This is a genomic window from Rhodopirellula bahusiensis (assembly GCF_002727185.1).
Lineage (GTDB): Bacteria > Planctomycetota > Planctomycetia > Pirellulales > Pirellulaceae > Rhodopirellula > Rhodopirellula bahusiensis.
The window spans coordinates 173015-288357 of the sequence record NZ_NIZW01000001.1 but is presented as its reverse complement, the minus strand read 5'-3'; the positions used below and the strand labels follow the sequence as shown (position 1 = coordinate 288357).

The 115343-nt window shown below is 55.0% G+C and carries 86 protein-coding genes, 1 tRNA gene and 1 pseudogene (2 of these 88 running past the window's edge); 43 read left to right on the top strand and 45 right to left on the bottom strand.

Features of this window, described 5'->3' with window-relative positions:
- On the top strand, positions 1-999 hold the final stretch of the coding sequence (locus CEE69_RS01220; protein WP_099258728.1) for an FAD-dependent oxidoreductase. Its footprint begins 1071 nt before the window's first position; the window shows 999 of its 2070 coding nt (coding positions 1072-2070); the start codon falls outside the window, past its left edge; it ends in the stop codon at positions 997-999.
- Positions 1000-1332: 333 nt separating this feature from the next.
- Positions 1333-1908 carry an ISAzo13-like element transposase-related protein gene (locus CEE69_RS01215; protein ID WP_099258727.1) on the top strand — a complete coding sequence of 192 codons (576 nt, stop codon included), beginning with the start codon at positions 1333-1335 and terminating at the stop codon, positions 1906-1908.
- 19 nt (positions 1909-1927) lie between these two features.
- On the opposite strand, the gene CEE69_RS01210 is transcribed toward CEE69_RS01215, so the two are convergent.
- Positions 1928-2542: a hypothetical protein gene (locus CEE69_RS01210; protein ID WP_099258726.1), complete on the bottom strand. Its 615-nt coding sequence runs from the start codon at positions 2540-2542 to the stop codon at positions 1928-1930.
- A gap of 101 nt (positions 2543-2643) precedes the next feature.
- Between CEE69_RS01210 and CEE69_RS33040 the strand changes: the two genes are divergently transcribed.
- A complete protein-coding gene (locus CEE69_RS33040) occupies positions 2644-3108 on the top strand; it encodes a sulfatase/phosphatase domain-containing protein (RefSeq protein ID WP_390179953.1) in 465 nt (154 codons plus the stop codon).
- Between the two features lie 22 nt (positions 3109-3130).
- On the opposite strand, the gene CEE69_RS01200 is transcribed toward CEE69_RS33040, so the two are convergent.
- Complete coding sequence (locus CEE69_RS01200; protein WP_143549126.1) at positions 3131-6229, bottom strand: sulfatase-like hydrolase/transferase; 3099 nt, start codon at positions 6227-6229, stop codon at positions 3131-3133.
- Positions 6230-6510: 281 nt separating this feature from the next.
- Between CEE69_RS01200 and CEE69_RS01195 the strand changes: the two genes are divergently transcribed.
- The 7 genes from CEE69_RS01195 to CEE69_RS01160 all read left to right on the top strand — a co-directional run bounded on the left by CEE69_RS01195 (position 6511) and on the right by CEE69_RS01160 (position 17566).
- Positions 6511-7722, top strand: a complete 1212-nt coding sequence (locus tag CEE69_RS01195; protein ID WP_099259195.1) for an ISL3 family transposase — start codon at positions 6511-6513, stop codon at positions 7720-7722.
- 189 nt (positions 7723-7911) lie between these two features.
- Positions 7912-10311, top strand: coding sequence for an arylsulfatase (locus tag CEE69_RS01190; protein ID WP_099258723.1), 2400 nt, complete (start codon positions 7912-7914; stop codon positions 10309-10311).
- A gap of 170 nt (positions 10312-10481) precedes the next feature.
- Positions 10482-11831, top strand: coding sequence for an FAD-dependent oxidoreductase (locus CEE69_RS01185; protein ID WP_158230941.1), 1350 nt, complete (start codon positions 10482-10484; stop codon positions 11829-11831).
- 253 nt (positions 11832-12084) lie between these two features.
- On the top strand, positions 12085-13203 hold the full coding sequence (locus CEE69_RS01180) for a DUF4185 domain-containing protein (protein ID WP_143549125.1): 1119 nt from the start codon (positions 12085-12087) through the stop codon (positions 13201-13203).
- 26 nt (positions 13204-13229) lie between these two features.
- Positions 13230-14714 carry a sulfatase family protein gene (locus tag CEE69_RS01175; RefSeq protein WP_158230940.1) on the top strand — a complete coding sequence of 495 codons (1485 nt, stop codon included), beginning with the start codon at positions 13230-13232 and terminating at the stop codon, positions 14712-14714.
- A 606-nt stretch (positions 14715-15320) separates the two neighbouring features.
- A complete protein-coding gene (locus CEE69_RS01165; RefSeq protein ID WP_233214478.1) occupies positions 15321-16427 on the top strand; it encodes an alpha/beta hydrolase in 1107 nt (368 codons plus the stop codon).
- 98 nt (positions 16428-16525) lie between these two features.
- Positions 16526-17566 carry an HD-GYP domain-containing protein gene (locus CEE69_RS01160; RefSeq protein WP_143549124.1) on the top strand — a complete coding sequence of 347 codons (1041 nt, stop codon included), beginning with the start codon at positions 16526-16528 and terminating at the stop codon, positions 17564-17566.
- Between the two features lie 134 nt (positions 17567-17700).
- Here CEE69_RS01160 and CEE69_RS01155 read toward each other — a convergent pair whose 3' ends face one another.
- The 5 genes from CEE69_RS01155 to CEE69_RS01135 all read right to left on the bottom strand — a co-directional run bounded on the left by CEE69_RS01155 (position 17701) and on the right by CEE69_RS01135 (position 22324).
- Positions 17701-18354 (bottom strand): hypothetical protein, encoded by a 654-nt coding sequence (locus CEE69_RS01155; RefSeq protein WP_199169777.1) that lies wholly within the window; start codon positions 18352-18354, stop codon positions 17701-17703.
- On the bottom strand, positions 18351-19403 hold the full coding sequence (locus CEE69_RS33595) for a DUF5060 domain-containing protein (RefSeq protein WP_099258710.1): 1053 nt from the start codon (positions 19401-19403) through the stop codon (positions 18351-18353). The genes CEE69_RS01155 and CEE69_RS33595 overlap by 4 nt, the downstream gene beginning before the upstream one ends.
- A gap of 154 nt (positions 19404-19557) precedes the next feature.
- Positions 19558-21015, bottom strand: coding sequence for an IS66 family transposase (tnpC, locus tag CEE69_RS01145; RefSeq protein ID WP_099258708.1), 1458 nt, complete (start codon positions 21013-21015; stop codon positions 19558-19560).
- A gap of 122 nt (positions 21016-21137) precedes the next feature.
- Positions 21138-22022 carry an IS3 family transposase gene (locus CEE69_RS01140; protein WP_099258706.1) on the bottom strand — a complete coding sequence of 295 codons (885 nt, stop codon included), beginning with the start codon at positions 22020-22022 and terminating at the stop codon, positions 21138-21140.
- The gene (locus CEE69_RS01135) at positions 22019-22324 is read right to left on the bottom strand and encodes a transposase (protein ID WP_099258705.1); all 306 of its coding nucleotides are present in this window, start codon (positions 22322-22324) and stop codon (positions 22019-22021) included. Before CEE69_RS01135 ends, CEE69_RS01140 begins: the two co-directional genes overlap by 4 nt.
- A 306-nt stretch (positions 22325-22630) precedes the next feature.
- On the opposite strand from CEE69_RS01135, the gene CEE69_RS01130 reads away from it, so the two are divergent.
- Together CEE69_RS01130 and CEE69_RS01125 are read left to right on the top strand one after the other, a co-directional pair.
- On the top strand, positions 22631-23626 hold the full coding sequence (locus CEE69_RS01130; protein ID WP_099258704.1) for a DUF1593 domain-containing protein: 996 nt from the start codon (positions 22631-22633) through the stop codon (positions 23624-23626).
- 9 nt (positions 23627-23635) lie between these two features.
- On the top strand, positions 23636-24538 hold the full coding sequence (locus tag CEE69_RS01125) for an alpha/beta hydrolase (protein ID WP_199169769.1): 903 nt from the start codon (positions 23636-23638) through the stop codon (positions 24536-24538).
- Positions 24539-24637: 99 nt separating this feature from the next.
- Here the strand turns inward: CEE69_RS01125 and CEE69_RS01120 are convergent, their stop codons facing one another.
- The 5 genes from CEE69_RS01120 to CEE69_RS01100 all read right to left on the bottom strand — a co-directional run bounded on the left by CEE69_RS01120 (position 24638) and on the right by CEE69_RS01100 (position 35405).
- Positions 24638-25849, bottom strand: a complete 1212-nt coding sequence (locus tag CEE69_RS01120; protein WP_233214477.1) for a sialidase family protein — start codon at positions 25847-25849, stop codon at positions 24638-24640.
- Positions 25850-25881: 32 nt separating this feature from the next.
- Positions 25882-27027: a sialidase family protein gene (locus CEE69_RS01115; RefSeq protein ID WP_099258703.1), complete on the bottom strand. Its 1146-nt coding sequence runs from the start codon at positions 27025-27027 to the stop codon at positions 25882-25884.
- A complete protein-coding gene (locus tag CEE69_RS01110) occupies positions 27024-32819 on the bottom strand; it encodes a PVC-type heme-binding CxxCH protein (protein ID WP_233214476.1) in 5796 nt (1931 codons plus the stop codon). Before CEE69_RS01110 ends, CEE69_RS01115 begins: the two co-directional genes overlap by 4 nt.
- Before the next feature lie 92 nt (positions 32820-32911).
- Positions 32912-34660, bottom strand: coding sequence for a sodium:solute symporter family protein (locus tag CEE69_RS01105; RefSeq protein WP_099258702.1), 1749 nt, complete (start codon positions 34658-34660; stop codon positions 32912-32914).
- A gap of 19 nt (positions 34661-34679) precedes the next feature.
- Complete coding sequence (locus CEE69_RS01100; RefSeq protein ID WP_099258701.1) at positions 34680-35405, bottom strand: SDR family oxidoreductase; 726 nt, start codon at positions 35403-35405, stop codon at positions 34680-34682.
- A gap of 173 nt (positions 35406-35578) precedes the next feature.
- On the opposite strand from CEE69_RS01100, the gene CEE69_RS01095 reads away from it, so the two are divergent.
- The 3 genes and pseudogenes from CEE69_RS01095 to CEE69_RS01085 all read left to right on the top strand — a co-directional run bounded on the left by CEE69_RS01095 (position 35579) and on the right by CEE69_RS01085 (position 39451).
- Positions 35579-36277: a FadR/GntR family transcriptional regulator gene (locus tag CEE69_RS01095; protein WP_099258700.1), complete on the top strand. Its 699-nt coding sequence runs from the start codon at positions 35579-35581 to the stop codon at positions 36275-36277.
- Between the two features lie 20 nt (positions 36278-36297).
- A pseudogene (locus CEE69_RS01090) lies at positions 36298-37679 on the top strand (DUF1501 domain-containing protein).
- Positions 37679-39451, top strand: coding sequence for a DUF1549 and DUF1553 domain-containing protein (locus CEE69_RS01085; RefSeq protein ID WP_233214475.1), 1773 nt, complete (start codon positions 37679-37681; stop codon positions 39449-39451). Before CEE69_RS01090 ends, CEE69_RS01085 begins: the two are co-directional and overlap by 1 nt.
- 180 nt (positions 39452-39631) lie before the next feature.
- Here the strand turns inward: CEE69_RS01085 and CEE69_RS01080 are convergent, their stop codons facing one another.
- The 8 genes from CEE69_RS01080 to CEE69_RS01045 form a co-directional block, all read right to left on the bottom strand.
- Positions 39632-41101 (bottom strand): sulfatase, encoded by a 1470-nt coding sequence (locus tag CEE69_RS01080; RefSeq protein WP_233214474.1) that lies wholly within the window; start codon positions 41099-41101, stop codon positions 39632-39634.
- Positions 41102-41161: 60 nt separating this feature from the next.
- On the bottom strand, positions 41162-44170 hold the full coding sequence (locus CEE69_RS01075; RefSeq protein ID WP_099259191.1) for an exo-alpha-sialidase: 3009 nt from the start codon (positions 44168-44170) through the stop codon (positions 41162-41164).
- Positions 44171-44238: 68 nt separating this feature from the next.
- The gene (locus tag CEE69_RS01070) at positions 44239-45753 is read right to left on the bottom strand and encodes a sulfatase family protein (RefSeq protein ID WP_233214473.1); all 1515 of its coding nucleotides are present in this window, start codon (positions 45751-45753) and stop codon (positions 44239-44241) included.
- Positions 45754-45826: 73 nt separating this feature from the next.
- Positions 45827-47236 carry a sodium:solute symporter family transporter gene (locus CEE69_RS01065; RefSeq protein ID WP_233214544.1) on the bottom strand — a complete coding sequence of 470 codons (1410 nt, stop codon included), beginning with the start codon at positions 47234-47236 and terminating at the stop codon, positions 45827-45829.
- Between the two features lie 103 nt (positions 47237-47339).
- Positions 47340-48263, bottom strand: a complete 924-nt coding sequence (locus tag CEE69_RS01060) for a dihydrodipicolinate synthase family protein (protein ID WP_099258697.1) — start codon at positions 48261-48263, stop codon at positions 47340-47342.
- A 51-nt stretch (positions 48264-48314) separates the two neighbouring features.
- Positions 48315-48983, bottom strand: coding sequence for a GntR family transcriptional regulator (locus CEE69_RS01055; RefSeq protein WP_099258696.1), 669 nt, complete (start codon positions 48981-48983; stop codon positions 48315-48317).
- A 263-nt stretch (positions 48984-49246) separates the two neighbouring features.
- Entirely contained in the window at positions 49247-49885 is a 639-nt protein-coding gene (locus tag CEE69_RS01050; RefSeq protein ID WP_158230939.1) for a c-type cytochrome, read from the bottom strand.
- 117 nt (positions 49886-50002) lie between these two features.
- Positions 50003-51031 carry a hypothetical protein gene (locus tag CEE69_RS01045; RefSeq protein ID WP_143549123.1) on the bottom strand — a complete coding sequence of 343 codons (1029 nt, stop codon included), beginning with the start codon at positions 51029-51031 and terminating at the stop codon, positions 50003-50005.
- A 228-nt stretch (positions 51032-51259) separates the two neighbouring features.
- On the opposite strand from CEE69_RS01045, the gene CEE69_RS01040 reads away from it, so the two are divergent.
- On the top strand, positions 51260-52381 hold the full coding sequence (locus CEE69_RS01040; RefSeq protein ID WP_099258693.1) for a DUF4185 domain-containing protein: 1122 nt from the start codon (positions 51260-51262) through the stop codon (positions 52379-52381).
- A gap of 653 nt (positions 52382-53034) precedes the next feature.
- Here the strand turns inward: CEE69_RS01040 and CEE69_RS33030 are convergent.
- From CEE69_RS33030 to CEE69_RS01020, 3 genes are all read right to left on the bottom strand, one after another.
- Positions 53035-53265 (bottom strand): hypothetical protein, encoded by a 231-nt coding sequence (locus tag CEE69_RS33030; protein ID WP_143549122.1) that lies wholly within the window; start codon positions 53263-53265, stop codon positions 53035-53037.
- Between the two features lie 429 nt (positions 53266-53694).
- The gene (locus tag CEE69_RS01025; RefSeq protein WP_143549121.1) at positions 53695-54075 is read right to left on the bottom strand and encodes a hypothetical protein; all 381 of its coding nucleotides are present in this window, start codon (positions 54073-54075) and stop codon (positions 53695-53697) included.
- A gap of 9 nt (positions 54076-54084) precedes the next feature.
- Positions 54085-54318: a zinc ribbon domain-containing protein gene (locus CEE69_RS01020; protein ID WP_158230938.1), complete on the bottom strand. Its 234-nt coding sequence runs from the start codon at positions 54316-54318 to the stop codon at positions 54085-54087.
- Positions 54319-54410: 92 nt separating this feature from the next.
- Here CEE69_RS01020 and CEE69_RS01015 point away from each other — a divergent pair, with 92 nt between their 5' ends.
- Positions 54411-55640 carry an ISL3 family transposase gene (locus CEE69_RS01015; protein ID WP_099258689.1) on the top strand — a complete coding sequence of 410 codons (1230 nt, stop codon included), beginning with the start codon at positions 54411-54413 and terminating at the stop codon, positions 55638-55640.
- A gap of 563 nt (positions 55641-56203) precedes the next feature.
- Here CEE69_RS01015 and CEE69_RS01010 read toward each other — a convergent pair.
- Positions 56204-56782 carry a hypothetical protein gene (locus CEE69_RS01010; protein ID WP_158230937.1) on the bottom strand — a complete coding sequence of 193 codons (579 nt, stop codon included), beginning with the start codon at positions 56780-56782 and terminating at the stop codon, positions 56204-56206.
- A 2149-nt stretch (positions 56783-58931) separates the two neighbouring features.
- Positions 58932-60194: a hypothetical protein gene (locus CEE69_RS00995; RefSeq protein WP_143549119.1), complete on the bottom strand. Its 1263-nt coding sequence runs from the start codon at positions 60192-60194 to the stop codon at positions 58932-58934.
- Between the two features lie 183 nt (positions 60195-60377).
- Between CEE69_RS00995 and CEE69_RS00990 the strand changes: the two genes are divergently transcribed.
- Together CEE69_RS00990 and CEE69_RS00985 are read left to right on the top strand one after the other, a co-directional pair.
- Entirely contained in the window at positions 60378-61187 is an 810-nt protein-coding gene (locus CEE69_RS00990; protein WP_158230936.1) for a ParA family protein, read from the top strand.
- A gap of 2 nt (positions 61188-61189) precedes the next feature.
- Positions 61190-62098, top strand: coding sequence for a ParB/RepB/Spo0J family partition protein (locus tag CEE69_RS00985; RefSeq protein WP_099258683.1), 909 nt, complete (start codon positions 61190-61192; stop codon positions 62096-62098).
- 21 nt (positions 62099-62119) lie between these two features.
- On the opposite strand, the gene CEE69_RS00980 is transcribed toward CEE69_RS00985, so the two are convergent.
- Positions 62120-64405, bottom strand: coding sequence for a PQQ-binding-like beta-propeller repeat protein (locus CEE69_RS00980; RefSeq protein WP_099258682.1), 2286 nt, complete (start codon positions 64403-64405; stop codon positions 62120-62122).
- Positions 64406-64691: 286 nt separating this feature from the next.
- Here CEE69_RS00980 and CEE69_RS00975 point away from each other — a divergent pair, with 286 nt between their 5' ends.
- The gene (locus CEE69_RS00975) at positions 64692-65552 is read left to right on the top strand and encodes an ArdC-like ssDNA-binding domain-containing protein (protein ID WP_143549118.1); all 861 of its coding nucleotides are present in this window, start codon (positions 64692-64694) and stop codon (positions 65550-65552) included.
- A gap of 925 nt (positions 65553-66477) precedes the next feature.
- A complete protein-coding gene (locus CEE69_RS33590; protein WP_099258680.1) occupies positions 66478-67449 on the top strand; it encodes a serine/threonine protein kinase in 972 nt (323 codons plus the stop codon).
- A 5-nt stretch (positions 67450-67454) separates the two neighbouring features.
- On the opposite strand, the gene CEE69_RS00965 is transcribed toward CEE69_RS33590, so the two are convergent.
- Together CEE69_RS00965 and CEE69_RS00960 are read right to left on the bottom strand one after the other, a co-directional pair.
- Entirely contained in the window at positions 67455-68954 is a 1500-nt protein-coding gene (locus tag CEE69_RS00965) for a sensor domain-containing protein (RefSeq protein WP_099258679.1), read from the bottom strand.
- Complete coding sequence (locus CEE69_RS00960; RefSeq protein ID WP_099258678.1) at positions 68951-69985, bottom strand: helix-turn-helix domain-containing protein; 1035 nt, start codon at positions 69983-69985, stop codon at positions 68951-68953. The genes CEE69_RS00965 and CEE69_RS00960 overlap by 4 nt, the downstream gene beginning before the upstream one ends.
- Positions 69986-70206: 221 nt before the next feature.
- Here CEE69_RS00960 and CEE69_RS00955 point away from each other — a divergent pair, with 221 nt between their 5' ends.
- The 13 genes from CEE69_RS00955 (at position 70207) to CEE69_RS00895 (ending at position 78839) form a co-directional block, all read left to right on the top strand.
- On the top strand, positions 70207-70524 hold the full coding sequence (locus CEE69_RS00955; protein WP_158230935.1) for a hypothetical protein: 318 nt from the start codon (positions 70207-70209) through the stop codon (positions 70522-70524).
- Positions 70521-71156: a replication-relaxation family protein gene (locus CEE69_RS00950; RefSeq protein ID WP_099258676.1), complete on the top strand. Its 636-nt coding sequence runs from the start codon at positions 70521-70523 to the stop codon at positions 71154-71156. The genes CEE69_RS00955 and CEE69_RS00950 overlap by 4 nt, the downstream gene beginning before the upstream one ends.
- 119 nt (positions 71157-71275) lie before the next feature.
- Positions 71276-71842 (top strand): hypothetical protein, encoded by a 567-nt coding sequence (locus tag CEE69_RS00945; RefSeq protein ID WP_143549116.1) that lies wholly within the window; start codon positions 71276-71278, stop codon positions 71840-71842.
- A gap of 15 nt (positions 71843-71857) precedes the next feature.
- Positions 71858-74542: a type IV secretory system conjugative DNA transfer family protein gene (locus CEE69_RS00940; protein WP_099258674.1), complete on the top strand. Its 2685-nt coding sequence runs from the start codon at positions 71858-71860 to the stop codon at positions 74540-74542.
- Positions 74542-75180 carry a hypothetical protein gene (locus CEE69_RS00935; RefSeq protein WP_099258673.1) on the top strand — a complete coding sequence of 213 codons (639 nt, stop codon included), beginning with the start codon at positions 74542-74544 and terminating at the stop codon, positions 75178-75180. The genes CEE69_RS00940 and CEE69_RS00935 overlap by 1 nt, the downstream gene beginning before the upstream one ends.
- A 42-nt stretch (positions 75181-75222) precedes the next feature.
- Positions 75223-75843 carry a hypothetical protein gene (locus CEE69_RS00930; RefSeq protein ID WP_143549115.1) on the top strand — a complete coding sequence of 207 codons (621 nt, stop codon included), beginning with the start codon at positions 75223-75225 and terminating at the stop codon, positions 75841-75843.
- 156 nt (positions 75844-75999) lie between these two features.
- Complete coding sequence (locus CEE69_RS00925; RefSeq protein WP_143549114.1) at positions 76000-76458, top strand: hypothetical protein; 459 nt, start codon at positions 76000-76002, stop codon at positions 76456-76458.
- A gap of 104 nt (positions 76459-76562) precedes the next feature.
- A complete protein-coding gene (locus tag CEE69_RS00920) occupies positions 76563-76817 on the top strand; it encodes a hypothetical protein (protein ID WP_143549113.1) in 255 nt (84 codons plus the stop codon).
- 103 nt (positions 76818-76920) lie between these two features.
- Positions 76921-77157: a type I restriction endonuclease subunit M gene (locus CEE69_RS00915; RefSeq protein ID WP_199169768.1), complete on the top strand. Its 237-nt coding sequence runs from the start codon at positions 76921-76923 to the stop codon at positions 77155-77157.
- Positions 77158-77426: 269 nt separating this feature from the next.
- On the top strand, positions 77427-77756 hold the full coding sequence (locus tag CEE69_RS00910; RefSeq protein ID WP_233214471.1) for a hypothetical protein: 330 nt from the start codon (positions 77427-77429) through the stop codon (positions 77754-77756).
- Between the two features lie 32 nt (positions 77757-77788).
- Complete coding sequence (locus CEE69_RS32315) at positions 77789-78004, top strand: hypothetical protein (RefSeq protein ID WP_158230934.1); 216 nt, start codon at positions 77789-77791, stop codon at positions 78002-78004.
- Positions 78001-78564: an MT-A70 family methyltransferase gene (locus CEE69_RS00900; protein ID WP_099258668.1), complete on the top strand. Its 564-nt coding sequence runs from the start codon at positions 78001-78003 to the stop codon at positions 78562-78564. The genes CEE69_RS32315 and CEE69_RS00900 overlap by 4 nt, the downstream gene beginning before the upstream one ends.
- A gap of 11 nt (positions 78565-78575) precedes the next feature.
- Positions 78576-78839, top strand: coding sequence for a helix-turn-helix domain-containing protein (locus CEE69_RS00895; RefSeq protein WP_143549112.1), 264 nt, complete (start codon positions 78576-78578; stop codon positions 78837-78839).
- Positions 78840-78935: 96 nt separating this feature from the next.
- On the opposite strand, the gene CEE69_RS00890 is transcribed toward CEE69_RS00895, so the two are convergent.
- On the bottom strand, positions 78936-80105 hold the full coding sequence (locus tag CEE69_RS00890) for a tyrosine-type recombinase/integrase (RefSeq protein WP_099258666.1): 1170 nt from the start codon (positions 80103-80105) through the stop codon (positions 78936-78938).
- Between the two features lie 199 nt (positions 80106-80304).
- Positions 80305-80378: transfer RNA gene (locus CEE69_RS00885), tRNA-Asp, on the bottom strand.
- Between the two features lie 332 nt (positions 80379-80710).
- Here CEE69_RS00885 and CEE69_RS32720 point away from each other — a divergent pair.
- A complete protein-coding gene (locus CEE69_RS32720; protein WP_199169767.1) occupies positions 80711-80878 on the top strand; it encodes a hypothetical protein in 168 nt (55 codons plus the stop codon).
- Positions 80879-80979: 101 nt separating this feature from the next.
- Here CEE69_RS32720 and CEE69_RS00875 read toward each other — a convergent pair whose 3' ends face one another.
- The 7 genes from CEE69_RS00875 to CEE69_RS00845 form a co-directional block, all read right to left on the bottom strand.
- Entirely contained in the window at positions 80980-82479 is a 1500-nt protein-coding gene (locus tag CEE69_RS00875; RefSeq protein WP_233214470.1) for a DUF1501 domain-containing protein, read from the bottom strand.
- Between the two features lie 53 nt (positions 82480-82532).
- Positions 82533-86126 (bottom strand): PSD1 and planctomycete cytochrome C domain-containing protein, encoded by a 3594-nt coding sequence (locus CEE69_RS00870; RefSeq protein ID WP_099258663.1) that lies wholly within the window; start codon positions 86124-86126, stop codon positions 82533-82535.
- A gap of 193 nt (positions 86127-86319) precedes the next feature.
- The gene (locus CEE69_RS00865; protein WP_099258662.1) at positions 86320-86913 is read right to left on the bottom strand and encodes a flavin reductase family protein; all 594 of its coding nucleotides are present in this window, start codon (positions 86911-86913) and stop codon (positions 86320-86322) included.
- Positions 86910-87710 (bottom strand): inositol monophosphatase family protein, encoded by an 801-nt coding sequence (locus CEE69_RS00860; protein ID WP_099259187.1) that lies wholly within the window; start codon positions 87708-87710, stop codon positions 86910-86912. The genes CEE69_RS00865 and CEE69_RS00860 overlap by 4 nt, the downstream gene beginning before the upstream one ends.
- A gap of 49 nt (positions 87711-87759) precedes the next feature.
- Entirely contained in the window at positions 87760-88878 is a 1119-nt protein-coding gene (locus tag CEE69_RS00855) for a serine/threonine-protein kinase (RefSeq protein WP_099258661.1), read from the bottom strand.
- 181 nt (positions 88879-89059) lie between these two features.
- Entirely contained in the window at positions 89060-90082 is a 1023-nt protein-coding gene (locus CEE69_RS00850; RefSeq protein ID WP_233214468.1) for an EamA family transporter, read from the bottom strand.
- Between the two features lie 30 nt (positions 90083-90112).
- Positions 90113-91057: a nucleoside hydrolase gene (locus tag CEE69_RS00845; RefSeq protein WP_099258659.1), complete on the bottom strand. Its 945-nt coding sequence runs from the start codon at positions 91055-91057 to the stop codon at positions 90113-90115.
- Between the two features lie 172 nt (positions 91058-91229).
- Here CEE69_RS00845 and CEE69_RS00840 point away from each other — a divergent pair, with 172 nt between their 5' ends.
- Both CEE69_RS00840 and trpD read left to right on the top strand, forming a co-directional pair.
- Positions 91230-92261, top strand: a complete 1032-nt coding sequence (locus tag CEE69_RS00840; RefSeq protein WP_233214467.1) for a DUF4380 domain-containing protein — start codon at positions 91230-91232, stop codon at positions 92259-92261.
- A 129-nt stretch (positions 92262-92390) separates the two neighbouring features.
- Positions 92391-93419 (top strand): anthranilate phosphoribosyltransferase, encoded by a 1029-nt coding sequence (gene trpD, locus CEE69_RS00835; protein WP_099258658.1) that lies wholly within the window; start codon positions 92391-92393, stop codon positions 93417-93419.
- A gap of 192 nt (positions 93420-93611) precedes the next feature.
- Here trpD and CEE69_RS00830 read toward each other — a convergent pair whose 3' ends face one another.
- Positions 93612-95150 (bottom strand): sulfatase family protein, encoded by a 1539-nt coding sequence (locus CEE69_RS00830; RefSeq protein WP_099258657.1) that lies wholly within the window; start codon positions 95148-95150, stop codon positions 93612-93614.
- 112 nt (positions 95151-95262) lie between these two features.
- Here CEE69_RS00830 and CEE69_RS00825 point away from each other — a divergent pair, with 112 nt between their 5' ends.
- Together CEE69_RS00825 and CEE69_RS00820 are read left to right on the top strand one after the other, a co-directional pair.
- The gene (locus tag CEE69_RS00825) at positions 95263-96714 is read left to right on the top strand and encodes a sulfatase family protein (RefSeq protein ID WP_099258656.1); all 1452 of its coding nucleotides are present in this window, start codon (positions 95263-95265) and stop codon (positions 96712-96714) included.
- Positions 96715-96977: 263 nt separating this feature from the next.
- Positions 96978-99329, top strand: coding sequence for a hypothetical protein (locus CEE69_RS00820; RefSeq protein ID WP_099259185.1), 2352 nt, complete (start codon positions 96978-96980; stop codon positions 99327-99329).
- A 57-nt stretch (positions 99330-99386) separates the two neighbouring features.
- On the opposite strand, the gene CEE69_RS33020 is transcribed toward CEE69_RS00820, so the two are convergent.
- Positions 99387-99860, bottom strand: coding sequence for a hypothetical protein (locus CEE69_RS33020; protein WP_233214465.1), 474 nt, complete (start codon positions 99858-99860; stop codon positions 99387-99389).
- A gap of 212 nt (positions 99861-100072) precedes the next feature.
- Between CEE69_RS33020 and CEE69_RS00810 the strand changes: the two genes are divergently transcribed.
- Positions 100073-101488, top strand: coding sequence for a glucose-6-phosphate isomerase (locus CEE69_RS00810; RefSeq protein WP_099258655.1), 1416 nt, complete (start codon positions 100073-100075; stop codon positions 101486-101488).
- 120 nt (positions 101489-101608) lie between these two features.
- On the opposite strand, the gene CEE69_RS00805 is transcribed toward CEE69_RS00810, so the two are convergent.
- The 4 genes from CEE69_RS00805 to CEE69_RS00790 form a co-directional block, all read right to left on the bottom strand.
- On the bottom strand, positions 101609-102922 hold the full coding sequence (locus CEE69_RS00805; protein ID WP_099258654.1) for a DUF1552 domain-containing protein: 1314 nt from the start codon (positions 102920-102922) through the stop codon (positions 101609-101611).
- An 80-nt stretch (positions 102923-103002) separates the two neighbouring features.
- Positions 103003-105492 (bottom strand): DUF1592 domain-containing protein, encoded by a 2490-nt coding sequence (locus CEE69_RS00800; RefSeq protein ID WP_233214464.1) that lies wholly within the window; start codon positions 105490-105492, stop codon positions 103003-103005.
- Positions 105493-105594: 102 nt separating this feature from the next.
- The gene (locus CEE69_RS00795) at positions 105595-106251 is read right to left on the bottom strand and encodes an HAD family hydrolase (protein ID WP_099258653.1); all 657 of its coding nucleotides are present in this window, start codon (positions 106249-106251) and stop codon (positions 105595-105597) included.
- Positions 106251-107561 carry an NAD(P)/FAD-dependent oxidoreductase gene (locus CEE69_RS00790; RefSeq protein WP_099258652.1) on the bottom strand — a complete coding sequence of 437 codons (1311 nt, stop codon included), beginning with the start codon at positions 107559-107561 and terminating at the stop codon, positions 106251-106253. Before CEE69_RS00790 ends, CEE69_RS00795 begins: the two co-directional genes overlap by 1 nt.
- Before the next feature lie 465 nt (positions 107562-108026).
- Here CEE69_RS00790 and CEE69_RS00785 point away from each other — a divergent pair, with 465 nt between their 5' ends.
- The 3 genes from CEE69_RS00785 (at position 108027) to CEE69_RS00775 (ending at position 112442) form a co-directional block, all read left to right on the top strand.
- On the top strand, positions 108027-111467 hold the full coding sequence (locus CEE69_RS00785) for an aminotransferase class I/II-fold pyridoxal phosphate-dependent enzyme (RefSeq protein ID WP_390179952.1): 3441 nt from the start codon (positions 108027-108029) through the stop codon (positions 111465-111467).
- Positions 111468-111559: 92 nt separating this feature from the next.
- Positions 111560-111796: an RNA 2'-phosphotransferase gene (locus tag CEE69_RS00780; protein ID WP_099258650.1), complete on the top strand. Its 237-nt coding sequence runs from the start codon at positions 111560-111562 to the stop codon at positions 111794-111796.
- A gap of 31 nt (positions 111797-111827) precedes the next feature.
- On the top strand, positions 111828-112442 hold the full coding sequence (locus CEE69_RS00775) for a class I SAM-dependent methyltransferase (protein WP_099258649.1): 615 nt from the start codon (positions 111828-111830) through the stop codon (positions 112440-112442).
- Positions 112443-113043: 601 nt separating this feature from the next.
- On the opposite strand, the gene CEE69_RS00765 is transcribed toward CEE69_RS00775, so the two are convergent.
- Both CEE69_RS00765 and CEE69_RS00760 read right to left on the bottom strand, forming a co-directional pair.
- The gene (locus tag CEE69_RS00765) at positions 113044-114633 is read right to left on the bottom strand and encodes a sulfite reductase subunit alpha (RefSeq protein WP_099258648.1); all 1590 of its coding nucleotides are present in this window, start codon (positions 114631-114633) and stop codon (positions 113044-113046) included.
- Positions 114634-114717: 84 nt separating this feature from the next.
- Positions 114718-115343 carry the 3' portion of a NirA family protein gene (locus tag CEE69_RS00760; protein WP_099258647.1) on the bottom strand. 1216 nt of this gene lie beyond the right edge of the window, so 626 of the gene's 1842 nt are visible here — the last part of the coding sequence; its start codon lies beyond the right edge, outside the window; it ends in the stop codon at positions 114718-114720.

Below are 115343 nucleotides of genomic sequence, written 5' to 3'. Positions count from 1 at the left end.
TATGCGAAGCTCGGCCTGTGTAAGGACGAGTTCGCTAGCTATGGCCACTTTTCACCTGCGCTTTATGTTCGCGAGTCGCGTCGCATGAAGGGCATGTACGTAATCAGTCAGAGGGACATCCTCGATGAGCCCATCAAAGATGACCCCATCGCCATCTCGTCCTTTCCGATCGACTCCCACGACGTCCAGCGAGTTGCACTCAAAGATGGAGGCGTCATTAACGAGGGGACTATTTTTCCAGTACGCAGAGAGAATCCAAAACGGGGCTACCCATACCATGTGCCGTACCGCTCGATCCTGCCCAAACCTGAGCAGTGCGACAACTTGCTTGTGCCGGTCGCTCTGTCGTGTACTCACGTGGGCATCTCCTCACTGAGGATCGAAGGCGCGTGGATGGTCATCGGCCAGGGCGCTGGCGTCGCGGCGGCGTTGGCTGCGAAAGAAAGCGTACCCGTGCAGAAGCTTAGGTACGCAAACCTGCGCGAGCGGTTGCTGGCTCAGAAACAGGTTCTCGACTTGCCCGAGGAGTCTGACGAGCCGTCCGCAAATGCGCCTCGTTCCTCCATCGACCCAAAGACGTTGCCCGGCATCGTACTCGACGACGGGGCCGCAACGGTGACCGGCAATTGGGTACCGTCCACTAACGGTAAACCCTTTGTGGGGCGCGGCTATATCCACGACGAACGCAATGGCGACGGGAACTCCACCGCGACCTTCCGATTTAAGGTGCCAAAGTCCGGTCGATATCAGGTGAATATGGCTTACTCGCCTCATGAAACCCGAGCAAAGAATATTCCGGTGACCGTTTCGTCGGGGATTCACAGCAAAACAATCGTGGTGAATCAGACCCTGCCACTTCCCGACGGCAGACATTTTCGCTCGATCGGCACGGTGGATCTCAACGCGGATGTCGAAACTGAAATTCAGATCGCGAATTCAGACACTGCCGGATTCGTGATCCTGGACGCTCTGCAACTGATGCTCATCGAACCGAATTGATTAACAAAAAGGAAACGGCGACACGGTTTGACTCCTCGCAACGCGACACCTTTTGGCTCGGCAACCTTACTCTGCCCACAGGAAAATGTGTCAAACAGCTGTTTGCCCCACACCTATTCTCACTACGACTTTGGTAGCGTCGCTTTTGAGTAATTCCTCTCGCAACGCGGAAAATGTCTCGCTGAAGTACAAACCCGCGTCAGTCGACAATCCGTCGATCTTCGATCGCCGACGATCCGCAAACGCTGGAAATCTCCGTCGACACCAAGGCGAAAGTGAAGTTGGGCGAATACTCCTTGGGGGGAAAAAGCGAGAACCGACAGCGCGGGCAACATCGTCCAAGCGTGGGATCATGATCCTCCCGGTTCCGACAAGCTGGTTCCGTTCGGCGTTCTGGAACTCACCACGGGACTGCTGACACTCATCTTTGGCACGCGTGAGTGCAGCGACTTTTGGGGTGACTGCATGACGTTGTGGTGGGAAGGCGTTCGCAGTCGCGGCGTTCGACGTTTGGTGGTGTACCTTGATAACGGGCCGAGGAACTCGGGAGTCACGCGTAAGTTTCTTCGCCGTATGGTGCAGTTCGCGGACTGGTCGGGCCTCGAAGTGTGGCTGGTGTACTATCCGCCTTATCACAGCAAATACAATCCGGTCGAGCGCTGCCGGTCGTCGCTTCAACGGAAATGGAACGGCGTTCTGCTGAAGTGCTGGAATGTAGTCCGAGTCTGTGCCTTACGAATGACCTGGAACGGAAAGCACCCCAGCGTCCAACACATCGAAAACCCCTATGACCACGAAGAACCCGTCACGAACGCAGAAATGAAACAGATCAACGCTCGACTGCAAAGATCCGAAACGCTCGCCAAGTACCACATCATTATCAAACCACTCAAGCCACGCGGCAGGTAATGTCTCATCCGCCGAACGCCTAGCCGGCTTGCAAGCGAGCTTGATAGTTGCGTCCCTTCTTGACGCGCCCGATCTCGCGAGCCGCCCGCTTAGCTTTCTTGCGGAGCGATTTGGCTTGCCGCCAACCGAGCTTGCCGAACAGACTGGCTAACTCGGGAGCCAGCGTGAGAATCTTTTGCAAGCCATCGAGCATCAAACTCGACTCGGTGGGGTAATGCACGTTGGTCTCGGCGACGAACGAGTCGCCTCGGATGGTTTCGGCGGCATTGGGCACCAAGCGATGTCCCTCGGTAACGATCAAGTGATTGATCTTCTCAATCGTTTCGGGTTGGACGAGACAGATGTTGTCGCGAATGCGTCGCCAGTCGAAAGGTTCGTCGTTCCAGTTCTGAAAGACTTGCATGATGTTTCGTAAGTTGTTGTGATTCTCAGCCAGATATTGCAAGTGATCGTAGGTGCAATTGCAGCCCTGGCGTACTGACGCGAGGACGAGAATCTGCCACAATGTCATGCCCGGTCGACCGCGTTTGGGATCGGCATCGCCGACGACATCTTGCGTGATCAAGTCGAGTGCTTGTTGTCGGAGTTTGGGCTGTGAGTAAAGGTGTTGCAAGCCCCGAAGAATGGGAATCATCCGACTGCGGCAGTTATCATTGAGCGACACTTGCGTGACAGCCGGACAGCCTAGGTACGGCTGCGATACCCACAAGTGCCTGAAGTCAATCTCAAAGTCAGATGCAATTGCTGATAAGAATGGGTGTCCCTGTTTGCCCCCGTTCGACATTACTGAAAATTGCCAAAGTGGAAGTGCCGAAAACAAGCGACAGCTTGAATCTGACGCCTCTGTTACGAGGCCAAACCGATTCATTTCCCGATCGCGCTCTCATATGGCACTTCCCTAATTTCTGGGGACCACTCTCTCGAACGGAACCCGTTCCCGGTCCAGGACTTGGACCGGGCAGCACGATTCGCCATGGCGATTGGAAGCTGATTTTCTATCACAGCGATCAGCGATTCGAACTCTTTAACTTGGCGACTGATCTCGGCGAGACCGAAAATTTGGTGGATGACCAACCGAAGATCGCAGATCACCTTGCAGATGAGCTGACAGGATTCTTGCGTGCACACAATTCACCTATGCCGATCGTCAGATCGACCGGTGACCCAGTTCCGATGTCTTCCGAAGTTCGCGGTCGATAGCAGATTATTCCTGACATAAGAGCTATCGTCGTCGGAAGGTTCCCCGCACTGTGTTGAAGGAGTCGTTGTCAGAACCGCTGCCTGATCCAGTGAAGGACAGCGTGAACGTGTCGCCGTCGAACCACTTCGTTGGGAAAGAGGCGAAGAACACGTTGTTGCGCCAAGGAAGGTTACTACCGAGACGTTCTGATCCAAAGGGGGCGGTGGGCTGGAAATAGCTGACGGTGGCCCAGGGCCCCCAGGGGTTGGGCGCTTCGAAGATGCCCAGTTGGCCGTGGTGGCTGATGCCGTGTTCGGTGGTCAGCAGGATGCGATCGAGTCCTGGGTGATATGCGGCACTGACGCACCAGCCGACACCGTTTGCATCGCTGAAGACCGGTTGCTTGTCAGCGACCCCGCCCCAGGTCGGTTTCCCGCCGTCGTCGACACCGGTGAAAAACTCCTGGGACTCGCGAGACTCGAACAGTTTGTCGGGGGCGGCACGTGCGAGGTAGATGTCTCCTGGTACCTGAGTGCGAAGCCCGCGACCCATGGGCCCCATTTGCTCTAGGTCGGGCTTCTCGGGGCGAATGAAATACGAGTAGATGTATCCGTCCATCCGTTGCGGAACGCCAGTATTTCCTCGCCCGAAGTTGAGGAATGTGGGGACGGACAGGTTCTCTACTTCGTTGAATTTCCATTCGGCCTTTGTCCAGGTTGCGCCGTGATCAAGTGAGCGGGCGAGTTCGGCATGTTCGAAGTGGTTGCGATACGGCAAGTTCGGCGGCACGTCTGGCACCGTCCACATGAACAAAGTGTCATCGAGCGCGATCGTGCCCCAGCTCTTGCCTCTGAACGTGGCGGGATGCTCGGATTCGAACCCACCCCAGACATTAAAGCCTTGATAGTCGGCGGCCGGACCTTCGATACGCGCAAAGCCGAGATTGGCTCGACCGCGATTGTTAGTGCCGCCGAAACCGCCCCCGTCGCCCCAGGCTCCATACAGATTGTCGTCTGCAGCCCAGGTGAGCTGAAAGTTGTCGCTGCCGAGCGCGTGCCGTTTGTGAGTGGTCCAATCGAAGGTGAGTCCAGCAATGGTTTGACTGTTCGGGTAGGGAAGGTCGAAGGAGGACGGGGAGCTTTCGACGTTGAGAATGAAGGCTGGCTTGCGGTGGTCGGCCAACAGGTGACGGGATAGCCGCGCGAGAAAGTAGTCGCTGCCACCCCAGGCGGGAGATGCCGCAAAATCGCCGAGACGCTGGCCAAGGGAATCCGTCAACGCGGGCTGGATCCGGGCGAGGGCGTCGAGGGCAAAGACCTGGACCTCGGGCTGGACCTCAGGTGCTAGGCTGGCTTCAATTGCGGCCAGGGCGTCGGCTGATTCGCCACGACGCAAAAGGGCTTCGGCGGCTGCGATGCGGACACTGGATGCTTCGTCGTGTAGCAAGCTGAGGAGCTGATCAGTTGGTGAAGCGGTGGGAGAGGCAGCGGCGAGCCAGTAACGCATCACAGCGGGCGCGCTGACCGGATCGATCGGGCGGGGAGCGTTGGTGCCCAACTGGACCGCGTCGAGCCAATCGATGATGGTGGAAAGTGGGTAGAATTCGTCTGCAGCTGTGGCGGCGCGCGGTGAGTGGCCGTTGGCTTGCGCGATCATCATGGGCTCCGGCAAGAAACCAGTGTCCCGAATGCTCAACAAGTGGCCACGCAGGGCGCCACGCATGCGAGCAACCTGTTCGTGCATGCTCGGATCGTTGGCAAGATTGTGGACATTGTCCGGATCGGCTTCGCAGTCGTAGATCGCTTCGGCGGAAGCCGGGGAAAAGAACCGTGATTGCTCGGCAGTGGTGAGGTGGCGCCGGTGGTAGAGATCCCATTCTTGGGCGCTTGCCATGCGCCAGAGAAAGTCGGACCACTGGCCCCAATGGCGATCGGGATGGTAGTTGCGGACGTATCGGTAGCGCCCGTCGGTGACGGCACGAACAAGGTTGTAACGTTCGTCCATGCGATCGGCGAACATGTACGTGAACTCTGGCGCGGGGGCACGCGCGGGCCCAGCGAAGGCGCGGCCTTGGAATTGTGGCAACGGTGCAACTCCGACGAGGCTGAACACTGTGGGGGCGAGGTCAGCGAAGTGGATCAGCTCTGGGTTGTGCGTGCCGGGACCGGAAGGCGCGAGATGGCTATATTTCGGAGGGAAATACGCGACCATGGCAGCGTGAGTTCCAGCGTCGTTGAGGAAGCGTTTGCTGCCGACGACGGCACCACCGTGATCCGAGTAGTAGAAGATGATTGTGTCGTCGGCGAGCCCGTCTGCTTCGAGTTCAGCGAGGACCTTACCGATGGCTGCATCGGCGCGGTTGACGCAGTCCTGGTAACGGGCGATGTCATCACGGACGACGGCGGTATCCGGGAGATAAGCCGGTACGCGAACGAATTCAGGTTCGGTCTGAAGTGGAAGATGTTGAAAAATCCGAGACTCGTGTGATTCAAAAATATTGAACACTGAGAAAAACGGCTGGTCGGACGAGCGGTTCCGCCAATGTGCGGTTTTACTACTCTCGTCCCATACATCTTTCCATGACGTGGATGTGTTGTAATCGGTTTTGTCGTTGTTGGTGCAGTAGTAGCCTGCCTCGCGGAGTGCTGCGGGGAAGAATCTTACATCTGGCGGCAAGGGGCGTTCGCTACGCATGTGCTGCGTGCCGAGGCTGCTGGCGTAAACGCCAGTGATGATCGTGCTGCGAGAAGGAGCGCAGATTGGCGCGGTGTAGACGTGATCGAACACGATGCCCTTTTTTGCAAGTCGGTCGATGTTAGGAGTGCGCGCGAGCGTGTTGCCATAAGCGCCTAGATATTCAGGTGAATTATCCTCGCTGACGACCCACAGAATGTTCGGGCGGTCTGCGGCGACTGCGAGGTCGGCAAACAGGAGAGAAACAATTACGCCGAGCACTAGTCTCATATCAGGGATCCCGAAAAGAAATGAAAAGCCACAACCGATTTCACTCGGATTCTTAAAACTTTGGCAGATCGATAGAATAATCAAACAGACGTTGAAGTTTGCGAAGAATTCGCAATGCACTTTACAGGCCAGATGCCCAACTTGACAAGCCGCTTGCGGCCTGAGAAGCTTGGGCACTTCGCTGGCCCGGTCTGCGATAGCAACCTGCTCAACTGGCTAGGCAGTGTTGGTTTCTAATTTTGATGCTTGGTGTCACGAGGATTTCTGCTCGACTGATTTGATTCTGTCGACCGCGACCCAGACGGCCCGGCCAGCAGTGTGGCGATCGAGTAAATAAGGCTCATCCGACGGAAGTGTGCGCGGAGCTTGATGTCGTCGAAAGTGCGATGCATGGATGAAAAAGCGTGGACATGCCATCCTTCAAAGAGATTTCTCACGTCGACTTTGAAAGAACGCACATGTCCACCACCCTGTTGTATCAGTCCTTCGGCATTCGTGGCTACCAGCAGATTCGAATCGAGTTCAACGCTGGCGTCACGCGGTTCCATGTCGCCCCTGATGAAAAGTCGATCTGCTGTCCTTCGTGCGGGAGCAACAACGTGATCCGACGAGGCGTCAAACAACGCGAATTCAGGGCCTCGCCGATCGGCTTGAAACAGACCGTCGTCGTTGCCACCTTGCCTCGGGTGCAGTGCCGCGATTGCGGGGTCGTTCGGCAGATCCAGGTCCGCTTTGCCGATGCGCGTCGAAGCTACACCAAAGACTGGGCCAAGTACGCATTGCAACTAACTCGCAGCATGACGATCAAGGACGTTGCTGATCTTCTGCGCGTCACCTGGGACGTGATCAAGGAAATCAAGAAGAACGATCTCAGGCGGCGCTTCGCCAATCCTTCCTTGAAAGACGTTCAGCGGATCGCCATCGACGAGATCTGCATCGGCAAAGGGCATCGCTACGTGACACTGGTGATGAATCTGGACAGCGGTGCGATCATCTACGTGGGAGACGGGAAATCGGCTGAATCGTTGGTCCCCTTTTGGAAACGACTGGGGCGTCGGCGGCATCGAATCGAAGCGGTGGCGATGGACATGTCCTCAGCCTACATCTCTGCGGTAAGAGGAAATCTTCCAAAAGCCGACATCGTCTTCGATCGCTTTCATGTGGTGAAGCTGATGAACGAAAAGTTGACCACATTGCGTCGGCAACTGTACCGCGAGGCAACGGTCGACGAGAAATCCGTGCTCAAGGGGAGCCGTTGGTTACTGCTGAAGAACCCCGAGAATCTGAGCGAGGATCGGGACGAGAAGGCTCACCTGGCCGCCGCGCTCGAACTCAACGAACCGCTAGCCATGGGATACTATCTCAAAGAGGAGTTGCGTTTGTTTTGGGCGGAAACATTTCGTTGGCCCGCGCAGTTGTTCCTGCGGTCTTGGTGCCAGCGAGCGATCGCGACAGGACTGTCGCCACTGAAGACGATGGCCAAAACACTGACGCGACTGGAGCACGGACTGTTGAGCTATTTCGATCACCGAATTTCTTCCGGGCCGATGGAGGGAACCAACAACAAAATCAAGACAGTCCAAAGGCAATCCTATGGCATTCGTGATCGCGAATACTTCGAACTGCTCCTCTACTCGCTCCATCAGACAAAGTACGCTCTAGTCGGATGAGCCGTAAATAACGTGCTCGGCTGCGATGGAAAGGTTGACTGGAGGCTAAGAGGGAATGGAAACCCAACCTCTCGAGTAAATTATTGCCAAAGACCCTACATGGACTTTTGCCTTCAGAGTGTCAGCTCAATAACCACAATCTGTGAAATGCGTTTTTGCTCCGGCCCCTTCAAGTGAATATCGATACTTATGTATCTCATTGACATTACCCGACTTGTCCTGACGGCAACTGGATTGGCAAGCCTTCTTGTTGTTTCATGTTCGCTTGCAAACGCTGCGGACAAGCCTAACGTGATTCTGATCGTGGCGGATGACCAGGGGTATGGCGACATGTCGTGTCATGGCAATCCCATATTGAAAACTCCTAACATGGACAGACTCTTTATAAAGAGCGTGCGACTGACTGACTTTCACGTCGCGCCGATGTGCTCGCCAACTCGTGGGCAACTGATGACCGGACGCGACGCGATGAAGAATGGATGCACGGCCGTGTGTCAGGGGCGATCAATGATGCGCGCCGATATTCCGACCATGGCCGACTTCTTTGCGGGATCGGGATACGACACGGGGCACTTCGGCAAGTGGCACATGGGCGACAGTAATCCGCATCGACCGCAGGATCGAGGGTTTCAGGAAACGCTTCATCATCGTGCGTGGGGAATCACGTCACTCGCTGATTACTGGAGCAACAGCTACTTCGATCCGGTTTTGAATCACAACGGTGTTGATAAGAAGATCGAAGGCTATTGCACTGACATCTTCTTCGATTACGCAATGGAGTGGATCGATCGCAAATCGAAAGTTAACGACGACAAGCCGTTCTTTGTCTACCTACCGACGAATGCGCCGCACGTGCCAGACGTGTGCGATGACAAATATTCCGGTCCCTACGTCGGCGAGCACGACGGTAAGAACATTCCCAGCAAGTTCTTTGGGATGATTGCGAACCTCGACGAAAACCTTGGTCGGCTGGAAGAGTTTCTAAAAGGTCGCGGACTGCGAGATGACACGCTGCTGATCTACATGTCGGACAACGGTACGCAGAGCAACGAAGCGAAGGAATTATTCAACGCTGGCATGAGGGACAAGAAGAGGAGCGTGTTTGAAGGCGGTCATCGCGTGCCTTGCTTCGTTCGTTGGCCGAACGGAAAGCTGATTCAAGGTGGCGACGTGAATGAGCTGACTCAGGTGCAAGACCTGTTGCCGACGCTGATCGAACTTTGTGGTTTACAGGAGGTAAACTTCCCGTTTGACGACAGTGTGGAATCGCAAGCTCGAGGCTTATGCCACTTTGACGGATCCAGCCTTGCCGGTTTGCTAAAAGGAACGTCGAACGAACTGCCTGACCGCAAGATTGTCATTCAATACGGCGTCTCTGGCGCAAAATGGGGCTCCGCCGTTGCACTCTGGGACAAGTGGAGACTTGTCGGCCCCGGAATGCTCTACAACATCGCCACCGATCCACATCAGGACCACAACGTTGCTGATCGGCATCCTGAAATCGCTAAAGCCATGGAGGAACATTATGACCGGTGGCACGCCGAAGCGAAGCTGTTGCACGACATACCTCGATGGATCAAAGTTGGCACTCAGCAGCAAAATCCAATGATGCTGTACGCGCAGGACTGGGTGGGCGATTACTGCGACAGCCGCAGTGGACTTACGAAAGGTACAGCGGTCGGATATTGGAATGTCGATGCTGCCAAAGCTGGCATATACGAACTGGAATTTCGTCGCTGGCCTGCGGAATCTAAATTGCCGCTGAATGTCGGATACGGTCTGGACTTCAAACAGGGCCAAAAAGGGCAGCGTCCCGTTGTGGCCGCCAATCTGCAGATTGGCGGCGCGAACTACACCCTCGACTGCATTGCCGAAGAGACCCACGTAACTTTTCGCGTCAACCTGAAGGTCGGCCAACAGCGATTGAGTACGCGTTTGCTCGATGCGAGCGATCAGACGCTTTGCAGCGCGATGTACGTCAAGCTGACCCGGCTGCCTGATTCGGTAAAAGTCGAACTGACTCCGGAGTCAGTTCGAAAACCAAAAGACACTGCTCACGCCGCATCACCATTCCCGAATCCAAGTCCGGCGAGACCAGTGACGCTCGCCAAAGACGACATCCTTATGGCTGATTTCGAGGGAAAGGACTTTGGCGACTGGGAAGCAACGGGTGACGCATTCACGTCTGGACCGACTGAGGCCAAGAGCCGTATTGTCGGCTTTCAGGGACACGGCGTTCTGGACACATTCATTGCCAATGGCAGCGACAGGCCAACCGGCACACTGACGTCCCCGGAATTCACAATCGATCGCAAGCAAATCAACATTCTGATCGGCGGCGGAAAGACACCAGACAAGACGTGCGTGAATCTGCTGGTTGACGGTAAGCCCGTACGAACGGCGATCGGCAGCGCGACCAAAAATGCAGCCAATCAGAAGATCCTGCGATGGGTCATTTGGGACGTGTCTGAACTTGAAGGCATGTCGGCTCGCATCCAGATCGTCGACCAGCATTCAGGTGAGTGGGGCCACATCGTTGTCGACCAAATCTACCGATCGAATCAGAAGCCAAGTGCAGAATCCAAATGATTGACGTGAAGCCTCACGGTCGAGGAGATCGTGCGGCTTTTAAGTGCTTGTTTTGTCTGCGTTTAGGGAATTTTGTTGAAGGCGGTCGATCTGCATCAGCGTCTGGGCGAGAACCAGTATGCCTGTCTCGGCGCGGGCGCGGCGAAGATCCTAACGGCGATACGCTCACAGTGACTCCGCAAATCGTGATTGACGCGACATACGAAGGCGACATGATGGCAGCGGCAGGAATTCCATTCCGCACCGGTCGCGAGGCACGATCGGAATACCACGAATCATTGGCTTCCGAATCGGCCGATGGTCAATTGCAAGGCTACAACTTTCGATTGTGCATGACGCAAAAGGAAGACAACCGAGTTCCCATTCCCGTTCCCCAAAACTATAACCGCAATGACTATGTTGGGGTAATTCCGCTGGTCGAATCAGGTGTCATCAAGTCAGCTTTCGGCTATCCCGGACAGCCGTTTCTGTTGAAGGCCCATCTGCCGGTGATGCCTAACGGCAAACATGACATCAACGATGTTTCCAAAGGTGCCGTTCGACTTTCAAGGCCCGGAAAGCATCTGGATTATCCCAATGGTGATCTCGCGACGCGCCGACGCATCGAACGGGAACACCTTGATTGGCAACTGGGACTGATCCATTTCGCTCAAACGGATGGCTCGCTACCGGACGCATTTCGAGCCGAGGCCGCGACTTGGGGATTGTGTCGCGATGAGTTTACTGAGTCGGGAAACATCCCTGAGCAAATTTACGTTCGAGAAGCTCGCCGTATGGTTGGCAAATACGTCTACACAGAGAACGACACCGAATACGCGGCAAATGATGCTCGCGCGAAGCGTCACGACGATGCGATCGCGGTGGGAGAATACAGCCATAATTGTCACGGCACGGATCACGAAGGTCCGATGATCGGAGGACGACACATGGGCGAGTTCTACAAGGGTGTCGCGCCCTATCAAATTCCGTACGGTGTTTTGATTCCGCGAACAATGAACAATCTGTTGGTGCCCTGCGCCTGCAGTTCAAGTCATGTTGGTTTCTGCGCATTGCGACTGGAACCGATTTGGATGTCGCTTGGTGAAGCTGCCGGTCTGGCCACAAATCAGGCGATTGCACGCCGCATCTCGGTGCAGCAACTTGATGTCCTATCCTTGCAGCGAAAGCTCTGGGATACGGGGGCAGCCACAATCCACGTGAGCGATGTTTCCCCGCAACACAAAGACTTCGTCGCCGTGCAATGGTGGGGGAGCGTTCGCGGTCTGCACGGAATCGAGCCCGCACCAAAGAATCCCGGCGAACGTGGAGCTCATATTGTCAGCCAGTATTTTGAAGCCTTTCCCGGACACGCCGTTCAGTTGGAAAAGGTCTTGGGTTCGGAAGTCGCCGATCACTGGCGAAACATTGCAAGAGGCCAGCACCTACCGCTCGAACAACTACCATCAGCCGACCGCCAAACGACTCGCGGTCAGTGGATTCGCGCCGCCTATGATGCGGCACATTCACCCGTTGGCGAGTAGCATTTCGGAAAAAGAGCATCAGGAAAAGGCTGCGACGCGCTGCCGCCGCCCCTTCACTTAATTGCTGCGGCACCGCTTCCTCCCTTTCTCGCTTCACGCACAATTTTCCATGGTGACCAGTTGACGAGGTCCGAATGATCGTGATTTGCGGAATGACCAATACCATCTCGCGTCTAGGAACTAAATGATGGTAGGATGAATCGCGGTTGAGACCGAACGGCTTGTACGCGAACTATTGCTGCGGACTATGAAAATGAATCGAAGCGGATGCTTAATCGTCACCGTCATCACACTGTTGGCCTTTGAATTGCTTACCGCGCATGCGGCACTGAGACAGCAGCCACCGTATCCGCAAAGTTCGGTGATCAAACGTGTCGAGTTTGACTTCGCGACGCACCGCAGACTTGCGCCCGGCAGCGACAACTGGCCAGTGACTTGGGCGGACGATGGACATCTATACACAGCATGGGGTGATGGTGGCGGATTCGGCGGGACGAATAGTGAAGGACGAGTCAAGCTTGGTGTCGCTCGGATTGACGGGAATGTAGAAGGCTACTCTGGCATCAACATCTGGGGAGGATTCAAGCCGCAGAAACCTCCTCAGTTTGACGGTAAGAGCTACGGTATCATAAGTGTGGACGGTGTGCTCTACATGTGGGTTGCTGCACAACCGGCCAGACACATGGAGTCGAGCGCGATCGCCCAGTCCACTGACCATGGAATGCACTGGAAGCTCGCAGACTGGAAATACACGTTTGAAGACGAATTATCTGTGCCGACGTTCTTGAATTTCGGTCAGGACAACTCGGGTGCTCGAGACGAGTATGTCTACAGCTATCTGATCGAACCGACATGGGGACCAGGCACGTTACCTCAGACGGAGCATGGCTTCGACGTTCACAAACCAGGACGCATTCATCTTACGCGCGTTCCGAAGGAATTGGTCTTCCAACGCGATCGTCATCAGTTCTTTGCTGGCTTCGCGACAGACGGATCGGCGACATGGTCGAGCAACATCGAAGCCAAACAACCGGTTTTCGAGGACTCCAACGGCGTTGGCTGGAATGTGAGCGTCTCCTACAATGCTGGTCTGAGACGCTACATCCTCTGTACAGAACACTCGCAATCGCATGCGGGACAGCTTGGCATGTTCGATGCGTCTGAGCCTTGGGGGCCGTGGACAACTGTCGCCTATGAAAACTCATGGGGTGAAGGACAGATCGAGACTTCTGCCTTCTTTTGGAACTTTACACAGAAATGGATAAGTGCGGATGGAGCCAAGTTCACGATGATCTTCAGTGGCAAGAACTCGAATGATTCGTGGAACACGATTGACGGCAGATTCATACTTCCAGCCCCGGATTTACAGTGAGCACAATGAAGTATCCCAGTCGAATCATGATTTCGCTCGCAGCGTCACTGTTGGTCATTGGATCGGTCTGCGCGAAAGATCGACCGAACGTGGTCGTGCTGTTGATGGATGATCTCGGTTATGGCGACTTAAGTTGTTATGGCGCAACGAAGGTTAAGACGCCCAATGTCGATCAGCTTGCCGCGGCAGGCAGACGCTTCACCGATGCACACTCGCCTGCGTCTGTTTGTACGCCATCGCGTTACAACTTGTTGACAGGACGATATGCGTGGAGAACGTGGAACGGTTCTTCAACTCTGTGGGCAAATGACCCGCTTTTGATCGATCCGGACCGCTTCACGATCGCCGACCTTTTTCAGACTCAAGGTTACTCAACGGCATGCATCGGGAAATGGCATTTGGGTTTTGGTGATCGCAACCAGCCGGGATGGGATGACATCCTTGGCCCCGATTACAACCTGCCGCTCAAGCCCGGGCCGAATGATGTTGGTTTTGAATACTTTTGGGGTTTCCCACACGTCGGACAATTCCCACACATCATCATTGAGAATGACCGAGTCCTGAATCTCGATCCGAATCATCCTCTGAAGATCACGCCAGATAAACGAGCGGGGTTTGAGAAAGATTACCTGCGCCGTCCGCGATCCGGACTGGCGGCTGCTTTGGGGCAGTCTGGTCCCGACGAAATGTTCTACAAGCACAAAGATCTGTCCGACATGCTGACTGATCGGGCCGTTCGTTGGATTGAAGAGTACGAGTCAGACCAACCCTTCTTTCTCTATGTCGCTCACCGCAACATCCACGCTCCAATTATCCCTGCCAAACGATTTCGTGAAACCAGTGAGATCGGTCCGCGTGGGGATTTCATTGCTGAAATGGATTGGTCGGTTGGTCAGGTCGTTGATGCGTTGCAACGTAAACAAGTGTTGGAGAACACGCTGTTACTCTTGACCAGCGACAATGGCGGAGTCGTCAGGTACCAACCAATTGAGTATGCGGCGGACCATGGCCACCTAATAAACGGCCCCTTGCGCGGTCAGAAAACGACGGTCTATGAAGGCGGTCATCGCATACCGTTTATCGCCCGCTGGCCAAAGATGATCAAAGCCGGATCAACCAGCGATGAGATGATTGCGCTCACCGATATGTTGGCCACGTTCAGTGACTATTTCGAGTTTGAATTGCCGGACGACGCCGGTGAAGACAGTTTCAGTGTATTGACTGCATTGCTTGATGTTCCTTCGAGTCGTCCGAGGCGCAACGTTCTTGTGAACGATTCCTTTTCGTCGCTGTTCTCGATTCGGCAAGGACCATGGAAATTGATTTTGGGGCAAGACGGTGGAGGCGCCGGTGAGTTGCCTCACTTGGACGCAGAACAACCAGCTGTGCAACTCTATCATCTCGGTCGAGACATTGCCGAGAAAGACAATCTCTCAAAGCTGCATCCAGATCGAGTGGCGCAGTTAACAGCGCTATTGGAACAGATCCGTCGCACCGGTCGAAGCCATTGATCCGCTTTCATTTTTTCTCGTACGCATCTGGTGCGAAAAGCGGTACGAGCCGTCCGGTTGCGTGTGGTCATGAACGGGTTCTCGTATCTTAGATCGTGCGGGCAAATTTGCATCAAGTCTTGATGCAAGTCATGTAAGAACGGTAGGTACTGTTAATCAGCCAGAATCAATGAATCACGGAGAGTAATCGCGTTCTGTACAGCTTTCGCAAGCGCCGGATGGTTAGTGTCACCGGTTGAAACTCGCTGCAGCATACAAACCGTCTGCCTGCGAGGGGCGAACTAAACGCGATTCGGAAATTCCCGCGTTCCCGATGGCATGGACCTTCCTTGAGCAAAGTTCCTTGAGCACCAACGCTAGGGACGGCACCGTGAGGATCGACTCGCACGACGTCCAGCGAGTTGCGCTCAGAGATGGAGGCGGCATTAACGAGGGACCAATCGAAAATCCGTTGAAGGGACTTGTTCTCTATCGGTGACAACATGAACGCTTTCCGTGCAGTAGTCGGTTGCGTTGATTGTCGAAATTGTCGGGCCTGAGAACAATGGCGAACAATTAGCTGGCTGATACGAGTGACGTTTCAATTTTACATCCAGGGAGTTTTCAATGAAAATCATCAAAGTGTTTTTTGCCATGTCGATCGTCGCATTGTCTTTCGGTTTCGCGACGGCTCAGGACTTACAGCAGCAGCGGCGTCCACGAATTTCGTTCAACGAAGTTCTCCGGCGTGAAGACGGGAACAAGGACGAAAAAGTGACGAAAGAGGAATTCAAGGGCCCCGAGCGACTGTTCAAGCGATTTGATCGCAATAGCGATGACCTACTTACCAAGGAAGATTTCGCCGGTGCACCTGCGGGGCGTGGTCAACAGGGCGCTGGTCAAAACGCTCCTGCTGATGTCACCGTGCTACGCGATGTCGTATTCGGCAAAGGCGGCGGTCGAGACCTGACGATGCACATTGTGCTGCCCAAGGAACAGTCGGATTCGCCGATGCCTGTTTATGTTTGGATTCACGGTGGTGGCTGGCAGGGCGGTACGAAGGATGGCGGTGTCGGGAAGGTCGTGCCGATGGTTCGAGAAGGTTTCGTTGGAGCGACGATTGAGTATCGGCTTACCGGGGAAGCTCCATTCCCGGCTCAAATCGAGGACTGCAAGTGCGCAATTCGTTACCTGCGAGCGCACGCGAAAAAGTACGATCTCGATCCCAAACGAATTGCAGTTGGCGGCAGTTCGGCAGGAGGGCACCTCGTCGCGCTGATGGGAACATCGGGGGGCGTGAAAGAGTTTGAGGGCGACGGAGGTTGGGCGGATCAGTCCAGCGATGTTCAGGCTGTCGTTGATTTTTATGGGCCGACAGACTTCAAAGCCTTCGTGACGACAGCCGGATATGAACATCACAACAAAGCGAACTCGCCCGAATCGAAATTGCTCGGCGGTGGCGTGGTGCTTCAAAACGAAGCCGGCATCAAGCGAGTCAACCCGATCACTTATGTCGACAAAGCGGACCCTCCCTTCCTGATCATTCACGGAACCGATGACCGAACCGTGCCGCCAAATCAAAGCGAAGCGATGGACAAGGCATTGAAATCAGTCAAAGTGGAATCGACGCTGCACATGATCAAAGGTGCCGGGCACGGTGGTCCAGAATTTGCCAAGCGGGAAATCGCCGAGATGCAACGAGAATTCCTTTTGAAATACATGAAGCCCAAGTGATGTAAAAGGGCAACGGCGCGTCAAATTATGTCCTAAGGTTGAGCAGCGCTGCAGTCAATGCAGGACTTCATCAGTTTTGTCGTCATAATTCGTTCAACGTGACCATTCAGACTCGTTCATCCTTTGGAATTGATGCCGCAGCCGTCGTGGATTCGGCGCCGTCTGTGGCATTGGCTGATGTGATCGCGGCCTTGTCCTACGCTCTGGACATCACCGAAGGCCAGCCGGAAGGCCACTGGACCAAGAGCTGTTTGATAGCGATGAAGATCGCGGAAATTATCGATCTTCCCTCTACAGACCGTTCAGCATTGTTCTACGGAGCGCTCTTGAAGGACTCAGGCTGTAGCAGCAATGCGGCCAAGGTGTGTTCGCTCTTTGGAGCAGACGACCGCGAAATCAAGCAGTCGTTCAAGATCAATGATCTGCGGAACAAGAGTGCTGCGCTCAGCTACATGGTGCGAAATGTCGCGCCTGATCGCACTCCTCTTGCGCGAGCAGCGAAGCTCGTCTCATTGATTGGTCAGCCTTCTGCAGGAACTGAGTTGATCAAGACACGTTGTTCGCGCGGGGCCGACATTGCAAGGAAACTTGGGTTCAGTGAACAGGCCGCTGCCGCAGTCCGTGCGCTGGACGAACATTGGGACGGACGCGGCGAACCCTATGGACTCAAGGGTGAAGAGATCCCATTGCTTGGCCGCATTGCCTGTCTCGCACAAACCGTCGAAGTCTACTTTAATAGCTACGGCTTAGCGGCTGCACTTGATGTCGCCCGTGAGCGATCAGGCAAATGGTTCGACCCAGACCCCGTCAGTGCCCTGTTGTCATTTCGAGACGACCAGAGCTTTTGGGCTACGTTGGATCAACGTGACGTTCGCGATGCCCTTGCTCAATGCGAACCCGAAGAGCAGAGGATGTTCGTTGACGAAAACGTCCCTACCGGAAGAGGCAGCTTTCGCTGGACGAAGTCTTCGAGATCATGGGCAAAGAAGCAGGCCCGAAGATCTGCCCAGTCTCATACGAAGCACTGCGCATACACGTGGAATCCTGAGTTGAATCTCAGCGAACGATGTGGGAAGTATGTTGAGCTCGGAATCAACAAATCTACACAGCACTCGATGCCATGCGGAGCGTGTTGGTAGGCGGCGAAGCAATCAAGATGAAAGCGTGGGCGCCGGCGCAATTGCAGCCCGACGATTCTCGCTTGCGCTTGTTCACTTGGTTGCCCAAACACTGTGTTGCAGTTTCGATGAAACTGCCGGACGGTCGCGGCAGGTCATTGAGACTCAATAAGCCGTAACACAACATCCTCGCCAGACCATGGAGCGGTGAATTCACGAACACCTCTGCCCGATATCGCTGGGGCTTCGCGGATTGCTCCATCATGGCACCGCAACCACTGCACTCTCAAATCGCCGGACGCCTTTCGTAGGTCGATTGTTACCGCAGCGGTATAGTCACGATTTCTCGTTGCATGCTGCCCGGTTCCTTTGGCGTTCGGATGATAGACGAGAAATTCTTTGAACTGCCGGCGAGCCAGCTTTGGTGCGTCGATGCCGTGCTTAATTTTCGAATCCTGCACAAGTGAGTCATCCGCCTGAAAACTGCACAATTCGATGTTGTTGGAACCAAGGAATCTCGAAATGTGAATCACAGAGTCAAGCCCCGTAAGCTGCTGACCGAATCGGAGTTTTCGTATATCGACAAAAAACTCCCGTTTTCCGGTCTGTCGATATGGATGTACGCTGAGCCACCTTCCTCCGTAGTTGGCCGAGCCTCCTGATAAGAGCCAGGACCAGAAAAGTCGGCGCTGCCAATAACGCATGTCGCTCGGGTCGCGGTCCCGACCATGGTCCTGTTCGTAGCGGTCCTCACCAAGGAAGACTGGCTTTCCAAACTTTTCGAATTTCTTGAACTCTGTCGCACTCAAGTCATGTTCGTCTTCCAAATGGATATAGGTAGCCCATTCCTCTTCGGAAAACAGAAACCCTGCATTTCGGTTCGGCCCCGTCGAGCGCGGATGCTGCCATGGGTCATGCTTCCAGAGGTAGCTCCCTGCTTCGCGTACAAAGGCCGTGTTGCGAGGAAACCTTTCTCCATAGTGACAATCGTTGACGACCAACCAAAAAACTTGAGGGTAGGCAGCGTAACGGGCGACGAGATAGCGGAGGATTCGTTGCTTTTCCTGGCCCGACAGTCGATGCCAGAAGTCTTCTTCTGTCCCCATGTTTGCGCAAGCGGAAACAGAATCAGTTGCACGTAGATCTCGGGATGTTCGTTTAGCATCCACTCCAGACGCTCATCGGCGCGACGCATATTCTTGAGATTCAAACGATTGTGTTTCCCGTCGATGTTCTCGCCAAAAAGGTTATCCCAGGGGCCATTCGGATGTGTCAATAAATTGGTTCGCACAGAAGTGATGCCAACTGTTGACAAGTCACGGACATAGTCTCGGAAATCATCCGTCGGCACCTCATTTCCTCCATGGTCCTTGCCAAGCAAAAGAAAGTAGGCCGTGTCATTGAGATTGAGAAACCACCGTCCGTCTTCTGTCATCCAATGTCGCTGGTTCCGAGGATGAACAAGCAGGCGCCCTCTGAGATCAGAATCAGCTACGTCAAACTCGCCCGACTGAGCATTAAGCTGTGAATCATGTTCACTTTTGGTAGACCATCTCCAGTTGCCAACCTCATTCACATACACGCGAGCGCGCCAAGTTCCCTCCCCAACAAAAAATCCATCAACCGTCTTTGCAGCGGCAGCACCTGACGGAGGTGTAAAGGTTACTTTGACTGGAACATCAAAGGGGTTTGGCAGCTTGGAATCTGACCTGAGAGCTATCTCGAAAACGCCATGCTTCTTAGCGAATTTGCCATCTCGCGAGAAGTTGTTCACCTCATTGTTAGCTCCTTGTGCCACTGGCACCACAGTCGCCATCAATAAAATGACAATGCATGCTTTAAGCTGTTGAACAATCATGGTCTGGATGTGCCTTGTAAATAGAGCTGACAGAGCGCTCTGAATATTTGATGACTACTTGGACGGAAAACGTACGAGTTCGTTTCGCCACCGTTGTTGTGTTCGGTTGGCCGTAGCGACTGCGGTGAGTATTAATGCTATGAGCTTAAGGTAACTATTCACCCTTCGGCGGTAGCGGTGGCATGACGCCGGTTTTTGCGTAGCTGGCGAGGGCTTCCAAGATTGTATCGAGCGGTTGGTGGCCGCGGATTCGGAGCGTCCGAAGGACACTCATCAAGACCGACTGGGTCAACGCACCACGATCGCTGTGATTGCAGTAACTATTCTTGCGAATCATCACCGCCGGACGGATCGCGCGTTCTCCCGCGTTGTTGTCCGATGGAATGTCGTCGTACCACAAAAACGTCAGCAGCTCGCTGCCATACTTTTCCATCCGCTTGGACAGTCGATTCGCATCAGTGTGATCCCATGGTTCACTGCCGAGTTTTGCTAAACGCTGCTCCAACCGGCCAACTCTCAGATCGTAGTCCGACTCGACCATCGATGACTTTTGAGCCTGCAACTTCTTGGCATCACGGTACACACCAATCAAGCGACGCGAGAACGATTTCCACTGCGGATGATCACCATGCTTTTCGCTGACCGCAGCGGCATCGCGCAGCAGATGCGGCCAGCATTTCTGTTTGTCGGCGCATACGACCGCATCGTACGGCGACCAGAAATTGGTGATCAGCGTACCTTCGAACGCTTCGGTGAAAAACTTCTGCAATGCCGGCGAACCACGACTTCGATCGATCATGTAAAAGACGTTCTCGTCCCCCGCGAAGCACCACAACCAATGGGTCTTGCCGCTCACACGCCAACCCGTCTCATCGGCGTGCAACTTACTGCTTTCCAAGCTCTCGCGATGAATTTGCTCGTACCAAGCGAACATCAGGTCCGCCAGGCGATGCCACATCTGGACCAAACCGCCGGGCGTGACCTTCATTCGCAGGTGAAAGTTGAAGGTGTCGGCGATCTGGCTGATCGTCAAGCCTTGAAGAAAGTGCAGCATCGCCGAGAGAACCAGCGTGCGATTGCCCAGCGTGCAACGCGGCAAGACATCGGGCAGCTTTGGCTCGACACGCTTGTCGCACGCAGGGCAGTAGTCGCGGTGGATCGTATCTTCTGTGATGACCGGCTTGAGATCTTCTGGGATGTCTTCGCTGCGGCGTGTTCGCGTCTGACCGGTTCGCGTGAGCTTGCCGCCACAGTCCGGGCAACTCTCGCACTGTTGATCGCGAGTGCGATCGGGCTCAGGCAAGGGAGGCCGGGTGCGTCCGGCATGGCCAGGCTGACCACCACGTTTTCGCTTCTTGCCTTTGGGTGTCTTCGGTTTGGAAACCGGCTTTTCGTACGGCGGTATCGTCGACGATGGCGTGTTGGGCCCGCCCGCCTGACTCGATTGAGCGATTCGCTGCTGCAAGGCGAGCAACGTAAACGCGGTACATTCAGGGTCACGGCCAGCAAAGTCACGAGCTTCGGCTTCGCTAAGCTGATTACTCAACAGCTTGTCGATCAGCGAGGCGTTGACCGGCGGCTCAACAACGGCGGTGGGGTCGGTTCCATCCATGGCAACACAACAGAACGCAAACTACGATTTCAACCAAGATCAATTCCAACAGGCTGAATAGTTACAGCTTAAGTATAGTCGCTCTGCGGTAGCCCATGATTGGTGGACTCCAGAATGATGAATTAGGCGATAAGTTTGTTGAAGTAGTTTTCTTCGAATTCGTTTGGTGATTTGTATCTGAGTGTCTGGTGGATTCTCTTTGAGTTGTAGAATCCTTCGATGTATTCGAAGACGCCCAGGCGTGCTTCTTCAATATCGGCGAAGTCTTCGAAGTTTGTCCACTCGTGCTTCAGGGACCAGAAGAATCGTTCCATCACGGCGTTGTCGTAACAGCATCCCGTACGGCTCATGGAACACGTGATGCTCATGGTTTTCAGCACGTGTTGGTATTCGTCGCTGGTGTACTGGCAGCCACGATCGCTGTGATGAAGCAGCTTGTCAGTCTCTGGCTGTCGAGCTTCAATGGCTTTCCGCAGAGCCTCGCTGAACAGCGGTGTGGCGAGGCTTTCGGAGATCGCCCAGCCGACCACTTTTCGACTGAACAGATCCAGCACGACGGCCAGATAAACCCAGCCACCGTCCACTGCAAGGTACGTGATGTCGGTGACCCATTTTCTGTTGGGAGCATCGGCATAGAAGTCCTGGTCAAGAATGTTGTCGGCAGGTTTCTTTGATTCATCGGATCGTGTCGTGGTCGGTGTGAAGCTCTTCGAAACTCTGCTTTTCAGGCCCATTTCCTTCATGGCTTTGGCAACTGTGTTGCGGCAGGCGGATTCACTGGCGTCGTCTTCATTCATTAGATTTGCGATCTTGTAGCTGCCGTAGATGTGGTTCGATTCGTCGTGAAGTTTCTTCACCTGCTGTCGAATCGTCTGGGTGCGTTGAGCGCGTTTGCTCACGCGTTGCAGCAGCGATTTGTAGTAGCCGCTGGTGCTGACGTTGAAACTTTTGGACATGGCTATGATGGGAAACATGTCGCGATGCTTTGTGATCCAGGCGTACTTCACTGCGACTCTTTCGCAAAATACGCCGTCGTTTTTTTTAGGATTTCGCGTTCCAGCTCAGCCGTTTGCAGCTGCTTGCGAAGCCGCTTAATTTCGGCCTGCAGTTCCGAGACAGATGCCTCCTCACCGCACGGTTCGGGCTCAGGAGCCAGCTTCTCATGCCACTCACGAAGGCTTCGTGGCGACACATTCACAGCTTCAGCGGCCGCCTTGAACGAATAGCCCTGCTTCACAACAAGATCCACGGCACTCTGCTTGAACTCCACCGTAAACACACGACGCGATCGTTTCGATTTCTTGGACATTTAGCTCTCCGGAATGAATTCTGAGGAATCATTTCGGAGTCCACCAGTCATGGGATACCGCACTCCAAAGCGTCAAGCGACTCGCCAAATCAGCATCCGAAACCGCACGTGATGCACTGAAGCACCCCCACCCCCCCAAGGATCATCGCAGGCGGTTTCCAATTCTGAACAATGATCAGTATTCTGTTTGTGATGTCAGCTACGTTCGGCCGCCGGCGAATCCTGTCGATATGGCGAGTACTTTGAAGCCGGTGAGAGCTTCGCTCCGGAGTAAATGTTTTGAGATTTCAATTTGCTTCGATTTTCATGTTGGTGATCTGTTTTGAATCCGTTTCGGTTGGCGCAAACGATCGCCCGCGTTTGTTCGTGCTGACGGATATCGGCGGTGACCCGGATGACCAACAGTCGCTCATACGGTTGATGGTTTACTGCAACGAGTTTCAGGTCGAAGGGCTCGTCGCTTCCGCGTCGGGGACTCCCGGGGAGTTAAAGGTTGCGACCACAAAGCCCGAGTTGATTCGCGAAATCGTGTCGGCCTACGGAAACGTTCGCGAAAATCTTGCTCGGCATGCCAAAGGCTGGCCCGAAACCAAGTCGCTTCTCGATGTTATCCGGTCCGGCAATCCGCAACGTGGATTGGAATATATCGGAAAAGGACACGACACTGAGGGGTCAACATTTCTGATCGAGCGCATCGACGCGGGGTCAATCGACCAACCGTTGAATATCACGATCTGGGGCGGTCAAACCGATTTTGCGCAGGCGCTTTGGCGAGTGCGACAGGACCGCGGCGCGGATGGCTTGGCTGAATTCGTCAAGCGTTTTCGAGTGTACGACATCGCTGATCAAGACGGCATTGCCGACTGGATGCTGTCCGAGTTTCCGGGGATGTACTACATCCTCAGCAAGGCGAAGACGGGAACGGACAAGAGAAACGCTTCGTTTCGCGGTATGTACCTGACCGGCGACGAAGCGCTGACGTCACGCGAGTGGATCGAGGCGAACGTGCGCTCGACCGGACCACTTGGAGTACTGTACCCAACTAGAACGTGGACCAGCCCCAATCCGCATGGCTGCATGAAAGAAGGCGATACACCGTCGTGGTTCTTCTTTCTCCCTCGAGGCCACAACGACCCGACCGATCCGTCAAAGGCCGGCTGGGGAGGACAATTTGGTCGGGCGGCGGATGGTTCGTATCGTGACGATCAGACTAAAATGGACCACCGTGAGACTGTCAGCCGCTGGCGGTCCGAGTTTCAAAAAGACTTTGCACTGCGCATGTCGTGGAGCAGGAACAAGTGAATGGCAAGCATGATGAAAGCACTCTTTACTCTATTCATTGCCACCGCGTGGCTTACGCCGAGCCTCGCTTATGCTCAGGCGTCGCATCACAGCGTTGTTCACGATACCAAGACGCTCCCCAGCGAAATCCTTGGCGGTGAACGAAACTATGCGATCTATTTGCCGCCCAGCTATCAGACGTCGCAGCGAAGTTATCCCGTGCTGTATTTGTTGCACGGTGGCGGGGATGATCAAACCGGCTGGGTGCAATTCGGCGAAGTTCAGCATATCGCGGACAAAGCAATCGCTAATGGGACAGCGACGCCGATGGTCATCGTTATGCCGGACGCGAACACGGGTCGCCGAGGTTACTTCAATGACATTCGTGGTGGCTGGAACTACGAGGACTTTTTCTTCAAGGAATTCATTCCGTACATCGAAAAAAACTATCGCGTCAAATCCGACAAACGCTATCGCGCAGTGGCGGGCCTATCGATGGGCGGAGGCGGGTCGTTCATGTACGCTCTGCATCACCCCGAAGTGTTTTCGTCCGCCTGCCCGCTCAGTGCCAGCACGGGCCCTCTGAATCTAGATGACGCCAAGCGGCGCTATAATCGACCTCGACGCAACGAGCCAGATGTGAAGGTTGAGCCTGTCGCGGACGAGAAGATCGATGAGTATTTGCAGCAGCACAGCGCACTGAAACTCGTTGAGAATTTGCCCGCCGACGACATCAAGAGCGTTCGCTGGTACATCGACTGCGGTGACGACGACTTTTTGTACGAAGGCAATTCGTTGGTTCACATCGCGATGCGGAAACGCGAAATCCCCCACGAATATCGAGTTCGCGATGGCGGTCACCGTTGGAGCTACTGGCGTTCCGCGCTTCCGACCGTGCTGAGCTTTGTCTCAGAGTCATTTCACCAGAATTAGGAAGACGGTCTAGCGTCGATGATCTGATCGAACCTGAACGCCTCGAAGGCAAAGCTGTCTTTGGGGCCCGGTGGCTCATCCGGGCTCGCGCAGACGAGATTATTTGGCTGGTCGTAATTTGGCAAGAATCACTTGGTTGTTCTCGCCTTTTCGCTGCCCATGGGCGACGCGTCCTTCTGCGACGGTGATCCATATTTCGTTGTCGTTGATCTGGCAGATTCCGGAGTTGCCAAGAGTTGCGTGATTCTCTGGCACGACGATCTGTTCGGTGTCCTTTAACGCAACCAGCCGCTCTGGATCAATTTGGGCGATGAACAAGGGTGCTCGATGGCGCATGATGTGGTCGTTTCCGGCTCCGCGGCGCGTGTAAACGAGATACAGTCGTCCGCCAATCGTGGCCCAGTGCTGTTGGGTGTTGTAGCTGCCCAGTTCGCTGCCGCTGTCGAATTTCCACGGAACGTGATCGGTGAAGTTGATTCCATCCGAACTGCGAGCAACCCATGCGCCGTCATCAGCCCGCATGGTTAGATAATACGCGTCGTCAAATTCAACCACCGACGGTTCGTACAAACCACGACGAGTTGGCACCGAGTGTTCCGAACCATGATCGATGTATCGAAGCGTCGTGCCGTCGAAACTGCACCTCGCCACAACCGAAGTGTAGTTACGTTTGCTTTGGCTTCGCTGATACCGAACGGGCAACAGCACAATTCCGTCATCCAGAACAGCCTGTTGATGGCAGCCTGCGTTGGGTGCGAAGATCGGATGCCCCCCGCGATCTTGCTTGGGCATGTTCATGACTTGCAGAGGGCCGAACTCCCGCGACTCCGGATCAAAAACGCAATACGACACCTTCTCGCGAAGAATGTCTTCTTTCGAGCCATCGGCGAAATTAAACGTTTTTCCGGTGATCAATACTTTCCCGGACTGTGCGTGCCAGATCGGACACAGGTCACCAGCAACGACTTCGTATCCATCATCGTTGCGTATTCGACGCAGTGACGGAATGGATACTGGATCAGTCCACGTGTCCGCCGGTGGATCGGCAAAGATGACGAACACATCGTGATAGCTGTGCGTTCCGACCTTTGCGGTGCGCGACATTGTGGTCAGGAATGACAATCCACTGGGTTGCGATATCGTGGCGGTCCGCGCTTGCGTCCAGTCCCAGTCAGCGTCACCTTCGACAATCACGGAACGGCGAATGGCCAGTTCCTCCGCAAAGGTGTCAACACTGGACCAGACTACGCTGAAGCAAACGAAGATTGTTAGCAATGCGATCGAGGAGGTCGTTGGCGAAAACCGCTGCATGGTTGGTCCTGTGGTGGTATGTCGGCGTAACGCTATTGCTTTGCTTCTATCCATTCGCGATTGAAGCGCGCCATGGTCAAATGTTTGTGGGCAAAACCATCATCTCCGCCGCGTTCGTATAGGCAGTAGATCGTTCCGTCCGTGGCCACAGCCAGATCAGAATATCCGCTAATTCCCGGCTGTAGCACACGTGAGACCGGCCACGTTTGGCAATCGTCTGTGCTGAGCCGAATGGTGACATTTTCGCGGTGACGAAATCGATTCTTTCCGTGAAAAGCGGGGTTCGACGAACTGTCCGGATTGCTGAAGATGAACGTTCCGTCGTTAGTCGCGAATGGTTTTGGTAGCTGGGCGATCGCCGCCATGCAGATCGGTTCAAAGAGCCCTTCATCGAATTTAATGACGGACCAATTGGTCACGCCATCGTCGCTGATTGATAGAGCGCGGCGGTAGTTTCGGTGCTCACTGCGGATGTTCAGCAAGACGCGATCATCGGAAAGCTGCGCCGCAATGGTTTCGCTGGGATTGATGAGCGGATCGGGATGCTCGCAGACGATGTCTCCGGTCATCCATGTCTTGCCGTGGTCGTCGCTGTAAATGACGGAGACCGCTGACGGGCGATGATGCTTCAGCTCCGTCGACATCCAAATGGGCACAAGCAATCGTCCGTTGCGCAGTTGAAGTCCGTGCCCCGGTCCCGTTGCAATCACCTTCCAATTGTAATGCTTCCGCAGCGTTTCAAGGTCCGACGTGATTTCGCGTGGCTTGCTAAACGTCACCGCGTCGTCGTCGCTAAACATGTAATAGACGGTGTGATAGTTGATACAGTACAAGAAATGGATTCGGCCCGATTCGCGGTCAACGATCGCCACGGCGTTATTCACCGTGTCTTTTCCGGAGTCTGCGACCCGCTGCGGTGGCGACCAAGTGCGACCACCGTTGGTGCTCCGCGTGAGCAGGATCTCGATGTCAGCCCAGTCGGACCGGCTCCCGCGTCGTGCTTCGCAGTAGGCAAGGACCGTTCCTGATTTTGTTACGACGACACCGGGAATACGAAATGTTTCGTATCCAGCCTGCTTCGCTGTGAAGAGGTCGGTCTTATCCAGAAATGGTTCCGCACCGCGAAGCGATGGCTGGCACAGTGCGCAGGCTGCAATAACAATAGAAATGACCCTCATTCGTTTTCCTCGTGTTGTTCCATAGGGAGCACTTCCAGTTGAATGTTGCGGAATCGGACTTCGGTTTTTCCGCCGCTGTGAAGTTGAAAAGCGATGATGCCTCGGTGGGCGCCCTCGGCGTCCTCCAAGTCGACACAGATCTTGCCGTTGATCTTTGTGGTGATGTGATGACCGGTGGCAATGACTTCGTACTTGTTCCAGTCGCCAAGCTGCACGTGCTGTTCGCCGGACTTGTCCCACAGCAACGCGCGTCCGTGTTCTTCATAGAGCTTACCCCACCAGCCCTTGCCCACATCCGCTTGGTAGCCACTGACTTCGCCATCGTGTGCCTTGCTACGAAATTGGATGCCGCTATTGCCAGCGTTGTCGACAAGTTTGACTTCCAGCGTTAGATGGAAATTTTCCGCGGACAGGTCGCTGACGATCCACTCATTGCGTTTCAACCCACCGGTGCGGCCGACAAGTTCTCCATTTTCGACCGACCATAATCCTTCAGTGCCGCTCCAACCCGTCAGGTCACGGCCGTTGAAGATCGCGGCCGCATTTTCCGCATTCGCGAGCATCGGCGTTTGCTGTTTTCCTTGCAGGTACGCGATCAGCGAACGAACTTCGTGGGGACTGAACTGCTTGAGCTGGTCATCGGGCATCATGGATTTGGTGCCTTCTACCCGCTCATCGATTTCGTCCTTCGGAACGATGACTTTTCGGTCCGACGTCTGGAGCGTGATACTGGTATCGTCCTCTGCCTTAATCAGTCCACTGACAACGCGTCCGTCGGCGGTCAGCAGTGTCGTCGGCAGGTACTCCTTGGCCATCACCGCGCTGGGGTCGACGATATTGCTTAAAAGGTAGTCGATGTTGGAACGATTCGATCCCGTCAGGTCTGGCCCGATCTTGAAACCGGCTCCGTACAGGACGTGACACTTCATGCAGGTCTTAGCAAAGATCGCGCGGCCGAGTTCGGTATCTGCCGGTGGATGCTTATCGGACGTGACGAGTGTTTTCATCTTCGCGATCATTTTCAGTTTGTCGGCTGCCGACTCGCGAGCGGTGCCCCAAACATCTTGCAGCAACGTGTCAATGTTTTTGTTTTTCAAAAACTGCAACTGACGCACGAGGTCCGCCGTCAAATCGCTGCCGGCAATCTGCTTCGATTCGATCGCTTTCAACAAAGTGACGCCGGATGATGCGCGAGCACACAAGGTGCCAAGTGTCATACGTCGCTGGTCGGGGGTGAAATCCGCATACGACTTCAGCAGCGCCGATGCGACTGTCGGATCATCGTACTGAGCGAGTCCACCGATCGCGGCTTCTCGCAGTGGTCCGTCCGCGGTCAACAAAGTACGCAGCGTTGGGACGAGTCCGGGGTCGCCGGCATCCAGCAGTGAATTCAGGGCAACGAGTCGCGTTTTGGTGTCGCCGGAGCCGTCTTCGATTTGCGAACGCATCGCCGCGAAAGCTGCTTTGTCACCAAACGTCACGCCCAGCGCGGTTGCCTGTAGCCGTACGTCGGCATGGTTGCTTTTCAACAGTCCAGCGGAAACCGCAGACCATTGATTCGGCGCTTTGACCTGTCGTTGTCCGGCCAGTGCCGATCGTATCGCGCCGAGAAAAGTGAGCTGCAGATTCGGCGTCTTCGCGCTGCCGAGTCCGTCCACCAAAGCGGCCATCGCCGCATCAGCACCACCGCTGCCGATCCGACGCAGCATGAATTCTCTTATGAGGGGAATGTTCTCGCCCGCCGACATTGCCAGCGCGAGCGCTTTGCCCGTATCTTCGTCGGCCAGTGGTTCGGCGGCATACCAGTACAACAGCGGCAGGTTATGGTCGCTGGCGTCAGCGGCGTGACTGGTGAGTGCACTGAGCAGTTCCCATCGGTCGTTGAGCGGAAGGTTTTGTGCGGCAGATGCTAGGTAAAGTCGAACGACTTGCGAGTCGTCGTCTCGTGCAAGTTCGACAAAACGCTTAAGAAACGGCGCCGCGTCGCCCTGTTGCTCCATCGCCAACTGAATGGCCCAGCCACGAACATAGAGACTCGCATCACCGAGCATCGATTCAATGTTTTTGCTAGACAATTCACCGATGACATGCAGCGACCAAGCGGCCCGCAGTCGACGGGTGTCGTCGTCGCTGTTGCCCAGAACATCGTGCAAGTAAGCGGTCGCAGCGGCATCAATCGACCGCGCGGCGGATCGTTCCTGCAGGTTTCGGCGCGAGTGGCGAACATACCAGTCGTTTTTTTGAAGGACCAGTTTGGCCAACTCCAGATCGCTCATCGAAGCAAGCGACGTCGCTGGTGCGGAGCTATCCGACTTGCCGTAGCTGACCTTGTAAATTCGCCCGTTCGTTCGGTCATGGATTTCTGCTTCCCGACGATGGCACGCCTGCATGTCGTACCAATCGATCATCCATGCGTTTCCGTCCGGGCCATAGCGAATGTTCAGAATCTGCGACGCCTGATCGCCCGTCATCAAAAAATCCGGACCGTGGCTGCCGACGTAGCCGGAGCCGTTTGGCTTCAAGACGTCCATGTTCAAACGCTGGCCGTGAATGTTGTTCATGAACAACTGATTGCGATACTTCTCGGGCCATTTTCCTCCCAAGTAGATCATTGCACCGGCATGAGCGTGACCGCCACCGGCCGCATCGGACTTGCTGTTACCCCCGTGTGGCGTTGCGCCAAGGTAGTGCAAGTGATCGGCGATCGTCGGGATGTCGCGATAAGTGTACGGATTAAAATGCCGACCTCCCTGACGCTGATAACGGGCTCCGTCGATCATGTGATACAGGTGCGGAATGACACAGGCTGTGATGAAAGCTTGGCCGTGATCATTAAAGTCGACGCCCCACGGATTGCTTGTGCCGTGAGCAAACACGTCGAACTCGTGCCGGAGCGGATGGTATCGCCAAACCGCACAGTTCAATGGAACCCGCTCGGCATCCGGCGTCCCCGGCTTGCCGACTTTGGAATGAGTGAACACGCCGTGGCAACCGTACAACCAGCCGTCTGGTCCCCAGATGAATGCGTTCAAAGTTTCGTGCGTGTCTTCATAACCCCAACCGTCCAGCAAAATTTCTGGCGCTGAATCAGGCTTGTCATCACCGTCGCGGTCGGGAATGAACATCAAGTACGGTGCCGCTCCGACCCACACGCCACCAAAGCCAACTTCCAGTCCGCTGACCAGATTCAATCCTTCGGCGAACACCTTGCGATTGTCAAGTGAACCGTCCCCGTCGGTGTCTTCAAAGATCAAAATGCGATCGCGTCCCGTGTCGCCTTTTTTGCGAATCGGATACTCGTACGCTTCTGCGATCCAAACGCGGCCTCGATCGTCGATCGCCATCGCGATCGGTTGCTGCACCTGCGGTTCCGCCGCGCCAACGGTGACCGAAAAACCATCGGGCAGTTTCATCGCGGCCGCAGCATCCTGTGCCGAAAGCCCCGCGTGCGGGTACTCGTCCACCTTCAAAGCAACCTTCAGCGGCGTGATTTCCGATGGGCGTTTATCATAGAACCGGAAATGGTCAAAGTTCAGGTGCCCCCAGCCGCCGGAATGAGAGTCGACCAGTCGCACCATGATTTCCTGTCCCATGTGCGGTCGCAAGTCGACTGTGACCCGCCGCATCGTTTCGCTCTTGGTGCCGGTCATTGTGTAGATCGCTTTGCCGGAATCTTTGCGGACCAGTTCGACCCGAGTTTTTTCGCCGTCGCCGCCGTTGGTCAGGAAGGTCGCGTAGCGGTGATTGACGACAAACGGGGCGGACGTCAGCGTTCCGGTGCCCTTGTCACCCAGTTTTTCATAACCTCCGATCCAATAGTCGCCTTCGTGGTTGCTGCGCATGTCTTGGCGTCGAGCAAAAACGGTGTCACCTTTGACCGGTTGACCTTCCCACGCGTTCCCATCGGCAATCCAATCAGCCAACGTTCCGGTTTCAAAATCCAGATTCAGCTCGCGACCATCCGTCGATTTGGGTTTGAAATTAACGATGGCGGCAACCGGCTTTGCCTTGACGGCTTTTCCAGCGACAAAACTAGAGTCTGCCTTTTTGATCCGAAGGTAATCGATCGCGAACATATAGGCCTTTGCGGCTTTCGGATTCGCGCCAATTATCTGCACATTCAACGTGTGCTTTTTTCCCTCGACAGCGATCCCCGGAAACGAAAGGACTCCGGTGGTGACGACGTCGGTGTGATAAAGATCGATCGGTGGGCCAAGCGGTTTGTCGTCCAGCGACAACTGCACAATGCCATAGTCGCGGGCGCACGTGAGCACAGCTTCCACGTCGACTGTGCCGGTGAAATCCGGCAACGGCAGCGCGAGTGTGTCGGCTGGCTTCGCACCAGTCCACCAAAGCTGCGACTTGTTGCTCCACCGATCGCCGCCAAACTTGGACATGTCCTGAGCTTTTGCGCTGCCTCCGGTTGCTTTACCAGCCAGCGTTTCGCCTTCGATCGATCCGGCAACGTGCCCCGTTTTTGCGTCGATCATCGATTTCGGTCCACGCAATGCTTGGGCCCCTTCGATCTTTGGCAGCTTGGGCCCCGTGTAGAGCTTCGGTTGAGCGTCCATGTACTCTTTTTCGCTGACGGATTTCACCTGATGCGTCAACACATGCGTTCCCAGCATGCCGCCGACCACGATGTCCGGCTGCTGATCATTGTTAATGTCAACGATCGACACTTGCCGGCCGATGCCTGCTTCGCCGTCGGCCTTGTAAGGAATCCAGTCCACGCCGTCTTCTCCGCGAACCAGTTTGAACCAATACACGACCGCGCCGGCATCCCACTGAGGACTCTGGCGGTGATGCGACCAGTACGTCTTGCCGGTGACGATGTCCTTCAGTCCGTCGCCATCCATGTCGGCCAGCGCGAGCGAGTGTAACTCGCTGAACACCACGCCGTACATGTTCTCCGACGGATGCTCGCCCATGATCAAATGATGCTTGAATATTGGCTCGTTGTTATCGCCTCCATCGACCTGTTCGTACCAGCCAAGCCCAAACTCATGGGCGCGATGGCTGGTGATGATGTCGCTGTCGCCGTCTCCGTCGACGTCGTAAGCGTACATTTCGGCACCACCGTAACCTTCAGTGAACGAAACTTCGTGCGGCATCCAGCGCGACGTCAATTGATGCGTCAGCGGTTGCTCAAACCAGCCATTCGAGTGAATCAGGTCGATCCGACCATCACCGTTGACATCACCGACACCCAGCCCGTGCCCAAACTTCTTCGCCGTGATCTGTTCCGAGATTGGATGAAATTCCCACGACTCAAACGGATGCTCCCAGTCGATCGTAGCGAACCCAAAGAAACCGTCGCGCGTGCAAACCAGTTCCGGCTTTTCATCACCAACGATATTGATCAACTGCGGTGATTCGTTAGAAACCCAATCGAACACCTGATGTTTGGGCCAATGTTTGTCGAAACCATCTTTGCCCGGATTCTCATAGACACACGCGGGCGTTCCCGGAAAGCCAACTACGAAGACATCATTGCGACCATCTCCGTTGAAGTCGTACAACCAACAGAAGAAGTTGTCTGCATATCCTTCCCGATTCTGCGGGACCGGCTTGTAGATCTCACGCTTCGTGGTGAATTCCGGGCCTTCAAACCAATACGGTCCGTAAACCACGTCCGAGGCACCATCGCCATTCACATCAGCGGCGTTCGCGCCTTCGGAGAAATAGACATCGGAGAGTTGCTGCCGTTTAAAGGAGTGAACGGCAAGCTCGTCGGCAAACAACGACGAATTTGATAGCAGGAAGGCGATGAGGAGTATTCGTTGCAACATGGAAAGATCTCGGGAGGACATTGATGTCGATTGGGTGAAATAGACAGGTTGTTGAAGTGTGAGTTAACACAAAAAACGGTCAGCGACTTGATTTACGTATTCCAGACGAACAGGATTCGCGTCAGCAGCCATGTTCCGACTACAAGGCCAACACAACTAGCCGCTACCATTACAAATCCTCGACGGTACCAACCGGGGAACGACGAGCGAGAGAGTTCGATGTTACTATCGGCGCCAAACCACTTATCCTGCGAACAGACTTCCGTGATCCGATTTAATTCTGTCTCGTCAATTCGTTCATGCAAGTCGTCGGCGAGTCCGGCATCCACAAACGCCGGCAACCTGATTCCTGCGTCGACAAGCCGCTGTTCGTCGCCAATGGGTGTGTTCATTGTCGCGTAAAACCGATCCAGTTGCTGCTTTGGCTGTGTCGCTCCCAGCAGGCAGCCGAAGTACATGCCCGCCAGCGATAGAATTGTCGGCACAAAAACGCTGGTCGCAAACGCGGCGTCAGCGTCAGCAAAGTAGCGTCCGTTGCCAGTCATCAGGCGGTAAATGATCTGATGTGATGCGATGCCGAGGATCAGTGATAACCACATGCCGGTCGTATTTGCTCTCCGCCACACCACACCGAAGTAGATCGGAATTCCAAGAAACGACAGTAATGCCATGCACAGCTTGACGTAGTCTTTGATGTTGTCGAACCAAAACGTCGACATTGCGGCGACGAATATGGAAGCCACGGCCCAGCAACGAGCAGCCATCAAATAGTGCTCTGGAGTCTTCCCCGGTGAGACGACTTTGCGATACAGGTAGTCAATGGAGAGCGCAGATGACGTCGTCGCGTAGGTATCGGCCGAAGACATGGCAGCAGCAAAGAAGCTGGCAATCATCATCCCAACGACGCCCACGCCGATTGGTAACACCTGCTTCATAACGATCCCCCATGCAAGTTCCGGGTCGGACATCTCGGGCACGAGCGTTGCGAACAGGATGCCGTAGATCGCAAAAAGCAGTGTGACAATGCGTTTCCAAAGATGGCCCCAAGCGCACTGTGTGGCCGTTCGTTCGTCTTTGGAAACCGCAATCCAGTTGTAAATCCACGGCGCGGCAATGCCTCCGGCCAATGCCGACACGTTCAGGGCGATCACCGTCGACATCGTCATGCCTTCGCCGGTGAAGTCCCAAGTCGAAGCGGGCAATGCCCGGAGTGTTTCGTAACCGCCGCTCGCGTTCCAAACAAAGGGCAACATGACGAACCCAAGAATCAGCAGGCACATCACGCCCTGCAGCAAGTCCGTCAACAGTGCCGACATCATGCCACCGGAGAAGACGTACGCCGCAACGACGCCCGAGATTGACCACACACAAACCGACAATGGTAGTTCGGTGAAGCCGGCAAGAATCTTTGCAATCGCCAGAACAAACATTCCTATGAACAGGACGCAGACAACGGTTGCAATGATGGCGTACAACGCTGCCACGCCTCGACTGTATCTCATCTCAAGGAACTCAGCCAAGTTGTAGACGCGAGCGCGGCGATAGTAAATCGAGAACAAATAGTAGACCGGCGTTGCAAACAGGAAGCTCCACCAGTACCAAACGCCTGATAAACCGCTTGTGTAAGACTGGCCACTGACAACAACCGCTTCGTTTCCTGCGATCGCCGAAGCAAATACGAAGACAAATGAAACGAGCGGTCCCCATTGCCCACCGGCAACAAAGAAGTCACCAAGATTCTTCGTCTTCTTTGCGCCAAGAAACACGCCGAGGTACAGGATCAGACTGAAGTAGCCAGCCAGCACAAGCAAATCGTTAAAGTGGATTCCGAGGAAACTCATTGCTCGCCTTGTTCACACACTACATTGCCTGCTCACCGGGAATCACCATCATCACGGGAATGCGAACGTGTGCCGGTTGCTCCAGCACGAAGCGGACACAGCGCGCGATATCTGCCGGCAGCAATGGGTTGGCGATGCCAAGCACTTCTTTCGGATGCACGGGAAAGTGGTTCTGCAATTCGGTTTCAACTACTCCCGGTTCGATCACGCTTACTTTAACGCCCGTCTTGGCAACCTCCATTCGCAATGCTTCAGAGAGCGCTTCGATGGCGTACTTGGTTCCCGCGTACACGCCGGTGCCGGGACGCACCTTGGTACCCAGTATGCTTGAGACGTTGATCAGGTGTCCCGAGCCAGCTTGTTTAAAATGCTTGACGGCCGTGTACGCCATCCGTGTGGCGGCTTCGACGTTGACTTTCACCATCCGGCACATCTGATCAATATCAACGTCCTCGATTTTTCCCGCATGCATGATGCCGGCGCTGTTAAAGACGACATCAAGCCGCCCGAATCTTTCCATCGCACAAGCCACAAGTCGCTGTGGTGCCGCTTCATCGGCGATGTCGATGGCAACGACTTCGCAATCCCCAAGTTCGCTTGCGAGCGACTCCAGCTTCTCCACTCGGCGAGCTGTCAGAACGAGCCTCATCCCCGCGGAATGCAGTTCTCGTGCGACTCCAACTCCGATACCACTCGAGGCACCCGTGATGATGGCAACGTGACCGTTTAGGGGGCTTTGACTCAACTGCTCTCTCCGGTTTGACAGTTAAATGGTCATACCAGCGTAGCCATCGCCGGTTGCGCGAACAACACAAAATCGCGTGTTTCTGCAGAATGCTTGCCTTCTGGTGGTCCTCTGGTATGATGAGTTGTGGAAGTGCAGCCTTGTTTCCATTACTACTCACGTTGTTCTGATTAATGGTCGACGCCCCCACATCCACTCAGTTCGTTTTTCAGCGGATGCTCGGCAATGTTCAGTCGGGCGTCTGGGAAACGGGCGCTCAGATCCCCAGCGAGCGTTCGCTGATCGAGGAATTCGGTGTCAGCCGGATTGCGATTCGTGAGGCGCTTTCCATGCTTCGAGGTCTCGGCGTCGTCGAGATCAGTCACGGTCGGCGGACTCGAGTGAAATCGGTCGATGCGGGAACATTGAGCGATCTGTTGCCGCTGATGTTAATCGGTGGCCAGCAGACATTTGATCAGGTGTTTGAAGTGCGGCTTGCGCTCGAGTCCCAAACTGCAACGCTGGCTGCGCGGCGACGTACCCCCGAGCAGCTTTCACGTCTCGACGAACTTCTGGCACAGTTTCGCAAGGCGATGAGTAATGGGGGTGACAAGGCGGCTCAAGTTGTGGATTTGGAATTCCATTTAGAGATCGCTCGCGCGTCGGCGAATCCGTTGTTTCCTACTTTGCTGGAAGCGCTGGCGGGTTTCGTGTCGTTCGCACAAAAAGAAAGTTGTCGCAATGACGCAGTGCGAGGCGAGCGTGCAGTTCTTGCTCACGAATCGATCGTCGACGCAATTCGTGACCGTGATGCTGATCGCGCCCGCGTTGAAATGGAATCGCACCTGCGATACAGCATGACTCGAAAAATCGAAGCGGAGAATGCTGAATGAATCAGCGCGAAACAACGTTTATGAATTTGTCGAACCAGCAATCTCGCCGAAAGTTTCTTGCCCGTGCCGGTGGTGGGATGGGCATGCTCGCATATGCGTCGTTGGAGCATGGTGAAGCGGTGGTTGCCCAACCACCAACGCACACGGTTCCTCGAGCCAAACGTGTGATTTGGCTGTTCATGCATGGTGGTCCGAGTCACGTTGATCTTTTCGATCCGAAGCCAGCGTTGACAAAATTTAGTGGCCAGCCGTTGCCGGAGAGTTTTGGCAACGTGATGACGCGTCGTAACGTCAAGAAAAATCCGTTGCTAGCGCCAGTGCGAAAGTTTCGACCTCGAGGTCAATCGGGACTTCCGGTCAGCGATTTTCTGCCACACATTGCCGAGCATGCCGACGACATTTGCGTCGTTCGCTCGATGCACGGCGACAGCGTGAATCATCCGCAGTCGGTGTATCAGATGAACACCGGTAGCATTCTGATGGGCAACCCGAGTGTGGGCAGTTGGGTTGCTTATGGAATGGGGACCGAGAACCAAAACATGCCAGCCTTTGTCGTTCTGCCCGATCCCGGCGGCGGCTTGAAGGGTGGGCCGCCTGCTTGGGGCAACGGTTATCTTCCCGCATCGTATCAAGGTGTGACGATGCGACCCGGGGCATCGCCAATTCTGGATCTTCAGCCGCAACCCGGCGTCACGTCTGCGCAACAACGCCGTGATCTTGGGCTGATCGATACACTCAACCGTCGCCATTTGGAATCACGTGATTTTGATGATCGATTGACGGCACGAGTGAAAGCCTACGAGCTTGCGTTTCGGATGCAGTCGGAGGCTCCGGCGCTTGTGGATATCCAGCAGGAGACCGAGGCGACGCGACGGATGTATGGCATCGACCAAAAAGAAACCCGTGACTTTGGCGAACGATGTTTGCTGGCACGGCGAATGATCGAAAACGGTGTGCGATTTGTCCAACTGTATTCGGGCGATACAAACGGCTGGGACGCTCATTCCAACGTCGACAAAAACCACACAGAATACTGTCGCCGTACCGACAAGCCGGTCGCGGGGCTACTGCAGGATTTGAAACAGCGCGGGTTGATGGAAGACACTCTGGTGATTTGGGGTGGCGAGTTCGGACGCATGCCGATGAGCGAACAGGGTAAAGGACGCGACCATAACCCATGTGGCTGGCCGGGGCCGGGATTCGCGGCGGTCGAGCCTATGGTGCAACCGACGAAATTGGCCTGCGCGCCGTCGACGACAAGGTTTCCGTTACGGACTTCCACGCAACGCTTTTGCATTTAATGGGAATCGATCACTACGATCTGACCTACTTTCACAACGGGCTGGATAAACGTCTGACCGGGCCCGATGAAGCGGAAGTCGTCGAAGGAATCATTGCCTGATGAACGCCACATTCATTCGCTTGCAAACGTTGAAATGGTACGACTGTCGTATGGCACTTGCTGTTTCGCTGTGTGTCGTTGGTTGGTTCGCATTCGCCCCTGCGTTGATCGCCGACGACCACGCCAAGGGTTACATCGAAACGCCGATCGACGAATACGATCGCGATCATTGGTCGTTTTTTCCAATTAGAAAACCGGAAGTGCCCAAGGCGTCGACCAAGTGGTGCCAGAACGACATCGATCATTTCGTCGAGCATGAATTGAGTGCTCACGGGCTGATGCCACAGTCATCCGCATCACGACGCACGTTGATTCGGCGATTGAGTTTCGATTTGATCGGACTTCCGCCCACGCCGACGGAGGTCGACGCGTTCCTTTCTGACACTCGCCCGAACGCCTACGAAAAACTGGTTGACCGTTTGCTGGATTCGCCTCGATACGGTGAACGCTGGGCGCAGCATTGGCTGGATTTGGCGCGGTTTGCCGAAACTGACGGCTTCGAGCATGACAAGCTTCGCAAGGAAGCGTGGAAGTATCGCGACTGGGTCATCCAGTCACTTAATGACGACATGCCGTACGATGACTTTATTTGTCAACAGATCGCTGGTGATGAACTGTACCCCGACGACGATTCGGCCCGGACGGCAACGCGGTTTTGTTTGTGCGGCCCCGACATGCCCGACATTAACCTGATCGAAGAGCGTCGCCACTCCGTGCTGAACGAACTGACGTCGACGGTCGGCGAAGTGTTGTTGGGTTTGCAAGTCGGTTGTGCCCAATGCCACGATCATAAGTATGACGCGATCAGTCAGGCTGATTTCTATCGCATGCGAGCGATCTTCGAGCCCGCGGTTCCGCTTGAGAAAAACCGGTCACTTTCAACGCTTGAAGAATCGTTTCCATTCAAGCAGCCCAGTCACCTAATGTTGCGCGGCGACTTTCGCAGTCCGGGACCGGAAGTCACCCCCGGAGTAATTCGTGTGGTTGCGACCAAGCTGAATTCGTACGCACCCAATCCGTCGAAGAAGTCAGCGGGCCTGCGAACGGCTCTGGCCAACTGGCTGACTTCGCGCGACAACCCGCTGACCGCCCGAGTCATGGTCAATCGTGTTTGGCAACATCACTTTGGCAGCGGACTCGTCGGAACTCCCAGCGACTTCGGCGTGATGAGTGACGAGCCCAGTCACCCGGAACTTCTCGATTGGCTTGCCGCGACTTTTGTCGAGAACCATTGGAAACTGAAACCGCTGCATCGTCTGATCGTGATGTCGTCAACGTACCGCCAGCGCAGCCGGCTGCTGGAACACGCAACGCCGACGGAACGAACGAACTGGGAAAAAGCAATCAAAGATGACCCCGATGCCACGTCGCTTTCACGATTCCCGCGATGGCGTCTGGAAGGCGAAGCGATCCGCGATGCGATCCTACGGGTGTCGGGAAAAATCAATCTCAAATCAGGTGGCCCCGGCGTGCTACCTCCCCTTCCGAAGGAACTCGTGTCCACGCTGTTAAAAAATCAGTGGAACGTGACCAAAGACAAATCCGAACACACGCGCCGAAGCATTTACGTGTTCGCTCGCCGAAACCTGCGATATCCGATCTTTGAAGTTTTTGATCGCCCAAGCGCCAACACAAGTTGCTCGGCACGCGGCAGTTCGACCACGGCTCCCCAGTCGCTGCACCTGTTGAATTCAGCCTTTACGTTAAGCATGTCGAAGGCGATGGCCGAATCGATCGCTGAATCGCAGGAGTCGACGCAGCCGCATTTCTAAGGGCGCTTGGTCGTCCACCATCGCAGGCCGAATTGAAGGACGTGCAAGAATTTTTCGCGGCCTCTGGCACCGACAACAGCGAATAACTCGATCATCTTTGCCTATCGCTGATCAACTGCAACGAATTTGTAACCGTCGATTAGGCTCAGAAAGAACCTCTGTGTCAGCGTACTTTCAAACTCACTTCTTGTCGCCAGACTTCTGCCGGGCAATGCCAATTACTTCTGCAATCTGATTGGTAAGAACAGCAACAGTATCGGACTGTTCTCCGGCGATGTTGGCGGTTTCAAGTGGATCATTTGCGTGATCGTACAACTCGCGATCGATCACGGAACTGTCCTTCAAAGATCGCCACTCGGTGTAACGCCAGCGGTCGGTCCGTAGCGAATAGCCGATGGCCTTACGATTCTTGACCGATCCATAGAACGGCTGTTCGTGCTGAGTCAGCGCGAAAGCTTTCACCGATGACGCCGGTGCACTCAACACGGTCACTTGACTGACGCCTTCAAGGCGACCGGGAAGATCGTCCCGGATGCCTGCCAATTCGCCAAGCGTCGGGTACAGATCGATCAGTTCGGTAAGCGCCTTCGTCGATTGCCCATGCGTTTGCGAATGACGGGGCGAGGCGATGATCAGTGGGACACGGGCGTCGAGCTCAAAGTTGGACGTTTTGCCCCACAGTGTCTTTTCGCCGATATGAAAACCGTGGTCGGACGTGAACACCACGATGGTGTCGTCGGCGTGACCGCTTTGATCCAGCGCGTCGAGCACTTCGCCAACTTGAGCATCAAGGAAACTGATCGCAGCGTAGTAGCCGTGACGATAGTGCCGAATTTCGTCTTCGTTGAACGGTCGGTCTTCGGGGGTCAGACCATAACCTTTGATTTCGCGCGATGAATGCATCGCGATCGACGGAACATTCGTCGGTGGTTCCGCCGGGTTGGGAAGTGTGATGGCTTGCTGGTCATAAAGATCCCAGTACTTCTTCGGCGCAACAAAGGGAAGATGCGGACGCCAAAATCCAACGGCCAGAAAAAATGGCTGGCTGTCCGCGGGATGGTCTCGCAACATCGCCGCCGCCAAGTTGGCGATTTGACCGTCGCGATAGACCGTATCAGGCAGATCATGAGCCTCGGTCACGGGCGCTTTATAGGGCCGCTTCGTTCCTCGGTCGGGACCGTTTGCAAAAACAGTGTCGTCTGCGTGGGTCCCCTTGTGCAAGACCTCGTCAATCGACCACGAACGGCGATCCTGAGTGTCGCCCATGTTGTGGAACAGCTTGCCGATATTCTGGCAGAAGTATCCGTGGTTCTTGAAGTGTTGCGGTAATGTCACCAGTGTGCTGCCACCGGCTGCCGTGTCGCGAAAGTATTTTCGCAAGTCATCGACGCCAACCGTACTCGGACGTAGTCCGGTCAGAAAGGATGAACGCGACGGATTGCAGACCGCCTGTTGGCAATACGCCCGCTGGAAAGTCATTCCGCGCGAGGCGAGTCGATCAAGGTTCGGGGTCTTGGCATTTACATCACCGTAAGGGCCAATCGCACAATTCAAGTCGTCAGCAATGATGAACAATACGTTTTGATTGGCAACTGCGCAATCTGCCCAAAGGAGGCACAACGTTATGGTTATCTTGATGGTAGCGCGCATTTCTTGTGTCCTATCTATCCGCAACATGGGAGCAAGGCGATCGAACTTCGGCGTACGGGCTTACTGATCGTTAACCTTTTCGCCAGTCTTCAGACGAGCCGGATCGACGACCATGTGTCGAACGCGTTGCCGTTTCCAAGTGTAGGTCAAGTGAACCTTCCCATCTCGCGTTTGAATCATGGCGGGATACGACAGTTCCCCTTTGTCGACTCGTTCCACCGTCGCGACTTTATTCCAATTGTGTCCGTCGTCGCTGATGACGAGATCCAGCACCTGTCGCGACCCCCAGCCATCTTTTCGCTCGCCGCCCGCAGGGTTGTACAGCAGCAGATGCCGACCGTCAGCCAGTGTCAGTGCTTCGATGCCGCTGTTGGGATTGGGAAGACCAGTGTCAGCGAGCGTGGTCCACGTGTGACCTTGATCTCTGGATAAAGCCTGAAAGATCTTGGAATGCTTTGAACGCAGCAGTGCTTGGATCTCACCCGTGGCAGTCGTCAGCAGGGTTGGCTGAATGACTTGGAACGGCTGCTCTTTCGGCTCGAACCGTTTCCACGACGCACCCAGTTCAGGATGATCGAAATCAACGAGGATCTCGAAATGCATTCTCCAATCGTGATCGTGCTCCGTGGACGACGGACACAGCAGCGTGCCGTCGCCAAGAAGAATCGGCTTGCTGCGAACTGGCCCATCGATGCCTTCTGGCAGGCGGCCGCGATCGCGAAACGTGCGGCCATCGTCATAGCTGACCATGAACTCGCCCCACCAGTCACGAGGATTGGGGCCGACCTTGAAGAACAGCAACGTGGGTCCGTCGCCGGGCGTTTGATAAAGCACGGGATTCCAACATGGATGCCGAAGCCCCTCGTGCTGAACGCCGTCCGCCCATTGGACGGGATTCGACCAGCGGTTGCCATCGTGATAGCTACTCCAGATTCCGACATCCTTATTGCCCTCCTTCGTACCGCCAAACCACGCGGCCACGAGCCCACGATCTGTCTGACAAATCGTTGATGCGTGGCATTGGGGAAAACTGCTCTTGGTGTAAATGAACTCTTCGCTGACGAATCCCGGAAACTTCGGCGCGGCGGTTTCCTTTGCCGGTGCCGCCGACAGTCTTTCCGCTGGAAAGGAAATACAGTCGTCATGAGCTGCGAAGTACAATCGGCCATTTTCCGCGCCGACCAACAGGTCAGGTTTGCCATCTTTGTCGAAGTCACACGCGGCGGGACTGGATGTGTGCCCGGCCACGTTGCGTTTGGCAAGGTTGCCGATCTTCTTGAGTACGATTTGGCCATCGCGGTCTTCACAGTTGCGATACCACGTCGCGTTCTCAGAATTGACCAGCAGGTCAAGTCGGCCGTCGCCGTCCCAGTCGACGACATCCAGCTTGATACGTCCTGATCCTCCGCACGACTTCGCGTTCATTCGCAGCGGTTGGTTGTTTTCGTCGACAAAGATCCGCTCTGCCGCACCCGCCGATCGTCGCAACGTCAAGAAGCCTTCCTGATCGAGCATCACCAGATCAAGCTTGTTGTCGGCGTCAAAATCGACGGCAACCGGAGTCGTCCGCCACTGCGATAAAGTATCGCTTGCCCGTGTCTGCCACCAATACCACTGCGGTGGCGCTTCTGTCTGCCCGCTCTGCAGGGGTGTATCTGTCAGTCTCCCGTTGTCGTTGCGAAGGATGCCGACACGCGAGAGGATCGAGTTGTAAATGATGTCGGGATCTTGATCGCCATCCCAGTCGGCGACCGAAAGCGTCGTGTATCCCCACTTCGCTTCCGCTGGCCCCTGAATGGAACCGTTTGGTCCGGCAAGAATCCGAAACGGTTTCGCGCCCTCGTCGCCGGCACTGTCGTGAACATTCAACAGGATCGGCGCCGACCATTTTGGCAAACCGTTTTGACCCGCGCCAAGGTTCTCGAAAAGCCCAATGTATCCCGCCGTGTTGCCGCATAAAATGTCTTCGTCGCCGTCATCGTCCCAGTCGTAAGCGTACGGCGTCGCCAATGCACCGAACTTCAGCGTGTCGGCCTGCTGTTGAAAGTATTGCGGGGCGTGAAAAATCGGTTCACGATTTCGCAGGCGTCCCGTGTTTTCCACCAATGCGACGCGTCCGTCCTCATCGCCAACGATTAGGTCCATATCGCCATCGCCGTCCCAGTCAAACGCCGTCGGAGTGATCATCTGCAGGTCCATCACAAGCGGTTGTCCCGATTCGTCGTTCAATCGACTGCCGGCGGCGTAAACCGGTTCGGCGCGAGTGCCCACGTTTTCAAAATACGTGAATCCATCCAGAAACTCGCCGCACAGAAGATCGAGGTCACCGTCACTATCGAAATCGGCAAAGTTTGGTGACGGCCAACCGTAAACGTCGATTTCACCACCAGCAGCTTCGAGCTTGAGGGGAGATTCAGAGTACTTTGGATCGGCCGCGGATCCTTCGTTGCGAATCAGATAGATGTAGCCGTGAAGCGGACCGTTCCGCCATCGACCGTGATTGTCGTATGCGTTGTCCCAGCTATAGTCCGTCCAGTCGCCGACGCCGACAATGATGTCCTGATCTGAGTCGCCATCGAAGTCCACGAATCGCCACATGTTCGCGCGGGTCTTGTTTTCGTGGATGTTGTTGTTTGGGTAAAACCGTTTCCCATTGTCGAAGTCGAACGCTCCTGTTGCTTTGTCCCGATGGTGCTCCCAGCACATACGCAAGATGCGTGGCTGCCCGTCGACATAGCTGACTTGCATGTTTTGGCTGGTCTTGCCAACACGCACTCCCGGCAGAAACACGGGGAACTTTTCTGCCGGATCCTGACTTGGGTTTTCAAAGTAGTAGACGCCGTTGGATGGTTTGTCCGGGCACGAGACGAGCAGATCCATGTCACCGTCTCCGTCGTAGTCCATTGGCATCGGCCACGCCCACAGACCGACTCCCAAGTCGACGGCTAGACCCGGATTGTTGTATCGCAACTCCTTAAGTTTCCATTCATCCTGAGCCATCGCGTGGTCGAACGAACCGAAGAGAATTGCGAACGTCAATGCATACAGGAGTGCGAGATGTTTCAACATGGTGGGATTTACTTGAGTGAGGTGGTGAGGCGTTGCACAACTTTGACAGACGTCCGACGACATTCCGGTCACCGCACGTGTGCATTTTCTATTTCGGATCGCGTCGATTCGAGCCGTTGAGTCAGTTTCTTGATTGCTGATTGAATTTCCGGACTGTGGTCTGCGATCAGGTTACGAGTTTCGCCGGGATCAGCCTTCAAATCAAAGAACTCGTTTCGGCCCGCGTTGCGAGAATCAACGACCAGTTTGAACTGTGGAGTTCGATAACAACGTAGGTCGGCGTGCGCGTAGTTAGTCATGTGGTATTCAGCGTACAGATTCTGATCCCAGTCTGGCGGCGCCTTTCCCTTCAGCAACGGCAGTAAAGTGCGGCCGCGAAGACGCAGATTCTCGGGCAGCGCAAGCCTCGTCATGTTTAATACAGTCGGAAAGAAATCGAGCGACGTCGCCGTGGATTCGATTTCCGTGCCTGCTTTGACCACGCCCGGCCAACGAATGATCATTGGAACTCGCAAAGAGTGGTCGTCAAGATTCGGTCGATATTTTGCCGAGATCGCTCGTGTTCCACGATGTGATTCCCTCGGCGGCTGACGAGTTGCCCAGATGCCGTTGCCTTTGTGCCAAAACCCATTGTGCCCCATGTTGTAGCCGTGGTCAGACGTGAAGATCACAACCGTGTTTTCAACAAGCTGCAGTTCATCGAGCAGTCCGAGCACCCGACCGATGTTGCGATCAACACCACCCGTACTGGCCAGATACTCACGCATCTGTTTTTTCATCTTCGTGATGTTCAAATCCGGGTAATCGGGATTGGGGATCTTCGCGTCAAGTCCGTCGTAGGGCTGCCAATCCTCCGGGGCGACAGGCAGCCAAGCTCCGTGTGGCGCCCGAGTGTTCAGGCACAGCAGGAACGGCTTGTCCCTCGATCGCTCGATGAACTTCAACGCTCGGTCAGCCAGAATGTCGATCGTCAGTCCTGTAAACTTACGAACTTTACCTTCTTCTTCGAGCTCCGGATTGCTGGGTGTCGTCCCGCCTCCGGTCAGCCCCATAAAGTAATCGAATCCGTGATGAGTCGGATGCAATCGTTCGCTACCCTTGGCCGTCCAATCACCCAAGTGCCACTTGCCTACCAATCCGGTTTGGTAGCCGTTTTGCTGTAGTACTTCCGCGAATGTTATGCTCTTGTCGGGGTCGAGAGCGACCTGATTGTCCTCGTCATATAACTTGTGCCCCGGCTGTGGGATAAAGTCCGTGATGCCGAACTCGCTGGCATATCGCCCGGTCATGAATGCAGCGCGAGCGGGACTGCAAACCGGCGTCGTGCAAAAGAAATTTCGGAAGATCGCACCTTCGCTGGCGAGACGATCAATATTCGGCGTCGCCGCCTTCGCCACATCATCAAACCAGCCACGCTGAACCGCCGTTCCAACGGCCCACGCCGCCTGATCGTCGGTGTAGACGATCACAATGTTGGGACGTGCAGATGTCGTCCCGCGAACCGGCTCAGCCGGTGAAACAGGTGTCGCTTCATCCGCGCAAACGCATTGTCCAAAGGTGAAGCTCAGCAGGAGCAATAACACCAGCGGATACCCGTTCATTGGAATGCAATGAAGAGTTGAAATCCAATGAAGAGTTGGAATCCAGTCGCAGCGACTATTGTTCATTTGCCTGCCCTTTCTGTTTGTGATTGACGAACAGCATCGTCGCGACAAATCCGGTCAGAGTGATCGCAACCGTTCCGAGAAAGACGGTAAGGAAAGGGTGTAGCGGATTCTGCAGGATTTCAGGAACCGACGTCGCTCCACTCGAGAACGTCAACCAGCCGATAACGGGCACACCCACGATCACGCCAAACAGCGCTGCTTGGTTCGAGATGCGCCGGCTAAGGAATCCCAACAGGAACAGCCCCAGCATGCCACCGCTGAGTACTCCTGACATTTCCCACCAAACATCCAGTACGCTTTTGACGCGAATCATTGCGAGAGCTAACGCAGTTCCGGCGACTCCCCAGATGATCGTGCCGCCGTACAATACCTTCATGGCGCGCGACTCCGTTGGTTCTCGGTCGACCAGCCGTTGATAAAAATCTGTCAGTGTCAGAGCTGCGGAACTGTTCAAACTGGAACTAACAGTGCTCATGGCAGCCGCCAAAATCGCTGCCAGCATCACTCCACGGACACCTGTCGGCAACGCAGACATGATGAAGAAAGGGAATACTGAGTCCCCTTTTCCGGCCTGCCATTCCGCCGCGAGATCCTCCGGAAGCAATTCTGGCTGCGCGGTGTAATAGGCATACAAAGCTGTGCCGATGAAAAAGAAGCACGCACTTACCGGAACATAAAGCAGGCTTCCGAACCAAACCGACTTCTTCGCCTCGGACACAGACTGAGCCGAAAGGTAGCGTTGCGTGTAACTTTGATTGATGGCAACATTCTGCAGATTGATCGTGAGCGCATACAGCATCACCACCCACACCGTTGATTCTGTCGCATCCAGCGAGTAGCTTCCCAGACTGAACTTGTCGTCCGCCATTGCAATTTCAATTAGTTGCTTGGGGCCTTCCGGCATACAGAACGGAATCCAGATGGCACACAGAACCGCACCGGCAATCAAGACCGCCGACTGCAAGGCGTCGGTCAACACGACGCCTTCGAGTCCGCCGATGCAGGTGTAAGCTGTGGTCACGACTCCTGTCACAATGATGATTGTAACCATGTCCCACATTAGAAGCTGTTGCATCACGACGGCGATGAGATACATCACTGAGCCAACCCGCGCGACCTGAAGCAACATAAAACACGTTGACATGTACAGCCGTGCCCACGTACCAAATCGTTGCTCCATGTGTTCATACGCCGAAACATGCCCGTGCCGGCGATAGAATGGCACGAACAGTTTCGCTCCAAACCATGCGATGAACGGAAGAGACAGCGAAAACACAAACGAGTTCCAATTACCCACCAAGGCTTTGCCGGGAATCGCAAGGAAGCTGATGCTGCTAACGTAGGTACCAAAAATGGACAATCCGACGACCCAACCTCCCAGCCGCCCTCTGGCGACCATGAACGAGTCGGAATTTCGGCTGCGGCGCATGCACCAAAACCCAAGCCCCAGCGTGCCGGCGAGGTAGACAACAATAATGGCGTAGTCTAGCGTCGACATTTGGCTATCCCTGAGTCATCGTTTCGTCCAGCAATGTCCGCTTGGAAAACTCCGTCAACCACTGATGTACCTGTTCGCGCTGGGGTTCCTTAAAGGCATCGAACGGAGCCGCGAGTTGCCCACTGCAGATACCGGACAACTCCATCGCGCACTTGAGGCCTTTTAAGTACGACGAACCATATTTGCCGAACATGTACAAATCCTGCAGTTCAACGACAATTTGCTGCAGCCGATCGACTTCGGCCTGTTCACCGTTTGTGATGGCCGCAAACAAATCAGTAAACAGTTTCGGAAAGAGATTCGCACCGCCTGTCACTCCGCCTGCAGCCCCGAGACGCATCGCTTCAACCAACTTTGCTTCAGGCCCCATCAACACCGGCCAGCTCTCTCGGGTGGCAGCAACTTCGACTGCTTGGGCGAAGTATTTGAGGTCGCCAGAACTGTCTTTCAGCCCAACGATGTTCTCGTGTTCGATCAATGCCCGTAGCGTATCGACCTCAATTGAAATCTTCACACAGCTTGGCATGTTGTAGAGCAACAGGGGCAACGGCAAAGAATCCGCCAATTCGCGAAACCAGTTCTGCAGTTCCGTTTGACCGGCGGGAAAGTAGAACGGCGGAGCCGCCACGACGGCTTCCGCACCCTGATCAGCGGCGAACTCGGCCAGCTTGATCGCTCGAACAAGTGACGTATCCGTGATTCCGACGTAGATTGGGACTTGTTGATCGACGACGGTGCTGGTTTCATCAATCATGGCGTGTTGCACATCATCACTTAGGCTTGGCCCTTCGCCGGTTGTGCCCAGAATGAACACGCCGTCGACGCCAGCGCTGAGTTGCTGTCCCAGCAAACGCTCGACGCCCGACACATCCAGTCGATCTCGATCGGCAAGCGGTGTTACCAGAGGGGGGATAATTCCGTGAATCATTTCGTGTATTTTTTCATTTCGAGTTGCGAAGTTGGCGGGCTAGAAATGGACTTAGCCCTTGCCCATTCCGGTTAATGTCAGCTGGCGGCTATTGCGAATATGGGTCAACATGGCTTCGCGCGCCGCGTCACCGTCCCGTCGTCTAAGTCCATCCAGAATCGCTGCGTGATCATCCACAGTCAAAGCGACGACATCGCGAGAGTAAGAATGTCTATCCACGCCGATAATCTCCGTCAGCACGTGATAATCGCTGACGACTTTCAACATTCGGCGGTTTTCAGTGGAACGAAGGATCGTCAAATGAAACTCAAGGTCCGCCTCGTCGAATTGGCGAGCGTGCTTGTCATTGAGCGTCTTCGCCTTTGAGCGCTCCAGCAACTGCAAAATTTGATCGAGCGTTCCCTGCAGCACCTTCAGTTGATGCAGTCCAATCAGTTGTGCCGCCTTCGCTGCAGCATAGGGCTCGATCGCTTCACGCATTTCAAACACTTCAACCGCATCGCTGCGCGATAACCGCTTGACGACGGCGCCCGCCTGCGGAACTAAATCAACCAGTCCCTCACTGGCCAATCTGCCGATCGCTTCTCGCACCGGAGTGGCGCTCATTCCGATTTGATCTCCCAGCGGTCCGTAACGGACTCGAGATCCCGCCGAGAGTTCTCGACTAATCAATTTGCTGCGAAGGAATTCGTATGCGATGTCAGACTGATTTCGATTCATTCAATGGAATGTACCCAAAATCTATAGACTTGCAAGTGCCTTGATCAGCCGCAATTCGGTTGTCGAGAGTTTTTACGTCTTCCTCTCTTCAGTGACACGAACTGCCTTCTCGTTCCTGCTGACATCGCGTTGGTGTAAGCGAGCGGGCGGCGAGTGGACCTCAGTCTCAAATCGCTTTGCCTGAGCCAAGTCGTCCGAAATGCCGGTCAAACCCATCATGGATCAATCAAAGAATCCGGCGAGTGGACGTCCGTAATGTTCTTCTAGCGGTCGACGGAGGCGAGATACATGATCAGGTCTCTAAATTCAGCGACGGTCATTGTGTCTGCCAAGCCATTGGGCATTAGTGAGTTTGGCGAGGCGACGTAGTCTTCGATTTCATCGGCAGCGAACGTACGTGTCTCGCCCGTTTCGAGAGTTAGGTTGATCTTGCCGCCCGACTTATGGTCGAGTTGCAGACCTCGGTGGACTTTGCCATCGACCGTAACAACCATCCACGCTTGATACTGTGGAGCGAAGTCGGCAGACGGATTCAAAATCGCGTCAATGATCTGTTCTCGGCTCTTGGATTTGGAAATCTGCCCAAGGTCCGGACCCAGTGTTCCTCCACGACTTCCAACCGTGTGACATTTCTTGCAACCCACACGGTTGGTGTCAAACACGCGGCGACCCCGCTGGGCATCACCGCCGTCACTGAGTACAGCGAGCGATTCTTCCCTATTCGCTGGACGTGAAACGCCACGGTTCAATGCTGGTGCAAGGCGGTCACTAACTGCGTCGGTGAGATCCAAGTTTTTAATGGTCTCAACGCAGTCTCGGGCCACTCCCACATCCAACCATGCCCGAAACGTGCGTGAGGTTTCAATAGCCAAATCTTGGTCGTCGTTGGTCAACAGCGGCACGAATCGCCATGGATCAGCGGGGCGAAAATTGCAGAGCGCGAAAACAGCTTCGCTGCGTGCAATCGCCGATCGCGAGTCATCCAGTGCAAGTTGGCTGAGTGGTTCACGCAGTGACCTCTAGCGATCTGCGTTCATGCTCGCGAAGCGTCTTGCGACGGCAATCGAGAGTGCGTCAGCTCCTTCGCTCAGCAATGGACTCAGCCAATCAGAACCGCCGGCAACTTCCGCATCGGTAAGTCTGTCAATCGCGAGCACGCGCACTTCATTTGGGAACGCCGAATCCTCAGCGACGCTCGCGATCAAACCTGCGGGCAGTTGTCGCCTAAGTGTGTTGGCTCGTCTCGCAGTTTGCAGGCGAACGTTCTCGGAAAAATCACCATTGAGATTTTCGACGGCGGCGAGGTAAGTTTCAAAGAGTGTAGCATCGACGTCTCCTTGATTGATTGCACCATCCAAGTCATCACGCAGTTCGGTGAGCATCGATTCTCCGGCCCACATCAACGCGGCTCGCCGTACTTCAGAGTCTTTGTCAGCGAGAAAACGCCGGATCAAGGAATCTGGTGATTGAAGATCGCTTCGTTTGCTGGCCAGCAGAGCACCGAGACGTACTTTGGCGGATTTGTGTCGCATAAGTGAGTCGCGTTCTGATCGCAAATCGTCCTTCGCAAGCAGCATTTGAGCAGCGTGCTGAAGGAACGGGAAGTCGCTTTCCAGAGCCTCGGTCAACTTCGCGGAATCGCCATTTTCGACGAGCTGAAACTCTGTGACATCCTCACTTGCAATCGGCTCCGAAAAGTACGATTGCGGATCTGTGGACGCTGCATCCGGTTTGGTACTGATTCGCCATATGCGTCCCCGTCCATGATTTGGGTAGTCAACCAGCATCCAATCGGTGACGAAAATATTTCCACGACTATCACAATCAATCGCGACGGGCCGAAAGTCCTTGCCACCGGTAAGAAACAATTTTCGACCAGATGAAGTGATGCTGCCACCTTTCGGCTCAACGTCGAAGCGTTCTATCGAGTTTTCGTTCCAAACCGTCACCAGCACACTGTGGTTGTAGTCGACGGGCAACGAGGCGCGTCGAGCGTCAGTCAAGCCACCGGGAGCTTCTCCGAGTGATATGAAACTTGACTTGGCCAACGGAAAACTCAATTATCGTTTGCTGGTAGCCACTTACGGCAGAGCGTGATACAGTAGGCTTATGCACATGTTCGTTCTCCTCGGAAGAATTCAGAAACCTCCCTTGGAAGATTACATGTCCACACTTTTACATCCACCCGCCATCATCTAAATCAAATACACGACGCGCACAGTTCCGCCAGATGCCCCACAAATAGTCGTTTTGCTCAGTCGGACTCGAGATCAGGAATGTCAAAGAACTTCTATTTCATCACAACCATTTGCATGGTCACCGCCCTTACACCGATCGGGGCACAGGATGCCGCCGACCCGAACTCGGCGGGCAAGAATCCCTCCGCACCGGGCGATTCTACCATGGCTCCATATCCTCCAAGCCCGGTGATTGATTCGGTTACGTTTGATTGGTCTTCCGAGCGAGTGTTCGGCAAGGGCAGTGATCAATGGCCGATGACATGGACTGCCGACGGCGATTTGGTTGCCGCCTGGGGCGACGGTTGGGGATGGAACGGCGAAGGAAAAGACAACAAACGCAGCATCGGCGTGACTCGCATTTCCGGGACACCGCCGACGTTGAACGGCACCGATCTCTGGGGCGACGGGCCGGGGAGCGGATTTGGAAAACCCGAAGCACTGATCGCTCTGGGCAATGATTTGCGCATGTTTTGGACACGCGGCGACAGCATCAACGACAACGATGACACGGCAACCGCACTGTCGCGCGACGGAGGACTAAGCTGGACGTACGGCAAAGGAAAAGCCTTTCCAAAGGCACCCGCCGGATTCCGTGTGCGCGGTATCTGCCAATTCGGGCCCGGCAACGAGGACTCGCTCGATGACTATGTCTACGTTTACTTCGGATTCAATCGGCAGAACGATTTGTATCTCGGGCGCGTGCAGGGCGAACACTTGTTCGAACCTGATGAATACCGGTGGTTTAAGGGGCTGTCCGCTGAAGGAAATATGCCGATCTGGTCCGAGTCGATGCACGACCGCGCAGCGGTATTCCATGATCCCAACGGCTATTACTGGCACATCGGCGTTTGCTACAATGCAGAACTTAAACGCTACCTCATGACGAAGCCGCATTTTTGCGCTGATGACAACCGGGATACACCGTTGGCAAAAGAGTCCGGGGTTGCGAGCCTAGGTATTTTTGATTCTCCGACGCCATGGGGACCATGGACGACGTTGCATTACCGCGACAACTTCAAGGATGACCTAGTCAAATTTAGCTACTTCATCCCTGCAAAATTTTTCAGCGATAATGGTCAAGGCTTTTGGATGGCGTGGTCCGGTTGGCCGGAATACGACAGCGTAAGCTTCGTCAAGGGACACCTCTCGCTTCGGTAAGTCGACTTGAGCGCCGTCCTCGTTGTTTTCTGCTTTGATCGTCGAAGTTGCCCCGCGGTAATTTTGGGGAACTCGGCCGGACCATGCGTGTGTGACTGTACGTGTACCGATAGGTGGTTCAGTAATTCGCCGAGACACCGTTATCGGTTCTCAGCGAGACAACGAACCGAAGCAAGTCCCGCAATTCGGTGACATCGATCCGGTACGGGCCTCTCCAACGACCGAGTAGATGCAGCATTCCTGGTCTGGCGGCAGATAGTTGAACTCAAACGACCCGTCCTCATCAGTAACGTCGCCAACTGCGGCCACGAACGCCCTAATGCCGGCTGTTCGGTCAACTTGGACAACCGCAATACTCATGTTCGGCACTGGTCTACCCAGGTAGGCGACTTTTCCTGCGACGGATGCGCCCGGCGCGAGTTCAATCACTCCCGATTCGGTACCCGGCTCGACCAGTTCCGTCTTCGCGCCGTAGTAATGAGCAGTTGCCAAAGCGCAGCGGTGAATATCTCTTCGAGATCATCATGCGTCGTCACGAGGTGCGGAGCACGATGATGACAACGAACCGTCCCTTGGAGAAGTGTCATTCATACTGAGTCCTTGCGTAACGCTAAACGACGACTTTGCCCGCGCCGTTGTTGGATGCCATTCCTCTACGACTTCTTGCGGTTTTCGATCTGCGGCGTCGTCAGTTCGGCGGGCAGCGGTGGATCACCGTAGTTCCACTTGGTCGCCCGCGATTGCCTGAGACGGCTCAACTCACGATTGTCTGCCCAGTAGATTAGTTGCCCCCGGTAGCCAGGCAACTGGCGAGCAACATGCAGCCACCCTCGTTGCTTCCACGAGTGAAGGGTGGTTCGCGGAATCTGCAACTCCGAAGACAAATCTCCAACGGTCCATTCATGTTGCCCGAGCTCTATCGGAGCGCGTTTCCTGGTTGCTTCAGTTTCTCCCCGGAACTTTTTCGCAAGCCTTCCGACGATTGACTTGTTGAAACGGTTAGTCTGCTTTGTGGGATGAAACCCGTCCTCGTTGAGAATGCGTGCGATCTCCGCATACGATCTTCCAGCTGTTACGAGTTCGACAATTCGACTTTTTAGCCGCTCGTAATCGGCCGTCTGTTCATACCGACGAACCGGACGTATTAATCCGTGGTGACTGGAAAACCCTCCAGACCAATTCAGTGCGACATCGACTTGTTCGGTCGTTCCTTCGACAACAACATCGACCCGTTCAATTAGAAGTCGGATAATGCGTTGCCGATCAGAGTTAGTGGTAGACGGCAATTGCCAAAGTGTAGGCACGCTGTTCGCTTACGACTGAATCATCGCGCGTTGATCGTCCGAGAGTTCGGTTACGTTCGTTTGTCGAAAGCGTGCATACTCTTGTTCAAGTGCTTCGGCGTCTTGGAGTGCTTTATTCCATTGCCGTTCAAGTTCCCTCGCGACGAGTCGATTCTCGGGTTCAACTGCATCGTACTGTCGGCGCGCGCGATCCACGGCGAACCGTGTACGCTCCAGTCGCTGCCGCCAATTGTCGTCCATACATTGCTGTGCCTGTTCAAGATCCGCAGCGGCAAGAACGCTGACTTCTAACGATGCTGGCTCAAGTGCCTTTAACACCTTATCGGCAACAATCGCATCGAGCTGTTTGCCGGACAAGCTTTGGCAGGTAGCGGATCTGAAATCAATCAAGCCGGTTGTTCAAAAGTATCGCATCACTGGACGGTCGCCTGAGTAGGCGACTGCCATGCGGCGGCCGCACTTGCCACAGTAAACGATGCCAGCTAACAGGCTTTCGCCGTCACGCGGGGCGCCTTTGGACTTCCCACCGAACTGATTCTCGCGAATTCGCTGCTGGTTGCGTTCATACTGTTCTTCCGAGATGTACGCCGGACAGTGACCACGGATCAGTGCATGGTACTTGTCCGGAGTCACGGCGACTCGCCCAGTGTCCGGATGCCCCGCTTTCTTGGGTCCATCCGGGAACTTTGTGGGTCGGTTAAAATTCTCCACAAAGGAGAGCCTAGATGCACGAGACCGAGTTTTACCAGCAGATCCTTGGCCTGACACCACCTTGGATCGTCGCCAATGTAACTCTTGATACCGAAGCGGGCCAAGTTGACATTCATGTTGAGCACGCCGATGGCGCGAAGTTTTGCTGCCCTGAGTGCGACCGTCAACTTGCTTGCTATGACCACGTTTCTGAGCGACGCTGGCGGCATCTGGACACGATGCAGTATCGGACGGTTCTCCACGCCAAGCCACCACGTGTGAAATGCCCTGAGCACGGTGTGAAGCAAGTCCAGCTCCCTTGGGCCGAGAAGAACAGTCGGTTCACATTGTTCTTCGAACGTTTCTCCATCGACGTCTTGCTGGCGACACAGACTGTTCAAGGTGCCGCTGGAATCCTTCGAACGAGTTGGGATGAAACGTGGCACATTCTCAAGAAGGCGGTGGCACGTGGTAAAGCCCGGAAGACAGATGCAGTCATGCCTCGAATTGGCATTGATGAAAAAGCCTTTCGCAAAGGCCAGAACTACATCACGCTCATCTACGATCTGGATCGAAGCACCGTCGAAGCGATTTCGGATGGGAATGACACCGATGCAGGGAACGCTTGTTTTTCGCAACTTTCCCAGGCTCAACGCGACGGTATCGAAGCGATTGCGATGGACATGAGTGCTGCCTACGTGAAGTCAGCCAAAGAGAACATTCCACTTGCCGAAACCAAGATCGTCCATGACCGCTTCCATGTGATGAAGCTTGCTACCGAAGCAGTCGACAAAGTCCGACGCGGTGAGCATCGCAAACTGAGCGCTGTAGGTGACAAACGATTGACACGCACTCGCTACCTGTGGTTAAGCGGCCAAGAGAACCTGAGCGAACAACAGCGAGAGCGATTTGATGCGGTCTATACGCAGGAATTGGAGACCGGCAAGGCTTGGGCCTACAAGGAGATGCTTCGCGACCTGTGGCACCATGCCGATGCGACTTCAGCCACCGTCTACTTCAAAGACTGGTACAAGCGAGTGATCCACACCAAGCTTTCGCCACTGAAGAAGGTCGCCAAGACAATCCGCGATCGTTTAGCAAACGTCGTGAGCTACTGCACGCACTTCATCACCAACGCAGTGGCCGAAGGAATGAACAGCAAGATCATGTCGATCAAGCGACGTGTCGGCGGCTATCGCAATCGCGAGAACTTCAAGACCGCGATCTACTTTTACTGCGGTGGACTAGATCTTTACCCACACTAAACCCAGATGGACCTTTTTAAAGGGTGTCCGCAACCAGACGTCATCGCCGATTATAAACTGCGAGATACGCCGGGCGGATGCAGCCACCTTCACGACCGAAGCATTTTGGAAACTGACGAAACGTTGCATTTGGTATCCCAACTGGTCTACGGTTGATCCTTCTTGGCAGACGAATGACCAGTGAGCTTCTAAGTCTAATGATCGCTCGATAACGCTCTTATTCTCACGCTGGCAACGAAGTCGCAAACATGGTCACGTGTTCGACTTGAACGCTCCTGAGAATTGGATTTGAAGAAGGCTTCTCTGTCTATATCTGCAAAATTGATGCGTGCAGTTACGGCCTGCAATTGGGTTCTAACATGCGGACTCGAGAATCGCAGTATCATGCCAACTAACAGGAGCCGACACTCCTAGCACTTGCCGATTGTTATGAAACGCCGCCCCAATTTACCTCAGAAATTTTGAGAGAACCGCGGCAGCTAAGAATGCTGACGCTTCGGCTGGGTAGGTTACGAATACGGAAAGCAGCCAGAATGCGACTGCCATGAAGAGTACGGGCGGTATCACGGAGAAGACTCAAATTGCCAGGCCTGCGAGTCGAAAGGTCTGACTACTCGTCGCCTTAGTGGCAGTATTTCAGTCGGCAATTGCTTGCGACCAGCCAATTTGCGAACTCGATTGACGTCTCGAAGCAAGATAAGCAGTTGGCGGCGAATCGGAGCGTAGGGAGCAAATGGTAGTTCGTAAATTGCGCGAGCTAAGTTGTCCGCAGAATCCTGTTTCGCCCGCTCAGTAAACGCTGCTCGTAAGTTCAGATAGACGCTTCGCGTTAACGCGACGTGAGAGTGCCACCTATCGTCGTTGCTGCCGTCTTTCTTTCGTCCACCGGGTTTGTAGCTGATGGAGTAACCGGCGTAGTGAATCGGAACGCGGCGAATGTCGCGAATGAGATTGGCTTCATCTTCAAAGAATCGATGCTCGCCTTTGGTTGCGAGAATCACGAAATTGGATTCATGACGGATGTACTGTAAGTTTGACCGTCCTGCCTTCTTTCGGCGGGCGCGAGTGGATTCACTGACTGCGATTCCGTATTTGCTGATGAGCTTTTCGTCGATGGCTTCAGGCGACTTACCGGCTGGCACTTTTCCTTGCACGTGAAACCAATAGCCGTGGCGCAAATAGCAACACGCTATCTGCTGCACGAATCCTTCCACTGATGTCGTTACTGCTCGATACTTCATTGAGCGTCCCTGCTCCAAATTGCTTGCAAGCCAAAAATTGGAACCTGTTTGTTTGTCGGCACAGGTTCCAGAAGCCGTTTCATTCAAAAAACACTCGCATGCATGCTCAGGCGTCTGTTCTGCGCAGAAACCAGTCAGGTCGAAGCACAGAGAGCAGAAACACCGTTGCAGAATCGAACGCCGCCGCAGCACTACATTCATGTATTGTGCCACGCCAATGCATACAACCCTTCACACAAACAACCTTCCGACAGAACCACTGGAATGCAGACGCACTCCCGGTACTGCCGTAAAGTCATCGCCACAAAACACCAGTGCTCCCGCACAGATCTTGTGTGACCGCTTGCGTCCTTCCAAGAAAAGCCGGCTGAAATCGTTTCAGTCGACAACACAAATTCATCAGCAGATTTCAGCGAAGTGCCGGCATCGCACAGAAGCAAATCGCAATTGCGACTGCTCCCGTACGAGTGCCAAACACCAATCGCATAAGCTGCCCGTCAGTCCTTTCGTCGTGGCAAAGTTCTCGGCACCACCCGATCACGCCAACGAGACTGCACTGCCTTGCACAGCCATCGCTCAAGTCGCACAGAAAGCTCCCGCCGACTGGCTTCTCGACTTCTAATCAGACCACACTCCCACTCTACGGCGTTTGAATCACTCAGCGAACCACTGCCAAGCACCGGTAACCGTCCGGCTGCCATAGAGCTTCCTGCGTTAGCTATTCTCTTCACCTTGCGGATCACGTCGCTATCCCGTGTGACCGGGAGGGAATTTGGCTGTATGTCCAGTTCGCCAGAACCGGCATAGTTTCGATTGCAAGTTGCAATCATTTCTGAGGGGCGAACGTAGAAGCCCCCTCTTACCCACCAACCAAAGTCGTTCGCTGCTCGGCAGCGTCTTCCGCAAAGTTTACCGGCAAGCCCTCGCGGGCCTTTCGTAGTTGAGCTATTCGCCGTCGTTGGATTTGCCAACGATCGCCGCAGTAAGTCGCCTGCGGTTCGGTCTGTCGCCAGACTCGAAACTCCCCACGCCGGGCAGGTTGAGCGAGGTCGATGACCTCGAATCCCCTGCACAGGATTACGCACCTCTCTTCTCATGAATCTCTTCATCAGAAAGTACCTCACCTGTTTTGAAAAATAGCGGCCTCAATGCGTTCTACGAGAACGCCTCAAGGTTCTTCCGCATCGCCCCCGCCCAAGGCATCTCTCCACCAGCGTCAATTGACGCTGGCAGTGTCCTCGCGGGACCGATTTGCATCGGATCGAATCGTCGGATTACTCGGAATTGAAATCACTGGCATACGAAGCCAGCGGACAAAACCGGATTACTCGACGAAGCCTCCGTCGAACTGGACAAGCACCTCTCGATGCATCCAGCTCTACGGGCCAACCGCGTAACAGGAGGTTAACTCTGTTCCCTTAGCCTGAATGGTGAATTCAAGTTTACCGGGTGCGATTGCCTACTGATGTTTGTCATGCGTATCACCACTCGCGAACCGAAATTGCGGGTCACTCGCAGCAATGCGTTTGACGTCCTTTACAGCAATGGTGGAAATCCGATTTCCAACCAATGGAATTTCAATACCGTACCCAGAGACGATTGCAAATTTTCGGCTTGGTGAAGCCGAAACGTGGTCGGAGGCGAGTGTTTCGATCTACAAGCGTTCGCGTCCAGCGAATCAGGCCTACCAAAAGCCGAAGTCAGCGTTGCTCGGAAAGCGACTTTCAGTCGTAGCTCTGTGACGATTGCAACTTGCAATTTGGGTTCGACACCTGTGGATAGCTCGTTGCCTAACGTGTAGTTCGCGTCGCAACGGCGGAGCAAGACTGCGTGTAGTCTGCATCGCGTTTTCGTGGCGCCGACGTGTAGTTGGCGTCGCAGAATCTTGTTCAGTCGGTCGACGCTGCTTTCGCTACTTGCCTGACATGATTGAGGAAATGCCGGAATCATCGCCGGCTGAAACGATTCTCCAAAGTACTTGTACAAAGATCTACTGTTCTAATCAAAGGATTGCTTATTGAGATATCTGCTGCTTGGGTGTGGAGTTGAGCTAGTTAAAACTCTTGAGAATGTCTGCGGCTGTTTCGACCGAAACGTCCTGCTGAGACTGCTTGGCCGGAGAATCGCCGAATAGTTCGGCACGAAGGTCGGCGAATAACTTCTGACTGTTGTTTGATAGCTCAGCCTGATTCTGCTCCTCGCGTCTGACTTCGTGCCACCAATCGGGAGCCGTCCGCTGACCTTTCGACGCCTTGCTGACAGAGTCAACGAAAAACGCCATTGGCGACTTCTTGAAGAACGGTCTCCCAAACCGTTCCGACGCGGCTTGGGTGATGTCCGCCCATTCCTCTAGCAAACGAGCAGGGTACTTTCTCGAAAGCGAATAGGCCGCACCGGTCTCGAATCCCAGGCCGATGAGTGTCTCGATAATTGGCTGCAACTTCTTCATTGATGCTTTGTCCTCCGCTCTTTGGTCAAAATAGACGCCGCGATTTGCCGAAAGGAGATATTTGCCTTTCGACACTCGTGAGATTTCTGCATCCCTGACAACGTTGCACGCATCCAACTTCTTCAGACACCGAATGACTTTTATGCGAAGGTCACGGAGCGTGACAGTCGGCGAGAAACCCATCAGCTCGACTGCAACGTATCGAAGATCGAAGGACGGAAGCGAACTTCTCCGATGAAAAATCTTTGAAACGAATAAGAACAACCGCCGCGACGCTGGATCAAGGCTGCGATACAGTTCCAAGTCGAACCGAAGTTGACTTGCTCCATGCTTCGCCAGATCGTAAAAAGTTCGATCCCAGTTGAATCGCCAAGCTCGATGGGACGAACCGCTCGGAAGGTCGTAGCTGAAGAAATGAAAGCTAACTTCTCGATGTTCAGCCTTGATCGGGTCGTAGAACGCATCGCAAAGGTAGCTCGTGACAGATAGCCGTCGGATCGCGTCGCGGAAAAGCCGGTATTGCTCGCCACCACGGGCCGAACGCGTGTCGACGACACCAAGCTGTCGGAGGCACCAGTGGGGTGTTGCTACCAAATCACTGCGATCGTCTTGTAGCGAGAGCGTCAGGGCCAGCAAACCCCATAGGTAGAGTTCATCACTTGCCGACAATCCGAGCGGGCAAAATATTCTTGCACGTGCCGTTTGTCGTTTTCGATTTGCATCGCTGTATCGGTATTCGACTTGATGAACGAGGTTTTCAGAAAGCGACGCTTGGCGGTCGAGCGGACACAGGGAGTGTTCCACCAAACTCAGTTGACCGATTCCTGTCTGGCTTTTCGCCACATTTCGTTTTGGTTTCGCCATGCAATCCAACTCCCATCCGCTTCGTAGCATGAAGCCGGGGAGTGTGACAAAACAAACCATTGCGTCTGCGTGTTTCGGTCGATGACGAAATTGCTTGACGACCAGCCCACTGCTTTGCGACCATTCGACCAGCGATCTCAGTCACTTGCCCAAGATTGCAAGTTGCAATCTTATTGGAGGAACATGCCAACAACGTTTTGTTTAATCAACCAGAAGGGTGGCTGCGGCAAAAGCTCGACTTGTTTCCATTTAGCCGGAGCGTTTGCGGCTCAGGGGGCGAACGTCTTGCTGCTCGACATGGACCCGCAAGGTTCATTGAGCCAAGGCTTTCTCGGCTCGTCAATCGTTGAGAGTTTGGAATCAGATCAGACGTTGGCGATGTTGTTCGACGAAGCAAGGTTCTTCGCTAAACGTGACCAGATTCTGCGTCCAACCCAGTTCGAGGGGATCACGCTGTGCCCAGCGAATCAATTGCTTGCTCCGTTCAATGCACCGGAGCCAGAGAAGACTGGGATGTTGCAGTACGCAATCCGCGAGTTCGTTGCCGAACAATCTGGCTTCGACATAGTTCTGATTGACTGCCCACCGAACCTGTATCGATGCAGTTGGACTGCAATGGTCGCTGCGGATCAGGTTCTCATTCCGGTTCCTCCGGAAGACTTTGGAACGCAAGGTCTGCGTGCTGTGCATCAGTGCGTGGAGCAAGTCCGGTCACTCAATCCGAACCTCCAAGACTTGAAACATCTGGTCACTCGCTCAGACTGCCGCCTATTAGTTCATCGAATGTACGAGCAAAAACTCCGCGACATGTATGGGGAAACTGTCATGGAGACTGTGATTCCGGAAGCATCGGCGTTCAAAGTCGCTCTCACCAGACGATGCCCGGTTCAGTTCCACGATTCCAAATCAAAGGCCGCAAAATTGACTAATTGCTTGGCGCGTGAGATTCTCGACCGAATTGGTACGAATGAATCAACACGCAAGGTGGCATAGTTATGGGAAGCACACGAAACGCACTTGAAGAAGTCAAACTGAACGTTAACGAATCAATGGGGCTTCGGCCGGCGGAGCGGCGTACGCAACTCGCTCCGGTTTCTTCGGCAAAAGATGTTGGCCGCGTGCCGCTGCGAACATTCGGCAAAATCGAGGTTGATCGAGTGATTCCAGATCCCGAGCAGCCACGAACTGAGTTTGATGAAAGAGATATTGCCAAGCTTGCCGCGAGCATCCGGTCCCACGGACAACTGCATCCGATTCGGGTCCGATGGAACGAAGCAAATGAAAAGTGGATCGTCATTTCAGGTGAGCGTCGATGGCGTGCGACGAAAGCTGCAGGACTGCCGAACGTCAATTGCTTTTTCGTCGAAGGAGAAATTTCCGAGCCGGAAATCCGTGAACAACAATTGGTTGAAAACCTTTACAGACGCGACTTGAAACCGATCGAAGAAGCCCGAGCGTACCAGTCACTCATGACCCTAAACGATTGGAACGGGAAGCAGGTCGCCGAATCGCTACATCTTTCTACGTCCCGCGTCAGCCGCGCACTTGCGTTGCTCGATCTGCCCGAGGAACTTCAGTCTCAGGTAGAAAGCGGAATTCTGTCCAAGTCGTCCGCGTACGAATTAAGTAAGCTCGACAACGATCGCTCCATATCTGAATTGGCAGCGAAGGCCGCTTCAGGCGAACTGCCGCACGCCAAAGCGGTTCGTCAGGTCAAGATCCGCCGAGGAAAAAAGGTGTCCAAAGCTCGCAGCGGCATCCATCTCGTTTTTGCTGCGGAGAATGGCGTCAAAGTGACCGTGACAGCTACGACCAAGATGAACTATCACGAGGTCGAATTGGGACTGAACCAAGCACTCGATGATGTCCGCCATCGAATCCGCAACAACATTAAGTTGTTCTAACGCAATTCACCTGCTGCTACGTTAGAAATCGAGGTTCACTTCTTGGTCGGCCATCGGTTCTGGTGGGGCTGGCGGTAGGATGGATGACATCTCAGTGACCTGCAACTTATTACGGTCTGCGCACCATGACATCAGATACTTGCCGTCAGCAGAGAAAGCCAATGCCCTGACAAGTTCTGTTCCGCAACGAAGGAAAGCATACCGCTGCCGATCCTTTGCGCTCCAAATGTTCACAAAACCTTTGCGATGTCCTGTCGCTATCCACCCTGTGTCAGACTCAGCAAACGACGCGAACTCTGACGTCTGCCAATTGGAATCCGTCAAAGGCGTCGGACGCATCGGGTCGTGCTCTATGAGCTTGTCGTTGGTTACTTCGTCCGTGAGGAACGGTGTGAGTGTCTTTGCACCAAAGTCGAGCCGCATCAACGAATCCTTAGTCAAAATCCACATCCCAGTGTTGTCGCGGGTGAACTCGGCGAAGGAGAATCGCCTGTCACGCATTGAAATCGCGTGCACTTGTTCGCCGGTATCTGTCGACCGGACTTCAACACCTATCCCGTCTCCGTCCCACTGACGAGCTACCGCCGCACACAGTTTCCCATCTCGCGAAACATGTGCCCAACTCCGAACTGAGGCGTGATCGACAAATTCCCACTGAATCGTTCGGAGTTTTTGTCCGGACTTTGTGTCGTAGATATTATGGGTGTATTTTTTCGCTCTGAACGGCTTGACTGCCATGTGGAAGCGACCGTAGTTATCGGATTGTCCGGTTCCCCTCGTTTGAAACCCGGTCCGCAACAATTCAACGTCATCTTTTATGACGCAAATGATCGAACCATCATCTGAGGGACGCCAAGCTTGAACGACACCTTTTCCGTTGTCCAAAGCCTTCACCCGACTGACGATCTTTTGGGTTGCTAGTTCGATGATGATAAATTCACGCCGCGACGCTCCGCACCAAACAACGCAGTGCCTCCCATCGGGCAGCATCTGAAGTCGAAATCGTGTGTCGCCCATTCTTCGTTTTGGCTGCGGCGCCGATTCTGCGATTACGTTGTGCCGGCGGACTCTCCCAATAGTCGTGTCATGAATCTGGAGGCTCCCGAACTTATCTATCGTCAGAAGCTTCGCTCCGTTGTCCACCAACCATACGTGTTCAAGTTCGGGCACGCGGCACCCCCAGACGGAAAGCTGTGAGCGGACGTCGAACAACTCTAAACGTCCCTCTGGCCACTCGACCAAACCCCAAACGCCATTCTTCGAGAGCATATATTGCTCAGGGAAAATTGGTTGATCATATCCAAAGAACGAGCCCTTTGTCACAACTGGAACTTCAATCTCCGCATCAGCTTCACAGTTGAACACGCGCATCAACCTCGATGAGTCGCTGTAACTAAGACATGCTCCTATCGTTCCGCTCGCCGAAAGCCAGCCGCATCCAGAGGTGGCGTCGTATTCCTGATTCAGCGAAAGTTGGCCATCGTCACTCACCGAGTAACACTTCACCTTGTCGTCAATTTCGGCGACCACCAGTCTTTTGCCATTGTCGGAGAAACGGATCAACTTGGCTTCGTCCGCTGCAACCGTTGCTCCCTTGCCAAGCGGATCAAGCGTCCAAACTTGAAGCTTGCGGTCAGATCTGAAAGCGATGAACCGTCCATCCGCTGACCCGGATACAACTGATGACCGGCCCTCGACAATTTTGTTGTCGCTTACCCCCTTGCGCCAAATTTCGACGTTTTCAGAGGTAAACGTGATAAACAACTTGCCGTTCAAGCTGGGGAAGCTGTCGTAAATTCGATTACCAATCGTAAAATTTTGCTCAGGTTCAGACTGATCCAAAACAATTCTCGTAATAATCGCGGGCTGGCCACGTCGTACTGCGAACACAACCTTCGAGTCAGCACTCCACTTGAACTCAGAGGGAGATTCAAGCTCTGGTGAAATCGACACCGCGACGTGATCTGCCTGCTGCGAATCCCTTTTCGCGAAATAGATTGTGTTTTCCACAAGTGCCGCCATTGTCTGTCCATCGGGAGAACATGACAGAAGCTTTACGGCACCTGGAAACTCGATTGGCTTCGGCGTGGCACCGCGGGAAGCAACGATCTGATGCACCGATGACTGGTTCTCTGCCGGCACGAAAGCAATGAACTGATCTTTTGTGCAGAAGCAGTAGACATTCGCCGTAGCGATTTTAGTGGGTATTGCACGGTTAGTCGGTTCGGTCAGGGGGATCTTGGATTGCGACCAGCAGGGAACCGTAAGCATCAATATCGAAATGGCCGTCGTAGCAACTCGCAGCATGTCCGGTATCTCCCCGTTTCAAGAATCGAAAGCCGACAGTTTAGACCGTCTTCCGACCGGAATCTATGTAGCTGGAGAGATGGAGGAGGCCTGTCTGCTGCATTTCTGATTGTGCCACAGCATCAAGGTCCGTTCGTCCCGCCGCTTCGCTCTGGTCCTCTCTGCTGCTTTCGCTGCGCGAAAGACTCCACCTTGACTTGCTGTGTTGAGTTCAAGGTGGCCGCCGACAGGCCGTGTAGAGATTTAACCGCTGCAAAGTCGGATGCAGCAAATGGAGAAGAAGACAATGAAAAAGGATGAAGTAAAAACGCTCGTTCAAACGGGAATCGACCAGCTCAATACCGCTCTGGCAGCGGGGCATACTGTCCGTCTGAAAGACGTGATGAAAATGATGGCTCGATTTCACAAATACAGTTTCAACAACTGCGTACTGATTGCGGAACAATGTCCGCATGCAACCAAAGTGCTGGGCTTCCACGGTTGGAAAGCAATCGGACGGTCGGTCAAGAAGGGCGAAAAGGGAATCGGAATCACAGCGCCGCTGGCCGTCAGAAAGAAAGACTCGCCTGCCGATGAACGGAAGGTTTTCGGCTTTCGGGTCGTTCACGTGTTCGATCTCAGCCAAACCGAGGGTGATGAATTGCCTGAGTTCTCGGAACCGGCTGGAGATGTGGAACGCTGGATTGATTCAGTTGAGCGATTGATTGCTTCTAAAGGAATCGCATTGAAGTATGGCGTTCTCGATGGCTCGACTTTGGGTTTCTCTTCGCTGAAAAAGATCACTGTCCTTTCCGGATTGAAACCGCCGATGCGCCTGGAAGTTCTCGTTCACGAACTCGCTCACGAAATACTGCATCCCGACAAAGAAACTCGGAAACGTTTGACCAACACCGTCAAAGAAACTGAGGCACAATCTGTTGCACACATCGTTTGCCAAGCGTTGGGAGTTGAGGGCTTGGAACACTCTGCCGAATACATTCACCTGCACAACGGCAACAGTGAAGTGTTCGCCGACTCGATGCAGCGCATTCAGAAGTGTTCGTCCGACATTCTGAAAAGTCTGTTCGACGACGAGACACGATTGGTAGTGAGTTCCGACACTGCCGATCAACGTCGGCCCGTGCCGAATGTAAACCTTGCTGCCTAGCCGGCATACTTTACGGCGACTGCGGAACGGAACAGGCTTCGACTCCGATCCGTAGTCGCTTTTCCTGCAATTGGAATTCGCGTTTACCCCTTCACCACTCATCGCTGCCTACGAAGCCAACCTCGCAATTACCCCCTTTCATGTCGAAAAAATCCGGGAAACATCGAATCGCCCGGTGGGCGATCTGGTAGATGGGTTCCCGCTCGGTTTCCGCAGACTTCGTCTTGCGGAACACCTCGACGGTCACTTTGGCTACGAGTGATTCCCGACCGCGTTCGCGATCAGGAGATCCCCCTTCGCCCACCCCGCCGCTCGCTTGCGACTTTCCGCGTCGCGGAAGAGTCGACGTACTCACCTTGCTAGTCGATCCGACTGACGGCTTGTATGTGCCAACCGACGACTGGCCCGCCCGCTCTATCTTCCGAAAGAGTTGTCACAACTCGCGCCCTCAGCCGGGCCTCTCTTCTGCGCCTCTCAGGCTGGCTGGGGCCAGCCTTTCGGCTTTGTTCCGCTGAACGCTTCACCGGCCCTGAACGGGCCGTGACGCTCACCGCTGGGGCGGTTCGCTGCGGGCTTGAACGCCCGCCCGTCTCGCTTGGACGCTCGACTCACGACCGAGCCTGCTGGGGCAGCCTGCGGTCGTCTTCCGCCTCCGCTGGACGCTCCGGCGGTCAGCGGCTCACTGGCGTTCGCCGCCGTTGTTGGCGGGCCGCGACGCGGCCCGCTTGCCGCCCCGAAAAATGGCACCTGCACCGGAACATCAAATGACCCGCTGACGTTCCATTCCTGATTCCTTTGAATCCCATGTCTGCAAGCGACTTAGGGTCGCTTGCGACCGGCAGGTGTATGCTACAGGTGTTTGGCAATACTTTGCATTACACTCTGTCATTTGGACATCGTCGTTTCTAGGAAGGAAATTCACCCTATGCCGAATCGCCCGATCCGTTATCGAGGGGCGGAGCTTCCGGTTATCGAACGCTTTCGGATCGGCGGTCGCACGTACCTTGCCGTCGCTAAAATCGGCTCGTCCGGACGGCGGGCTTTTCAGGTCTTCGACCCAAGTGCAAAACAGATGCGAGCACTGCATATCCTGCCGACTTCGTCCGGCGGCGTTGACCGAGTCCGCACGCTTCAACGGCTCACGCGAGGCGACAACGAAATCCTCCAAATTCTCGAATGCCATCAAGACGGTGATTCTGTTCACGTCGTCGTGCCGTGGATTGACGGTTTCAATCTTAGGTCTGTGCTCAACGGTATCCGTGATCACAACCGGCACCGAATCGCTGCCCCTGAGGCCGTTCGTCTCGTCAGAGGTGTGGCCCATGCACTGCGTCACCTTCATCGCCACAAACAGATCGTCCACGGCGACATCAAACCAGCAAACCTAATTCTCACCAAACGAACCAGTCTCGTTCTGATTGACTACGGTAACGCATGGACGGTGGAGCGAACAACGAGACGAGAGGAAGGAGACGGCACGAGCGGTGTTTACTCGGCTCCGGAGCTTTTAGGGGGGCAACGCCGTGTCGACTTTCGCGCCGATTGTTTTTCACTGGGGGTCGTTCTGTATGAAATGCTGACCAGTCGAATTCCTTACGATGGTTATGGTGGCAAAGTTGGAATGTTGCCTGACTCCGTTCAGTCCAGGTCACGCTTGGTGCCACCTAGCGAAATCAGTCCCGAACGCGACAAAATTCCGAAACGGATTTGGAAAACGGTCGACGACCTGTTAGACCGCTCGTTGGCGATAAAACCAGACGACCGTTTTGAGACATCTAGTCAATGGCTAGAAACTTGGAACGCTGTAATGGCTGAAATTCGGCATACGACTCGGCATGGTCCGACGCCGAGTCTCGTCAGTCGACTGACTGACTGGATTCAACACAGGATGAAGTGATTAGACTATTCAAGCCGACGCATTTTCCGATTGCGGTCATGCTTGGGTTTCCAATTGAATCGGTCTCCGCAGTCGCAGTGGAAGGCCTTCTTCCCGTTGTGGAATAGAACGGGGTCGAGTGGTTCCTCGTAACGCATCGTTTTGTCTTCGTGTGCAATTGAACGAGGGTGACCGAAGTGGCAGGAACTGCATACATTCCCGGTGACTGGCTCGGGAGGTTGACGCTCGCCCGCATCCGACTCGATGATCATTGCCCGAACTCGTTCAAGAGCCGTGTAAAATCGCTCGCGGTGCTCGTTCGTGTTTGGCACCGTCATCCCCTGATAAGTGTTTCCAAATAAAACGATCCCGAAAGGGCTGTTCGCACCTTCGGTGGCTTCAATCAGATGACAGTGCGCCATCACTCGAACAATATGTTGGGGAAGCACTGGTCCTTCGGGTTTTCGGATTCGATGAACGGGGATACTCATCGTTCCCTTATCCAGAATCCTTCTCGGTTTTCCGCTGAGTTTCCAGCGCTCATCATGCAATGCGGCTTGGGGGCGACGCACTTCATAGCCAGCGAGAAGTAACCCCCACCAATCGACCGGCTGGAACGTATTCTTTCCCGGAACAGGGTTACACTCGTTTGCGAGCTGGGCGGCAAGTCTTCGGTTACCAATCTCTCGCCAACGTCGGAATGCCCGCCATGCAAAGATCGTCCATCCCAATACCAATCCGATCAGCAGGAGGGGATAGACTGGATTCCCAAGCAACATCAATGACAGAATGACAACCGCCGCCACCAACCCCACCGGGAAGGCAAACAGAACATAGAGGGCATGCGTGTAAGCTTCTTCGATGGCTGCCTGCTCGTACCAAGGAAGCAGAGCAAGGGATGGGAGTTCCTCTTCCGGATCAGAAAAACTACCCTCGTGCGTCAGCACACCGGCGCGTGGACAAAACGTGTACTCTGCAAGCGTTGATGCCGTCACATGCGGATCGGCTTCATCCGCATCAAGCATCGGTGGTGACTTGCGTTCGATTCGTGTCGCGTACGCTACTAGCTCCGGCAACGGCAGCGTGGCTCGTGTCGTGGTTGGGAATTGCCGCGTTTCCGCCGGATCGATGGCTTCCGTCGTTCTGGGTAGCCCTTTCTCCAACTCCTTGCAATGTAATTCGATGATCTCGAATAGAATGCGCGTCGCCTTGTTCGCGTCCGCTTCCGTGGCCTCCCGATCCGGATCGTAGTGGAGTTCTAAATTGCGAATGTCGATCGCGAAGGCAGCTTTTCGGAATTTCTTTTTACCAAGAAAGTCTTTTCGAGAATGAAGTAATCCTCCGAGTGAACTAACTTCAGGTTCCACCGGAGGGAAGTGTGTCTTAATAACCTTCTCAACCAACCTTGAAGTCCGCGCGAACTTTCCAAGCGGGTCAGGCAGATCCCGAAATTGTTGAATCGCTGCTCGGTATTCGGAGATTTCCTCTCTTAGTTGGTTCGCTTCCTCTGGATTTATGTCGCTCATTTCCAAACCTCAACGATCGGCAAGACTTCATTCATCGACTCATGACGCTCGCTTCGGAAGACACTTGCTGCCTTCGTGAGACATGACTGAACCGAACTTGGCAGCAAAGTATCTTCCAATGCCGACTTCTCTGAGCCGATTTCGGGCAACTCGCCGAATGCGGCGTGGACGCCAATTCTCGCCCAACTGTAGATGTCAGCCCGCACATCAACGTCGTCCGCATCCGCTTCCCCAGCACGATATGGATCAACCGGCCATTCCGCTGTCGATACCGTTGGTCCGCGATCAATCAGCTTGGCCAGTTCAAACTCCGTGAGTATCGCCCGCCCATCCGAGTTCCGAATCGTAATTGTTGCCGGTGTGAGTTCGCGTCGAACAATTCCTTTCTCATGCAGCCCGTGTAAGCCACGAGCCACATCAAGCAGCAATTCTTTCACGACGAGTGGTTCAAAAGGTTGCCGCCCCAAGGTTCGTTGCAATGGTTCACCGTCAATCCATTCGTCGATGACCCAATAGAAACTCTCGACCGGATCGTGAAACGCCGTGAGGTTGCGAACGATATTCGGATGGTCTTGCAGGGTGCCACAAACGTTCGGGTGTCGCTTGATCCAAGTACGACATCGTTGCTCCTCATCGGTGGTCATGTCTCGCAAGTCAAAACGTTTCCCGCGTGCCTGACGATCTAGTTCCAAATGCCGAAGACGGCAAAGCTGGAATTTCAATCCATTCGACGCCGTGATCCAATCCGACAGAACATCGGACACCAGATATTCGTGAACTGTCGATGCGCCTCCAATGGGAGTCGACGCGTTCATCAACACGTCGAGTGTTGTCCCAAGTGCGGCGGCCACCTGCGACGCCGTTGTCCGGTAAACGGATTTTCCGGCGAGCAGATTGTTGACTGTCCCCGTCGAAACGTCAGCAAGCTCTTTCAATTGTTCAACGCTCAGACCGCGATGATTCATCGCGGCTGTCAGCTTCGAGACGTTGATTGAAACCGTCCGTCCGTGTTTCGGTCCTGCGTTGGTCATTGGCCACCTTGGTTTGTGGTGCAACCAACTTGTTCGCAGATTGCACCAGCTTGAATTTAGCGTGAACCGAAGGTCGCCAATAATTCTGTCACTCCGGGTCGGATGACATTCCCGGAGAGTTGCTTTTCAACCCCAAGACAGGATTAGCCATGCTCCAAAAAACGACGCAGTGGATGACAGACCGGCTTGTTGAGCGGGCCTTGCCAAGCATCGGAAGCTTCATGGCTTCCGCTCTGCAACGCATGCTCATTCTCGGTCACGCTGATCATCATAACCAACTGGAAGAACAAGCTCGACGGTACGAAGCCGCCGGGAAACCTCATTTGGCGAAACTGATTCGCGATCAAGCTCAGGAAATGTCGCTGAATGATCCGCTCAGCTCGGCACCGGAAATCTGTGAGCGGCTGACGGGTGTCAGTCAAGCGGACATGGGGTTGCCAGTCGGTTTGCCCGACACGACGACGCCCAAAAAAAAGCGAGGCAATAAAAAGCCGGTTCGGATAGACGTTTCGGAAGACGCCGGAGAAATGGGCGAATGAGCAAGCGGACGCAATTTACCGATCGCGACGTCACCGTCCTGCGAGCCTTGAGCTTGCAGGTCCGCTTGTTTGGCCAGCGTCAACTGGCCGATGCACTCTGGGCTGGCGACATCGCCAATGCTCGCCGTCGCCTGAGTCGTTTCACTGAGTTGGGGCTACTTCAACGCAGTCTGGTGATGGCCAGGCCGTTGCCAGAGTTGCTAAGCCCAGTGTGCGTCTGGCAGCCGGGGCAACCACACCCGGATGTCTCGCAAATTGCATTTCGGTTGCAGAGTCGATGGCGATACCGAACTCCTCGTTCGACGGTTGTTTTCCTGCCGACCGAGCAAACTGTCAATCACTTCGGTGGACGCAACAAAGCAGTGATGTCGGCTCAGGTATCACATGACCTTGGCGTCTCCGAAGTCTGGCTTTGGTTCTATTGCAACCATCCAAGTTATGCCACCGCGTGGCGTGGTGAGAATCTGATTACCGACAGCGAACCCGGCCAATCAATGCCTGATGCAATTCTCGTCGACTCCAACGATGAACCAGCAATTTTGATCGAGTTTGGTGGCGACTACCAAGCGGATCGGATCTCCGCCTTTCACGACGATGCAGTCCTGCGTGGCCTGCCCTATCAAATTTGGTAAGGACTTCAATGAACAAATCAATACTCCGACCAAGAGACCTCGCCTTCGTTGAATTCGTCCGGCGCTACCGTCTCGCGACTAACCACGTCGTCGCCACGCAATTGTTGCCCGGACGGTCGATGAATGCAGTTGCAAAAGTTACTGCACGCCTCTGTTCCGCTCAAATCCTGAATCGCTATGTCCTCGTTCCGCCAGAAAACTACTTTCGACTTGGCGGCAAAGCCATCAGCACGCTGGGAGTGTCGTCACGTCTTGGTGAATCGCTCGGTCCGCAAGCTTTACCAACCGATTTCGCAACATTGATCTATGCGACGAGTGGAAACACGCGTCGTCGACTAACGGGTGAAGAAGTCAACCAATACATGCCTTGGCTTCCCGGAGACTTGTCTCACTCCCCCTATTGCGTTGACAAAAATGGCCAGTTGGAACTCATCCGTGTCGATCTTGGTGGTTCACCGCAGCACGTTGCTCGAAAGACGACGCAGGCTTCTCTTGACCGCCTTGATGTTCCGCAAATTTCTGAACTGGCCGCTGCAACTCGATTTCAAGTCGTTGTCTTGACCACCAGCGAAGAGAAGGCGAAAGCAATTTCCAAAGCTCTCGTGGCTTGCGGTTGCACTGATGCAGTTCGCGTCCACATCGCTGTGATTCCACGTCTTTCATTCCTTTTACTTCGAGCCAACTAAAAAAGGATCAATCCCATGCCTAGAAGTGTATACCGACAATCGCCCGGCAACCCTATACAACGCCATCTCGTGCCATCTGAGCCGTTGGAGCTGGAATTCGCCTACCACCGAGGCGTCGACAACGACGACGCTAACTTCACCATCAAGGTGTTGCGGGAACTAGTGCTCACCAGCTTTGTGACTTTGCTTTGTTGCTGGATTCCTTTCCTGCTACTCGATGTCACGCTTTTGGCTCTGTTGATCGTAGCAGTCATGGCCTTTCTCGCGTGGAGTAAAACGCGATCGCATCTCGCCATTACTCGCGATATCAGTCTCGCAGTGATTGTTGCAGCGTGGATTTACCAACTTTTCCGGTTGCCCATTGCGATTGATGTCTACGTGGCGTTGACTCTAACGGCACTTGTTGCGCGAGAAGTTGTTCGCCATTTCACCTTTGTCGCGACCGTGTCGCCCACCTCAGTTGATGAATCATGGAATACTCGGGATGACCTTTGCTGGCAGACTTTGTCCAGTTGTGTTTTGCTCCTGCCGATCGCGCTCTGCGTGCTGATTCCACAGCACACATCACTCTTGCTGTTGGTTGCGGCTATCGGATGGTTGGCAATGGCTGCGGTCTACTGCCAATCGCCTCAGCAATATGTTCACGGCTGTCTTTCCGCCATCGTGACTTGGTGCAGCTACAACCGAGACGACCAACCGCTCGCAGGTGTTTTGGTAAGTCCCTCGGGAAATTGCCGAAGACGACTGGCGATTCTCACCGTTGCGGTTGTTGTAAACGCTTTCGCGTTCTTTCGAGTGACCGCCATTTCTCAAGCAACCGAGGCGGTAATCGGCTTTGGTCGCATTGCCAACGCAGAAAGCTTGTTTGGAATGCTGTTCAATATTGGCCTGTTTGTCGTGCAATGCGGAGCGATGGCACTGCTGCCAGTCACTCTTTTCTTTCTGGCGGTTTTGATAGTCGGGACACCCGTCTTCGGACGGCTTTCCATTCCGAAGCCAAGTTTTGTTCCGGCCAGCGAGTGGAAGCAAATCACTAACCGCATTCGTTCATCACACAACCCGGTCGAACGTGCAAGCCTATATCTTGGCCGAGTCTCGTACGACCAATCACCATTGCTCGTGCCATCGGAAGTGTTTCGCGAGCATGCCCACTTCCTTGGCGACAGTGGTTCGGGCAAGACGGCTCGCGGACTCTCACCGTTCATCGAGCAGGTCGTGGGCGGAGGAAACGCTAGCGTGATGGTGCTCGACCTTAAAGGCGACTCGCCCGAGCTTCTCCAGTCTCTCCGGCAAGGTGCGAGCACGGCCAAAACACTCAACGGCACCGATGTTCCGATTCGCTACTTCACGCAACGGGACGACCAAGCAACCTACGGTTTCAATCCATTCAGGCTCCCGTGTTGGAACCGTCTTACCGAATTGCAAAAGACCGATATTCTGTGCGGAGCGCTGGGCCTCAACTACGGCAGCGACTATGGCGAGGGCTACTTCAGTTCCGCGAACGCATCGGTTCTCTATGCAACGGTCAGCCACTTTCCTGAGATCAAGAATTTCGAGCAACTTCGCGACAAACTCGCGTATGTTATCTCGTCGCCGAAGCGACATGGCCTCGATGAAAAATCGAAGGACGCTGGAAACCACGTCAAGATGTCGGTAACGCGTCTGGCATCAATTGCCGCGTTGAACATCACCGATGATTGCACGCCGAACCGAGAGGTTGCCGAAAATTGCGTTGACCCGACGCGATTGTTTCAGCGTCCCGAAGCTCATTACTTCAGTCTGTCCGCAACGCTAGGACCAGGTTCGTCGCCGGAAATTGCCCGACTGGCCAGCTTCATGCTGTTGACGGCGGCAACGCTCACCGAACGCCAAGTACCTGTCTATTTGGTAGTCGATGAGTTTCAGCGAATGGCTTCGAGAAACCTGGACTATCTGCTGCAACTTGCTCGCAGCATGGGTGTCGCCGTCATCCTAGCGAATCAGTCCATGCAAGACTTGTATCGCTATGACCTGACGTCAACGTTGGAGACAAATTGCCGGTATCGCCAGTGGTTCGCCATCTCCGGTTGGGACGATCAAGATCGACTCTCCAAGGCGAGCGGCGAAACGATTGACACGATCGAATCAATCGCCGTTTCCAGATCAGTCAACGACCGAGGTGCAACCACCAGCACTTCTCGGACCGTCCGCGACTTTGTCGCACCGCGATTGACAAAGAACGACATCAAATTGGTTAGCGACGACGACCGCAAAAGTGTTGTACTGATCAATCGTGGGGCTGGCTACGCCCAGTACGGCGGGATGCCCGTCATCATCGAAAGCGACTTTCATATCTCATCCGAGGAATACCAAGAGCGCAAAAACACGCCATGGCCCTCGAAGGACATCGGAACGTTCATACCGTCGACTTGGGAGCGACCGAAGAAAGAGATTCCCCATCGCGGACGCAGATCAAGCACGTCTCCGGACATCTCCAACGAAACGATCTCAATTGGCCCCTCACCGGAATCGCAATCCAATCCTTCAGCTACGAAGGCCAAAGGTAAGAAGCAACGCCAGCGAAAAGCAACGCGAAGATTGAAGAAACAACCATCTTCGCAAGCCAAGGCAACTGTATCCGAAGCAGTCGGAATGTTCGATCGCTACTTGCAAGATCACCCAATTGATTCATCAGCAACTCTCGCAACGGGAGCCGAGTGATGTTTCAACGAACTTGGACCCCCGCGATTTATGATTTGATGGAAACGCTCACCTGCCGCGTGAGACTGCTTTCGCTTTCCCATATCCACGAGGGCTGGCAGTCACAATTTGGCAGCTCGAAAATGGTCGTCAAAGCAGTTAGGCAATTGGGCGGCGCGGGAATGATTGTCGGTGATGTGTGGACGGTGCAGGCTTCGCCCATCGAACAACATCCGCTTGCATCATGGATGCCTCAGCAAGCACCACCCGATTTTGATCGCATTGCAGAAATTGTCAGTTCCAGGTGGAACGAGCGATGTGAACCAACGCCCGTTGTCGCTGCAAGTCATCACGCTGCACGACTATTCGGTTCATCGGCTGGTGGGCTACCACCGGTGAACCACCGCAATCACGACTTGCTGCTTTCAGCGGTTTATCTGCGGTATCGAACCACTCAACCAAAACTCGCTTGCACTTGGCTTGGCGAGGACGCCGTCTCAATGGCAGAACGAGGTGTCAAGAATCCCGACGCATATCTGTTCGACGAATCAGGAAGCGTCACCCGCGTGATCGAATCCGCAGGCCGTTACTCGTTGAAACAACTCGAATCCTTCCATCAACACTGCCAGTCCGCTGATCTTCCCTATGAACTCTGGTAGTCGCCTCAGTCGAGACAACACCCAATGACCTATCAACAGACCATGATTGACTTTATTAGTCGTCACACGATCGCACTGGATCGCTGTTTGCCAATCAAAGACCGTGAGCGCGCGATGCTCGCAATTGACCTGCTTGCTCGCGCTGGTCAAGTCAGTGAATGGCATCATGCGAGCGGACTCCGATACTGGACCGCTGCCAATGCGAAACCATTGTCTGATCCATCGTTGGCGCGTGCCTTTGGCATCCTGATGTTTTGTCAAAGCTCAACGGCTCGGTCGTTGGTGACAAGGGACGATCTCGAAAACTACTTCCCGAAGCTATTTCGGTATGGACTTCCTGCCGGTCACTACGTCGATGCAACGTCTCAGTCTCAGCGACTAGGCAATGTCCGTGTCGACACCGGGCAATCGAAAATCAGTCGCATCGTTGAACGGGCACGACGAAGCATTGGGAAGCACGAACAACAAACTGGCATCCGTGAATTGATTCGTCGCGGCGAGTTTGAGTTGACGTGGATTGTTCCAACTCACCCGAAACAACGTCGACTCACCGAAGCCCTTCAGCCGTTCGCTGCGGGCGGAATCCATTTAAAAGTCATCGCGATTCCAGATTTATTAGATGTTGCTGCCTATCTTCCGCAATCCAATTCCATATTGAACTGAACACTCAATCCCCACGAGGGTTTGAAAACGTCTCTCGGCCCGAGAGCAGAAAAAACAACGGGTAGGTAATCGCTTCCGATTGCTTGGCGAACGCTTCAAGTGTTCGTCAATCAAGCGTCGTCTGGAATGAGCCAGCGGCGTCATAGGGAGGTTGTCATGAAAATGACATTGAAAGAATGCCTTCAAGGAATGGCTGCCGAGATACGTTGGGGTATCTCGGACGCTGCTGAACATTCCGTGAGATTTACACACTTCCTGCTGGATGCCGTTGGAGCGGTTTTGGGTGGTGTTAGTAGGTTGCTCGGAAGACCCTACCGGCGAGGTTTCTCGCAGGTAGACACTCAACTAGCAAAGCGGGGGACTCCAGAGGAACTCCGTAAGGCAATTGGCTTTGCATTAGGTTTCCCCGCACTCGTCGTTCGTATCGCCTTGATTGGCGTCGTCGCGATCTTGTGGGTTGTCTATGCACCGCAAGTTGTATTTCACACATGGGAAACCGTGGTGAAGGTTGATCGATATCCCAACAAAAAAAGAACGCCGAAGATGAGTCGCCCCACGCAAAGGGTCGACGACTTCGACGACGTTCGGGTTCGCGTTAGCGAACTAACGCAGTAACTGAAGCAATGAGGCTTCAGTTTTAACAATTCGAGTCGGTGGAGACAGGAGAGCCTGCTCCATCGGCTTTCCAACAACGTGTGAATAACACGAAAGGAGAAAGCATGGCAAATGCACCGATTAAGCGAATCGCAGTAGGCAACGGTATTCGAGCTTCCATCTGGAAGAACGAATCGAAGAAGAACGGATCGTGGCTTAGCGTCACGATTACTCGAACTTATCGCGATGGCGAGGAATACAAGGACACCACGTCGTTTCGACGTGACGACTTGTTGTTTGTCGCCAAGGCAGCCGAACTGGCGTTCTCGTGGTGTCTCAAGCAGGCGGAAATCGCCAAGCGAGAGGCAAACCAAGAGTAAAGGATTATCAATTTGCCGGTGGGTGCAACCCACCGGCTCCACGGATGAAAACGCCATGAAGGATGTTAACCAAATAGGACGCTTCCCACTTGGGAGAATCGTAATGACCAAGGGTGTTCACCTTTCAATTGCAACCGACCAATTGGTGATTGCATTGCTAAGGCACGCCAAAGGTGACTGGGGTGATGTCTGTGATGAAGACCGGCACACAAACGAAGAGTCGCTAACGCGTGGCTTTCGACTGTTGTCGGAGTACCGAAGCTTGGATAACACCAAGTTTTGGATCATCTCAGAAGCAGACCGCTCCTGCACCACGATTCTTTTGCCGGAAGAGTACTAGGTCGCTACATCGGTTTTAGTCGTTCAAGGAGCGACATGGGTTTCACCCAAGGTTTTGCCGGGCTGATTTACTTCAGCCCGGCTCTTTTCCGACAGTTCCCTTCGCTGGCAGGTAACTGTCCGGGAGTGACAAAAGAAGAAATGGAAATTCACCCCACTGTCACGAGTGAACCGCAATTTTGAACAACACGCCAGCAAACCCGCGTGGTGAGAGTGGCAGCTCTCCACGCTATTTCAACCCAATTCAACTCAGTCAGTGGCAGGTCAAAAATGAACCAATCAAGAAAACCATACACGCTTGTCGGAGCCGAGCAACTCAGCGCATCGGTCTACAAGACGGGCGATGAGCTGATTGGCTTCCGTTACCGATTCAATATTACCCGCCTGAACAACCGAAACGGGCGTGTGGATCAGTGGTTCGCTCCTGCTGATCTATTCGCGATGGTCAAGTTGACTCGCGTGCTGGCAGCCGAGCTAGCCGACGATGGCTGCATGGACCAGGAACTTCGTAGTCGGCTAGTCTTGCTCGCAGCGACACTCGATGAAGCAATCGCAGAGGTATCGCCCGCAAGAAAGCGCCATGGAGCAATCGAACAATGAGGACGAAACTCGTACACGAAATTCGGCAAGGGATGCTTGTAGTTCGCATACGCCGAGCGAAGTCCGGCAACATGGTTCGCCACATGCTCTCGCTGCATCGCCTCTACAAGAACGGTGACTTGTGGCACGAATCTACTCGGTTCGGACAAGACGACATACCGTTCGTTCGCTTCCTGCTTGACGGAGCTCACACTTGGATGATCCAGCAAGAAGACGGCTCAGCGGCAGAAACGGAGGGCGTCAAATGATTGACCCTGCCCCAAGCATTGTTGGCAATCTCGATGTGCTCATTGAAAGCCAGCATCGGTTCAGCACAGTCTACGCAGATCCACCTTGGTCATATTCCAATAAGGCAGCACGCGGTGCTGCTGACAATCACTACAGAACTTTGCAGCTCGACGAGATTTGCGGTGAACCCGTTGAGCAACTCATCACTGAAAATGCTCACTTGCACCTGTGGACGACGAATGCATTTCTTCGCGAGGCGTTCGATGTCATGGAAGCGTGGGGATTTAATTTCAAGTCGTGCTTGGTTTGGATCAAACCACAACTAGGCATGGGCAACTATTGGCGAGTGTCGCATGAATTTCTTTTGCTTGGCGTTCGCGGCAGTCTGCCATTCACTGACAAATCATGCCGAAGTTGGCTGCTACATCGACGAACGCAGCACAGCCGAAAACCATTCGCTGTTCGTGAATTAATCGAACGGGTCAGTCCGGGGCCATACCTCGAACTCTATGGTCGCGAAGAGCAGCCCAGAACACAGTGGACTGTCTACGGAAACCAAGTTGAACGACGTCTTTTTTGAACGGACCTGCAATGAAAGAAGACGAAAGCGAACCGAGTCGAATGCTGACGGTCACAGATGTTGCCCAATGGCTCAGTGTATCGAGCAGCTTGGTCTACCAGTTAGTCGAATCCGGAAAGCTGCCGGTGTATCGGATCGGCAACGGACGTGGAGCCATTCGCTTCCAACCACGCGACATTAACCAATACATCCAAAGTTGTCGTTCAGAATCCTCACAGCCACCATCCCCTCGCCGCAAGCTCCGCCCCAACTTGAAGCACATCCAGCTCGATTAGCTTCATCAGAGGCGACCGAAAGGTTGCTTCCCAACCCTGCCCGGCTGCCACCGGGCGGGGATCTCATTCTCGCTCACGTCGCCGACCCCTGAGCGTCTAGTTGTCTGTAGCTCGTATGGCCTGTTCCAGCATGTGATCAGGACTGTGCGACAGATGCTGATACACTCGTGCCAGCATCGCTGGATCACGGTGTCCCATCAGCAGGGCGACGGTTAGTGCGTCAACGCCACTTTTCAAAGCGTTGGTGGCCCAAGAATGCCGAAGCGAATAGAGCGAATAGCGAGGGGCGGCAGCATATGCCATGTTGCGAAACAGTTTTTGCTTTGCTTCACAACGAAGCTCGGCAGCCGTTTTGACTTTTTCTATACCCTTTGCCCGTTTCGTTTTTTTCAGCTTCTTGATGCGTTTTGCAATTTCTTCATCAGTTGGCTCTTTGCCGGCGGACTTCAACGCTGCTTTGCCCATCCGAATTCTGATTCGATCGACGGCACAGTTGATTGAGTCTTTCGTCCAAGGGTTGCCAAGTGTGTTACGGAATAGTTCGCCACCATTGGATTCAGCGAGAAGACGTTTGGTGATGGCCAACGCCTCATCGTCCAAGTAAACAACACGAGGGGCACGTTTACCCTTTGATTTATTTTGAGGAAACACCCAACGAGCTTTGCCTAGCTCAACGTACCGATCCATCAATCGCAGCGATTCTTGGGGGCGACAACCTGTGTGATAGGTCGTTACGAGCAAGTCGCGCACCGGCCCAACGGGGACGTGAACCAGCATCGCGTTGAATTCATTGGGAGGAATGTAGACTTCTCGTCGCTCCGGCGATGGGACTTCCATGTCTTTGAGCGGACTTGATTGGATGTAACCTTGCTTCACCGCCCATTTCAGGCACGTCTTGATCGATCTGAAATAGTTGTGTCTCGTTGTGACGGCCAGATCGTACTGCCCAACCCACTGCTCGACGTGGAATGGGCGGAGTTGGGAAACCGTCATCTCGGGATATTGGATGACAAACCGCTGCAAACGATGGCGGTACCACTCGAACGTGTCCGGTGCCCGGTTTTTGTAAACCCAATCGAGAAACGAATCAATGATCGCAACGACCGATTCGGGGGAGACATGGTCAGCTCGTGGCTGACTCATCATCTGGTGGTATTGGCGGAACGCTTCATCGCGATCAGGGCCAAGATTGATTTGCTTGCGGTCAATCTGAACGTACCAGAGACCACGAGCCTTCTTGAAGAAAGGCTTTGGGAAATGAGCCATAACGAACCTCTTTCTGAATCCAAGGGAATGGAAAGCATCAGAGGCGACAGAAAGGTTCGTTCTGCATCACGCGGTTGGCTGCCACCAAACCGCCTGACGCGTGTCATCATACCAAAGTTTTCGGACAACTTCTCGGACAGAGCGAACTCTGAGAGAATACCGAAATTCACAAACCCAGCAAATTGCGGGGTAAAAAAAGCGACGCGGACGGGACTCGAACCCGCAACCTCCGGATCGACAGTCCGGGGCTCTAACCAATTGAGCTACCGCGCCTCGAAGAGGTTGATCAGAGCGTTTGAAAACAACTTTTGATCTTCTTCAAAGGCTCGCAAGAAGATGAAGAAAGTCTCATCTCCGCTGCGATGGGGTGGAGTATATCTATGCTCGGATCGCTTGCAAGGCCGGTCTGAGGCGTCACCCCAAATTTTGTTTGGCACCCCGCAAACCACGTCGTTTTGTGCTGATTTTGCCGGTCAAGCCTTGCGGGAATCTCGCATCTGCATCTTTCTACTTCCTGTGAAACAGAACGGTGCTGCGAAGGCACGGTGTCGAACTAGGGTTGACTGCACGTACCCCGTGAAACACATGCAATCGAGAGTTCCGATATGGACGCTTTCCTGCTCGCCTTTTCTTTCGTCGACTACTTCTGGGACTGCTGGTGGGAGTTCAAACTGTACTTCCTGCACCTGACCAAGTTCCAATGGATGTTGCTTTCCATCGCTTCCGTCTTGAGCGGATTCCTTTGTCTGCGCGGCGATCGATTCAAAATCTGATTGGAACGCCACGATCTGAAAGCGAACGTGGCGGGCAAACATTCTTCTGAGCCCATCGTCCCGCCTGTAATCACTGGCGGGCTTCGCTCAATTCGTCTACGTCACGCGAGCAATTCGCGAACGACGCGAGCTTCTTCCACGCCGGTCAGACGCTGATCCAGGCCTTGGAACGGATAGGTGAAACGCTCGTGATCAATTCCCATTTGGTTCAGGATCGTGGCGTTCAAATCACGAATGTGAACGCCGTCGCGAACGATATTGTAGCTGAACTCGTCCGTCTCGCCGTGCACGACTCCCTTCTTGATCCCAGCTCCGGCCATCCAGATTGAGAAGCACTTGGGATGGTGGTCGCGGCCGTAGTTGGTCTTGCTGAGTGCGCCCTGGCAATAAATCGTTCGACCGAATTCACCACCCCAAACGACCAGCGTGTCATCGAGCAACCCGCGTTGTTTCAAATCAGTGAGCAAGCCAGCGGAGGGTTGATCCGTGTCTTTGCATTGGTTGGGAAGGTCTTTCGGCAGGGAACCGTGTTGGTCCCATCCTCGGTGGAAGATTTGTGTGAAGCGAACGCCACGTTCCGCCATTCGTCGTGCCATCAAGCAACAGTTTGCGAATGTGCCTGGGTTGGTCACGTCGGGACCATATAGATCGAGTACGTGCTGTGGTTCATCACTCAAATCGGTGAGTTCCGGCACGCTCGTTTGCATCTTGAACGCCATCTCATACTGAGCGATCCGAGCCTCCGTTTCAGGATCGTGCCAACGGTCCAGCGTGTTGCGATTCAGTTCCGCGAGGGTATCCAGCATTCGGCGACGCACGCCCGAGTCGATTCCGTCGGGGTTGGAAAGATACAGCACGGGGTCGCCGGCACTTCGTAGTGCGACGCCTTGGTACTTGCTTGGCAAATAGCCGCTACCCCAAAGTCGGTTGTAAAGCGCCTGAGCTTGTTTGCGTCCGGTCCACGAGGCGGTCATCACCAGGAAGGCGGGCAAGTCTTCGTTTTCCGTCCCCAGTCCGTAGCTCAACCAAGAACCCAAGGAAGCTTTGCCGGGAAGTTGGTTGCCGGTGCAGATGTACGTGATCGCGGGATCGTGATTGATCGCCTCGGTGTACATCGATTTGACCAAAGCGATCTCATCGACCTTCTTGGCCATGTGTGGGATCAACTCGCTGGCCATGGTTCCGTTGGCACCGTGCGGGCTGAAGTCGTAGATACTCGGCGCGATAGGAAATCGCGATTGACCGCTGGTCATCGTCGTCAAACGTTGGCCTTGGCGGATCGACTCGGGCAAATCCTTGTCGAACCAGTCCGCCATTTGAGGTTTGTGATCCCACATGTCCATTTGGCTGGGAGCACCCGACATGAACAAGTAGATCGCGCGTTTTGCGGCGGGCTCGTGATGCGGCAACCCTGGTTGCCCGGGAACACCGCCTTGAGGTGCACCAGCGGGAGGTGTGTCCAGCGAAACCGGTTGGCTGTCGGCGGCGCGGCCCATGCCCGGCATCGATGCGAGGGCGGCGGCCCCCAAACCCGCGGCGGCGTTTGAGAACAGCGAACGACGAGTGAGGTGCTGCAAGCGTTCTTGGAGAACCGAAGACATCAATGGTGATTGTGTCAGCGAGTTCCAATCTTCGCAGGGAAATTCAGAGCGACTCATTTGCAAACCACCTCGTCCAAGTTCAAAAGGGTGTTCATCATGACGGTCCATGCCGCCAGTTCTGGGTCGGGGGTTCCGGCCAGCTTGCGGGCTTCTTCGAGTTGCACCGAATAGTGCTCGGTCAAATCGGCCAGCAGACGTTCCAGTGATCTCAGTTCGTTGGTTTCGATCGGGCGAAGGGTCACACGCTCGAAAGCAGATTGAATTCGCTTCCGAGAGATCGCTTCCCAATCCGATGGATCGGGAGTTGGCGACGCTGTGATTTCTTGAGCCATTGCCAGAGCAGCTTTCATCGCTTGCGTTTCATTGAGCAGCAACAAAGCCTGCATCGGTGTGTTGGTTCGTTCACGCCGAGCAGTGCAGGATTCACGACTTGGTGCATCAAACGTTGACATCACGGCGGGGGCGCTGGTGCGTTTCCAAAAGGTGTAAACGCTACGGCGAACGGTCTTTTCACCTTCGTCGGGGACAAAGTTGGCCGTGTCGCTGTCGGTGTAGCCCACCGCTTCCCAAAGGCCCGCTGGCTGAGGTGGTTTGACGCTCGGACCGCCTCGGGTGTCGACCAGCAGTCCTGATAGGGAGAGCAGCTGATCCCGAAGCGTCTCGGCATCCAATCGGAATCGTGGGCCGCGAGCGAAGTAGCGGTTGTTTGGATCCACGGCCAACATGCTGCTGGTTGCCGTTGCATCGCGTTGGTAGGTTTCGGTCATCACCAATCGCTTCATCAGCTCCTTCACGTTCCATCCGCTTTCGCGAAAATCGATCGCGAGTTCATCGAGCAGCTCGGGGTGCGATGGCAAGTGACCTTGGCTGCCGAAGTCTTCGCTGCTTTTGACCAAGCCGTTGCCAAACAATTGCTGCCAAAAACGATTGACGGCAACACGAGTGGTCAGCGGGTGATCTTCGCGAAGCAACCACTGGGCGAGCCCCAAGCGATCTTTCGGAGCGTCTTCGGGGAGGTCGGGCAAGAACCCGGGAACCGCACGTTCGACTTTTTCTCCCGGTGAATCGTAGAGCCCTCGTTCCAGGATGTGTGCGTCGCGAGGATTGGCGGTTTCTTTCCAAACCAAGGTCGTTGGCACTTGGCCATTGATCTTGTCTCGCATCGCGACCATGCCGTCACGCATGTCATTCAGCGCGATCCAGCGTGGATGGTCGCAAACGACCTCGCGATAGAATTCGCGAGCGGCTCGCCAATCCAAACTCGGGGCAGCGTCGTTTTCTTCAGGAACTGGCAAATCCGCCAAGCGTTCATTTAGCTTCTCTGAAAACTGCAACGTCGGCGATTGGATGGCATAGGTCAGCGTCGCTGGGCCACTGCGGTTGATGTGGCGGATGAACAAGTGGTTGTCGCCTTTCTTCAGCGACAGCTTGTGACGATTCGCCAATGGTTTGAATTCGTTGTCCTTGCGATTGCCCGGCTTCTGTTTCGCGACTTCTTTGCCGTTCAAGAACAGAACGTTGCCTTCGTCGGTTCCGAGCATCAGTTCAACGGTCTGGTCCGAGGGCGACCGAATGGTTTGGTGCAGCACCGAAACGCTTGGCGAGTCATCGAGCGTTGGCAGTTCGTTGCTCAAAACGGAAACGATGTCGGCACGGTGTTGCCAGTCATGCTCGGTTTCTTGATAGGTGACCGGAACAGCAGGATCGAATTCGTTTTTGTCTTCGCCCGCGAAAGTCTCTTTCAAGCCATTTTCGACGCCTTCGATTTTCAGTGGCCCGACCAAGTGCGAGTCACCCAGGACGACTCGTTGGTCTTCGGGCAGTTGACTCGCCGATGAGTTCAGTGACAACGCGACATGTCGAAGCATGTGAGCAACGTGCACCGATTCGTAGTGCAATGAAACGCGAATTTGTCCTCCTTCGGATTGGATGGCAGGAACCACAAACCAAGCCGTTCGATCGCCAGTTGCTTCGTGACCGCCGACGGCCCATCCAGTCGTGGTGTCGATTTTGCCATCGATCGCTTTGTCCACCGCGAATCCGTCGCTGGCCTGTGCCCGGGTGGCTTTGGCGGAACGAATCGGAATCTCGGTCCAGTCCGATTGGTCATCGGGGCGAGTTTCGATTTTGATTTCGCTGAGCACGGCGTTTTGATTGGTAGCCGTTCCAACTCGCGGATGTTCTTCATCCGTTTTCGCGTGCAGTTGCAGCATTCGCCAAGTGCCACTCGGCAGCGGTGAGACGATGTGCATCACATCTTTGGCGGGAGGCGTTCCATCCCATTCGACCGAACCGTCGTCATTCAGTTTGAACTTGCCGTCGTTCTTTGTCGTGACTTTGCTCGGCATCAAGTTCGCATGGAATGATTCTTCGGTCGAAGAAAGCGATTGTTGCCACTGCAGTTGAGCGGCATCGACTTCGGGCAAGGGCCCTGCCAACTCTTTGTCCAATTCCGCGATGTCGGACGCCAGTTGCTTCAATTCAGCGGATTGCTCTGCCGATGGCACGCGAATCACAGGCGGATGGGCTTTGTTGTTGCCGTCCATCGCTCGGCCGTCCAACGAATTGAAGAACGCCGACAGCGCGAAGTAGTCTTTTTGTGTGATGGGATCAAATTTATGGTCGTGGCAAACAGAGCATCCCGTGGTTAACCCTAGGAAAATGGTGCCGAAGGAGTCAGTGCGATCGATCACGTTGCGAGAGAAGACTTCATCGTAGATCGAACCGCCTTCGTTGGTCGTCACGTTCAGTCGATTGAAGCCGCTGGCGATCTTGTTGCGAAGCGTTTCTGCCTCGTCCGTTTCCGGCAACAAATCCCCGGCCAATTGCCGCGTGATGAATTGGTCAAACGGCATGTTTGTGTTGAATGCCTCGATGACCCAATCGCGGTAGGGCCACATTTCGCGATAGTTGTCCAGGTGCAATCCGTGAGTGTCGCCGTAGCGAACCAAGTCCAGCCAATACCTGGCCATGTGCTCGCCATATTCGGGCGTCGCAATCAGTTCATCGACAAAATTCTCGTAGGCATCGGGGGATGGATCCGCCGCGAAAGCTTCAACTCGATCCAGCGTTGGTGGCAAGCCGGTCAAGTCCAACGCGACGCGACGGGCGAGTGTTCTGCGGTCTGCGTTTCCACCAGCGGAAAGCCCCAGAGTTTGCAGCTCGACATCGATCCACTGATCAATGCGGTCTGCCTTGGACGAGTCGGTGGGCAGTTCGTGACGCCGTGGTGCAGTGAAGGCCCAGTGCGAGGCGTACGCCGCGCCTTCGGAAACCCATTGATTGAGCAATTCAATTTGCTTGGGCGACAATGGTTTGTGGAAGTCCTCCGGCGGCATGATCATGTCGGAATCGTCCGTTGCGATTCGCTCAATCAACAAGCTCGCCGCCCATTCGTCCTGATCGATGACATCCGCGATGCCTTCGGCTGAATCCAATCGCACACCAGCTTGCCGATCGTGCTCGTCGGGACCGTGGCAAGCGAAGCAGTGGTCCGAGAGGATCGGACGGATGTCGCGGCCAAAGTCGATCTCAGCTTTCGAAGCGGCTTCTTCCGCCGACACAACACCGGAAACGGCAATGCAAGGCAGCAGCGAAACAGCGAACCATCCAATCGAGCGACAGGACGCGTTGACGTTCCAGATCATCTAGGAACCCAGGAAGGAGGGAAGTTGGGTAGGCGGGATGATCTATCTTACTACCAAGACGACGATGTTCCAAACCAATAGACTTGCGTCAAAGCCCGTCGACTTGGGGCATTCAGGCGTGTTTAGCGTGATGGCTCCCGGCGTGAAAATGACTTGGGGCAACCAACCGCCCTCGTCCAACCGCAAGGGAGCTTCATTCGAAACGGTCGCGTGTTCGTGTGTATCGCGGACCACCCATGCGACCAATCGTGAAAATTTGCTCTGGGTCGGGCAATCCGTTCTCACCGGTGACTGAATCAGCCACATAAAACGAAACAATCCGTCCGACGACCAAGTTGGCTCCGCCGCGGCCTGGTCCCAATTGCATGGAAGTCAACATTTCGCACTCCATCGCAGCGACGACATCCGCGACGCGAGGCACGTCGACTTTGGTCGAAGGAGCCTTTTGCAGACCGGATAGCACGAACTCGTCTTCGTCAGGACGAATGTCCGCGGCAGTTTTCTTCATCGATTCGGCGAACTCTTCCGTGACCACGTTCACCACGAACTGACCGTTGGCACGGACATTTGCCAAAGTGTCTTTGGGTGTTCCGTCCAATCGATTGACCGGGCAAAACATCACCGTCGGTGGATTGGCCCCGACGCCGCCAAAGAAACTGTACGGTGCCAAGTTCGCGACACCATCGGACGACAACGTTGACACCCACGCGATCGGGCGTGGCGTGATGAGCGCAACCATGGATTCATACACGGCGGTGATCGAAACATCGTTAGGGTCGATGATCATGTGCCGCTCAGTTGCTCAGTCAAAAGTGATTGCAGTTCCGGCGTTGCCGACACGCAAAACTTTGGATTCCAATCGTCGAACTCTGCGCCGCCGTAGCCTTCCAAGATCGCACCCGATTCGCGAGCGATCACGGTGCCAGCGGCCGAGTCCCAAGCGGCGACATTGGTGGCCCAATAACCATCGAGTCGTCCATCCGCGACGTAGCACATGTTGAGTGCACACGAGCCCAAGCGTCGAAGCGATCGACAGCGTTCCAGGACTTTCACAAAACGCGTGACTTCGGGTGAGTCGCCCGTCACGCCAGCTCGAAAACTGCAAGCGATCAGGCTCTCGTCGATCGCTGTGCAACCGCTGGCTGACATCTTCTGGTCGTTGCAGCGAGCGCCTTGCCCGTCGATCGCGGTGAACATCTCGTCGCGCGTCGGATCGTAGATCACACCCAAACGCATTTTGCCCGCGGCGTACAAACCGATGGACACAGCAAAGCTTTGCAAGCGGTGAACGAAGTTGATTGTTCCGTCCAAAGGATCCACCACCCAACAAGGAGGAGCGTCCGGATCACCGGCTCGTACATTGGCGGGCGGATCGTTCTCGCCTTCTTCTTCGCCGACAAATGCGTAGTCGGGATAAGCACCGACCAGCATGTCGCGAATGGCTTTTTGAGATGCCAGGTCGGCATCGGTCACCAAATCTTTGGGGCCTTTTTCTTTCACGACGCGGTGATCGCGTCGTGACATCAATTCAGCGGCTCCGGCGCGAGCGGCGTCGACGGCCAGCCTCAAATGGGCAGTGTCCATGGTGATTGTCTTGGGGTTGGTTGGAGGCGGTCCGATGGGTCGGAAGCCGTCAGTCGTTTTCCAACCGGCGTAGCTCTTCCAACCACAAGCGAATGTCATTGTCGTATTCCGTCGACATATTGCCAATGATGAGCTGTCGATGGAATGCCGCTGCACCTTGTTCCACGTGCTCGGCTGCCTCCGCGCTCACGAATCGGAGCGTTGGATCAGGGGCAATCAGGCCACGTAAAAAATTCATTAACAACGCATTCCGCAGAACTTCCTCAGGAAGAATCCGTTCCAGATTCATCGGGAGTTCGCGTTTTGCCTGCAGCAATTCGCCTAAGTTCTTCGTGTTGTTGAACGGGTTGAATCCGGACAACAACTCGACCAGCACGTAACCGACGCTGGCCAAGTCACTCCGGGGCGTTGCGTCGAGGTTGTCCAAGACTTCGGGAGCGGCGTACAGCGGAGTGCATTCGCGATCTTTGGGCGGGTTGCGATAGTCAATCGACGAACCCATGTCGATCAATTTCGCGTGGCCGCTGCGTTTCAGCATGATGTTGGCGGGTTTGACATCCCCGTGAACAATCCCGTCGCGGTGTAAAGCGGCCAAGGCAGCTAAGCATTCACGAACGATCGCGACAGCGACGCCGGGTTTGAATCGAGATTGCTCGGGGCCTTCGGTGATGATCACATCGTTGATGTACTTCCACCGCTTGGGCGTGATGTGATCGCGCAGAAGTTCGAGGCACTTCGGCATGACCAGTTGCCGGAGATCGTATCCGTCGACCCATTCCATCAGCATCACACGGATGCGGTCGCGTTCGAAAAAGTTTTGAACGTCCAGCAAGTTGTCGTGTTGGATCAGCGCGATGCGTGCAGCGATCGAAGCGATTCGTTGCATCGCTTCGTCGTACGATCGGGCATCCGGGAAGCGTTCCGGCGAGAAAATCTTCATCGCGACGGGAACCGTGAATCCGTCCGTGCCTCGGTGCTCGGTCAAGTACACCTCGCCTTGTCCACCACGTCCCAGCATCCGGCGAAGGTTGTAGTGACCGGTCCAGTTCATCTTGCGACGACGCGTCAGGTCATCGTAACGCGATACCAATTTGGGATCGCATTGACTGGATTCCTCTCCGAGATAAGTGATCGTCGGAACAGGTTCGTAGCGTGTGGTTGCAGGCATACCATTCATACCGTCACGGCGGCTTCCATGTCACCAAACGTAAACCAGCAGCTGACACGTTGATTGCTGGGACGCTCTAACATTAAGCGTCAAAGTCTATCTTGACTTGGGATTGTAGTTTCGTCGAACGCTAAAAAATAACAGTGGGGTGGAGAGTGCCGATTGCGACGATTGAAGGGGGTTAGTTCCCCAAAAGGATCATGGCGGCACCAAATAAAATCCCAGCCACGCAAATTGCCTTTCGTCGCAAATTCAATTCGCCAAGCCGCGATGCTCCCAATACCAACGCGATAACAACGCTGCATCTCCGCAGCGTCGAAATGACAGAAACCATGGCATCAGGGTTCGCCATGGCCGTGAAGTAGACCATGTCTGCGGCCAACAGCAGAGGGCTGATGCACCAAACCGCCGCGTGGAACTCAAACTTGGACGTGGATCGGGCGTCGATGGTTCCCCTTGCCGGTTCAGGCTCAATTGAGCGAGCCCAGTTCTCGTTCTGCGATTCTTTTTCAACATTGTCGACCGGCGACAAGCCCTCCGCTGGCACGCCGGGCGTCGAATCATCTCGGCCGCGTTGATGGATCCACCAGTGAAGTGCGAGCGGAGTCATGACGGGCAGCATGTAAATCGTGAACCAGGCTTGAACGGTTGCGGGAGAGTAGCCACCGCTTTGCAGCAGATATTTGTCGTAAATGGAACTGAGTGCTCCAAGCAACGTTGCTAGCAGCATGCATCCGACCCAGCGGTCGGTCGTGAATCGGATGCCTTCTGATTTTCCTAAAGTCGAAAACCGCCAAAACGATGCGATCACGATTGCGATGCCGACCCACTGCATCCAAGTCGGCCGTTCGCCCAACACACCAATCGCGATGGCGATCGTCCACACGGGACTGGTCGATCGAATGGGGGCGGCGATGCTGAGTGGCAAGTGTTTGAGTGCAAACAATGCGAGCGTCCAAGACGCCCCGACCAAAACGCTCTTGGCCAGCAGTTTGCCGTGGTCGGTCCAGGTCAGCGGCTCGACTTTTAAAAACTCAATGGGAAACGCATCACCGGCAAGATGCTGAATGACCAGCAGCGGCCCCCAGATCGCAGTTGCCACGCAGGCGGTCGCGAAGAGGACCATCGGCACCGCGTTGTCACGAGCCGCCAGTTTTTTCGCGAGGTCGTAGACCCCGAGCAAACCGGCGGACACCAACGCCATCAGCATCCATTCCATGAGGAAGCGTCTGCCCTAGCGGGTTTGTTGTCCGGCGTAGCGAATGCTTCGCACGATCGCATCGCGAACATCCGAAATGCTTACTCGACGAGCCACTTCCATGTTGACGCTCCATTCAGGACGCATCCGACGATCGAACACCGTCATGCCGCGGGTCAACGCGCCGTTGACTTCAACATCGCCGGCCATTTCATCCCACTGAAACATTTCAGGTTCGATGACGGAAATCATCGTGGTGGCGTCCTGCAAAGGAATCACTTCCCGCCCCAACTTTTGATGCGAGATGCGAAACTTGTAGGGCAGGATCTTGTGAAGCAACTTGCCAGCGCGGGTCGAGTCAGCGGGAAGCTTTTCCAACAAGTCCACTCCGAAGGTAACCGCATCGGTCACATCGAGAGGGACCAAACTCTTGGTTGTTGCTGACGCGATGACTTGTTTGGCACTGGCGGGGTCGAAGAAGAAGTTCATCTCCGAAACCGCGGTTGCGTTGCCGCTGTGGGAGACCGCTCCACCGCTGATGATGACTTTGTCGATCAACGGCAACACGGCCGGATCCATTCGGCATAGACGTGCCAAGTTCGTCAGCGGTCCTAAGCAAACGATCGTGATTTCATCTGGGTGACGCCGGATCAAGTCCGCCATCAGTTTGTCGCTGGAGTGATCGTTTTGCCGCGTGGCGGATGGGAAATTGAATCCCGCCAGTCCATCGGGGCCATTCAAATGGCTGTCATCCAACACCGGTGGATCGCTGGGGGCGACCGCCGTTCCCAGTTGCGGATAGCGTGCCGGGTCCAACAGATCGACGATCCCCATCGCATTGATGCTGGCCTGCGCCGCGTCAACGGTTCCGGCCGTTGGTGTGATCGCGACAACGTCCAACCTCGGATCAAACAAAGCCATGGTCAATGCAATGGCGTCGTCGATTCCGGGGTCACAGTCGATGATGATCTTTCTGGTCATACCATCCAGTCTAAGTTCTCGCCCGTGGCCCGGCGAGGCCCTCGGCTGGTTCCGATCACGATTCGCAACTGAGCGGAGGTGGAAATGGATAGGATGAGGCAACGTGGGAGAGGTTTCTTCCGCTGTTCAAACATCACCGTGTTTTTCGCCAACGTTTTGAAATGAGACCCACGTGTCCACTCCACTCTTTCGCTCGCAAAGTCGTGCCGCAATGTCAGTCGTGATCTGCGTTGTTCTTTCAATGATTTGTGGCGCCATTGCGAATGCAGCCGATGGAGTATCCGTCGTTGCCTTCCATGGATACGAAGATTGTCTCCGGCTGAGCAACGAGGACACCGTCGTGACGCTCTGTCCCGCCGCGGGTGGTCGAGTGATGGAGTATTCCGTCGGCGGAACCAATGTCTTGTACCTAGATCCCGAAGATGCGGGCTGGACGCTGGAGCAATCCGAGCAAGGCCAGCGTGATCGTCGCGGTCAATTGTCGGCGGGACGATTTGACATCGGACCCGAAATGGTCGTTCAACGCGGCAACGTGCTTTGGAATGGACGTTGGGACGCGGAAATCGTTGGCGATCGTTCGGTGAAAATGACCAGCCAATACGATTCGAAGTCCGGTGCTCGGCTAACGCGAATATTTGAGCTGGCGGAAAAGGGCTCACACCTGCGGTGCACGCAAACGATCGCAAATGAATCGGAACGCCCGATCAGCTTGTGCCACTGGAGCCGAACTTTCGCGGTTGGTGGAGGCATCGTATTGGTGCCGCGTTCGGGCCCGGTGCGGTTCCCGCGAGGATATGTGCGATACGAAAACGGTTTGATTCGAACTCGGCCAAACGAACCCAACATCCAAGTCGACGAGGATGCGGTCGTTGTTTCTGCGACGCCGGAGTTTCCAAAACTGGGATTCGACAGCCATGCTGGTTGGCTGGCGTATTTGTCACCGACGAATCAGTTGTTCGTGAAGCGGTTTCCGACCTTTCCTGAACGGTCGTACAACGAACTGGCGGGTTTGACAGTCTCGGTTTGGTACCCTGAGAAAGACTTAGTCGAACTGGAACCCATCGGACCGGCTGAAAACCTGGACCCGGGCGAGAGTGCTGATTTCACCGAAGATTGGTACCTAACACCGTTCGCGTTTCCGTCGGAGTCCCGAGAGATGGATCGAGACGAAGTCGAGCGACAGGTGCAGAAGCTCAGCGAGTGAGCCCGGTCAACGCTCCACGTGTTGAATGATGCTGGCTCGCTTCGAATCGTGACGGCAGGCTACACTTGGGGCGTTCCCTCCAACGTGCGTCGCGAAAGCACGCCTTGATGCTCTTGTCCTGCCAGGCTGATGACTGATTCTTCGACTGACCCCACGCTCACGTTCTCGGATGCTATCACTCGCGCGCGAGGTGGCAACGATTTGTCGGCGGAGCAAACCGGTGCCTTGATCGACGCGATGCTGCAAGGTGCGGCGAACGAAGAAGAAGTTGGGCAGCTCTTGCTGGCTCTGCGTGAAAAAGGCGAAGCGGTCAGCGAGTTGGTCGGTGCGGCTCGAGCGATGCGAAAGCACATGACTCGAATTGATCATGATCACGACGTGTTGCTGGATACATGCGGCACCGGCGGCAGTGGATCCGGGACCTTCAATATCTCCACCGCGGTCGCCATTTTGGCCTCGGCATGTGGCGTCGCGGTGGCCAAGCATGGAAATCGGCGAGCGACCAGCAAGACAGGTTCGGCCGATGTGCTGGAATGTTTGGGCGTCAAAATCGAATCCGAACCTGATCAGGTATCGCGTCGACTCAATGACATCGGCATCTGCTTTTGTTTCGCTGCCAAGCTGCATCCCGCGATGCGGCACGTTGTGTCGGTCCGTCGAAAGCTGGCTGTTCCAACGCTGTTCAACTTGCTCGGACCGCTTTGCAACCCAGCCGGAGCAACGCATCAATTGCTCGGAACCGCCGCACCCGAAACGCAAATTAAAATCGCCGCGGCACTGGCGGAGTTGGACACGCAGCGAAGCTATGTGCTGCATGCCGATGACGGACAAGACGAAGTATCGCTCGACGGTGCGACCTCGTGCATCGAAGTTGCCTCGGGTGCTCAGCAAAGTCACACGTGGATGCCAGCCGATTTTGGCCTGACCCCGGTTCATCAAAACGCACTCGCCGCCGCCGATCCACCGGAGTCCGCCGAGATCATCCGCAGTCTTTTCGAAGGCAGCCCCGGACCGCAACGCGACACGGTGTTGGCGGGCTGCGCCGCGGCGTTGAGTTTGGTCGGGCGGGTCTCATCGCTCACCGAAGGAGTCCAACTCGCCGCGGAAGCGATCGATTCCGGTGCGGCACAAGACAAACTGAAACAGCTCGCAGAGTGAATCGCGAAACAGCGAGCGGTTTGTCAGGATTGAATCTTAAAGTTCGTCAAACCGGAGGGCTCGCGCCCAGCCGCTAAAATTAGTAGCGGAACGGCGCGAGCCGTCCGGTGTCAACCAAAGTTTTTTCATTGCCAAACCACCAGGCGGGAATGGTTGATACACCCAACTGCTCCGGCCCGGCGGCTTCGTCAGCTATTCGGGATAGCCATCTTCGCGAATGGTTTGCAGCAGCGACTTCATTCGCTCGACCGTTTCGGGATACTCGCTCGCGACGTTTTCACTTTGCCCGATGTCGACGGACAAATCATACAGCTCATACGGCTGTTTATCGTCCGCCGGAATTTGGCGGCGAGATTCCCAGCCTTTGTTTCGGCCGCTGACGTAGCCGCTCTTGGCATCGATCAACAACCACTTGCCGTCTCGGATCGCGTACTCATCGACGCGAGTGTTCTGGACCAGCGACTGACGATGTTTTTGGTTGGGTTGTTTCAGCAGCGGCATCAAACTGCGTGAGTCCTTGGCTTGGCCATCGGGAATTTCGTGTCCCAGCATGTCAGCCATCGTCGCGAACAAGTCGACTTGCGAGACCAATGCATCGCAAGTTGATTCAGCATCCGTGACGCCCGGCCAGTGAATGACAAACGGAACGTGGTGACCTCCTTCGTAGAGGTCTCGTTTCAATCCGCGGAAAGGCTGCGACGACCAGTGATCGTATTTTTCGTCACGGGCATAGGCATAGCGTTCCGGTCCGTTGTCGGCGGAGAAGACCACAAGCGTGTTGTCGCTTTGTCCCGAATCTTTCAGAGCTTGTAGCAGTTTGCCGCAGGCGTCGTCGGTTTCGCAAACGTAGTCGCCATACGGGCCCGCTCCGGATCGACCATCGAACTCGTCGTTGGGAATGATCGGAGCGTGAGGGGCGGGGAATGCGAAGTACAGGAAGAAGGGTTGATCGCTATCGCTTTTTGATTGAATGAACTGAACGCCACGCTCGGTCGTGGTGGGAATGTTTTCGTACGGATCCCAGTCCGATGTCATTGGGCCGGGGCGGCATTCCCAGTTGCCTTCCTTGATCGGTTTCCATTTCGCCGTGTCCATGATCGTGTCGGGAGCCTTCACGACCTTGTCGTTTTCAATCCAGCAGTACGGCGGGAAGTTGATCACGGTGTCGCCGAAGTACGAATCAAATCCATGTGCGAGCGGCCCGTCGGGAATCGGCTTTGTCCAGTCAAAGGCTTCCGGACCGTAGCCTTTCTTGCGACCTTCGCCAAACGTTTTGGCGTCCGGTTTTTTGACCGCGTCCCAATCCCAACCGAGGTGCCATTTTCCAATCGCCGCGGTTTCGTAGCCATGTTGTTGGAACATTTCCGCGAGCGTCAGTTGCTCGGGTTCGAAAACGGATTGGCCGAACGCGTTGACGATGCCGTGAAAATCACGCCAGTGATGACGCCCGGTCAGCAGAGCGTATCGGCTGGGCGTGCAGATTCCTGACGACGAGTGCCCGTCCGTGAACCGCATGCCCGATCGAGCCAGTTGATCCAGGTGAGGCGTCGGGATTTTCGACTCGGCGTTTTGCAGATTCAAGTCGCCGTAACCAAGATCGTCCGCATACAGAATCAGGACGTTTGGTTGCGTTTTGGTTTCAGCACACAACGGAGAGACGTTGAGAATGCATCCGAGGGAAACGAGAAGAAATCGAGCGAACGGGGATCTCAAAAGGGAGGGGCAACGCATCGAAAGTTCTCGCCTAAAAGTGCATTTTTATTGTGAAAAGCTGTTACTCTATCTCGACCGACCGCGTCCGTGGTCCTCACCCGCCTAAAAACCTCCCTCCTGTTAAAACATCATGATTGCAAGTTGGTTCCGAAAGGTTTGGTTCCGTCTCGTTACGCCAGTATTCTGCTTGAGCGTTTTTGCCACTTTGTCTCTTGGAAGTCAGGCCGTCGCTGCCTCGCCGGATGCTTCATCGGAAGCGTCCGCGACTCCGATGAACGTTGTGGTGCTGTACGCCGATGATTGGCGTCATGACACGCTCGGTGTCGCTGGCAATCCAGTCGTGCAAACACCGACGCTGGACGCATTGGCCGGTGAAGGCATGCGGTTCACGGAGAACTGCGTGACGACATCCATTTGCGGTGTCAGTCGAGCGTGTTTGTTCACCGGGCAATGGATGTCGTCTCACGGTTGCGATGGGTTCAAGCCTTTCGAAACACCTTGGGAACAAACCTACCCCGGCGTCTTGCGAGACAGCGGCTATCACGTCGGTCACGTTGGCAAATGGCACAACGGAAAGTTCCCAGGTGAGAACTACGACTTTGGTCGCTCGTACTATGGCAGGCACTGGTTCAAGATGCCCGATGGATCCAAGGTGCACGTGACGCAGCGGAACGAAAACGATGCGATGGAATTTTTAGGCAACCGTCCGAAGGAACAACCGTTTTGCTTGACGGTCGCTTTTTTCGCGACGCATGCCGAAGACGGAAATCCGCAGCAGTTTCTGCCTCAACCGGAAAGCATGCACCTGTATCAGGATGTTGAGATCCCTGTGCCAGCCAATGCAACGGACGAGTCCTTTCATCGCTTGCCCGAGTTCGTGGCAAACGACGGCAACGAGGGACGCAATCGCTATCACTGGCGTTTCGACACGCCGGAGAAGTATCAGATCATGATGAAGAACTACTACCGCCTCGCGACGGAAGTGGATTCAACATGCGGCAAGATTCTGAAAACGCTGGAAGAACAAGGCGTTCTCGACAACACGTTGGTGATCTTCACGACCGACAATGGTTATTACCACGCGGAGCACGGTTTGGCCGACAAGTGGTATCCCCACCAAGAAAGCATTCGTGTGCCACTGATCATTCGAGATCCACGGATGCCAGCGGACAAACACGGTTCGACCAATGACGACTTCACGCTCAGTGTTGATTTGGCACCGACCATTTTGAATGCCGTGGGGGCTGAGGTCCCCGAATCCATGCAGGGTCGCGACATGGCAACTTTGTATGACGTGAAAGATGCTTCCCAAGCGAAGTGGCGTGACGAGTTCTTCTACGAACATCCCACGATTCGCGACAAAAACTTCATTCCAAAGTCGGAAGCCTTGGTCCGAAAAGACTGGAAGTATTTCTACTGGCCCGAATTCGACCGTGAGCAGTTGTTCCGTATTTCGGATGACCCGCACGAGGAAAACGATTTGATCAACGATCCCGCCCATGCCAAACAATTGGCGGAAATGCGAGCTCGATTCAAAGAGCTAAAACGCGAAGCGGCGTCCAAGTCGAACGGCGGAAGCTGATTTCTGATTCGGAAAGTCCCTAAGAAAACTCGCTTTGATCCGTTGTGATGTTGGCATTTTGCTGCGTTGTCTCGGTTTTGGACCACGTGAACAACCAATGACATGACGGAAGGACGCGAGCCCTCCGGTTTCTCGCCGGGCGGCTCGAGACGCACCGCTAAATTCGTCGCTTGTTGTTCGCGGGTTACTTAGAATCAAGGAAGGACGTGTTGGCTTTGGTCGATGCGTTCCGAGCTTCTCTTCGACTCTTCTGGATATCAGGCATGAATGGCTTCTTTTGGAACCGAGCCCTGTTGGGTTCGTTGTTGTATTTGGTCGCGAATCCGTTGTGGGCTCAAGGGGTAGTGGAGCCGCCGTCGAAGGAACCGGTTCAAGAGCGAGAGAAGCAAGCGATCCCGGAAGTCGAACTTTCGCTTCGATCGATCACGCTGCACGCCGCCGGAAAAGGCTGGTTCGAGTATCGCGGCACGATCACTGGCCCCGGCGTCTTCCGTGTTGAGGTGGGCGAGTTTGAACTGAACGAAGCGGTCCGCGTGTCTCGAATTTTGGATGCCTCGGCGTCCGGTGAGATTCGAATGGTATCGCCTCCGGACCCGGTTCAGCCTGCCAAGTCACTCCCCAACACTCGCACGCTTGGCGATTTGTTAGTGTCGATGAAAGGGCAACGCATCGTTGCGACCGAGCATTCCGGCAAGAAGGTCGAAGGCACGCTGGTCGCGATTGAACAACGCACTGAGATTGTCGATGAACAACGGATCGACCGTGAAGTCGTGACCGTTTTGACGGAGACCGGTTTGAGTTCGATGTGGGTGGATGACTTCGCTTCGATCGATGCGTCGGACGAAGACTTTCAATCGCGTTTGCGAGAAGCGTTGGAAAAAGAGTCTCGCCCGGCCGAGTTGGCCACTCGTGCGGTCGAGTTTGTCTTTGGCGACGGCCCCGAACGAGAGGTCACCATCGGATTGATGCGTTCGGTTCCGATGTGGAAAGTCAGCTACCGGATTGAAGGCGACCAACTGATTCATCGCAGCATTGTCGAGAACACCTCGGGGGTTGATTGGAAGGGCGTCGAGTTGAGTTTGATCGACGGAAGTCCCGTTCTTTTCACGATGGATTTGCGGTCGGTGCTGCGTGCCCGCTTGGAACCGTTGCAGCGTCCGTCACGGCAAGTTGCGATGGCGCCGCGGTTCAGCGAATCGCTGGGGCGAGCCTACGCCAACAATGAGCTCGCAGCTCCAGGGATGCCAGAGGAGACGATTGGGATGAGCGACTCCATGGACATGATGGGAATGGATATGGACATGTCGATGGGACTGGGAGGAATGGGTGGCGGCGGCATGGGAGGTGGCATGGGTGGCAGCATGGGAGGTGGGGCGTTCAGAGCGATGCCTCGTCGTGGGGCCAGGCCCACGTCCGATGATCTCTTCGCAAGTGGTTCTGGCTACGGCGGTTCGCTGAACCAAGTGTTGAACGAAACCTCGGACGCTCCCGCCGGCAGCACCTTGGAGTTGCAGTTCGAGTCCGTTGCCTTGGAAGACGGCAAGACCGCTTTGTTGGACACCCTCATCGATCCCGTGTCGGTCAACGACGTCTCGGTCTACCGTCAGTCCTACCATCCGACGGCGACGTTGTTGTGCCTGGAGATCGAGAACAACACGCCCGCTTTGCTTCCATCGGGACCCGGCAGTGTCTTGGCTGGCGACCAAATGCGATCGATCCTTGGCGAGGTTGTGCTTCCCGATTTGGCACCGTCGGTCAAACGCTTGGTGGGATACGCGATGGATGGTGGCGTGCGTGTCACGGCGCATCCGGTTGAATCAACTTCAGAAGAACAATCGGTTCAAATCGATCCCAAACTGCACCTGATCACGATCCAAATTCAGCGTCAGCGCGAGACCAAATACGAGGTGTTGAATCGTTCCGGAGATGACCGCACTGTGATCCTGGAAATCCCTTTGCCTCCGACACCGTATGAGTTGCAGGCGATGAAGGACAAGGACATCGAGGTTGAGAAAACGGATGCCTGGCATCGTCTGAGAGTCAAGTTGCCGGACGGTGGTTCACGTGAAATCGTGACGATGGAACAGTATTCAGCGGACGATCCCAACAAATGGGGTGAGATCTCATTGGGCACCTTGGAAGGATGGATTGCCGAGGGCAAGTGGCCAAAGGAGCAACTCGAAATGCTCCAAAGTATTTTGGCCGATCGGCGTGAACTCAACGACACCGATCGCACGTTGGAAGGATTGCTGGATCTGCGAAAGCATTTGGTGACTGAACTGGAGCGAGTCTCAAACCAGTTGACTCGCCAAAGAGGCAGTTCCGCCTTCCCACGAGAAGTGATTCAGCGCTACCAAACCGAATTGCTCAAGCTTGAAAACCGGTTGGCTCAGTGCGAGCAAAGAATGCAAGAGCTTGCGAAGCAGCGACGATCGCTGGTCGATGAACTTGGCATGGACCGTGACCTCCCTTCGGCACTGTCTGCACTGAAGGGGTTTGTCATCGACACGGACTTGATCCCCGAAGGGATGTCAGATGTGTTGCCATCTAAGTCGGCCACGCCAGCGAATCAGAGGAACAACGACCCGTTTGGTGGCGACCCCTTTGGCAACTGAGCACCTTTTTCAACTGAGCACCCTGTTCGGCTGAGCACCCTGTTCCGTTGTTACTGATCAGTTGTTACTGAAGTGCATCTTCAGGTTTCTCTCGCGACCCAGAGGGTTGCTGCGATAGCGGCGATAACAGGATTCGCACAGGTCGAAGTTTTGTGTGACCACCTCGCCGGTCGCGACGGGGCCGTCATGCAGTTCGGTCGTTGCTTCCGCGAAGCATTCGGGTTCACTTTCGTTGCGGGGTGATGCGGCGTCGTGATCGATCAATTCGATCAATTCATCTTCCGCTTCGTCGGCTTCGATTGCTTGGTGAAGAGCGTCCAAATGGTCGACCGCTTCGTCGTCGTTCCACTCCTCTGCCAGCTTTTGTACCTCGATCGCAATCGTGTATCGGGAACTCTGTGTGGGGTCAATTACTTGTCGACATCGATCACATGTGTAGTGAATCATCTCGAAGTGACTCGCCGGAATGAATGAAAGGCAATTGCCAAAGAAAAGGTTTGGCCGACTCGCATCGCAATCGCGATTGTTCATCCGCCTGCTGTCCATGTTACTTCTCTGCGCGCGTTGCTCGCAAGCATTTTCTTTTTCCGTGGTCGCGAAGGCGTGCGGCGGGGCGCTAATTGCTCTCACCCTGACCAGCGACCAACGATGCAGTATCATCTTCGCTCGTGGGCACCGCGGTGTCATTCAATCCTAATCAATCATTCGAGAACTCCTCTCCACTCTCCTTCACGGACCCCATCATGAGCTTGCTCCGTTTCGACGCTTCCGGATCGATCAACGACGACTACGGGATCACTCAAGCACAAATCGATTCGTTGAAGGGCCAGATGGAAACCCTTCGCACCGAGATGGTCGAAACCGACCAAAAACAATACGAATCGGGCGACATTCCCGCTGACAAACAACCACTCGACGCACGATTCTTTTGGCTGCCCGAGGAAATGTTGGAAGCCTATTCGAAAGAACGAGAAGCGTCGGAACTGGGACGCATTTTCAAGGTCGCCAACGGGTTGCACGACCAAATTGACGCAGCCGTGGTTTTGGGGATCGGTGGGTCCTACATGGGTGCCCGAGCGATGATGGAAGCTTGCTGCGACCCGTATCACAACGAGATGAGCCGGGCTGCCCGAGGCAGCAAGCCTCGGATGTATTTCGAGGGCAACAACGTCGACAACGACGCCTCTGACTCGCTTTTGCAACGCGTGCGAGCGGGTGGATACGCGGACAGCGACGCCGAAAAACGTCACGCTATCATCGTGATCAGCAAGAGCGGCGGAACAATGGAAACCGCCGTCGCGTTCCGTCATTTCCTCGCCAATTTGGAATCCGAACTGGGGGCCGAGTCCGAGGAATGGTTGTCTCGTTTGGTCGTTCCCGTGACCGGCGAAAGTGGAAAGCTGCATGATCTGGCGACCGAAATCGGTTGCGATGAAATCTTCACAGTGCCCGATGGTGTCGGCGGTCGCTTCAGCGTGCTGTCGCCCGTTGGTTTGGTCCCTGCTGCTTTCCTGGGGCTGGACTGCATGAAGTTGCTCGAGGGTGCCGTCGCGATGAACGAGCACTTCAAGACGGCGGACTACGCCGACAACGTGGTGATGCAGTACGTCGCCGTGAATCACCTGCTTTCGCAGCACCGCGACAAATCGATTCGCGTGATGAGCGTGTGGAGCAAAGCACTTGAGTCAGTCGGAATGTGGTACGACCAATTGCTGGCCGAGTCCAACGGCAAAGACGGCAAGGGTGTCACTCCACTGACGACACTGAACACTCGCGATTTGCACAGTCGCCACCAACAGCACCAACAAGGTCGCAACGACAAAGTCTTCAACAATGTGATCGTGGAATCGCAACGGACCGATTCGTTGGCCGTCGGTCAATCGAACCGCAACCAAGACACGTTGAACGACATCGCTGAAAAAACGTTGCCAGACATCATGGCGGCTGCGATCAAGGGGACTAATGACGCACTGCATGCGGATGGACGTCCGACGACCGACATCATCTTGCCGCAGATCGACACGCATGTGTTGGGGCAGCTGTTCCAAATGCTGATGATCGCGACCGTGATCGAAGGACGCTTGTTGGGCATCAACCCATACGGGCAACCGGGCGTGGAACAGTACAAGACCAACATGAACAAGAACCTCGGCCGCTGAGTTCTTTGAAGCGATCGGTAACCTGTAGCTCGGTGGTCCCCCACCGAGACTTGCACTGCTTGTCGCGCACTCACGGCGGAGACCACCTACAGGTTGGCCCAACGTGATTGGGCCGTTTCGCTACGTCGTGGATTCGAGGCCTTTGATACCAGTCGCGGTGCTGGAACCGAAGACGTCGATTTCGACGCCCATTCGCTGGGCCAGTTCGACGTACAAGTTGCAGAGCGGCGTGTTGTTCGACGCATCGTGAGCGACGTACTCTCCGTGGCGGTAGCCTCCACCGGCCAACAGGATCGGAAGGTTCCGCCAGTCATGAGCGCTCGCGTTTCCTAGATTGGACCCGAACATCACTGCGGTCTGGTCCAGCAGCGGTCGGTCGTTTTCTTGGATTGATTTCAATTGATCGAGGAATTCGCCAAATGCTCCCCATTCTGCCGCTTCGATTCGTTTCAGTTCAGCGATCTTCTCCGGGTCTTTGCCGTGATGCGACAAGCCATGCCAATCGCTCTGCACACCTGGGATCTGCGGGACTGAATTCAGCCCGGCCAATTGAAACGTGATCGTTCTTGTTGAATCTGTTTGCAACGCCAGGGCGATGATCCGGTACATCAAACGCTGGCGTTCAATTGCGAGTGCCTTGTCGTTGATGTCCGAAACGGGTTGTTCATCAACGACCGGCTTGGGGCGACGGACCCAGCCCTCCGATTGCTGCAGTCGCGATTCCAGGTCGCGAATGGAAAGAAGGTACTCGTCGAGTTTCTGCTGGTCGCGAATTCCGAGTTCGTGTTTGAGGGCTTTGGCTCGTTCGCCGACCGTGTCGAGAACGCTGCGACCGCGACGAAGGCGATCCAGGTCCGTTTCAATCTCATGTGGTTTCCCATCAACGAACATCGCTGCGAAAAGTTTGGCGGGCGAATGTTGGGCGGGGATCTCGACACCGCTGGACGTCCACGAAAGTGATTGGCCGCCGGTGGTCAACGCCAAGAACGGGAAGCGGGTCTTCAATCCAATCTGACTCGCGATTCGTTGATCGAGCGAGATCGTGTTTCGAAATCCGGCCAATCCCGGACGCCTCGCCGCGGTCAACCAGGTCAACTCAGACGCGTGACCGTTGTTGCCGTTTTGCTCGGGGTGAGACAGTCCCGAGAACAAGCTGAAGTCATCCCGGTGTTGCTTGACTTTTTCGAGGTACGGAGTGACCGCGTAATCGCGTCCCGATGATTCGGGGAAAAGATGCTCGCCGTGAAAACCCAATGAGGCACAGATGGCGACAAAACGTTTGGGTGTTGATTCAGAATCTGAGGCCCGGTCGTTACCTAAAACACGCTGGCCGAGCGACGGCCCCATCGCTTCCAAGAACGGCAATGCTAGCGCCGCACCACCGGCGGTTCGCAACAATCGTCGGCGAGACATCGGACGCGAGGGAATCAACATGGTGTTCTCGAAGGGACAGTGGGCGACGCGATCGTTTGAGGCGTCAGAGTGTGTGGCGTCAGATCAGGAGAGGATGGCAGCTACTTCGTGCGAAAGATGTCGCTGGCGATGACGAGGGCGAGCATCACACGCAGACGGTGACCTCGTTGGGCGGATTGACGAGCGAGCGATTCAATTTCTTCGCGATCCGAAAATCCCATTTCGCGTCCCGTCGCAAACGTCAGCCACTTGGTGATCAGTGACCTGGCCAATTGATCCGGATCTTTCAGCAGGCATTCGCGAAACGCTTCGAAGCCCGCAAAGGACTCACCCGATGGCAATGATCCGCTGGAATCGACCGGCAATCCCAGACGGTATTGGACTCGACGATTGTTGACTCGCAGATCGATTCGTTCGCCTTCGCCGAGGCTTCGATAGCGATCACGCCAACCGCCGATCGGGTTGAAGCTTTCCAGTGCGAATCCGGGCGGGTCAATCAACGCGTGGCAGGCGCGGCAAGAGTCTTCGTTTCGATGTTGGTCGAGAAGCTGACGCAACGTTGCGGCTCCGCGGATGTCAGGCTCGACACCAGAGATGCCCGGCGGAGGCGGTGCCGGATGCACGCCCAGCAAACGTTCCGTCACCCACACGCCGCGAACGACTGGCGACGTGTTGGTTCCGTTGGCGGTGACCTTCAACACGCTGGCTTGGCCGAGCAATCCACCGCGGACGGAGTCTTTGGGGAGTTCCACTCGGCGAACGTCCGCATGGTCGACTCCTTCGATGCCGTAGTGATCGGCCAGACGCAAGTTCAACATCGCGAAATTGGATTTCACCAAGTTCGTGATTGGCAAATTTTCGTGTATCAGGGTCGCAATAAATTGACGCGTTTCTTCGACCATGCTGTCTCGAAGGTATTTGTCGTATTCGGGGAACAGCTTTTGGTCGGGGCTGGTTTGATCGATGTCACGCAGATTCAGCCAAGCGTCGGTAAAGTCGACCACGAATCGTTCAAAGCGTGGGTCGGCAACCATTCGTTTCGCGTGACCAAGCAGCGATTCAGTCGACTTCGTCAGCTCGTTGCGATCCGCCGCTCGAAGCAGTTCCTCGTCCGGCGTGGTGCGATGCAAGAAGTATGACAATCGAGTCGCGATCGCGTGGTCGTCCAGCTCGCCAGCGGGTTCCCGGAAATACAAGAAGTCGGGCGAGCAAAGGATAGCCGCAACCGCGGTTCGCAGTGCCTCTTCGTTGTCAGCCCCGCGTTCTTGTTCGGTGTGAAAAAGATTGATGTATGGGGACAGCTCTTCTGCCGCAACTTCACGTCGCATTGCAGTGGACGCAACGCGTTGCAAAGTACTTTGCAGTGCTTGGTCCACCTTGTCGCTGGACAGGTTGAACTTTGCCTTGTACCAGGACTTCTCACGCTGTGACGGTGGGTTGGGAATGATCTCTTCGCGTTGCCAGTCGTCGAAAATCAAACGATGACCGCGGGATGGGAATTCGTCGTGCAGGGGGCCTTCCAAACGAACCTTCGATATTGCCAACCCAGGACCGTTGTAACCATCCACGCCATCTTTGCGGATGTTGTAATCACTGACCACCAAACCATACGGAATGATGTTCAGCATGTAGCGGTGTTCCAAGTGCGCGGTCAGCTCGATTGTTGTCATCTCACCGCTTGATCCCAACGGTGGCATGTCGAAGTAACCGAGCGTCGGCTGCTCGCTTCCGCGAGCAAAACTTTTGGCGCCGACAAAGAACGGAATCTTCTCATCCGTTTGATATGCGTAACCGGTGATTGCGATTCGGTAGCGGCCAGGTTCTGGGATGCTGCTGGTACGCAGCATGCCATCGGGGTAACCGAAAGCTTGATAGAACACGACGGAACCATCGTCGAGTTGTTTCCAAACTTTGCCCAGGTGAGTCTTGGCTTCGCGAGTTTCGGCGTAGTGGGTTTCGATCACGTGAGTGGACGGTGCTTCAGCTGTCTTCGCGATCGCCGCTTCCAAGACCAAGTCGGCTGCATCGAGGTAGCGTTCCAAGTGGACCATTGAGATCCCAAGAGCTTCACCCACGTTGTCGAATTCGTGGCTGCGTCCGTCGGCGGGGAGCAACGTTTCAAGTTCGACGGCGGTGCCAAACAAATCGTTGAGCGTGTTCTCGTATTCGCGACGATTCAGTCGCCTCAGGACGGTGCCTTTTTCGGACGCGTGATGTCGCCTCAACGGAGCCGCCAGAGCGCTTGTGAATTCGGATCGTTCGGACGCACTTAAGTTGGCGGAATCAGGAGGCGGCATCTCTCCCGATTGAACTCGGTCATGAATGCGGACCCAGGCGGCCAAGTCTGCTGTTCCGGTGATGGATTTCCCAAGAACATCAAACTCGAGCCCGCCCTCCGAGGCTCCATCCGAATGGCAGTCGAAGCAATGGTTTCGAAGAAACGACTGGATGGCCGGGCCGGCGACCGAAGTCGGTTCGCTCGCAGTCGACACGCACGGAATCGAAACCGAACTGAGAACGATGGCCAGAGCAACCGCGACACGTGTGTGCGACTCGTGGCAGCTATTCGAGGTGGCTTGTGGCATGTTCATGCCACGATTTTAGTCCATCGACTTGGGAGGCGTGCAGTTCCTATCGTGGCAATTCTTGCTCGATTGTCGCCAGGGAAGGAACGTTTCAAGCAAGAGCAGACGCTATGCGTTGATTCGAACGTCGACCCAATCCATGCCGGCTTTCTGGGCGGCTTCGAAACCGAGGGGGCTGTCTTCGAAAACGAGGCAGCGTTTGGGATCCACGCCCATTCGCTCGGCAGCACACAAGAACACGTCGGGTTCGGGCTTGTGCAGCTCAGTGTCTTCGCTGCCGACCAAGACAGGGAACCAATCCGCGACGCCGATCGTTCGCAATTGATCCGCGACGATGTCCCGCATGCCTCCGCTGGCCACGGACATGGCGATGCGATTGAGGTGGCGTTCCGCGATGTCGGTGACGTGAGCCAAACGCTCGACGTTCGGGATGCGAGCGATGAAGTTGGCCTCTTTTTCTTCGGTCGCCAAATCAACGTCGACCGTCACGCCTTGTTCCGAACTCAACACCGCGATGATCTTTTCGCTGGGCATGCCACCCATCGCGTAAAATCGCGTTTCGGGGAACTCGATGCCGTGACGTGTCATGGTTTCGTGCCACGCTAGGTAGTGCAGCGGCATCGAATTGGTCAGCGTTCCGTCGCAGTCAAAGATCAGACCCTCGTAGCGTTCCGCCAAATCTTGGGAGATTGCTGTATCGAGATGCAGTTGTCCGGATTCACTAGGACTGAGTGACGAAGCGGCTTCAGGATTGGATTGGGACATTAAGTCGACATGGGTTTGGTATCGGCCATCGAATCGGCCTTGGACATGGCATTGGCCCGAGCCATTTCGATCGAACGATCGAGGGCCGGGAACATTTTGCCCGCATCTTCGTGGAATACCCTTCCAATCAGCAAGTCCGTCACGTTGCCGCGGTACTCGGGATGTTCCTTCATGAACCGCCCGATGCTGAAATCCTTGTTATAAAACGCGTGCACAAGTTCGCGAATTCTCGACGCACCTTCTTTGAAATCTTCGGTCCAGTTTCCAAGTTGTTCCGGTGACAGGTCGTTTTTCTTCAGGCCATCGACAATCGCGTCGCCCGCGCGAACGCCCATTTCGAGAGCGAAGTAGACGCCGGAGGAGTAAACCGGATCGATGAATCCGAGTGCATCGCCGATCAGGACCCAGCCCGGTCCAGCGTGACGGCGGGTCATGTAGCTGAATTCTTTCGCCGTGGTGATTTTGCCCACGCGAGTTGCATTGGCCAAACGTGGAGCGAGTCCCGGGCAATTGGCCAACTCTTCCTCGAAGATTTCCTCGGGCGTTCCGCGGCCCTTGAGCAAGTAGTCATTGTCACCGACGCAGCCGACGCTGGTGATGCCACGAGATTGCGGGATGAACCAGAACCACGAGTCTCGCGATTTGGTGTACAGGATGATTGTGGCCCCGTCGTTGTCGCCTTCGCCGCGAACCGCATCGCGGTAGTACGTCCAAATCGCGGCCTTCTTCAAATCAGGATTGATCTCCTTCAGTCCCATCTTCCCGGCCAGAAACGCTTGTTGGCCCGTTGCATCCACGACGACTTTGCAGCCGATCGTTTTCTCGGTTCCATCGGCGGTTTTGACGACCACGGCGCGAGCAACCGGTTGATCAGGCGTTTCGCCGGCTTCCGTTTGTACGTCAATCAATCGAGTTCGGTCGAAACAGTCGGCTCCCAGCTCGGATGCACGGTCGTACAGCATTTTGTCGAATTCGCTGCGTTCGACCTGCCAAGTCGTGCTGCACTCCCGTTCATCATGTTCGCGAAAAAAGAATGGGGCAGACTCTTTGCCCGTGTGGGTGACAAATTGAACGCTTTTCTTGGTCTGCCAGCCCGATCGTTTGACCTGATCGATCAACCCCAGTCGTTCCAGCGGCCAGTAGCACTCGGGCATCAGCGACTCGCCGACGTGAAACCGAGGCACAGGGTCTCGTTCGATCAACAGCGTGCTGGCACCCGATTCAGCCACGATCGCTGCTGCGGTACCGCCGGCCGGGCCTCCACCAATCACCACGCAATCGTAGAAATCCTTCATGTTCGGCGTACTCATCTGCGATAGGGTCCGTTCGATCGGAAATAGGAGGGTGGGCGTTGGTCTGGTTTACCCGAAAGGTCGCCACAGAGACAACGTGGGGGTTTTTCGTCAATGTCAGGTGGCGTTGGGCACCTCGAATAAGCCATCATAGCGGGGTAGCAACTCGATCTTGAGATGTCGACGCAAACAGTTTCCAGCGGAGTGATGCGACGACCTCGCCCCCTCTGCAGGAAGGTTCCAGGAGTCAGGGTGGGGCCAACCCTTGGCCGAAACGCGCCGTTGGTGCATCATTGCGTCAATGACTGATTGCCCCTTCGCACCGCATGACTGGTCATGGAGCGTCCGAGAATACGGTCAAGAGAGAACGAGATTGTTCTGCGACGGCATCATTGCAACAGGTTGAATTCGGTGGACCTCCAACAGTATTTCAAAAACGAAGCGCCCCCTCGCGACCATTTTGTCTCGGTTTTGCGACACTGGGTGGACGTGCGCCCAGACGCTCCCGCGTTCACGTTCACCGACGGGGAAGGCTCGGATCAAACGCTTTCGTACGCCGAATTGTGGAAAGAAGTCAGCGGGCTGGCCGGATACTTGCAAGGTCGCTGCGGCATCCGAGCCGGCGACCGTGTGCTGTTGCTCTACCCGCCAGGTCTTGATTTTGTCATCGGCCTGTTCGCGACCCACGCGGCCGGTGCGATCGCGGTTCCGGCCTATCCTCCACGCCGCAACCGCAAAGCCTCTCGGATCCGTTCGATCGTTGTCGATGCCGATGCCCGTTGGGCTCTGTCGACCCGCTCGGTCGTCGATCAGCTGTCAGGCAATGAACTGCACGAAGATCTGGTCGGTGTCCAACTCTTGGGAACCGACGTTCCCAGCAAACGGGACGCGGCTCATTGGCGATGCCCGAAACTTCGTAGCGAAGCGCTCGGTGTGTTGCAGTACACATCCGGTTCGACCGGGTCACCCAAAGGCGTGATGCTGACGCAGGCCAACTTGATCGCCAACAGCGAACTGATCCTGCACGGGTTTGAACCGCAGTCGACCATCATCGGCGCGTCTTGGTTGCCGACTTACCACGACATGGGTTTGGTCGGTGGTGTGTTGATGCCGATGTTTGTCGGACGACACAACATTCTGATGAGCCCGATGGCGTTCCTGCAGCGGCCCGCTCGTTGGTTGCAAACGATCGCTCGACTTCAAGTCACGATCAGTGGTGGGCCGAACTTCGCATACCAATTGTGCGTCGACAAAATTCGCGACGAAGAACTCGAAGGCATCGACCTTTCCTCGTGGGAGATCGCTTTCAATGGAGCCGAACCGGTTCGTTCATCGACGTTGGATGCGTTCACGGAACGATTCGGAAAATATGGCTTCCGTCACACCTCGCATTTGCCGTGTTACGGCATGGCGGAAACAACGCTGATCGTGACTGGCGGTCCGCAAGCACCTCGCCCGGTGTTGCAACAGTTCGATGGGCCCGCTCTGGATGAGAAGGCCGTGCGTCCCGCTGTGGAAGTTTCTGACGCGGTTGCCGCGTCCCCAGCCGAAACATCCAAACGTGCCACGCGAGAATTGGTCGGTTGCGGCCAAGTCTTGCCCGGCGAACGAGTCTTGATCGTCGATCCGGACACGCGGCAGACTTTGCCAGCCGATGCGATCGGTGAGATCTGGGTGCAGAGCCCATCGGTCGGACGCGGGTATTGGCAACGTCGCGAACAATCAACCAAAACATTTGCCGCGATGACCGCCGAGGGCGACGGCCCCTTCCTTCGAACAGGCGACCTCGGGTTCTTGTACGGCGGTCAGCTGTATGTGTCCGGTCGTCTGAAGGACATGATCATCGTCCGTGGCGTCAACCGTTACCCACAAGACATCGAAGCGACGGTGGAGCACGCCAGCGATGTCGTGCAAGCCGGCTCCGTCGCCGCTTTCGCGATGAACGCGGACAGCGATGAAACCGAAACCGGACGCGAAAAATTGATCATCGTCGCGGAGACCGTTCGCAAGCGAGATTTGGATTGGGACGATCACCTGCAATCGATTCGTCGCGCAGTGACGGAAGATCACGACCTGCCGCCAGATGCGATCTACTTGGTTCGCAACAGCTCGGTTCCCAAAACCAGCAGCGGAAAAATTCAGCGTCACGCGTGTTTGCACGCTGTTCGCGACAAAGAATTGAAGGTCATCGCCCAGTGGATTCGCGGCGAAGAAACTTCGCTGCACAACGCCGGTTTGGCTGGCGAAACGATGATGAAGGCCGCTGCCGCGTCCGACGCGAGCGGATTGGACACGGCATCGGATCCGGTGGTTGCCGAGGCGATCGTGTCGCACGTGCGTGCCATTGCTGGCGAGCGAGCTGGATCGATCAATCCCGATACCAACATCGTGCTCGACCTGGGACTTGATAGTCTGGAACGACTCGAGATCGCCAGGAACCTGGAACGCACCTTTGGTGGTCGCTTCCCCGAGCAAGTGCTGGATGAAATCGAAACAATCGGCCAAATCGCGACCGCTGTTGAACGTTATCTGCCCGCGGGCGCCCTCGGTCGAGCCGAACAGTTCTTGGCGGGACGCGGTGACACACAGCGTGATGGCGATGACGATCTCGTCAACACGAACGCCAACGGCGAAGCCAGGACCGACGGCGAAGGCCCGCTCGCTCGAGTCATGCAGACTCCGCAAGTCGAACCCGAAGATGACGTGACTCAGTTTGCTGAGTACCGCCGGTTGAAATCGACGATGCGTCAGATGCAATTGACGGGAGTCCCGAATCCATACTTCACCGTTCACGATTGTGTCGTCGGCGACAAAACGATTGTCGATGGAAAATCGCTGATCAGTTTCGCCAGTTACAACTACTTGGGCCTGAGCGGTCACCCAGAGGTTTCGAAGGCGGCCGCCGATGCGATCGCCAAGTACGGAACCAGCGTATCAGCCAGCCGTTTGGTCAGCGGCGAGAAGCCCATCCACGGTGAACTCGAACGCAAGATCGCGAAGTGGGTCGGAGTCGAAAGTTCCATCACGATGGTTGGCGGTCACGCGACCAACGAAACGACGATCGGTCACTTGGTCGGACCAGGCGACTTGATCTTGCACGACGCACTGTCGCACAACAGCATCGTCCAAGGTGCCTTGCTGTCCGGTGCCAAGCGTCGTCCCTTCCCGCACAATGACTACGAAGCATTGGACAAAATGTTGACCGCTTTGCGTGGTCAATATCGTCGGACGTTGATCATCATCGAGGGCGTCTACAGCATGGACGGCGACTTCGCCGACGTTCCAAAGTTTGTCGAAGTCAAGAAACGCCACCGCGCGATGTTGATGGTCGACGAAGCCCACAGCTTTGGAACGATGGGTGAGACCGGTCACGGCATCGCCGAACACTTTGGCTTCGATGCTCGCGACGTTGATATTTGGATGGGCACGCTCAGCAAATCAGCCTCCTCCTGCGGCGGCTACATCGCTGGCAGTGAAGCATTGGTCGAGTTACTTCGTTACACCGCTCCTGGGTTTGTCTTCAGCGTTGGCATGCCTCCCGGCCAGGTCGCCGCGGCGATCGCGTCGTTGGACGTGCTGGGACGTGAACCAGAACGAGTCCAGCGTCTTCGCCACAACAGCGAACTGTTCTTGAGCTTGTGCAAGGACGCGGGATTGGACACCGGAGACAGTTGCGGGACCCCCGTTGTCCCCGTGATCACCGGGAACAGCTTGCTGGCACTGCGATTGAGCAACCGGCTGAAGAAAGACGGCATCAACGTCCAACCGATTCTGTACCCGGCCGTCGATGAGTCAGCCGCGCGGTTGCGGTTCTTTATCACCAGCGAGCACAGCGAAGATCAAATTCGTTTCACCGTCGAACGCACGGCTCACCACCACAACGATTTGTGCGATTCGCCCGCGAAACTTCGCGGCACGGCCTGATTTTCGACGTCGGATATTAGGTCCGCTGAGAAATGTGAATCCGCTGCCGTTCACCCGGCGACGGAGATGCCGTTGGTGTTTAGACTGGCGGGATGAACAAACGACTCACGCGAATCAGCAAGTACCTGACTTTCATCCTGCGGCATGAGCCGCAATCCATCGGCTTGACTCTGGATGCCGACGGTTTCGCCTCGGTTGATGAATTGGTGACGAAGGCCAATGCGTCCGGGAAATCGATCACCGTCGAACAGGTTCATCAGGTCGTCGCGGGTCACGAAACGCCGCTGTTCGCACTGAGCGACGACGGTCAACGCATCCAAGCTCTTTGAACTTCGTCAGGTATGCAACAGGAGCGATGCGATGGCGTGGCAGCCAATTGATATTCCGGATTCAATCAAGAGTCTCCCATATCACGATTCGGCGGAGCATTTGATCGACACGGCCAACGACGCGATCGAAGCGTTCATGTTGGCCGACGAAACCGTGATCGAAAACTTCGTCACTTGCGATTTTCATCTGCTCGATCAAGCGATGACGTGGATCGAACAGAATCATCTTCTAGCGGGCAACCGTTTCTGCGAACTCGGCGCTGGGTTCTCCGTTGGTGCGATGCTGGCGTCGCTGCGAGGAATGGAAGCCGTCGGAATCGAGATCGAACCGAGGCTGGTCGCTGCGGCTCAGAAGGTCGCCGATTCGCTGGACAACGGCGCTCAGATTCATTGCGGTAGCTTTGTGCCACGTGGCGTGGACGAGTTGTCTGAGATTGCCGCCGAGGTCCGCAACGTAGACACCGAAGAAGGTGACCTCTACGACGAGATTGGATTGGAGATCGAAGACTTCGACCTCTTCTTCGCATTCCCTTGGCCCGGCGAAAACGAGTTCTTCGAAACGGTCGTCGACGCCCGCGGATCGGTCGGTGCGTTGCTGCTGACCTATCGAGGCCGTGAGGGAATGCACCTGCTGCGGAAGGTTTAGGTTGGGGCAATCGTCAATGCTGCAAAGAATACAGCGTTGACGCGATCGAAGATCGGGCAACGATTCACCTGCTTCCCCGCGATGCATTCAAACGCATCCGTCGAAAAGCATTCTGGTTCCCCTCGCCCCGAAGGAGGTCGTGCAGTTTTCTGATACCGCTTTTCGGCAGATTTTTACACGGCGCACCTCTCCCGAAACGAAGTTTGGGGAGAGGTCGAGCGACGCAGTTCAGGCGTACGCGAGGGTGAGGGCCGAGCATGGGAAAGGGCGCGCACTACCCTCCCGGGAATTCTCGCTGAACGCTCGCATTCCGACCCTCCCCAACTGCGTTCAGGAGGGTGATTTCAACCTCGCGAGCACGGCACTTGAAAACTGAACAACCTCGAAGCGGGGCGAGGGGAGCCAAGGTTGGGAAGGTTCCGCCGTGTGCATCCGCACATCAAACTAGGGAAGCCTTCTACCACCGCGCGATCGAAGTCGATTCTTCAGCCGAGAAGTTTACAATTGTCAATTGAACTTTTTCAATGAGTCGTTCCTGGATCGCCACAGCAAGACTTACGTCGAATAACCGGTCCCAACGGCCGGCGGCTGACACCGACGATCAATACACGTCGCGGACGTATCGTTTTTCGCTCGTCATGGTTTTCAAGTAGGCTTTGCCTTCGTCTTCTGACATGCGGCCTTCTTGGGTGATGATCTGCAGCAAGGCTCGGTCGACGTCGGCCGCCATTCGCGTTGCGTCGCCGCAGACGTAGAAGTGGGCACCGCGGTTCAGCCACGACCAGAGCTCGGCCGCGTTCTCACGCATCTTGTCTTGCACGTAGACCTTTGTGTCGCCGTCGCGACTGAACGCGGTGTCCAGTCTTGAGAGCACGCCAGAGTGGACGTACTGCGTCAATTCAGATTCGTACAAGAAGTCAAAAGCTTCGTGTTGGTCGCCAAAGAACAACCAGTTGTCGCCCGGCGATTTCCGGGACGCACGTTCTTGCAGGAAGGCCACGAAGGGGGCGATGCCGGTCCCGGGGCCGACCATGATCATCGGTACGTTCTCATCCGCAGGAACGGTGAACCCACCATGGTTGGGTTGGACGAAGACTCGCATGCTCTCGCCCGTGGCAACTCGATCGGCCAGCATGGTGCTGGCGACTCCTTTTCGGACGCGTCCTTCCCTTTCGAAGACGACTTTGCCGACGGTCAAGTGAACTTGGTCCCCGACTTCTTTCATGCTGCTGGCGATGGAATACAAACGCGGGTTCAGCGGATCGAGGCACTCCAGAAATTCCGTCGCGGTGATCGTTGATCCAGACGCGACTTCGAGCACGTCGAGCACATCGAATCCTTCCGGAACTCCTTCGGCGAGCAAGTGATTGAGTGTCGTTTGAGCGTCTTCCTTTGGCGTGCGTCCGACCAGCAGTTCGATCAACTCATCGGAAGGATCTTTCAAGCAACAATCTTCTTGCAATGCTTCGAGCAACGGCTTGGTATTGCCCAATGGAGTTGCCACTTTGACGTGCGAATCAGCGGCCAAGCGATCAATGATCGTTCCGCACAGATCGCTGCAGTTGGTGGGGTAGATGCCGAGTGCATCACCCACTTCGTACTTCATTCCCGATCCCGCCAGATCGATGGCGACGTGGCGGGTGTCTTTGGCAGAACCCTCTTGGTTGAGCGGGCGGGATTCGATCAGGTTGGCCGAATACGGGTTCTTCCGAGACCACGCGGCGGCGCCGTTGGTGGCCGCACCATTGGTTGCTGACCCATTGCTCGAAGGCTTTGGGGTGTCACCGGCTTCCGCCATCAACTTCTTGATCATTTGCTTCGTTTCTTTGCCGCCCGGACTGCAGAGCGAAACATTGGATTCTTCGCCGGATGCGATCGCTTCGCTGTAGGTTTGGCAGATGTAACCACACGATCCGCAGTTCAATTGGGCCATCGCGGCCATCAGTTTCCGCTCGAGCGGTTTGCCTTCGGCGAGTTCCATCCGATCAACGATCGGCAATGAATCGTCGTGCCAAGGAAAATCCTCCTCTTCCTCGACAACTGTTTCAGCGGACGGCAATCCGGCCGCCATCGCGGTGGCAACGCTGCCGCCGGAGTTCTCTTGGATGCCGGTTAGACCTGCGAAAAAGCCGTTCAGCCAAGCACGTTGTTGTTCGTTGAAAGGAGCCGTTTCTGGAATGTAGCTGGACATCGGGATCAATCCTGGGAATGAATCGAATCGTGGTGAGATGATCGAAAGTTCGGTGAGTCGTTTTCGTGAGGCAGAAAACGGGAGTTAGCAAACGATGGAAGGCGTGGCGACCAAACCCTTCAGTTCGTCGTCGCTGAGTCGGCTGGCGAATTGGTTGAATGACTCGTTGGCATCAACGCGGTTCTGTTGGTAGCCCGCCAGAATGCCGGTGACCAAATCAGGGACGTCGGCGAATGGTATCGACTGGTAGATTTCGCGAGCGATTCCTTGGCGTGAACCCCATCCGCCGCCGAGGCAAATGTGGTAGCCATCGACCATGTCGTCGCCGACTTCGACTTGGCAAGCGATCAGGCCGATGTCACCGATGTAGTGTTGAGCACAACTGTGGTGACAACCGGTCAAGTGAATGTTGATGGGTTGGTCGAGAGTCAGAACGCTTTCGATACGTTCGGCGATTTCGATGGCATTCGCTTTCGTCGGTGCACCGGCGAATTTGCATCCAGCACTGCCAGTGCAGGCGACCAAGCCGGCTCGCACAGAGTTGGCTTCGTAGTCGAGGCCGCACTGGCGGATTCCGGCTTGAACGGCAGGCAGATCAGCATCGGTGATATTGGTCAGAATCAGGTTTTGCCAAACGGTAAGTCGAATGTCACCGTTGGAATAGCGGAGCGACAAATCGGCCAGTGCTCGAGCTTGGTCGGTCGTCATCC

Excerpts from the sequence above, each read along its gene's own strand:
- CEE69_RS01210 (WP_099258726.1), bottom strand. The coding sequence starts at position 2,542 with ATGATTCCCATTCTTCGGGGCTTGCAACACCTTTACTCACAGCCCAAA.
- CEE69_RS33040 (WP_390179953.1), top strand. The coding sequence starts at position 2,644 with ATGCAATTGCTGATAAGAATGGGTGTCCCTGTTTGCCCCCGTTCGACA.
- CEE69_RS01195 (WP_099259195.1), top strand. The coding sequence starts at position 6,511 with ATGTCCACCACCCTGTTGTATCAGTCCTTCGGCATTCGTGGCTACCAG.
- CEE69_RS01190 (WP_099258723.1), top strand. The coding sequence starts at position 7,912 with ATGTATCTCATTGACATTACCCGACTTGTCCTGACGGCAACTGGATTG.
- CEE69_RS01180 (WP_143549125.1), top strand. The coding sequence starts at position 12,085 with ATGAATCGAAGCGGATGCTTAATCGTCACCGTCATCACACTGTTGGCC.
- CEE69_RS01175 (WP_158230940.1), top strand. The coding sequence starts at position 13,230 with ATGATTTCGCTCGCAGCGTCACTGTTGGTCATTGGATCGGTCTGCGCG.
- CEE69_RS01165 (WP_233214478.1), top strand. The coding sequence starts at position 15,321 with ATGAAAATCATCAAAGTGTTTTTTGCCATGTCGATCGTCGCATTGTCT.
- CEE69_RS33595 (WP_099258710.1), bottom strand. The coding sequence starts at position 19,403 with ATGATTGTTCAACAGCTTAAAGCATGCATTGTCATTTTATTGATGGCG.
- tnpC (WP_099258708.1), bottom strand. The coding sequence starts at position 21,015 with ATGGATGGAACCGACCCCACCGCCGTTGTTGAGCCGCCGGTCAACGCC.
- CEE69_RS01135 (WP_099258705.1), bottom strand. The coding sequence starts at position 22,324 with ATGTCCAAGAAATCGAAACGATCGCGTCGTGTGTTTACGGTGGAGTTC.
- CEE69_RS01130 (WP_099258704.1), top strand. The coding sequence starts at position 22,631 with ATGTTGGTGATCTGTTTTGAATCCGTTTCGGTTGGCGCAAACGATCGC.
- CEE69_RS01125 (WP_199169769.1), top strand. The coding sequence starts at position 23,636 with ATGATGAAAGCACTCTTTACTCTATTCATTGCCACCGCGTGGCTTACG.
- CEE69_RS01120 (WP_233214477.1), bottom strand. The coding sequence starts at position 25,849 with ATGCAGCGGTTTTCGCCAACGACCTCCTCGATCGCATTGCTAACAATC.
- CEE69_RS01115 (WP_099258703.1), bottom strand. The coding sequence starts at position 27,027 with ATGAGGGTCATTTCTATTGTTATTGCAGCCTGCGCACTGTGCCAGCCA.
- CEE69_RS01110 (WP_233214476.1), bottom strand. The coding sequence starts at position 32,819 with ATGTTGCAACGAATACTCCTCATCGCCTTCCTGCTATCAAATTCGTCG.
- CEE69_RS01105 (WP_099258702.1), bottom strand. The coding sequence starts at position 34,660 with ATGAGTTTCCTCGGAATCCACTTTAACGATTTGCTTGTGCTGGCTGGC.
- CEE69_RS01095 (WP_099258700.1), top strand. The coding sequence starts at position 35,579 with ATGGTCGACGCCCCCACATCCACTCAGTTCGTTTTTCAGCGGATGCTC.
- CEE69_RS01085 (WP_233214475.1), top strand. The coding sequence starts at position 37,679 with ATGAACGCCACATTCATTCGCTTGCAAACGTTGAAATGGTACGACTGT.
- CEE69_RS01080 (WP_233214474.1), bottom strand. The coding sequence starts at position 41,101 with ATGCGCGCTACCATCAAGATAACCATAACGTTGTGCCTCCTTTGGGCA.
- CEE69_RS01075 (WP_099259191.1), bottom strand. The coding sequence starts at position 44,170 with ATGTTGAAACATCTCGCACTCCTGTATGCATTGACGTTCGCAATTCTC.
- CEE69_RS01065 (WP_233214544.1), bottom strand. The coding sequence starts at position 47,236 with ATGGTCGCCAGAGGGCGGCTGGGAGGTTGGGTCGTCGGATTGTCCATT.
- CEE69_RS01060 (WP_099258697.1), bottom strand. The coding sequence starts at position 48,263 with ATGATTCACGGAATTATCCCCCCTCTGGTAACACCGCTTGCCGATCGA.
- CEE69_RS01055 (WP_099258696.1), bottom strand. The coding sequence starts at position 48,983 with ATGAATCGAAATCAGTCTGACATCGCATACGAATTCCTTCGCAGCAAA.
- CEE69_RS01040 (WP_099258693.1), top strand. The coding sequence starts at position 51,260 with ATGTCAAAGAACTTCTATTTCATCACAACCATTTGCATGGTCACCGCC.
- CEE69_RS01015 (WP_099258689.1), top strand. The coding sequence starts at position 54,411 with ATGCACGAGACCGAGTTTTACCAGCAGATCCTTGGCCTGACACCACCT.
- CEE69_RS00995 (WP_143549119.1), bottom strand. The coding sequence starts at position 60,194 with ATGGCGAAACCAAAACGAAATGTGGCGAAAAGCCAGACAGGAATCGGT.
- CEE69_RS00990 (WP_158230936.1), top strand. The coding sequence starts at position 60,378 with ATGCCAACAACGTTTTGTTTAATCAACCAGAAGGGTGGCTGCGGCAAA.
- CEE69_RS00985 (WP_099258683.1), top strand. The coding sequence starts at position 61,190 with ATGGGAAGCACACGAAACGCACTTGAAGAAGTCAAACTGAACGTTAAC.
- CEE69_RS00980 (WP_099258682.1), bottom strand. The coding sequence starts at position 64,405 with ATGCTGCGAGTTGCTACGACGGCCATTTCGATATTGATGCTTACGGTT.
- CEE69_RS00975 (WP_143549118.1), top strand. The coding sequence starts at position 64,692 with ATGAAAAAGGATGAAGTAAAAACGCTCGTTCAAACGGGAATCGACCAG.
- CEE69_RS33590 (WP_099258680.1), top strand. The coding sequence starts at position 66,478 with ATGCCGAATCGCCCGATCCGTTATCGAGGGGCGGAGCTTCCGGTTATC.
- CEE69_RS00965 (WP_099258679.1), bottom strand. The coding sequence starts at position 68,954 with ATGAGCGACATAAATCCAGAGGAAGCGAACCAACTAAGAGAGGAAATC.
- CEE69_RS00960 (WP_099258678.1), bottom strand. The coding sequence starts at position 69,985 with ATGACCAACGCAGGACCGAAACACGGACGGACGGTTTCAATCAACGTC.
- CEE69_RS00955 (WP_158230935.1), top strand. The coding sequence starts at position 70,207 with ATGGCTTCCGCTCTGCAACGCATGCTCATTCTCGGTCACGCTGATCAT.
- CEE69_RS00950 (WP_099258676.1), top strand. The coding sequence starts at position 70,521 with ATGAGCAAGCGGACGCAATTTACCGATCGCGACGTCACCGTCCTGCGA.
- CEE69_RS00945 (WP_143549116.1), top strand. The coding sequence starts at position 71,276 with ATGAATGCAGTTGCAAAAGTTACTGCACGCCTCTGTTCCGCTCAAATC.
- CEE69_RS00940 (WP_099258674.1), top strand. The coding sequence starts at position 71,858 with ATGCCTAGAAGTGTATACCGACAATCGCCCGGCAACCCTATACAACGC.
- CEE69_RS00935 (WP_099258673.1), top strand. The coding sequence starts at position 74,542 with ATGTTTCAACGAACTTGGACCCCCGCGATTTATGATTTGATGGAAACG.
- CEE69_RS00930 (WP_143549115.1), top strand. The coding sequence starts at position 75,223 with ATGATTGACTTTATTAGTCGTCACACGATCGCACTGGATCGCTGTTTG.
- CEE69_RS00925 (WP_143549114.1), top strand. The coding sequence starts at position 76,000 with ATGAAAATGACATTGAAAGAATGCCTTCAAGGAATGGCTGCCGAGATA.
- CEE69_RS00920 (WP_143549113.1), top strand. The coding sequence starts at position 76,563 with ATGGCAAATGCACCGATTAAGCGAATCGCAGTAGGCAACGGTATTCGA.
- CEE69_RS00915 (WP_199169768.1), top strand. The coding sequence starts at position 76,921 with ATGACCAAGGGTGTTCACCTTTCAATTGCAACCGACCAATTGGTGATT.
- CEE69_RS00910 (WP_233214471.1), top strand. The coding sequence starts at position 77,427 with ATGAACCAATCAAGAAAACCATACACGCTTGTCGGAGCCGAGCAACTC.
- CEE69_RS32315 (WP_158230934.1), top strand. The coding sequence starts at position 77,789 with ATGCTTGTAGTTCGCATACGCCGAGCGAAGTCCGGCAACATGGTTCGC.
- CEE69_RS00900 (WP_099258668.1), top strand. The coding sequence starts at position 78,001 with ATGATTGACCCTGCCCCAAGCATTGTTGGCAATCTCGATGTGCTCATT.
- CEE69_RS00895 (WP_143549112.1), top strand. The coding sequence starts at position 78,576 with ATGAAAGAAGACGAAAGCGAACCGAGTCGAATGCTGACGGTCACAGAT.
- CEE69_RS00890 (WP_099258666.1), bottom strand. The coding sequence starts at position 80,105 with ATGGCTCATTTCCCAAAGCCTTTCTTCAAGAAGGCTCGTGGTCTCTGG.
- CEE69_RS32720 (WP_199169767.1), top strand. The coding sequence starts at position 80,711 with ATGGACGCTTTCCTGCTCGCCTTTTCTTTCGTCGACTACTTCTGGGAC.
- CEE69_RS00875 (WP_233214470.1), bottom strand. The coding sequence starts at position 82,479 with ATGTCTTCGGTTCTCCAAGAACGCTTGCAGCACCTCACTCGTCGTTCG.
- CEE69_RS00870 (WP_099258663.1), bottom strand. The coding sequence starts at position 86,126 with ATGATCTGGAACGTCAACGCGTCCTGTCGCTCGATTGGATGGTTCGCT.
- CEE69_RS00865 (WP_099258662.1), bottom strand. The coding sequence starts at position 86,913 with ATGATCATCGACCCTAACGATGTTTCGATCACCGCCGTGTATGAATCC.
- CEE69_RS00860 (WP_099259187.1), bottom strand. The coding sequence starts at position 87,710 with ATGGACACTGCCCATTTGAGGCTGGCCGTCGACGCCGCTCGCGCCGGA.
- CEE69_RS00855 (WP_099258661.1), bottom strand. The coding sequence starts at position 88,878 with ATGCCTGCAACCACACGCTACGAACCTGTTCCGACGATCACTTATCTC.
- CEE69_RS00850 (WP_233214468.1), bottom strand. The coding sequence starts at position 90,082 with ATGGCGTTGGTGTCCGCCGGTTTGCTCGGGGTCTACGACCTCGCGAAA.
- CEE69_RS00845 (WP_099258659.1), bottom strand. The coding sequence starts at position 91,057 with ATGACCAGAAAGATCATCATCGACTGTGACCCCGGAATCGACGACGCC.
- trpD (WP_099258658.1), top strand. The coding sequence starts at position 92,391 with ATGACTGATTCTTCGACTGACCCCACGCTCACGTTCTCGGATGCTATC.
- CEE69_RS00830 (WP_099258657.1), bottom strand. The coding sequence starts at position 95,150 with ATGCGTTGCCCCTCCCTTTTGAGATCCCCGTTCGCTCGATTTCTTCTC.
- CEE69_RS00825 (WP_099258656.1), top strand. The coding sequence starts at position 95,263 with ATGATTGCAAGTTGGTTCCGAAAGGTTTGGTTCCGTCTCGTTACGCCA.
- CEE69_RS00820 (WP_099259185.1), top strand. The coding sequence starts at position 96,978 with ATGAATGGCTTCTTTTGGAACCGAGCCCTGTTGGGTTCGTTGTTGTAT.
- CEE69_RS33020 (WP_233214465.1), bottom strand. The coding sequence starts at position 99,860 with ATGAACAATCGCGATTGCGATGCGAGTCGGCCAAACCTTTTCTTTGGC.
- CEE69_RS00810 (WP_099258655.1), top strand. The coding sequence starts at position 100,073 with ATGAGCTTGCTCCGTTTCGACGCTTCCGGATCGATCAACGACGACTAC.
- CEE69_RS00805 (WP_099258654.1), bottom strand. The coding sequence starts at position 102,922 with ATGTTGATTCCCTCGCGTCCGATGTCTCGCCGACGATTGTTGCGAACC.
- CEE69_RS00800 (WP_233214464.1), bottom strand. The coding sequence starts at position 105,492 with ATGAACATGCCACAAGCCACCTCGAATAGCTGCCACGAGTCGCACACA.
- CEE69_RS00795 (WP_099258653.1), bottom strand. The coding sequence starts at position 106,251 with ATGTCCCAATCCAATCCTGAAGCCGCTTCGTCACTCAGTCCTAGTGAA.
- CEE69_RS00790 (WP_099258652.1), bottom strand. The coding sequence starts at position 107,561 with ATGAGTACGCCGAACATGAAGGATTTCTACGATTGCGTGGTGATTGGT.
- CEE69_RS00780 (WP_099258650.1), top strand. The coding sequence starts at position 111,560 with ATGAACAAACGACTCACGCGAATCAGCAAGTACCTGACTTTCATCCTG.
- CEE69_RS00775 (WP_099258649.1), top strand. The coding sequence starts at position 111,828 with ATGGCGTGGCAGCCAATTGATATTCCGGATTCAATCAAGAGTCTCCCA.
- CEE69_RS00765 (WP_099258648.1), bottom strand. The coding sequence starts at position 114,633 with ATGTCCAGCTACATTCCAGAAACGGCTCCTTTCAACGAACAACAACGT.